101 protein-coding genes, 1 tRNA gene and 1 pseudogene (1 of these 103 running past the window's edge) are annotated in these 96,944 nt (G+C 65.9%); 68 read left to right on the top strand and 35 right to left on the bottom strand.

Annotated elements, in window-relative coordinates; genetic code table 11:
- Positions 1–383: 383 nt before the first annotated feature.
- The 3 genes from DWA33_RS01555 to DWA33_RS01545 are packed head-to-tail and all read right to left on the bottom strand — an operon-like array spanning position 384 to position 5,080.
- On the bottom strand, positions 384–1,616 hold the full coding sequence (locus DWA33_RS01555) for a GGDEF domain-containing protein (protein ID WP_114356348.1): 1,233 nt from the start codon (positions 1,614–1,616) through the stop codon (positions 384–386).
- Positions 1,617–1,665: 49 nt separating this feature from the next.
- Positions 1,666–3,201: a class I adenylate-forming enzyme family protein gene (locus tag DWA33_RS01550; RefSeq protein ID WP_114356347.1), complete on the bottom strand. Its 1,536-nt coding sequence runs from the start codon at positions 3,199–3,201 to the stop codon at positions 1,666–1,668.
- 4 nt (positions 3,202–3,205) lie between these two features.
- On the bottom strand, positions 3,206–5,080 hold the full coding sequence (locus DWA33_RS01545; protein ID WP_114356346.1) for an extracellular solute-binding protein: 1,875 nt from the start codon (positions 5,078–5,080) through the stop codon (positions 3,206–3,208).
- Positions 5,081–5,296: 216 nt separating this feature from the next.
- Here DWA33_RS01545 and DWA33_RS01540 point away from each other — a divergent pair, with 216 nt between their 5' ends.
- On the top strand, positions 5,297–6,046 hold the full coding sequence (locus DWA33_RS01540; RefSeq protein WP_114356345.1) for an invasion associated locus B family protein: 750 nt from the start codon (positions 5,297–5,299) through the stop codon (positions 6,044–6,046).
- A gap of 111 nt (positions 6,047–6,157) precedes the next feature.
- Here DWA33_RS01540 and hspQ read toward each other — a convergent pair whose 3' ends face one another.
- Entirely contained in the window at positions 6,158–6,490 is a 333-nt protein-coding gene (hspQ, locus tag DWA33_RS01535; RefSeq protein ID WP_011158219.1) for a heat shock protein HspQ, read from the bottom strand.
- A 121-nt stretch (positions 6,491–6,611) separates the two neighbouring features.
- On the opposite strand from hspQ, the gene DWA33_RS01530 reads away from it, so the two are divergent.
- A complete protein-coding gene (locus tag DWA33_RS01530) occupies positions 6,612–7,568 on the top strand; it encodes an AEC family transporter (RefSeq protein WP_114356344.1) in 957 nt (318 codons plus the stop codon).
- 5 nt (positions 7,569–7,573) lie between these two features.
- On the opposite strand, the gene DWA33_RS01525 is transcribed toward DWA33_RS01530, so the two are convergent.
- Positions 7,574–8,770: a UbiH/UbiF family hydroxylase gene (locus DWA33_RS01525; RefSeq protein WP_114356343.1), complete on the bottom strand. Its 1,197-nt coding sequence runs from the start codon at positions 8,768–8,770 to the stop codon at positions 7,574–7,576.
- A 132-nt stretch (positions 8,771–8,902) separates the two neighbouring features.
- Between DWA33_RS01525 and pcsA the strand changes: the two genes are divergently transcribed.
- The 3 genes from pcsA (at position 8,903) to DWA33_RS01510 (ending at position 11,408) form a co-directional block, all read left to right on the top strand.
- A complete protein-coding gene (gene pcsA, locus DWA33_RS01520) occupies positions 8,903–9,634 on the top strand; it encodes a phosphatidylcholine synthase (protein WP_114356342.1) in 732 nt (243 codons plus the stop codon).
- Positions 9,631–10,353, top strand: coding sequence for a TerC family protein (locus DWA33_RS01515; RefSeq protein WP_114356341.1), 723 nt, complete (start codon positions 9,631–9,633; stop codon positions 10,351–10,353). The genes pcsA and DWA33_RS01515 overlap by 4 nt, the downstream gene beginning before the upstream one ends.
- Before the next feature lie 80 nt (positions 10,354–10,433).
- The gene (locus DWA33_RS01510; protein ID WP_114356340.1) at positions 10,434–11,408 is read left to right on the top strand and encodes a quinone oxidoreductase family protein; all 975 of its coding nucleotides are present in this window, start codon (positions 10,434–10,436) and stop codon (positions 11,406–11,408) included.
- Positions 11,409–11,576: 168 nt separating this feature from the next.
- On the opposite strand, the gene rimO is transcribed toward DWA33_RS01510, so the two are convergent.
- Together rimO and DWA33_RS01500 are read right to left on the bottom strand one after the other, a co-directional pair.
- Entirely contained in the window at positions 11,577–12,902 is a 1,326-nt protein-coding gene (gene rimO, locus DWA33_RS01505; RefSeq protein WP_114356339.1) for a 30S ribosomal protein S12 methylthiotransferase RimO, read from the bottom strand.
- A 395-nt stretch (positions 12,903–13,297) separates the two neighbouring features.
- Positions 13,298–14,212, bottom strand: a complete 915-nt coding sequence (locus tag DWA33_RS01500; protein ID WP_110784303.1) for a LysR substrate-binding domain-containing protein — start codon at positions 14,210–14,212, stop codon at positions 13,298–13,300.
- A gap of 103 nt (positions 14,213–14,315) precedes the next feature.
- Here DWA33_RS01500 and DWA33_RS01495 point away from each other — a divergent pair, with 103 nt between their 5' ends.
- Genes DWA33_RS01495 through DWA33_RS01480 form a run of 4 tightly spaced genes read left to right on the top strand, consistent with a single transcriptional unit; the run spans position 14,316 to position 17,833 of the window.
- Positions 14,316–15,272: an ABC transporter substrate-binding protein gene (locus DWA33_RS01495; RefSeq protein WP_114356338.1), complete on the top strand. Its 957-nt coding sequence runs from the start codon at positions 14,316–14,318 to the stop codon at positions 15,270–15,272.
- 7 nt (positions 15,273–15,279) lie between these two features.
- Positions 15,280–16,167: an ABC transporter permease gene (locus tag DWA33_RS01490; RefSeq protein WP_114356337.1), complete on the top strand. Its 888-nt coding sequence runs from the start codon at positions 15,280–15,282 to the stop codon at positions 16,165–16,167.
- A complete protein-coding gene (locus tag DWA33_RS01485) occupies positions 16,160–16,978 on the top strand; it encodes an ABC transporter ATP-binding protein (protein WP_114356336.1) in 819 nt (272 codons plus the stop codon). Before DWA33_RS01490 ends, DWA33_RS01485 begins: the two co-directional genes overlap by 8 nt.
- Positions 16,979–17,833, top strand: coding sequence for an alpha/beta hydrolase (locus DWA33_RS01480; RefSeq protein WP_114356335.1), 855 nt, complete (start codon positions 16,979–16,981; stop codon positions 17,831–17,833).
- A gap of 19 nt (positions 17,834–17,852) precedes the next feature.
- On the opposite strand, the gene DWA33_RS01475 is transcribed toward DWA33_RS01480, so the two are convergent.
- The 3 genes from DWA33_RS01475 to pxpB are packed head-to-tail and all read right to left on the bottom strand — an operon-like array spanning position 17,853 to position 20,380.
- Positions 17,853–18,617 carry a LamB/YcsF family protein gene (locus tag DWA33_RS01475; protein WP_114356334.1) on the bottom strand — a complete coding sequence of 255 codons (765 nt, stop codon included), beginning with the start codon at positions 18,615–18,617 and terminating at the stop codon, positions 17,853–17,855.
- Between the two features lie 27 nt (positions 18,618–18,644).
- Entirely contained in the window at positions 18,645–19,655 is a 1,011-nt protein-coding gene (locus DWA33_RS01470; RefSeq protein WP_114356333.1) for a 5-oxoprolinase subunit C family protein, read from the bottom strand.
- On the bottom strand, positions 19,652–20,380 hold the full coding sequence (pxpB, locus tag DWA33_RS01465; protein ID WP_114356332.1) for a 5-oxoprolinase subunit PxpB: 729 nt from the start codon (positions 20,378–20,380) through the stop codon (positions 19,652–19,654). The genes DWA33_RS01470 and pxpB overlap by 4 nt, the downstream gene beginning before the upstream one ends.
- A gap of 220 nt (positions 20,381–20,600) precedes the next feature.
- Between pxpB and DWA33_RS01460 the strand changes: the two genes are divergently transcribed.
- The 6 genes from DWA33_RS01460 (at position 20,601) to DWA33_RS01435 (ending at position 24,349) form a co-directional block, all read left to right on the top strand.
- Positions 20,601–21,314, top strand: coding sequence for a ribonuclease activity regulator RraA (locus DWA33_RS01460; RefSeq protein ID WP_114356331.1), 714 nt, complete (start codon positions 20,601–20,603; stop codon positions 21,312–21,314).
- Positions 21,315–21,327: 13 nt separating this feature from the next.
- Positions 21,328–21,735: a (R)-mandelonitrile lyase gene (locus tag DWA33_RS01455; protein ID WP_114356330.1), complete on the top strand. Its 408-nt coding sequence runs from the start codon at positions 21,328–21,330 to the stop codon at positions 21,733–21,735.
- A gap of 122 nt (positions 21,736–21,857) precedes the next feature.
- Complete coding sequence (gene dapA, locus DWA33_RS01450; protein ID WP_114356329.1) at positions 21,858–22,748, top strand: 4-hydroxy-tetrahydrodipicolinate synthase; 891 nt, start codon at positions 21,858–21,860, stop codon at positions 22,746–22,748.
- Between the two features lie 10 nt (positions 22,749–22,758).
- Entirely contained in the window at positions 22,759–23,238 is a 480-nt protein-coding gene (gene mscL, locus DWA33_RS01445) for a large conductance mechanosensitive channel protein MscL (RefSeq protein ID WP_114356328.1), read from the top strand.
- A gap of 36 nt (positions 23,239–23,274) precedes the next feature.
- The gene (smpB, locus tag DWA33_RS01440; RefSeq protein ID WP_114356327.1) at positions 23,275–23,748 is read left to right on the top strand and encodes an SsrA-binding protein SmpB; all 474 of its coding nucleotides are present in this window, start codon (positions 23,275–23,277) and stop codon (positions 23,746–23,748) included.
- Positions 23,749–23,770: 22 nt separating this feature from the next.
- A complete protein-coding gene (locus DWA33_RS01435) occupies positions 23,771–24,349 on the top strand; it encodes a peroxiredoxin (protein WP_114356326.1) in 579 nt (192 codons plus the stop codon).
- 127 nt (positions 24,350–24,476) lie between these two features.
- On the opposite strand, the gene DWA33_RS01430 is transcribed toward DWA33_RS01435, so the two are convergent.
- The gene (locus DWA33_RS01430; protein WP_114356325.1) at positions 24,477–25,151 is read right to left on the bottom strand and encodes a uracil-DNA glycosylase; all 675 of its coding nucleotides are present in this window, start codon (positions 25,149–25,151) and stop codon (positions 24,477–24,479) included.
- Positions 25,152–25,155: 4 nt separating this feature from the next.
- Positions 25,156–25,797, bottom strand: coding sequence for a LabA-like NYN domain-containing protein (locus DWA33_RS01425; RefSeq protein ID WP_114356324.1), 642 nt, complete (start codon positions 25,795–25,797; stop codon positions 25,156–25,158).
- Between the two features lie 345 nt (positions 25,798–26,142).
- Here DWA33_RS01425 and rpoZ point away from each other — a divergent pair, with 345 nt between their 5' ends.
- From rpoZ to recO, 9 genes are all read left to right on the top strand, one after another.
- On the top strand, positions 26,143–26,535 hold the full coding sequence (rpoZ, locus tag DWA33_RS01420; RefSeq protein ID WP_013502516.1) for a DNA-directed RNA polymerase subunit omega: 393 nt from the start codon (positions 26,143–26,145) through the stop codon (positions 26,533–26,535).
- Positions 26,536–26,804: 269 nt separating this feature from the next.
- The gene (locus tag DWA33_RS01415) at positions 26,805–29,087 is read left to right on the top strand and encodes a RelA/SpoT family protein (RefSeq protein ID WP_114356323.1); all 2,283 of its coding nucleotides are present in this window, start codon (positions 26,805–26,807) and stop codon (positions 29,085–29,087) included.
- A gap of 147 nt (positions 29,088–29,234) precedes the next feature.
- Positions 29,235–29,999, top strand: a complete 765-nt coding sequence (locus DWA33_RS01410; RefSeq protein WP_114356372.1) for a pyridoxine 5'-phosphate synthase — start codon at positions 29,235–29,237, stop codon at positions 29,997–29,999.
- On the top strand, positions 29,996–30,436 hold the full coding sequence (gene acpS / locus DWA33_RS01405) for a holo-ACP synthase (protein WP_114356322.1): 441 nt from the start codon (positions 29,996–29,998) through the stop codon (positions 30,434–30,436). The genes DWA33_RS01410 and acpS overlap by 4 nt, the downstream gene beginning before the upstream one ends.
- 243 nt (positions 30,437–30,679) lie before the next feature.
- Positions 30,680–31,438, top strand: coding sequence for a signal peptidase I (lepB, locus tag DWA33_RS01400; RefSeq protein WP_114356321.1), 759 nt, complete (start codon positions 30,680–30,682; stop codon positions 31,436–31,438).
- Entirely contained in the window at positions 31,435–32,253 is an 819-nt protein-coding gene (gene rnc, locus DWA33_RS01395) for a ribonuclease III (RefSeq protein WP_114356320.1), read from the top strand. The genes lepB and rnc overlap by 4 nt, the downstream gene beginning before the upstream one ends.
- Positions 32,246–33,169, top strand: coding sequence for a GTPase Era (era, locus tag DWA33_RS01390; protein ID WP_167443098.1), 924 nt, complete (start codon positions 32,246–32,248; stop codon positions 33,167–33,169). The genes rnc and era overlap by 8 nt, the downstream gene beginning before the upstream one ends.
- Complete coding sequence (locus DWA33_RS01385; protein WP_114356318.1) at positions 33,166–33,567, top strand: hypothetical protein; 402 nt, start codon at positions 33,166–33,168, stop codon at positions 33,565–33,567. The genes era and DWA33_RS01385 overlap by 4 nt, the downstream gene beginning before the upstream one ends.
- Positions 33,568–33,619: 52 nt before the next feature.
- A complete protein-coding gene (gene recO / locus DWA33_RS01380) occupies positions 33,620–34,372 on the top strand; it encodes a DNA repair protein RecO (protein WP_114356317.1) in 753 nt (250 codons plus the stop codon).
- Between the two features lie 14 nt (positions 34,373–34,386).
- Here the strand turns inward: recO and DWA33_RS01375 are convergent, their stop codons facing one another.
- The gene (locus tag DWA33_RS01375) at positions 34,387–35,028 is read right to left on the bottom strand and encodes a glutathione S-transferase family protein (protein ID WP_114356316.1); all 642 of its coding nucleotides are present in this window, start codon (positions 35,026–35,028) and stop codon (positions 34,387–34,389) included.
- A gap of 129 nt (positions 35,029–35,157) precedes the next feature.
- Between DWA33_RS01375 and DWA33_RS01370 the strand changes: the two genes are divergently transcribed.
- Positions 35,158–35,751: a TetR/AcrR family transcriptional regulator gene (locus tag DWA33_RS01370; RefSeq protein ID WP_114356315.1), complete on the top strand. Its 594-nt coding sequence runs from the start codon at positions 35,158–35,160 to the stop codon at positions 35,749–35,751.
- Here the strand turns inward: DWA33_RS01370 and DWA33_RS01365 are convergent.
- Positions 35,748–36,623 carry an SDR family oxidoreductase gene (locus DWA33_RS01365; protein WP_114356314.1) on the bottom strand — a complete coding sequence of 292 codons (876 nt, stop codon included), beginning with the start codon at positions 36,621–36,623 and terminating at the stop codon, positions 35,748–35,750. The genes DWA33_RS01370 and DWA33_RS01365 overlap by 4 nt on opposite strands.
- A gap of 80 nt (positions 36,624–36,703) precedes the next feature.
- Here DWA33_RS01365 and DWA33_RS01360 point away from each other — a divergent pair, with 80 nt between their 5' ends.
- From DWA33_RS01360 to DWA33_RS01350, 3 genes are all read left to right on the top strand, one after another.
- Positions 36,704–37,192 carry a winged helix-turn-helix transcriptional regulator gene (locus tag DWA33_RS01360; RefSeq protein WP_114356313.1) on the top strand — a complete coding sequence of 163 codons (489 nt, stop codon included), beginning with the start codon at positions 36,704–36,706 and terminating at the stop codon, positions 37,190–37,192.
- 9 nt (positions 37,193–37,201) lie between these two features.
- The gene (gene parC / locus DWA33_RS01355) at positions 37,202–39,463 is read left to right on the top strand and encodes a DNA topoisomerase IV subunit A (protein ID WP_114356312.1); all 2,262 of its coding nucleotides are present in this window, start codon (positions 37,202–37,204) and stop codon (positions 39,461–39,463) included.
- An 86-nt stretch (positions 39,464–39,549) separates the two neighbouring features.
- Complete coding sequence (locus DWA33_RS01350; RefSeq protein WP_114356371.1) at positions 39,550–40,974, top strand: sodium:proton antiporter; 1,425 nt, start codon at positions 39,550–39,552, stop codon at positions 40,972–40,974.
- Between the two features lie 7 nt (positions 40,975–40,981).
- Here the strand turns inward: DWA33_RS01350 and DWA33_RS01345 are convergent, their stop codons facing one another.
- Positions 40,982–41,173 carry a hypothetical protein gene (locus tag DWA33_RS01345; protein ID WP_114356311.1) on the bottom strand — a complete coding sequence of 64 codons (192 nt, stop codon included), beginning with the start codon at positions 41,171–41,173 and terminating at the stop codon, positions 40,982–40,984.
- Positions 41,174–41,438: 265 nt separating this feature from the next.
- On the opposite strand from DWA33_RS01345, the gene DWA33_RS01340 reads away from it, so the two are divergent.
- Entirely contained in the window at positions 41,439–42,812 is a 1,374-nt protein-coding gene (locus DWA33_RS01340; protein ID WP_114356310.1) for an Nramp family divalent metal transporter, read from the top strand.
- On the opposite strand, the gene DWA33_RS01335 is transcribed toward DWA33_RS01340, so the two are convergent.
- Positions 42,794–43,720 carry an AraC family transcriptional regulator gene (locus tag DWA33_RS01335; protein ID WP_430707853.1) on the bottom strand — a complete coding sequence of 309 codons (927 nt, stop codon included), beginning with the start codon at positions 43,718–43,720 and terminating at the stop codon, positions 42,794–42,796. The two genes, DWA33_RS01340 and DWA33_RS01335, sit on opposite strands and share 19 nt — an antisense overlap.
- Before the next feature lie 50 nt (positions 43,721–43,770).
- Between DWA33_RS01335 and DWA33_RS01330 the strand changes: the two genes are divergently transcribed.
- From DWA33_RS01330 to DWA33_RS01320, 3 genes are read left to right on the top strand one after another with little or no spacing between them, the layout of a single operon-like run.
- Complete coding sequence (locus DWA33_RS01330; protein ID WP_244601170.1) at positions 43,771–45,894, top strand: FUSC family protein; 2,124 nt, start codon at positions 43,771–43,773, stop codon at positions 45,892–45,894.
- Complete coding sequence (locus tag DWA33_RS01325; RefSeq protein ID WP_114356309.1) at positions 45,884–46,099, top strand: DUF1656 domain-containing protein; 216 nt, start codon at positions 45,884–45,886, stop codon at positions 46,097–46,099. Before DWA33_RS01330 ends, DWA33_RS01325 begins: the two co-directional genes overlap by 11 nt.
- Complete coding sequence (locus DWA33_RS01320) at positions 46,096–46,998, top strand: efflux RND transporter periplasmic adaptor subunit (RefSeq protein WP_114356308.1); 903 nt, start codon at positions 46,096–46,098, stop codon at positions 46,996–46,998. Before DWA33_RS01325 ends, DWA33_RS01320 begins: the two co-directional genes overlap by 4 nt.
- 89 nt (positions 46,999–47,087) lie before the next feature.
- Here the strand turns inward: DWA33_RS01320 and DWA33_RS01315 are convergent, their stop codons facing one another.
- From DWA33_RS01315 to hemB, 3 genes are all read right to left on the bottom strand, one after another.
- Positions 47,088–47,864 (bottom strand): arginyltransferase, encoded by a 777-nt coding sequence (locus DWA33_RS01315; protein ID WP_114356307.1) that lies wholly within the window; start codon positions 47,862–47,864, stop codon positions 47,088–47,090.
- A gap of 68 nt (positions 47,865–47,932) precedes the next feature.
- Positions 47,933–48,460 (bottom strand): RDD family protein, encoded by a 528-nt coding sequence (locus DWA33_RS01310; RefSeq protein ID WP_114356306.1) that lies wholly within the window; start codon positions 48,458–48,460, stop codon positions 47,933–47,935.
- Between the two features lie 163 nt (positions 48,461–48,623).
- Positions 48,624–49,676 carry a porphobilinogen synthase gene (hemB, locus tag DWA33_RS01305; protein WP_114356305.1) on the bottom strand — a complete coding sequence of 351 codons (1,053 nt, stop codon included), beginning with the start codon at positions 49,674–49,676 and terminating at the stop codon, positions 48,624–48,626.
- Positions 49,677–49,865: 189 nt separating this feature from the next.
- Here hemB and DWA33_RS01300 point away from each other — a divergent pair, with 189 nt between their 5' ends.
- From DWA33_RS01300 to DWA33_RS01270, 7 genes are all read left to right on the top strand, one after another.
- Positions 49,866–50,330, top strand: coding sequence for a DUF6163 family protein (locus tag DWA33_RS01300; protein WP_114356369.1), 465 nt, complete (start codon positions 49,866–49,868; stop codon positions 50,328–50,330).
- Between the two features lie 78 nt (positions 50,331–50,408).
- Entirely contained in the window at positions 50,409–51,974 is a 1,566-nt protein-coding gene (locus DWA33_RS01295) for an AMP-binding protein (protein ID WP_114356304.1), read from the top strand.
- 353 nt (positions 51,975–52,327) lie between these two features.
- Positions 52,328–52,846 carry a transcriptional regulator LdtR gene (gene ldtR, locus DWA33_RS01290; protein WP_114356303.1) on the top strand — a complete coding sequence of 173 codons (519 nt, stop codon included), beginning with the start codon at positions 52,328–52,330 and terminating at the stop codon, positions 52,844–52,846.
- Positions 52,847–53,055: 209 nt separating this feature from the next.
- Positions 53,056–53,283: a hypothetical protein gene (locus DWA33_RS01285; protein WP_114356302.1), complete on the top strand. Its 228-nt coding sequence runs from the start codon at positions 53,056–53,058 to the stop codon at positions 53,281–53,283.
- Positions 53,284–53,310: 27 nt separating this feature from the next.
- Positions 53,311–53,526 (top strand): hypothetical protein, encoded by a 216-nt coding sequence (locus DWA33_RS01280; protein WP_114356301.1) that lies wholly within the window; start codon positions 53,311–53,313, stop codon positions 53,524–53,526.
- A 21-nt stretch (positions 53,527–53,547) separates the two neighbouring features.
- Positions 53,548–54,126: a DUF4142 domain-containing protein gene (locus DWA33_RS01275; protein ID WP_244601169.1), complete on the top strand. Its 579-nt coding sequence runs from the start codon at positions 53,548–53,550 to the stop codon at positions 54,124–54,126.
- A 42-nt stretch (positions 54,127–54,168) separates the two neighbouring features.
- Complete coding sequence (locus DWA33_RS01270; protein WP_114356368.1) at positions 54,169–54,570, top strand: group III truncated hemoglobin; 402 nt, start codon at positions 54,169–54,171, stop codon at positions 54,568–54,570.
- A gap of 181 nt (positions 54,571–54,751) precedes the next feature.
- Here the strand turns inward: DWA33_RS01270 and yghU are convergent, their stop codons facing one another.
- Positions 54,752–55,630: a glutathione-dependent disulfide-bond oxidoreductase gene (gene yghU, locus DWA33_RS01265; protein ID WP_114356367.1), complete on the bottom strand. Its 879-nt coding sequence runs from the start codon at positions 55,628–55,630 to the stop codon at positions 54,752–54,754.
- A 192-nt stretch (positions 55,631–55,822) separates the two neighbouring features.
- Between yghU and DWA33_RS01260 the strand changes: the two genes are divergently transcribed.
- Both DWA33_RS01260 and DWA33_RS01255 read left to right on the top strand, forming a co-directional pair.
- Positions 55,823–56,314, top strand: a complete 492-nt coding sequence (locus tag DWA33_RS01260) for a DUF305 domain-containing protein (RefSeq protein WP_114356299.1) — start codon at positions 55,823–55,825, stop codon at positions 56,312–56,314.
- A gap of 171 nt (positions 56,315–56,485) precedes the next feature.
- Positions 56,486–56,692: a hypothetical protein gene (locus DWA33_RS01255; protein ID WP_114356366.1), complete on the top strand. Its 207-nt coding sequence runs from the start codon at positions 56,486–56,488 to the stop codon at positions 56,690–56,692.
- 188 nt (positions 56,693–56,880) lie between these two features.
- Here the strand turns inward: DWA33_RS01255 and DWA33_RS01250 are convergent, their stop codons facing one another.
- The 3 genes from DWA33_RS01250 to vapB form a co-directional block, all read right to left on the bottom strand.
- Positions 56,881–57,246 carry a cupin domain-containing protein gene (locus tag DWA33_RS01250; RefSeq protein ID WP_114356298.1) on the bottom strand — a complete coding sequence of 122 codons (366 nt, stop codon included), beginning with the start codon at positions 57,244–57,246 and terminating at the stop codon, positions 56,881–56,883.
- Positions 57,247–57,472: 226 nt separating this feature from the next.
- The gene (gene vapC, locus DWA33_RS01245; RefSeq protein ID WP_114356297.1) at positions 57,473–57,871 is read right to left on the bottom strand and encodes a type II toxin-antitoxin system tRNA(fMet)-specific endonuclease VapC; all 399 of its coding nucleotides are present in this window, start codon (positions 57,869–57,871) and stop codon (positions 57,473–57,475) included.
- Positions 57,871–58,104, bottom strand: a complete 234-nt coding sequence (gene vapB / locus DWA33_RS01240) for a type II toxin-antitoxin system VapB family antitoxin (RefSeq protein ID WP_114356296.1) — start codon at positions 58,102–58,104, stop codon at positions 57,871–57,873. Before vapB ends, vapC begins: the two co-directional genes overlap by 1 nt.
- Before the next feature lie 262 nt (positions 58,105–58,366).
- Here vapB and glyA point away from each other — a divergent pair, with 262 nt between their 5' ends.
- The 11 genes from glyA (at position 58,367) to DWA33_RS01185 (ending at position 68,789) form a co-directional block, all read left to right on the top strand.
- Entirely contained in the window at positions 58,367–59,665 is a 1,299-nt protein-coding gene (glyA, locus tag DWA33_RS01235; protein WP_114356295.1) for a serine hydroxymethyltransferase, read from the top strand.
- Positions 59,666–59,811: 146 nt separating this feature from the next.
- Positions 59,812–60,294, top strand: a complete 483-nt coding sequence (gene nrdR, locus DWA33_RS01230; RefSeq protein WP_013502479.1) for a transcriptional regulator NrdR — start codon at positions 59,812–59,814, stop codon at positions 60,292–60,294.
- Positions 60,291–61,460, top strand: coding sequence for a bifunctional diaminohydroxyphosphoribosylaminopyrimidine deaminase/5-amino-6-(5-phosphoribosylamino)uracil reductase RibD (gene ribD / locus DWA33_RS01225; RefSeq protein ID WP_114356294.1), 1,170 nt, complete (start codon positions 60,291–60,293; stop codon positions 61,458–61,460). Before nrdR ends, ribD begins: the two co-directional genes overlap by 4 nt.
- A gap of 11 nt (positions 61,461–61,471) precedes the next feature.
- Positions 61,472–62,080, top strand: a complete 609-nt coding sequence (locus DWA33_RS01220; RefSeq protein WP_114356293.1) for a riboflavin synthase — start codon at positions 61,472–61,474, stop codon at positions 62,078–62,080.
- 215 nt (positions 62,081–62,295) lie between these two features.
- On the top strand, positions 62,296–62,787 hold the full coding sequence (ribH, locus tag DWA33_RS01210) for a 6,7-dimethyl-8-ribityllumazine synthase (RefSeq protein ID WP_114356291.1): 492 nt from the start codon (positions 62,296–62,298) through the stop codon (positions 62,785–62,787).
- Between the two features lie 5 nt (positions 62,788–62,792).
- Entirely contained in the window at positions 62,793–63,314 is a 522-nt protein-coding gene (gene nusB, locus DWA33_RS01205) for a transcription antitermination factor NusB (RefSeq protein ID WP_181902379.1), read from the top strand.
- 236 nt (positions 63,315–63,550) lie between these two features.
- A complete protein-coding gene (gene thiL / locus DWA33_RS01200; protein ID WP_114356290.1) occupies positions 63,551–64,522 on the top strand; it encodes a thiamine-phosphate kinase in 972 nt (323 codons plus the stop codon).
- A 228-nt stretch (positions 64,523–64,750) separates the two neighbouring features.
- Positions 64,751–66,871, top strand: a complete 2,121-nt coding sequence (locus tag DWA33_RS01195) for a sodium-translocating pyrophosphatase (protein WP_114356289.1) — start codon at positions 64,751–64,753, stop codon at positions 66,869–66,871.
- Positions 66,872–67,093: 222 nt separating this feature from the next.
- A complete protein-coding gene (locus DWA33_RS01190) occupies positions 67,094–67,639 on the top strand; it encodes an REP-associated tyrosine transposase (RefSeq protein ID WP_114356288.1) in 546 nt (181 codons plus the stop codon).
- Between the two features lie 90 nt (positions 67,640–67,729).
- Complete coding sequence (locus DWA33_RS25045) at positions 67,730–67,888, top strand: hypothetical protein (protein WP_167443097.1); 159 nt, start codon at positions 67,730–67,732, stop codon at positions 67,886–67,888.
- Positions 67,889–67,925: 37 nt separating this feature from the next.
- Positions 67,926–68,789: an alpha/beta fold hydrolase gene (locus DWA33_RS01185; protein ID WP_114356287.1), complete on the top strand. Its 864-nt coding sequence runs from the start codon at positions 67,926–67,928 to the stop codon at positions 68,787–68,789.
- A 127-nt stretch (positions 68,790–68,916) separates the two neighbouring features.
- On the opposite strand, the gene DWA33_RS01180 is transcribed toward DWA33_RS01185, so the two are convergent.
- The gene (locus DWA33_RS01180; RefSeq protein ID WP_114356286.1) at positions 68,917–69,402 is read right to left on the bottom strand and encodes an outer membrane protein assembly factor BamE; all 486 of its coding nucleotides are present in this window, start codon (positions 69,400–69,402) and stop codon (positions 68,917–68,919) included.
- A 108-nt stretch (positions 69,403–69,510) separates the two neighbouring features.
- Between DWA33_RS01180 and DWA33_RS01175 the strand changes: the two genes are divergently transcribed.
- The 10 genes and pseudogenes from DWA33_RS01175 (at position 69,511) to DWA33_RS01130 (ending at position 78,478) form a co-directional block, all read left to right on the top strand.
- Complete coding sequence (locus DWA33_RS01175; protein WP_114356285.1) at positions 69,511–70,047, top strand: ubiquinol-cytochrome C chaperone family protein; 537 nt, start codon at positions 69,511–69,513, stop codon at positions 70,045–70,047.
- A 17-nt stretch (positions 70,048–70,064) separates the two neighbouring features.
- Positions 70,065–70,631: a YceD family protein gene (locus DWA33_RS01170; protein ID WP_114356364.1), complete on the top strand. Its 567-nt coding sequence runs from the start codon at positions 70,065–70,067 to the stop codon at positions 70,629–70,631.
- Between the two features lie 238 nt (positions 70,632–70,869).
- The gene (gene plsX, locus DWA33_RS01165; protein ID WP_114356284.1) at positions 70,870–71,931 is read left to right on the top strand and encodes a phosphate acyltransferase PlsX; all 1,062 of its coding nucleotides are present in this window, start codon (positions 70,870–70,872) and stop codon (positions 71,929–71,931) included.
- Positions 71,928–72,905, top strand: a complete 978-nt coding sequence (locus DWA33_RS01160; protein ID WP_114356283.1) for a beta-ketoacyl-ACP synthase III — start codon at positions 71,928–71,930, stop codon at positions 72,903–72,905. The genes plsX and DWA33_RS01160 overlap by 4 nt, the downstream gene beginning before the upstream one ends.
- Positions 72,906–73,047: 142 nt before the next feature.
- Positions 73,048–73,404 carry an integration host factor subunit alpha gene (locus DWA33_RS01155; protein WP_114356282.1) on the top strand — a complete coding sequence of 119 codons (357 nt, stop codon included), beginning with the start codon at positions 73,048–73,050 and terminating at the stop codon, positions 73,402–73,404.
- A 13-nt stretch (positions 73,405–73,417) separates the two neighbouring features.
- Positions 73,418–74,137: a MerR family transcriptional regulator gene (locus DWA33_RS01150; RefSeq protein WP_114356281.1), complete on the top strand. Its 720-nt coding sequence runs from the start codon at positions 73,418–73,420 to the stop codon at positions 74,135–74,137.
- 379 nt (positions 74,138–74,516) lie between these two features.
- Positions 74,517–74,594, top strand: a tRNA-Pro gene (locus DWA33_RS01145).
- A gap of 440 nt (positions 74,595–75,034) precedes the next feature.
- A pseudogene (locus DWA33_RS01140) lies at positions 75,035–75,330 on the top strand (TonB-dependent receptor); the annotation flags it as partial.
- 288 nt (positions 75,331–75,618) lie between these two features.
- Entirely contained in the window at positions 75,619–77,889 is a 2,271-nt protein-coding gene (locus DWA33_RS01135; RefSeq protein ID WP_114356280.1) for a TonB-dependent siderophore receptor, read from the top strand.
- 151 nt (positions 77,890–78,040) lie between these two features.
- Positions 78,041–78,478 carry a hypothetical protein gene (locus tag DWA33_RS01130; RefSeq protein ID WP_114356363.1) on the top strand — a complete coding sequence of 146 codons (438 nt, stop codon included), beginning with the start codon at positions 78,041–78,043 and terminating at the stop codon, positions 78,476–78,478.
- Between the two features lie 125 nt (positions 78,479–78,603).
- On the opposite strand, the gene DWA33_RS01125 is transcribed toward DWA33_RS01130, so the two are convergent.
- A complete protein-coding gene (locus tag DWA33_RS01125; protein WP_114356279.1) occupies positions 78,604–78,921 on the bottom strand; it encodes a hypothetical protein in 318 nt (105 codons plus the stop codon).
- A gap of 220 nt (positions 78,922–79,141) precedes the next feature.
- On the opposite strand from DWA33_RS01125, the gene DWA33_RS01120 reads away from it, so the two are divergent.
- Both DWA33_RS01120 and DWA33_RS01115 read left to right on the top strand, forming a co-directional pair.
- Positions 79,142–80,110: an SDR family oxidoreductase gene (locus DWA33_RS01120; RefSeq protein ID WP_114356278.1), complete on the top strand. Its 969-nt coding sequence runs from the start codon at positions 79,142–79,144 to the stop codon at positions 80,108–80,110.
- Positions 80,111–80,148: 38 nt separating this feature from the next.
- Positions 80,149–80,934, top strand: coding sequence for a DUF169 domain-containing protein (locus DWA33_RS01115; protein ID WP_114356277.1), 786 nt, complete (start codon positions 80,149–80,151; stop codon positions 80,932–80,934).
- A gap of 163 nt (positions 80,935–81,097) precedes the next feature.
- Here the strand turns inward: DWA33_RS01115 and DWA33_RS01110 are convergent, their stop codons facing one another.
- Together DWA33_RS01110 and DWA33_RS01105 are read right to left on the bottom strand one after the other, a co-directional pair.
- Positions 81,098–82,654: an undecaprenyl-phosphate glucose phosphotransferase gene (locus DWA33_RS01110; protein ID WP_114356276.1), complete on the bottom strand. Its 1,557-nt coding sequence runs from the start codon at positions 82,652–82,654 to the stop codon at positions 81,098–81,100.
- Between the two features lie 109 nt (positions 82,655–82,763).
- Positions 82,764–83,903: a glycosyltransferase family 4 protein gene (locus DWA33_RS01105; protein ID WP_114356275.1), complete on the bottom strand. Its 1,140-nt coding sequence runs from the start codon at positions 83,901–83,903 to the stop codon at positions 82,764–82,766.
- 268 nt (positions 83,904–84,171) lie between these two features.
- Here DWA33_RS01105 and DWA33_RS01100 point away from each other — a divergent pair, with 268 nt between their 5' ends.
- Positions 84,172–86,547, top strand: a complete 2,376-nt coding sequence (locus DWA33_RS01100; RefSeq protein WP_114356274.1) for a GumC family protein — start codon at positions 84,172–84,174, stop codon at positions 86,545–86,547.
- A gap of 92 nt (positions 86,548–86,639) precedes the next feature.
- On the opposite strand, the gene DWA33_RS01095 is transcribed toward DWA33_RS01100, so the two are convergent.
- Complete coding sequence (locus DWA33_RS01095) at positions 86,640–87,833, bottom strand: GNAT family N-acetyltransferase (protein WP_114356273.1); 1,194 nt, start codon at positions 87,831–87,833, stop codon at positions 86,640–86,642.
- Positions 87,834–87,960: 127 nt separating this feature from the next.
- Between DWA33_RS01095 and DWA33_RS01090 the strand changes: the two genes are divergently transcribed.
- Positions 87,961–89,004 (top strand): polysaccharide deacetylase family protein, encoded by a 1,044-nt coding sequence (locus tag DWA33_RS01090; RefSeq protein ID WP_114356272.1) that lies wholly within the window; start codon positions 87,961–87,963, stop codon positions 89,002–89,004.
- A gap of 16 nt (positions 89,005–89,020) precedes the next feature.
- Here DWA33_RS01090 and DWA33_RS01085 read toward each other — a convergent pair whose 3' ends face one another.
- The 3 genes from DWA33_RS01085 to DWA33_RS01075 all read right to left on the bottom strand — a co-directional run bounded on the left by DWA33_RS01085 (position 89,021) and on the right by DWA33_RS01075 (position 92,027).
- Positions 89,021–90,166, bottom strand: coding sequence for a NapC/NirT family cytochrome c (locus tag DWA33_RS01085; protein ID WP_114356271.1), 1,146 nt, complete (start codon positions 90,164–90,166; stop codon positions 89,021–89,023).
- Positions 90,167–90,251: 85 nt separating this feature from the next.
- The gene (locus DWA33_RS01080) at positions 90,252–91,253 is read right to left on the bottom strand and encodes a cytochrome-c peroxidase (protein WP_114356270.1); all 1,002 of its coding nucleotides are present in this window, start codon (positions 91,251–91,253) and stop codon (positions 90,252–90,254) included.
- Positions 91,254–91,544: 291 nt separating this feature from the next.
- A complete protein-coding gene (locus DWA33_RS01075; RefSeq protein ID WP_114356269.1) occupies positions 91,545–92,027 on the bottom strand; it encodes a Dps family protein in 483 nt (160 codons plus the stop codon).
- A gap of 367 nt (positions 92,028–92,394) precedes the next feature.
- Here DWA33_RS01075 and DWA33_RS01070 point away from each other — a divergent pair, with 367 nt between their 5' ends.
- Positions 92,395–93,312: a DUF6662 family protein gene (locus tag DWA33_RS01070; protein ID WP_430707852.1), complete on the top strand. Its 918-nt coding sequence runs from the start codon at positions 92,395–92,397 to the stop codon at positions 93,310–93,312.
- Positions 93,313–93,394: 82 nt separating this feature from the next.
- On the opposite strand, the gene DWA33_RS01065 is transcribed toward DWA33_RS01070, so the two are convergent.
- Positions 93,395–93,607, bottom strand: a complete 213-nt coding sequence (locus tag DWA33_RS01065) for a DUF2842 domain-containing protein (RefSeq protein ID WP_114356268.1) — start codon at positions 93,605–93,607, stop codon at positions 93,395–93,397.
- Between the two features lie 96 nt (positions 93,608–93,703).
- Between DWA33_RS01065 and DWA33_RS01060 the strand changes: the two genes are divergently transcribed.
- Entirely contained in the window at positions 93,704–94,792 is a 1,089-nt protein-coding gene (locus tag DWA33_RS01060) for a COX15/CtaA family protein (RefSeq protein WP_114356267.1), read from the top strand.
- 28 nt (positions 94,793–94,820) lie between these two features.
- Here the strand turns inward: DWA33_RS01060 and DWA33_RS01055 are convergent, their stop codons facing one another.
- The 3 genes from DWA33_RS01055 to DWA33_RS01045 all read right to left on the bottom strand — a co-directional run.
- Positions 94,821–95,417, bottom strand: a complete 597-nt coding sequence (locus DWA33_RS01055; protein WP_114356266.1) for a TMEM175 family protein — start codon at positions 95,415–95,417, stop codon at positions 94,821–94,823.
- A gap of 39 nt (positions 95,418–95,456) precedes the next feature.
- The gene (locus DWA33_RS01050) at positions 95,457–96,737 is read right to left on the bottom strand and encodes an O-acetylhomoserine aminocarboxypropyltransferase (RefSeq protein WP_114356265.1); all 1,281 of its coding nucleotides are present in this window, start codon (positions 96,735–96,737) and stop codon (positions 95,457–95,459) included.
- A gap of 96 nt (positions 96,738–96,833) precedes the next feature.
- A protein-coding gene (locus DWA33_RS01045) for a CoA-binding protein (protein WP_114356264.1) crosses the window boundary here: on the bottom strand, positions 96,834–96,944 show its final stretch. Its footprint extends 474 nt past the window's final position; 111 of the gene's 585 nt are visible here — the last part of the coding sequence; its start codon lies beyond the right edge, outside the window — the gene reads right to left on this strand; its stop codon occupies positions 96,834–96,836.

The raw sequence follows: 96,944 nt of genomic DNA, 5'->3' as shown, positions 1-96,944 counted from the left end.
TCGTACTCGGCCATCAGAAACCGCCATTTCTGGATGTAATTCCGCTCGATCGTCCGGTCGAAACTGTTGTCGCGCATCGAAGCCTCCCTGATGGGTGGATTCGATCACCGAATTATTGAACTTGCACAGCAATGACGGGGATCTCGTTATCAGATTAGTCCGCTTCATCGATGCCAGGCTTGCCCTCCCCTAGGGCAGGGAGACCTCATCCTGAGGAGCCCGGCAAAGCCGGGCGTCTCGAAGGATGAGAAGCCGCATGGCTTGCGGCGCATGGTTCGAGACGGCGCTTCGCGCCTCCTCACCATGAGGTTTGTGCTTGTTGGGAGTACTCCGAAGTGCGCTCCAGATTCAACTGAGAACGGACCACCTCTAGCCTGCGGCTCTTATGACGCCGCGCGGCGACGGTCCTGCTGCACGACGCGGGTCAGGATGGCGCGGGCGGATTCGTCCGGCATCAGGGTGGCGACGCTGACGTCGGGATCGATCCGCGCCTCGCGCCGGGCGCTGTGGGCGGTCTGTCTGATCACGCTGCTGAGCCGGCGTGCGATCGCCTGGGCGCTACGCAGGTCGGTCGCCGCAAACACCACCAGCAGCGTGCCGTCGGTCTGCAGCGTGCCGAAGTCCATCTTGCGCATCAGCCGGCTGACGATCCGGGCGGCGTCGTTGACCGCCCGCTGATCGGCACGGTGCAGGACGAAGCGCGCGACCGACAGGCCTTCGCCGCGGCTCTGCGCCTGATACACCGCGGTGGCAAAATCGCGCTCGAACGCAGCCTCGGTGAGCAGGCCGGTGCGGGGGTCGAGCAGGCCGCCGGCATCGAGCGAAGCCAGCGTGCGGGTGAGGCGGGCCTCGAAGGCGTGCTGGCGCACCAGCGGCAGCGCGGCGCCGACGATCCGGGCCGGATCGCCATCGACGAATTCGAGATTGGGCAGCTCGAAGCTCCCGTGTGGTGCCGGTATGCCGACCACGATCGGCAGATGCCGGAATCGGGTGTCTTCCGACAGCACGGTGAGAAAGGCGTCGACCACGCGCGGGCTGAAGCCTTCGGCCAGCACGATGCCGTCGAGATCGCGGACGTTGAGATGCTTGGCGGCGGCCTCGATCGACAGCGCGCCGACCACCCCGACGCGTTCGCCGAGCGCGACCGACAGCGCCGGGTAGGCCGCGCCGCGGCCGATCAGCAGAACGGTGGCGTCCTGCAGCGGGTCGGTGTCGGACAGGTCGGTGAGGCCGCTCGGATCGGTCAGGCGCCGCATCGCGGTGGCGTGCAGCGTCCGCACCCGCAGCGCGGCGCGCAGCCGGGGCGCAAGATGGACCAGGTCGCGCGGATCAGCGCTGAACGGCATCACGTTGTCAGGCAGGCCGCCATCGGTCCCGATCGCGATCAGCGGCACGTAAGGCTGCAGCAACGCGATCTGGCGGGCGAGTACTTCGAGAGACCGAACCGGCGCTCCGCCATCCGCAACCACGGCCGACGGACGCAGCCTGCCGACAGCTTCGCCGGCCTCCGGCCACGATGACGCCAGCACTGGAAACAGTTCGGCGTCCGTCAGTGCTGCGAGGGTCGGCGAGCTTTCATCGTCGGTCACGACGAGGATAGGCGCGTGGTACGACATTCCGAGAACGGCTCCCGCGGTCGAGGCGGGAAACCGTAAGCGAACGCTGTTAATGCGGCGTCAACGTCGATGCGCGGTTTTCATCGACCTTTGGCGCGTCGCGGAAGGCCTCGACCATCAAAGGGTTTAGCCCGAGTTCTGCAAGTGCTTCACGAGCTCTTGGATTATCCTGGGCACGGCCCGCGAGGCGGTAGCCGCTGAGCCGGTCCGGCAGCGCGGTGAGCAGCGCGCCCTGGCCGAGCCGCTTCGCCCATTCCTGCAGGTCCTGGGCGAGGAAGCGATAGCCGCCGACCGCCATGACGCCGGCCGGCGGCGCGGTGATACAGACCGCGCCGGTGGTGCGGTCGAGCCTGGCCGCATAGCCGGTGTCGACGAAGTCCGGCGGCGGCGCCATCGGGATCGAGCTGTTGAGCGGCGGCAACGGCGCGTAGGCCGCAAGCGTCACCATCGGGCCGCGCAGTCCGAGCGTGCCTTTCGGCGTGATCAGGATTTCACCCGCGGTCGAACCGCCCGCATGGTCGCGGGGGGCTGTATGCGGGCCCGGCATGATCGCTGCCGGGGTGCCATCGGCGGTGCGTTGGGCACCGAACAGTCCGGCTTCGCCGAACAGATAGATATCGGTGAAGTTGGCCGGCGCGCCGATCCAGTTCGAACTGGAGGCGACCTGCTCGGGGGCACGCCACAGCCCGACGACGCTGCGCAGCGACGGCGCCTGTGCCGCGAGGCCGGCTTCGCCGAGCCGGAGCGCCAGCGGCGCCGGCGCCACCAGCGCCTGACAGCCGAGGTCGACCACCTGCCGCTCCAGCACGGTATCGTCGAAGGGGTGATGCAAGGCCAGCGTGCCGCCGCTCAGCAGCCACGGCACCATCGACGAAGCCAGCCCTGCGAATGTCGCCGGTGTCTGTGCCGACAGCATCACCGCGCCCTGCGGCATCGCGCTTTCGAGAAAGACCACCAACCCGCCGGCGATCAGATGCAGGTGACTGCGCGGGATCGCGCGGACGCCATCGCCGGTGGTGTCGAACGAGATCACCGCGGCGCGGCGGGCTTCCTGCAGCCCGGGAGCGGGCGGCAGCGCGCTGTCGTCGGTCATCGCGACGTCGAGCGAAGCCATGCCCTCGGGCAGGTCGTCGCCGAACCCGCAGACGTGGCGGATCGAGAACGCTTCCGCGGCGGCATTCATGGCGAGGTCGGCGTGGCTGACGCCGTCGATCCAGCGCGTCGAGACGATCGCCCGCGCGCCGGTGCGATTCAGCGCTGCGGTGAGATCGGCGTGGCGCCAGAGCTGCGGCAGCAACGCGACGACGAGCCCGGCGCGATGTGCCGCCAGCACGGTGAGCGGAAATTCGATGGTATTCGGCAGTTGCACCGCAATCACCGAATTGCTCGGGAGACCGGCGGTGACGAAATGCGCGGCCAGCGCCGAGATGGCGCGGTCGGCCTCGGCGTAGGTCATGCGCCGCGGCTGCTGCCCGGTGATGCGTTGCTTGTCCGGCGGGTCGATCAGCGCGATCGCATCCGGCTGACGGGCGAGGGTGCGGCGAAACAGTCCGTCGAGCGTCGGCGAGGTGTTGGGCTGGCTCACGGGATCACCTCTGCGGCGGGGGCTGCGGCGGCCGGTACCACCAAGTTTCGGGAAGATAACCAGTCAGGGCAATGTCCTCGGGACGTTCTATCCGATTCCAGCGCGCGATCCATTGCTCGCGGATGCTGTACACAGGGACCACGTAGAACCCCGAGATCAGCACACGGTCGAGTGCACGCACTGCGTCGACGAAATCGGCCCGGCCGCGGGCACGCAGCAGCGCGGCGATCATCGCGTCGATCGCCGGATCTTTGGCGCCCATATAGTTGCGCGTGCCCGGCGTGTCGGCGGCGTCGCTGCCCCAATAGAACGATTGCTCGTTGCCGGGCGACAGCGACTGGTCCCAGCGGTTCGGGATCATGTCGAAATCGTAGGCGAGGCGGCGCTGATCGAACTGCACCGCGTCGACGGTGCGGACCGATACGGCAATGCCGGCGCGTTTCAGGTCGCGGGCGAACGCCAGCGCGATCCGCTCCTGCTCGCGAGTGGTCACCAGCAGCTCGAAGGTGAGGGCCTGGTGTGTATCACGCCGGCGCAGCACGGTGCCGTCGAGCTGGTAGCCGGCCTGCTCGAGCAGGTCGAGCGCCCGGCGCAGGCCGGCGCGATCGCGCCCCGAGCCGTCGCTCTCCGGGAGCCGGTAGCTGCCGTCGAGAATGTCCGTGCGGAGCCGCGGCAGGTACGGCTGCAGCAGCCTGCGCTCCCCGTCGCTGGCGGCACGGCCGTAGGCCGACAGCTCCGAGCCGCCGAAAAACCCCGCGGAGCGGGTGTACAGATCGAAGAAGTAGCTGCGATTGATCCAGTTGAAATCAAACAGATTGAGCAGCGCCTCGCGCACCCGGACATCGGCGAATACGGGGCGGCGGGTGTTGAACACCAGCGTGTCGGTCGGCTCCGGCGTGCCAGGCTTGATCGCGTCGCGGATCACCTCGCCGCGCCGTGCCGCCGGAAAGTCGTAGCCTTCGCTCCACCGCAGCGGGTCGGTCTCGACGCGGAAGTCGTAAAGGCCGCGCTTGAACGCCTCGAACTGGGCGTTCGCCTCCCGGAAATAGTCGATCCGCACCTCGTCGAAGTTCCACAGGCCGCGGTTGATCGGCAGGTCGCGGCCCCAATAGTTCGGATCGCGGGTGAGGGTGACGCTGGTGCCGGCCTGAACGTTGGTGACGCGGTAGGGGCCGGAGCCGAGCGGCGGCTTCAGCGAGGTGTCCTCGAAGCTGTCCGGATCGACCGCGTGGCGCGGAAGCACCGGCATCAGGCCGAGGATCAGCGGCAGTTCGCGGTCCGGCACCCCGCCGAAATCGAACCGGACGGTGAGGGGATCGAGGGCCTCTGCACGGGCGACCTTGCCGTAATACAGCCGGTGGTTCGGCCGCCCCTTGTCGCGCAACAGGCGCCACGAGAACAGCACATCCTCGGCCGTGACAGCCTTTCCGTCGGAGAACTTGGCGCGTGGATCGATCCGGAAGGTGACGTAGCTGCGCATGTCGTCGGTTTCGACCGAGCGCGCGAGCAGTCCGTACAGTGTGAACGGTTCGTCGTGGCCGCGCGCCAACAGGCTCTCGATCACATAGCCGCGCATCTGCTGCACTGCGATGCCTTTGACGATCAACGGATTGAGGCTGTCGAAGGCGCCGACCACGCTGGCGATCATTCGGCCACCCTTCGGGGCCTCCGGATTCACGTAAGGCATCGCGGCAAAGTCGGGCGGTTGAGCCGGTGTGCCGTGCATCGCAATCGCGTGGCTGACGATCCCCGGCGTCTGACCTGCGGCAGGCGCGCTGTCCGCTGCCGCGCTGCTGCACCATGCCGTTCCGATCACGGCGGCGCAGGCGAAAGCCTTGATCCGGCGGATGAAGCGGTGATCTGATTCGGCGCGTCCCACGCCTTTATTTTTACCACATCGGCGCCGGGAAACCGGCGCCGAAGGATTGTTGCCATTGATCTTTTCGTTCGCCGATGTATTGAAGGCGGGCAATCGATGATGCCCACCGGCTCGTCACGTAACCGCCTCAATTGGCACCGAGACAGCGGCCAACGGCCGAATGTCGCTCCCGCGTCGCGGTTGGGGTGCGCGACCGTTTCAGAAAGGGTTTTCCGAATGAAGTCTTGCAACTTGGTCGTGTCGGCCGGGCTGCGCGGGCGGGCCTTCGCCCTGCTGGCAGCGACCGCGTTCGCCGCGTTGACCATCGCCCCCGGCGCGCAGGCCCAGCAGCAGCCGGCGGCCCCGAAGGCAGCCCCCAAGGCGGCGCCGAAGGCCGCGCCGGCGCCGGCGCAGCAGCAGGCTCCTGCGCCCGAGCAGCAGCAGGTGCAGCTGATCTATGCGCCCTGGACCAAGTTCTGCCTCAAGGGCCAGGACGCCAATGCCAAGCAGGTGTGCTTCACCGGCAAGGACGGCCGCATCGAATCCGGTCAGCCGGTGATCGCCGCGGTCATCATCGAGCCGGAAGGCGAGCCGAAGAAGATCCTGCGCGTGACGCTGCCGCTCGGCATGCAGCTCGTCCACGGCACCCGCATCATCGTCGACAGCAACGCGCCGCAGCAGAGCCCGTATGTGATCTGCTTCGCCAACGGCTGCATGTCGGACTACGAAGCGACGCCGGATCTGATCAATCAGCTCAAGAAGGGCCAGAACCTGATCGTGCAGGCGATCAATTCCAACGGCGCGCCGCTGACGCTGCCGCTGCCGCTGGCCGAGTTCGCCAAGGCCTATGACGGCCCGCCGACCGATCCGAAGCAGTTCGAAGAGACCCAGAAGAAGCTGCAGGAAGAATTGCAGAAGCGCGCCGAAGAGCAGCGCAAGAAGCTCGAGGCGCAAGCGCCGGCGGGCGGCAATCCGGCCGCGAAGTAACGCGCTGCAGGTCTCCACAAATGCGAAGGGCGCCCCGGTGGGCGCCCTTCGTCGTTTGAGCGATCGATCGATGTCGCGCGGGCGGATCGCTGCCCGCGCCGGCGAGGCCAGCTAATTCAGCGACGGATTGCGCGGCCGGTAGCCGCCGGATTTGTCCTTGATGAAGATCTCGGCGACCTGGGAATGCCGGATCGGCTCGCCGGAATCGTCGGGCAGCAGGTTCTGCTCCGACACATAGGCGACGTACTCCGACTCCGCATTCTCTGCGAGCAGATGGTAGAACGGCTGGTCCTTGCTCGGCCGCACCTCTTCGGGAATCGCCAGCCACCATTCTTCGGTGTTGGCGAATTCCGGATCGATGTCGAACACCACCCCGCGGAACGAGAAGATCCGGTGGCGGACGATCTGGCCGATCTGAAACTTTGCGGTTCGCGTTTTGATCATCGGAGTCGGATAGACCAGCTTGGCGGCGGACGCTAGTGGTAAACCGGCGAGTCTGCCCCGCGGTGGCCGACCCGGGGTTTCCCTGATACCGCACGGTTCCATCCCCGCTGCCGCATCCCGCATGATCGACATTCTCAACCTCGCGCTGCCGTATTTCGGCCTGATCTTCGTCGGCTTCGCCTGCGGACGCTGGAAGAAGTTTCCCGAGGCCGGCTTGGTCTGGATGAACTTCTTCCTGGTGTTCGTCTCGCTGCCGGCGCTGTTCTTCCGGATCATGTCGAAGACGCCGTTCGAGGAGCTCAACAATCTGCCGTTCGTGCTGGCGACGACGCTGGCGACCGCAATCGCGTTCTTCCTGTCGGGGATGCTTGGCCGGCTGATCGGCAAGCTGTCGATGCGCGAGGCGACGATGGCGGCTCTGTCGGGTGGATACGGCAATATCGGCTACATGGGCCCGGGCCTGGCGCTGGCTGTCCTCGGCACGCAGGCGGCGGCCCCGACCGCTCTGATCTTCTGCTTCGACACCATCTTCCTGTTCTCGGTCGTGCCGCTCGGCATGGCGCTGACTGCCGCCGACAAGCGGCCGCTGATCCCGACCATCCTGGCGGTGCTGCGCGAGATCCTGCTGCATCCGCTGATCGTCGCCGCCTATTGCGGAGCGGCAGCCGCCGCGTTCCATGTCGAGCTGCCGGTCGCGGTCGACAAGATGCTGGCGTTCCTGCAGAACGCCGCGGCGCCGGTGGCGCTGTTCACGCTCGGCGTCACCGTGGCGCTGCGGCCGCTCGGCCGGGTGCCGTGGGAGATCCCCAGCCTGGTGGCGGTCAAGCTGCTGCTGCACCCGGTGATCGTGTTTGGCCTAGTGCTGGCGTTCGGGCCGTTCTCGCCGGTATGGGCGGCGACCGCGGTGCTGATGGCGTCACTGCCGCCGGCGCTGAATGTGTTCGTGATCGCCCGGCAGTACAACACCTGGGTCGAGCCGGCATCGGTGGCGGTGCTGATCGGCACGTTCGTCTCGGTGGTGACGCTCACCACCGTGATGTGGCTGATCCGGACCGGGCAGATCCCGTTCCCGGGGTAGGGGCGTCAGATCGAGCGCCAGAACGGCGACAGCCCCTCGCGCATGGCGAAACGGCGCAGCGGGCCCACCGCCCCGAGCAGCTGCATCCCCGCCGCCCGCACCATCTGCACCGGTAACAAGCCACTGAGCAGGGTGCGGTTGGCGATGTCGATCGCGGCGGTGCGGCTGGCGATGTCCGGGCCGCGGCTGCGGCCGTAGCGTGCCAGCACCGCATCCGAGCCGATATCGGCGCCGCTCTCGATCGCTTGGCGCACGATCTCGGCGAGGTCGCCGGCGTCGCGCAGCCCCATGTTCAGCCCCTGCGCCCCGATCGGCGGCACCACATGAGCGGCCTCACCCACCAGCGCAATCCGCCGCTGCGCGTAAGCGGCAGGCTTCTCGATCGCCAGCGGAAACAGATTGCGGCCGGGCTCGACGGTCATCTTGCCGTAGATCGACTGTGACTGCTTTTCCGCCGCAGCCGAGAGTTCGTCATCGGACAGCGCCATCAGCCGCTGCGCTTCCTTCGGCGCCGCGACCCAGACGATGCTCATGCGCTTGCCGGGCAGCGGCACGAACACGCACGGGCCTTCCTTGGTGTGAAACTCGGTCGAGATGTTGTCGTGGGAGCGGGTGGTCTTGACGTTGAAGGTCAGCGCCGACTGGTGCAGCGCCCGGCTGTTCACCTTGATGCCGGCGGCTTCGCGGCACTGCGATTGCCGGCCGTCGGCTCCCACGACGAGTGTTGCCGACAGCGTCGTGCCGCCGCGCAGCCGCACGATCGCTTCGTCGTCGCCCGGAACGACGCTGTCCGCCTCGTCGTCGAACCGCTCGATGTTCGACAGTTCGGCGGCGCGCTCCTCGAGCGAGATCAGCAGCGTACGATTCTCGATATTGTAGCCGAATGCGTCCATGCCGATCTCATCCGACACGAACTTGACCTCAGGTGCCCGGATCAGCCGCCCGGTATCGTCGACCAGCCGCATCGCCCGCAGCGCCGCGGCCTTGCCCGAGCAGCGCCGCCAGACGTCGAGCCGGTCCAGGATATCGATCGAATCGCCGAGCAGGGCCGTGGTACGGTTGTCGCCGTAGGGCATTCGCCGAGCGACCAGGGCGGTGATGGCGCCGCTGTCGGCGAGCGCAATGGCGGCGGTGAGGCCGGCGGGGCCGCCGCCGACCACGATGGCATCAAAGTTGTTGGGCTCGAGCAGGCTCTGGGTCATGCCGGGGACAATTGCCCCGGCCCGCGACGATTTCAAGTCCGCCGCGAAACATTAACGTTCCTAGTCGTTTGCGCGACCGAACGCCGCAACGATTGTGCAGATCGCCTCTCAACCTGATATGCACGACGTTCGATGACACCGCAGGACCCTCCACCGCCACTTGGATCGCACTTACGTCGCGCTGCTGCGCTGGGCGTGCACCTGTTGACGGCTGCGGGGGCGGCGGTCGCGCTTCTGGCGCTGCTGGAAGGGGTGCGGCAGCATTGGGCGGCGATGTTCGGCTGGCTCGGCCTGGCGCTGCTGATCGATGCGATCGACGGCCCGCTGGCGCGGCGGCTCGACGTCGCCCGGCTGCAGCCGCAATGGTCGGGCGACGTGCTCGATCTGGTTGTCGACTTCGTCACCTACGTGTTCGTACCGGCCTACGCCATCACCGCCAGCGGCCTGCTGATGCCGATCGCGGCGCCGGTGCTCGGCGTCGGCATCGTGATCAGTTCGGCGATGTACTTCGCCGACCGCCGGATGAAGACCGAGGACAATCACTTCCGCGGCTTCCCGGCGCTGTGGAACGCCGCGGCGTTCTATCTGTTTCTGCTGCACCCGCCGGCGATCGTCGGCAGCGTCGGGATCGCCGTCTTGATCGTTCTCACCTTCGTGCCGTTTCGGTTCGTCCATCCGGTGCGCGTGGCGCGGCTGCGCGCGCTGACTTTGGCGCTGACCGCGCTGTGGGCCGTGCTGGCCGGCTACGCGATCCTGCGCGATTTCGAAGTCGCAGCCCCGGTGACGATCGCCCTGTGCGCGATCGCGCTGTATCTCGGCTGCGCCGACACCGTCCTCCGCTTGCTCCGACGAGACCCCCGATGATCGAACTGCTCTCCAGCCCCGAAGCCTGGGCCGCGCTTTTGACGCTGACGGCTCTCGAAATCGTCCTCGGCATCGACAACGTGATCTTCCTGTCGGTGCTGGTCTCGCGCATCCCGGAACCGCAGGCGACCCGGGCGCGGCAGATCGGACTCGCGCTCGCGCTGCTGTTCCGCCTGCTGCTGCTGAGCGTGCTGGTCTGGCTGATCGGACTCACCGCACCGGTGTTCAGCATCGCCGACAAGGCGTTCTCGTGGCGCGACATCATCCTGATTGCCGGCGGTCTGTTCCTGATCGCCAAGGCGACCCACGAAATTCACGCCGAGGTCGAAGCCAATCACGGCGAGACGCAGGCATCGACCGCCGACCGGGCGTTTTTCTGGGTCATCGCGCAGATTGTCGTGGTCGACCTGGTATTTTCGATCGATTCGATCATCACCGCGATCGGCATGGCCCAGGATATCGAGATCATGGTCGCCGCGGTGCTGATCGCGATGGCGGTGATGTACGTCTCGTCCGGTCCGGTGGCGCGGTTCGTCTCCGAACATCCGACCACCAAAATGCTGGCGCTGGCGTTCTTGGTGCTGATCGGCGTCGCGCTGGTGGCCGACGGCTTCGCCTTTCACATCCCGCGCGGCTACGTCTACTTCGCGATCCTGTTCTCGGCGGCGGTGGAGTTCTTCAACGTGCTCGCCAAGCGCAACCGGCTGAAGCCGCGCTGAACGGCCGGCCGCCGCCGGCCGGTTGACAACACCGGGGCGATGGCTTTCGGTGACGCTCAGATGAGACCGAGGGGACGAGAATGACGAAGGCGGTGCGGGTGCATCAGGTGGGCGGACCGGAAGCCCTGGTCTACGAGAGCGTCGAGCTGACGCCGCCGGGCGAAGGAGAGGTCCGGATCCGCCAGCATGCGGTCGGCCTCAACTTCATCGACGTGTATTTTCGCACCGGCCTGTACAAGGCGCCGACGCTGCCGTTCGTGATCGGCAACGAGGCGGCCGGCGAGGTGGTCGCGGTCGGTCCGCACGTCACCAATTTCCATCCCGGCGATCGCGTTGCGTATTATTCGAATCTCGGCGGCTACGCCACCGAGCGGAACATCGAAGCCGCCAAACTGGTGAAGCTGCCCGACCACATCACCTACGAGCAGGGCGCCGTGCTGATGCTCAAGGGCCTGACGGTGTGGTACCTGCTGCACAAGACCTTCAAGGTCGAGCCCGGCCATCGCGTGCTGATCCACGCCGCCGCCGGCGGCATCGGGCTGCTCGCTTGCCAGTGGGCGCGGGCGCTCGGCGCGCATGCGATCGGCACCGTCGGCTCGAAGGCCAAGGCCGACCTGGCGCTGGCCAACGGCTGCGATCACGTCATCCTCTACAACGAGGAGGACTGGGTGGCGCGGGTCAAGCAGATCAGCCGCAACGAACTGTGCGACGTGGTCTACGACGGCGTCGGCAAGGCGACGTTCCCCGGTTCGCTGAAGTGCATCAAGCCGCGCGGGCTGTTCGTGTCGTTCGGCAATGCGTCCGGTCCGGTGCCGCCGTTCGCGCTCGCCGAACTCAACAATCACGGCTCGCTGTTCGCGACCCGGCCGAAGCTGAACGACTACGTCGGCACCCGCAAGGAGCTGATCGAAGGCGCCGACACGCTGTTCTCGGCGGTGATCGAAGGCAAGCTGCACGTCCCGATCAATCACGCCTACGCGCTGAAGGACGCCGCGAAAGCGCATATCGATCTGGAAGGGCGGGTGACGACCGGGGCGTCGATTTTGAAGCCGTAAGGTCGTACAACATCACCCCATCGCGAGCCGTCACCCTCCGCGAAAGCGGAGGGCCCAGTATTCCGGAGCGCTGGTGTAAAGCAATCAGCGCTCTGCAATACTGGGTCGCCCGGTCAAGCCGGGCGATGACGTGATTAGTTGTCGAGTCGCCGTGCGCCAGAGGCGAATTCAGAACCCCGCCACCGTCCCGTGCAGATCATACGCGTCGGCGCGGTCGATCTTGGCGGTGACGATTTCGCCGATGCGCAACGGGCGGCGGCTCGAAAGATAGACGGCGCCGTCGATCTCCGGCGCGTCGGCTTTGGAGCGGCCCTTGGCGACGGTCGGGCCGATCTCGTCGATGATCACCTGCTGGCGGGTGCCGACTTTGCGCTTCAGCCGCCGCGCCGAGATCGCCTGCTGCCGCGCCATCAGCCGGTTCCAACGCTCCTGCTTGACCTCGTCGGGGATCTGATCCTCCAGCGCGTTCGACGGCGCGCCGGCGACCGGCTCGTACTTGAAGGCGCCGAGGCGGTCGATCTCGGCTTCGTCGAGCCAGTCGAGCAGAAATTCGAAGTCGCGCTCGGTCTCGCCGGGGAAGCCGACGATGAAGGTCGAGCGCAGCGACAGGTCGGGGCAGATCTCGCGCCAGCGCTTGATCCGGTCCAGCGTCTTGTCCTGCGCCGCCGGGCGCTTCATCAGCTTCAGCACGTCGGGGCTGGCGTGCTGGAACGGGATGTCGAGATAGGGCAGTACCTTGCCGTCGGCCATCAGGCCGATCACCTCGTCGACATGCGGATACGGATAGACGTAGTGCAGCCGCACCCAGGCGCCGAGCTCGCCGAGCTCGTTCGCCAGATCGAGGAATTTGGCGCGGACGCTGCGATCCTTCCACGGGCTCTCGGCGTATTTGAGATCGACGCCGTAGGCCGAAGTATCCTGCGAGATCACCAGCAGTTCCTTGACGCCGGCGGCGACCAGCTTCTCGGCTTCGCGCAGCACGTCGGCGGCGGGGCGCGAAGCGAGATCGCCGCGCAGCTTCGGGATGATGCAGAAGCTGCAGCGGTTGTTGCAGCCCTCGGAGATCTTCAAATACGCGTAGTGCCGCGGCGTCAGCCGCACGCCCTGAGGCGGCACCAGATCGAGATGCGGATTGTGCAGCGCCGGCCGGGCGCGATGCACCGCATCGAGCACGCTCTCGTATTGCTGCGGTCCGGTGATCGACAGCACGCCGGGATAGGCGGCCTCGATCTGCTCCGGCTCGGCGCCCATGCAGCCGGTGACGATCACCTTGCCGTTGGCCGCCATCGCTTCGCCGATCGCCGCCAGCGATTCCTGCTTGGCGCTGTCGAGGAAGCCGCAGGTGTTGACGATCACGAGGTCCGCGCCGTCGTGCTTGCGGGCGAGTTCGTACCCCTCGGCGCGCAGCCGGGTGATGATGCGCTCGGAATCGACCAGGGCCTTGGGGCATCCGAGCGAAACAAAACTGATCTTGGGCGCGGCGGCCTGCTGCATGGATCGAAAACTGCCTGGATTGGGTGCCGGAGGAGCTAGCCCCGAACGACGGCGCTGGCAAGGGCGGCGGACGGATCGGGGCGGCGAGAACGTTCCGGTCGTCTGCGGTTCCGTCAGGGGAGGATTTTTGCCGGTTCCGGGACCCCGGCGCGTGTGCCGTTGTTATTTCGCGGGCTGGCTTGCGGACTGCAGCGTTCGGGCTTTTGTGAAGCTGTCGAACATGGAGAACAATGATGCGACGCCAGATTTTGCATGCTCAATCCGCCTTGGCGCGGGCGCGAATGACCGTCGTTCATATCGAATTGCTGGCGCTTGCTGCCGCGATCGGCCTGATCGGCGCAATTGTGGTCGCCACGCCGCATCTGCGGCTGCCGTAAGCTGGAGCCAGACCACGTCTATTCATGCGACCCGCTGCCGGCCTGGGTGCGCATGAAGCGCGCCGCCGGAGCCAGCGCCGAATTCGCGAAGTGCCGGACGATGACGCTGGCCAGCGCTTCCGCTGCGGGGTTGGAACTCCGCGCCGATCGGTACAGCACCAGGTCGACCTTGGGCAGGGCGGGAAAGGTGTCGCTGCGGCCGAGCACACGCATTCCAGGCAGCACCGAGCTCTTGCCGACCACGCTGACGGCGATGCCGGCGAACACCGCGGCCTGAATGCCGCTGATGCTCTCGCTGATGCAGCTCAGCCGCCAGATCCGGCCGATGCTTTCCAGCGCCGCCAGACCGAAATCGCGGAAGATGTTGCCGGGCGGCAGCATCGCCAGTGGCACCGGATTTTCGAGATGGACCGAGCCGCGCTCCGACGTGACCCAGACCAGATCCTCCTGCGCGACCAGTTCTCCGACCTTGAACGCGGGCATGCCGGTGACGATCGCAAGGTCGATCTCGGCTTTCTCGACCGCAGCCATCAGCTTGCTGGACAGCGCGCATTTCAGCTCGACATCGACGTTGGGATAGGCGCTGCGGAAATCCGACAGGATGCCGGGTAGCAGATAGGCCGCATAGAGATCGGGCATTCCCAATACGACCGCTCCGTCGAGTTTCGGCGCGGCGAGCCGGGCGCGCAATTCGTCCTGCAGCCCCATGATGGTGCGGGCATAGCCGAGCACCAGTTCGCCGTGATTGGTCAGCACCAGCTTGCGGCCGACCTTGGTGAACAGCGGCGCGCCGGTCGCTTCTTCGAGCCGATTGAGCTGCAGGCTGACGGCCGGCTGGGTGCGGCCCAGCCGCCGCGAGGTCTCGGAAAAGCTGCCGGTCTGAACCAGCACGATGAAGGTCTGCAGCAGGCGGAGGTCGAGCGGAGCGAGCATCGTTCTATTAAGCCCATTTATAAAACCGATATAAACAATAAATTTCTGAAGTTATTGCGTCGCAACTACAGTGGCCCTTGCCGGGATCAGCAGCGAGGAAGCCATGCACAACACCACTAGACGCCACTTCATTCGCCTCGCGGTGACCGCGACCGCGCTTGCCGCCACCAGCCTGACGGCGCTCGCGGAGGATCGCGTCATCAAGGTCGGGACCTTGAAGCTGATCCACGGCATCACCCCGTACTTCTACGAGAAATTCGTGCCGGCCGGCGTCAAGGTCGTGGTGGTCCCGTTCGAGAGCCCGACCGACGGCAAGAACGCCGTGGTCACCGGCTCGGTCGATTTCGGCATCTTCGGTCTCGCCGCGGCGACGCTCGGCGGCGCCAACGGCGAGCCGGTCGTGGTGGTCGGCGCCGCCTGCAACCGCGGCATGGCGGTGGTCGCCGGCAAGGATTCCGGCATCGCCAGCATCAAGGATCTCAAGGGCAAGAAGGTCGCGATCTGGCCCGGCTCGACCCAGGAGGTCGTGATCCTCGACCGGCTGGCCGCCGAAGGCATGACGATCAAGGACATCCAGTCGGTCCGCGTCTCGTTCAGCGACATGGCGCCGGCGCTGGCGCGCGGAGACATCGACGCCTATGTGGGCGCCGAGCCGGCGGCCGGTATCAGCCTCGCCAGCGGCGTCGGCAAGATCGTCGAGTATCCGTACTCGACCCCGACCGGGTCGCTCAACATGGTGCTGAGCACGCGACGTGAACTGATCGAGAAGGACCCCGAACTGATCCGCACGCTGCTGAAGGTGCACCGCAAGGCCAGCGAATACGCGATGAGCAACCGCGAGGCGTTCGTCGAGATGGCGATGCAGAAGCTCGGCCAGCAGAAAGCTTCGATCGAGCAGGCGGCGCCGAACGTCGAACTGACCTGGAAGATCGACGATCTGTTTCTGAAGCAGGCGCAGTATTACGGCACGCAAATGCTCGACAAGAAGCAGATCCGGCAGCTGCCGGACTACAAGACCTTCATCGACCCGAGCTTCATCAAGGCGATTTCGGCGTCGTGAGCGGCCGATGAGCTTCGAAAGCACGGTCTCTCGGTCCGCGATGAGCAGCCCGTCGATCACCAAGGCTGTCGCCGCGCCCGCGCGCGACAGCACCCGCCAATTGCGCAAGCTGGCAGCGAGGCTGCGTGCCACCGCGCTGGCTCTGATCGTACCGCTGGGCCTGCTGCTGGCGTGGGACCTGATGGTGCGCTGGACCGGGACCCGGCTGGTTCCGCCGCCGTCCGGCGTCGCGACGATGATGTGGGATTTCGCCTTCGGCGGGATCTATGACGACGCCTACAGCGCCAGCCTGCCGATCCACTTCTGGAAGTCGGTGCAGCGGGTCTATGGCGGCTTCTTCCTGGCGGCGCTGATCGGCATTCCGCTCGGCCTGATGCTGGGCCGGATTCCGCTGCTGCGCGCGCTGCTGGATCCGACGCTGTCGCTGCTGCGGCCGATTCCGGTGACGGCCTGGCTGCCGCTGTCGATGATCTTCTTCGGGCTGGGACCGAAATCCGCGGTGTTCCTGGTGTTTCTCGGCGCGTTCTACCCGATCCTGCTCAACACCGTGTTCGGGGTGAAGTCGGTCGACGTTCGGCTGTTCGAAGCCGCCGGCATGCTCGGCTGCAACGGACCGCAATTGTTCAGATCCGTCGTGCTGCCGGCGGCGCTGCCGAGCATCTTCAACGGTCTGCGGCTCGGCGCGTCGTTCGCCTGGATCCTGATCGTGGTCGGCGAGATGACCGGCGTGCCGGAAGGCCTCGGCGCGGTGATCATGGACGGCCGCACGCTGTCGCGCACCGATCTCGTCATCACCGGCATGATCATCATCGGGATCACCGGATTCGTGTCGGACCGGATTCTGGTGATGCTCAGCAACTACTTCCTGCGCTGGAGTCCGCAGCACCATGCTTGATCAAACCACCAATCGCGACGCGCCGCCGGTGATCCTGGAGGTGAGCGGGCTGAGCAAGATCTACGAAGCTTCGAACGGACCGGTCGAGGCGCTGCGCAGCGTCGATCTGACAGTGCGCAAGGGCGAGTTCATCTGCCTGCTCGGCGCCTCGGGCTGCGGCAAGTCGACCCTGCTGCGGATCATTGCCGGGTTCGAGACGGCAACGCAGGGCTCGGTCGCCGTGTACGGCTGCGAGGTCAGCGGACCCGGCCCGGACCGCGGCATGGTGTTTCAGGACTACGCGCTGTTTCCGTGGCTGACGGTGCGGCAGAATATCGGGTTCGGGCCGAGCCATCGCCGGGTCGCTCCGAAAGAAGTCGACAAGCTCACCGACCGGTTCATGGCGATGGTCGGCCTGTCGGCGTTCGCCGACCGCTATCCGCATCAACTGTCCGGCGGCATGAAGCAGCGGGTGGCGATCGCGCGGGTGCTCGCCAACGACGCCGACATCCTGTTGATGGACGAGCCGTTCGGCGCGCTCGACGCGCTGACCCGCGCGGCGCTGCAGGAAGAGCTGATCGAGATCTGGCGCACCACCAAACTGACGGTGATCTTCGTGACCCATTCGGTCGAAGAGGCGGTGCTGCTCGCCGATCGCGTCGTGGTGATGAGTTCGGCACCCGGCCGGATCGATCGAGACGTCGAGATCGAGCTGCCGCGGCCGCGCGACGTCGCGTCGGTCGAGTTCAACACGCTTCGGCGCAGCATCACGCAGCAACTGACCAGCCATGTCGGCGCCGGCCGCAAGGTTGCAGCGACGGCGGATTCCTGAGTGGACGTTTCAATCTCCCATGCTTCGCACGCGATCTATCGCGGGATGGATCGCACGGCGCTCGACGCCGCCTACAACAACAGCGCGGCTGTCGGCGACAGCCCGCAGTGGCTGGCGCGTTGGAGCGAGCGCAGCGCCGTTCGCCGCGCCGGGCCGAACGTGCGGCTCGACATTCCCTATGCGGGGCGCGAGCGAACCTCGCTGGATTATTTCGGTTCCGGAGAAGCGGGCGCACCGCTGCTGGTGTTCCTGCACGGCGGCTATTGGCAGCGCAATTCCAAGGAGATGTTCTCGTTCGTCGCCGACGGTCCGAACGTCCGCGGCATTGATGTCGCCGTCGTCGGCTACACGCTGGCGCCGGCCGCACGTCTGTCGGACATCGTCGCCGAGGTCGATCAGGCGTTGGAGTATCTTGCCGGCCATGCCGACCAGTTCGGATTCGACCGTGGCAGCATCGTGGTCGGCGGCTGGTCGGCCGGAGGACACCTGGCATCGGTCGCTGCGACGCGCCCGGAGGTGAGGGGCGCGCTCTGCGTCAGCGGCATCTTCGATCTCGACCCGATCGCGCTGTGCTATCTCAACGATCTGCTGCAGCTCGACCGCGGCGAGGTCGAGCTGCTCAGTCCGATCCGGCGGGCGCAGCTCGGCACTGCGCCGCAATCCCTGGTGGTCGGCGGCGACGAACTGCCGGAACTGCGCCGTCAATCGGCCGACTACGCCGACGTCGGGCGCCGCGTCGGATTGCGCGTCAGGCAGCGAACGCTGCCTGGGCACCACCATTTCTCGATCCTGGATGAACTCGCCAGCGCGAACGGCGCACTCACCGCCGAACTCGTGACCCTGGCGCGGAGATAGCGGAGCGCCGCTGCTCCGCTTACGCTGCGGCGAACGGCGCGACCGTGATGCCGCTGGCCTCGAGCTTCTGCCGGACCCCGCGGGCGATCTCGACTGCGCCTGTGGTGTCGCCGTGAATGCAGACGGTGTCGGTGCGCATCTTGATCACCTTGCCGGTGACCGACACCACGGCGCCGTCCTGCGCCATCCGCAGCACCCGCTCGGCGATCGCCGCCGGATCGTGCAGCACCGCGCCGGGCTTCTTGCGCGACACCAGATTGCCGTCGTCCTCGTAGGCGCGATCGGCAAACACTTCGTGCGCCAGCGGCAGGCCGGCGGCTTCACCCGCCAGCATCAATTTCGAATTCGCCAGCACGACGAACACCAGCGTCCGATCGACCGCCTTGATCGCCGCCGCGATCGCGCGCGCGGTCATGTCGTCTTCGCAGGCGACGTTCGACAGCGCGCCGTGCGCCTTGACGTGGGTGACCTTGTGGCCCGCCAGGGCCGCAACCGCCTGCAGCGCGCCAATCTGATAGGCGACGAGGTTCTCGATTTCCGCTGCGGTTATCCCCGGTACGGGACGACGGCCGAAACCGTGCAGGTCGCGGAAGCCCGGATGTGCGCCGATCGCGACGCCGTTCTGCTTCGCCAGCTTCACGGTCGCGTGCATGATGTCCGGATCGCCGGCATGGAAGCCGCAGGCGATGTTGACGCTGGTGGCGATCTGCATCATCGCCGCATCGTCGCCCATCTGCCAGACGCCAAAGCCTTCGCCGAGGTCGCAGTTCAGGTCGATCTTCATCTCGATTGGTCCCGTCGTCGGATTCGATTACTCCGCCGTCAGCGCGTCGATCGCGGTGCCGGCGACGTTGGCGGTGAGCAGCGCGTCGAGGTCGATGGTGGCGTGCTGCGCGTCGCGCAGCAGGTCGGGCAACGAGCGGATCAATTTGGCCATCGCCCGATACGCCGACTGCGCCTCGTCGACACTCACCGCCTCAAAGCGGAACGGCCTGCCGGGTTGGCGTTGCGCCAGCCGGCCGAGATCGGCCGAGATCACCGTGGCGATCTTCGGATAGCCGCCGCTGGTGCCGCGGTCGGGCATCAGCACGATCGGCTGGCCCGAACCGGGAACCTGGATGCTGCCATCGACCGTGCCGTCCGAGACGATGTTGTGGCCGTGCAGATGCGGGATCTGCGGACCGTCGAGACGATAGCCCATCCGGTCGCTGGTCGCCGAGATCGTCCATTCGCCGGCCAGGAAGGTGGCGACTGCTTCGCCGAACTCATCGTCCTGCGGACCGAGCACGACGCGGATCGGCGCATCGGGCTGCTCCGGCAGATCGAGGCGGCGCTCGGCCGCCGGCGCCGCAGACTTGACGGCGATCGTATCGCCCGCCTGCAGCGGCCGCGGATACGGGCTGCCGAGGCCGGCGCGCGCATTGACCGCGAGACTACCGAACATCGGCTCGCCGCCGACGCCGCCCTCGATTCCGAGATAGCTGAACACGCCGCCGCGCGCGACGCCGAGGGTAAGGATCTGGCCTTCGGCGAGCGTGAAGGATTCGTTGAAGGCGAGTGGCGTCCCATCGATCGCGGCGGGTCGCTCGGCGCCGGTCAGCGCCAGCCGCGCCGCGCCGTCGCGCACACTGAGTTTCGCGCCCAGCGGGCCGAGCTCGATCGCGGCCGCGAATGCGCTGTTGCCGACCAGCACGTTGGCCGCAGCGAGCGACAGCCGGTCCATCGCGCCGCTGGGCGGAAGGCCGTAACGCTGCGCGCCGTGGCGGCCGGCGTCCTGCACCGAGGTGACGGGGCCGACGCTGTCAATCACGAGCCTCGTCATGCGCTCAGCAGTTCTGCCACGATCTCGCCGTGGGACGCCGCATCGTCGCGCTCGGCGAACTCCTTGGCGTCGATCTGCGTGAAGCTGATCGCGTCGCCGGGCTCGAGCAGAAAGATCGGCTCCCTGTGCAACTGATAGGTCCGCACCGGCGTGCGACCGAGCAGGTGCCAGCCGCTCGGTCCGGCCAGACACTGGATGCCGGTCTGGATGCCGCCGACCGACACCGTGCCGGCCGGCGTGTGCAGCCGCGGCGCCTGCCGCCTTGGCATTGCCAGCGCCGGATCGAGGCCCGACAGATACGACCAGCCCGGCGTGAAGCCGATCATCGCGACGCGATAATCACCGGCGGCATGGCGCGCCACCAGCGCGTCGGGCGTGGTGTTCAGCGCGCGCGCGGCGTCGTCCAGATCGATGCCGTGCTCGCCGCCGTAGCACACCGGAATCCGCCAGCGGCGCTTGGCGACGGTCTCGCCGTCGTCGAGCGCCTGCGCGAGCGTGGTGAGCTGATCGGACAGCGCGCCGAAGCCGATCGTCTCCGGATCGTAATGCACTAAAAGGGACCGATAGGTCGGCACGGTTTCGACGATGCCGGCGACCGGACTCTGCGTCAGCTTGCGGTCGAGCGCGAGCACGCGTCGACTAGACTCGTCGCTGATATCCCGGCCGAACTCGACGGTGATCGCGGTGTCACCGCTCGGCAGCAATCGGGGAGGCGGGGTGGTCATCCGGCAACGATCTCACAAAGCTACCGGCTCCGATAGCGCGTTTTCCGCCGTCGTGAAAATCACTTCACAACGATCGCGCCGCCGATAAGTCTGCCTCCGCAGGGGTGATAAAATGCGATGATCGCCATGCACCGCGCCGTGCTGCCGCGCGCGGGGATGCGTCTTGACGCGGCAGTCGCGGCCCGCAAGATGCGCCGACAATCACTGGAGCTCTCCCTTCATGTCACTGACCCCGCAAGCCATCGACATCCTGTCGCGCGTCTCCACCGCGACCCTCACCACGGTGCTGCTGAAGAAGGGACTGCGCAACGTCTGGATGCGCGGCGCGCGGCCGCTGCGGCCGGGAGCGACGCGGCTGGTCGGCGAGGCGTTCACGTTGCGCTTCGTGCCGGCGCGCGAGGATCTGGCGACGCCGGAGTCCTGGGCCTCGCCGATCTCGACCCGGGCCGCGATCGAGGCGATGCCGGAAGGCTGCATCGCCGTGGTCGACGCGATGGGCATCAAGGATGCCGGCATCTTCGGCGACATTCTGTGCGCCCGCATGGTCAAGCGCGGTATCAAAGCGCTGATTACCGACGGCGTGGTGCGCGACCTCGAAGGCGTGCTCGGCACCGGCCTGCCGGTGTGGTGCGACGGCGCGGCGGCGCCGCCGTCGGTGGCCGGCTTGACTTTCGTCGGCTGGGAACAGCCGATCGGCTGCGGCGGCGTCGCGGTGTTCCCGAAGGACATCATCGTCGCCGATCAGGACGGCGCGGTGCTGATCCCGCAGGCGCTGCTCGATCACGTTCTCGCCGAGGGGCCGGAGCAGGAGCGGATGGAAGGCTGGATCGTCGACGAGGTCAACAACGGTGCGGTGCTGCCCGGCCTGTACCCGATGAACGCCGAAACCAAGGCGCGCTATGCCGCGTTCAAGGACAAGGCCGACAAGTCGTAAGGAGCATCGATCGATGGATATCTTCGCGGCCGGCTCACGCCCGACCCAGCAGGCACCGAAGGACTATTTCACCGGCACGGTGTGGCAGGACCCGATCGTTGCCGCCCCGGCGCCGGCGCGGCTGGCCGCGACCCGGGTGGCGTTCGAACCCGGCGCCCGTACCGCCTGGCACACCCATCCGCTCGGCCAGACCCTGTACGTCGTGACCGGCGTGGGGCGGATTCAGACCGAAGGCGGACCGGTGCGCGAGATCCGCGCCGGCGACGTGGTGTGGATTCCGCCCGGCGAGAAACATTGGCACGGCGCCTCGCCGACCAACGGCATGACCCATATTGCGATGCAGGAGGCGCTGGACGGCAGTTTCGCCACCTGGATGGAGCACGTCTCCGACGACGACTACGCCGTCGCGCCCTCGGTCTGACGGCAGCCCGTCCGAATCCTCAAAACCGCCGGTTTCTCCGCCGATGGAACCCTTTCGCGTGCGGCGGGGACTCGATATGAAGGGCGCTTCGTTGCAAGGTCGCGGGCGTTGAGGAGAACGGAATGGCAGCCAAGACGAAATTTCGGGGGTCGTACACCGCCTTGGTCACGCCGTTCAAAAATGGCGCGCTCGACGAGCAGGCGTTTCGCAGCCTGGTGAACTGGCAGATCGAGCAGGGCACCCATGGCCTGGTGCCGGTCGGAACCACCGGCGAGAGCCCGACCCTGAGCCACGAGGAGCACCACAAGGTGGTCGAGTGGTGCATCGAAGAGGCCAAGGGCCGCGTGCCGGTGATCGCCGGGGCGGGCTCCAACTCGACCCGCGAAGCCGTCGAACTGGCGCGCCACGCCGAGAAGGCCGGCGCCGATGCGGTGCTGGTGGTGACGCCGTACTACAACAAGCCGACCCAGGAGGGCATGTATCAGCACTTCAAGGCGGTCAACGATGCGATCGGAATCCCGATCATCATCTACAACATCCCGCCGCGCTCGGTGGTCGACATGTCGGTCGACACCATGAGCCGGCTGTACGAGCTGGACAACATCGTCGGCGTCAAGGACGCCACCGCCAATCTCGGCCGGGTGTCGCAGCAGCGCCACGCGATGGGCCCCGACTTCATCCAGCTCTCAGGCGAGGACATGACCGCGCTGGCCTACATGGCGGCGGGCGGCCACGGCTGCATCTCGGTGGTGTCGAACATCGCGCCCAAGCTGTGTTCGGAGCTGATGGGCGCGGTGTTCGCCGGCGACTATGTGGGTGCGTTGAAGATCCAGGACCGTCTGGTGCCGCTGCACGACGCGGTGTTCAAGGAGCCGGGCGTGGCAGGGGCCAAGCACGGCCTGACGCTGCTCGGCCGGATTCAGGAAGAGGTCCGGCTGCCGCTGATGCCGGTGACCGAGCCGACCGGCAAGACGATCCGTGCGGCGATGGTGCACGCAGGAGTGATCAACTGACAGGGAGCGCATGACCAGCACCGATTCCGTCCGTCACCTCGAGCAGAAGGGCTCGCGGCTTCTCAAGGAGTTTCGCGATTTCGCGATGAAGGGCAATGTCGTCGACCTCGCCGTCGGCGTCATCATCGGTGCGGCGTTCGGCGGGATCGTAACCTCGCTGGTCGGCGACGTGATCATGCCGATCATCGGCGCGGTCACCGGCGGGCTGGATTTCTCCAACTACTTCACGCCGCTGTCGAAGTCGGTCACCGCCAACACGCTGGTGGAGGCCAAGAAGCAGGGCGCGGTGCTGGCGTGGGGCAATTTCCTCACGGTGACGCTGAATTTCCTGATCATCGCGGCGGTGCTGTTCGCAGTGATCCGGTCGCTGAACAAGCTGAAACAGCGGGCCGAGGAGACCAAAGCGCCGCCACCGACCCCGACCCGGCAGGAAGAGCTGCTGACCGAGATCAGGGATCTGTTGAAAAAGGGCGCCGGCCCGTCGCCATAGGCGGCGATGGGATCGCGCCGACAGGAAACGCCACCAATGGCCGAGAAGAACGAACGCCCGATCAAGGTCGTGGCGGAGAACCGCAAGGCGCGGTTCAACTACGCGATCGACGACACCATCGAGGCCGGCATCGCGCTGACCGGCACCGAGGTCAAATCGATCCGCAACGGCAAGACCACGATCGCGGAGTCCTATGCGGACGCCCGCGGCAGCGAGATCTGGCTGATCAACGCCAACATTCCCGAATATCTGCAGGCCAACCGCTTCAATCACGAGCCGAAACGGCCGCGCAAGCTGCTGCTGCATCGCAAGCAGATCAACAAGCTGATCGGCGCGGTCGAGCGCGAAGGCATGACGCTGATCCCGCTCAAGCTGTATTTCAACGAGCGCGGCCGGGCCAAGCTGCAGCTCGCGCTCGCCAAAGGCAAGAAGCTGCACGACAAGCGCGAGACCGAGAAGAAGCGCGACTGGAATCGCGAAAAGGGCCGCCTGCTGCGCGCCCGCGGCTGAGCGGCATCACCGGAAGGCTCGGATGGCGAACCAGCCCAACATCATGGATGTCGATTGGAGCGCAATCCCGGCGCCGGTGGACGATGGCGGCGCCGCGCATCTGCGTGGCGCGTCGATTCCTGCTGTGGCACTGCCGGCCACCGATGGCGGCAACGTGATCCTTGCGGATCTGACAGGGCGCACCGTGGTGTTTGCCTATCCGCGGACCGGAGAGCCGGGCAAGATCGCCCCGGTCGACGACTGGGATATGATCCCCGGCGCGCGCGGCTGCACGCCGCAAACGTGTGCGTTTCGCGATCTGTTTGCCGAGCTGAAGGCGGCTGGGGCCGATCACGTGTTCGGCCTGTCGACACAGTCGACCGCGTACCAGACCGAGATGGCGAGCCGGCTGCACCTGCCGTTCGCGGTGCTGTCCGACGAAGCGCTTGAACTGACGCGCGCCTTGAAGCTGCCGACCATGCAGGTCGCGGGTATGACCTTGATCAAGCGGATGGCGCTGATTATCGACGACGGCCGGATCAGCCAGGTGTTCTATCCGGTGTTCCCGCCGGATCGGAACGCCGGCGACGTGCTGGCGTGGCTGAGGGCCAATCGACGCTAGTTAGCACTCGCGGATGCCCATCCCCGTCATTGCGAGCGAAGCGAAGCAATCCAGATGCCTCAGAACGTGTGGCCTCTGGATTGCTTCGTCGCTTCGCTCCTCGCAATGACAATTCTTTCTGATCCAACTAAGCGTCGAGATCGTCGCGCACCCGCGCGAACACCTCGCGAAACATCTTCGGCGTCAGCACGCCTGTGTTCGTGTTGTAGCGCGAACAGTGGTAGCTGTCGTAGAGCCGCAGCCTTCCGGCGTCGTGCACGGCGCCGTGGCCGAACGGCGCCTGCGCGGCACGCAGTCCGAGCGCCTTCAGCGTTGAATCGTGCGCGATCCGCCCGAGCAGGACGACGGCGCGGAGCTTCGGCATCGCCTCGATCGTGGCGACCAGAAAGCGGCGGCAGGTGTTGATTTCGATCGGCAACGGCTTGTTCTGCGGCGGCACACAGCGCACCGCGTTGCTGATCCGGCAGTCGATCAGCCGCAGGCCGTCGTCGGGGCGCGCCTGATAGTGGCCTTTGGCGAAACCGTAATCGATCAGCGTGGCGTAGAGCAGGTCGCCGGCATAGTCGCCGGTGAATGGCCGGCCGGTGCGATTGGCGCCTTGCACGCCCGGTGCGAGACCGACGATCAGCAGCGACGCATCGGCGTCGCCGAACGAGGGCACCGGCGCGTTGAACCAGCCCGGTTCACGCGCGCGGATCTCGCTGCGGAACTCGGCGAGGCGCGGGCAGAACGGGCAGTCGCGGTCAGGGTCGGCGAGGGCGGCGGGGACGCGGGGCGACCGGCCCCGCGTCGTCGTGCTCATAGCCTCAGTCTTCGAAGTCGTCAGCCCCGGCGCGTGACGCCAAGGCGGTAGAACGCTGCAGGAACTGCGGCGCGTGGTGGCGCGGCTCGCGGGGTTCGCGCGGCGGCGGACGATCCGCCGGGTCGCGGCCGATCTTCGATTGCAACTCGACCAGGTCGGTGAAGATGTCGGCCTGACGACGAAGTTCGTCGGCGATCATCGGCGGCTGGCTGGAGATCGTCGAAATCACCGTGACGCGGACGCCGCGGCGCTGCACCGCCTCGACCAGCGAGCGGAAGTCGCCGTCGCCCGAGAACAGCACCATCTGGTCGATATGTTCGGCCAGCTCCATGGCATCGACCGCAAGCTCGATATCCATGTTGCCCTTGACCTTGCGGCGGCCGGAGGCGTCGATGAACTCCTTGGTCGCCTTGGTCACGACGGTGTAGCCGTTGTAGTCGAGCCAATCGATCAGCGGGCGGATCGACGAGTATTCCTGATCTTCGATGATCGCGGTGTAGTAAAAGGCGCGGATTAGATTGCCGCGGCTTTGAAATTCCTTCAGCAGCCGCTTGTAATCGATATCGAAACCCAGGGTTTTTGCGGTTGCGTAAAGGTTGGCGCCGTCGATGAACAGCGCAATTTTGTTATTGGAAGAAGTGGACATCAAGATCTCTCATGTGTCTGTTGTCAGCCTTTTGGCGCAACGGAAATAGCTGCGCAGCTCAAGTCAATTTTTGCACGAATAGCCGTCGCGCTGGGCAACCGGCACCACTTCAACCGCACGAAGCATCGGCCGGTATTCTATACTTTTCTTTCTGAAAAGAAGCCTTTTGTTGTCGGACTCGTGTTCGTCCCAGTTGGCTGATTATCGACCGTCCCGGAACATTTGGTGCATTATCAGAGCAGGGTCGATCGGCCAAATGACAAATTGCTGCTTGCGAAAGCTGCTCACGACCTATAGGTAGCGGTCTAACCCCGATTTTGATCCTATTGAACGGAGCGACTGGCCATGGCGCGCGTCACCGTGGAAGATTGCATTGACAAGGTCGACAACCGTTTCGACCTGGTCCTGTTGGCGGCCCATCGCGCGCGCATGATCTCGTCCGGATCGCCGCTCACCATCGACCGTGACAACGATAAAAATCCCGTTGTTTCGCTTCGCGAAATCGCCGACCAGACGATCTCTCCGGAAGACCTCAAGGAGGAGCTGGTGCACTCGCTGCAGAAGTTTGTCGAGGTCGATGAGCCCGAACAGGATACCGTTCCGTTGATCGGCTCGGCGGGTGCCAGCGTCGACGCCGACGATACCGAAGTGGCGATGGAGCGGATGACCGAGGAAGAGCTGCTGAAGGGTCTGGAAGGCTTGGCGCCCCCGGAGGAGCAGCCTGAGGAAGACGAATAAAGGCTTCGGTGCCCCGCGCACATTTGTGTGATGCTCTGCAAACGGCTCGGATCAGTTCCGGGCCGTTTTCGTCTTTCGAAGTAGTTAACCACGACCGGCTGCAGAGTTGCGGCGCCGCATTGCTGCCCTGACCTAAACTCCGCCGATATCGCGGTTTTTTGTGGCCGCTCAACGTCTTTTCGTGGCACAAGCTCGATGTACCCGCTAGGCAAGGACGCGATGGCGGCCGCCAAGATCAGTCTTGCTGCGGTGCAATAGAGGTTGGTGGAATGGCGTCAGGACGCCAGATTTCGAAGCAGATGGAGCAGGCGGGCGGAGCAGCCGCCGTCGCCGAACCGACCGCCACCTCCAAACCCCGGTCGCGTGCCCGGATGATGCGACAGTACGACCTGGTCGAGCGGGTCCGATCGTACAATCCGAACACCGACGAGGATCTGCTCAACCGGGCGTATGTGTACGCCATGATGGCGCACGGCGAGCAGACCCGCGCCTCCGGTGATCCGTATTTCTCGCATCCGCTCGAAGTCGCGGCGATTCTGACCAGTCTCAAGCTCGACGACGCCACCATCGTCGCGGCGCTGTTGCACGACACGATCGAGGACACCGAGGCGACCCGGACCGAGATCGACACCATGTTCGGTCCGGAGATCGGCGCGCTGGTCGAAGGCCTCACCAAGCTGAAGCGGCTCGAGCTGGTGTCGCGCGAGGCCAAGCAGGCGGAAAATCTGCGCAAGCTGCTGCTGGCGATCGCCGACGACGTCCGCGTGCTGCTGATCAAGCTCGCCGACCGGCTGCACAACATGCGCACCCTGGAGTTCGTGCCGCCTGCGGCCCGGCAGCGCATCGCCGAGGAGACGCTCGACATCTACGCGCCGCTCGCAGGCCGGATGGGCATGCAGGAGATGCGCGAGGAACTCGAGGATCTGTCGTTCCGCAGCCTTGATCCCGAAGCCTTCACCGTGGTGATGCAGCGGCTCGACGCGCTGGCCGAGCGCAACCGCAACCTGATCGGCGAGATTGAAAGCCAGCTCTCCGCCAATCTCGCCCGCCACGGCATCACCGCCGAGGTCACCGGGCGGCGCAAGCGGCCGTTTTCGATCTGGACCAAGATGGAGCGGAAGTCGGTCGGCTTCGAACAGCTCTCGGACATCTACGGCTTTCGCGTCGTGCTCGACGACGTCGAGGCCTGTTATCGCGCACTCGGCGTGGTGCATACGACGTGGCCGATGGTACCGGGCCGATTCAAGGACTACATTTCGACGCCGAAGCAGAACGACTATCGCTCGCTGCACACCACGGTGATCGGTCCCGGTCAGCAGCGCGTCGAGCTGCAGTTCCGGACCCGCGAGATGAACCAGATCGCCGAATACGGCATCGCCGCGCACGCGTTCTACAAGGACGGCGTCGGCTCGCCGACCGAACTGCTCAACCGCGAATCCAACGCGTTCGCCTGGCTGCGCCACACCATCGAGATGCTGTCGGAGAGCTCCAACCCGGAGGAATTCCTCGAGCACACCAAGCTCGAGCTGTTCCACGACCAGGTGTTCTGCTTCACGCCGAAGGGCAAGCTGATCGCACTGCCGCGCAAGGCCAACGTCGTGGATTTCGCCTATGCGGTGCACACCGATGTCGGCAACAGCGCGGTGGGCTGCAAGATCAACGGCAAGTTCGCGCCGCTGTCGTCGGAGCTGCAGAACGGCGACGAGGTCGAGGTGCTGACTTCGCCGGTACAGTCGGCGCCGCCGGCGGCGTGGGAATCTCTCGCCGTCACCGGCAAGGCGCGGGCGGCGATCCGGCGCGCGACCCGCGTGGCGATGCGCGATCAATATGCCGGGCTTGGCCGCCGCATCGTCGAGCGGCTGTTCGCACGCGCGAAGATCGAATACGCCGACGACAAGCTCAAAGGCGCGCTGCCGCGGCTGGCGCGCGCCTCCGTGGAAGACGTGATGGCCTCGGTCGGCCGCGGCGAGATGAAGGCGTCCGACGTCGCCCGGGCGATGTACCCGGATTACAAGGAAGAGCGCATCGCGCGGTTCGGCGGCAAGAAGGAAGCTTCCGACAAGGTGGTCGGCAAAACTGTCGAGACCGGCAAGGTCAGTTCGGTCATTCCGATCGGCGGCCTGCATTCCGGCCTGCCGGTGAAGTTCGCACCGAACGGCGGCGCCGTGCCGGGCGACCGCATCGTCGGCATCGTCACGCCGGGCGAGGGGATCACCATCTACCCGATCCAGTCTCCGGCCTTGAAGGAATTCGAGGAAGAGCCGGAGCGCTGGCTCGACGTGAAGTGGGACATCGACGAGACCACGCCGCAGCGCTTCCCGGCCCGGCTGTTCGTGCAGAACGTCAACGAGCCCGGCAGCCTTGCCCAGATCGCCGGCGTGATCGCCGAGCACGACGGCAATATCGACAACATCAACATGAGCCGACGCTCGCCGGATTTCACCGAGCTCACCATCGATCTCGAGGTCTACGACCTCAAGCACCTCAGCGCGATCATCGCCCAGCTCCGTGCCAAGGACGTCGTCGCGCACGTCGAGCGGGTCAACGGCTGAGGCTCGACGTGGTTTAGGTGGAGTCGAGATGCTATCCACGTCATTGCGAGCGAAGCGGAGCAATCCAGGGTCAAGTACCCGAAGCTGGATTGCTTCGTCGCTTCGCCCCTCGCAATGACGATTGAATTGAAAGCTGCGAGTGTCAAGATGTCCAAAGCTCCTCCGCTTCGTCTCGGGGTCAATATCGATCACATCGCCACGCTGCGGAACGCGCGCGGCGGGCGCCATCCCGATCCGTTACGTGCCGCCTTCGCGGCGATCGAGGCGGGCGCGGACGGCATCACGGCGCATCTGCGGGAGGATCGCCGCCATATCCGCGACGCCGACATGCAGCGTCTGAAGGCGGAGATCTCCAAGCCGCTGAACTTCGAGATGGCGGCGACCGACGACATGGTGCGGATCGCGCTCGGCGTGAAGCCGCACGCCGTCTGTCTGGTGCCGGAGCGGCGCGAGGAGCTCACCACCGAGGGCGGACTCGACGTTGTCGGCCAGCACAATGCGCTGGCGCCGGTAATTGCGCGCTTCACCGACGCCGGCATTCGCACCTCGCTGTTCATCGCCGCCGACCCGGCGCAGATCGAGATGGCGGCGCGGCTGAAATCCCCGGCGATCGAAATCCACACTGGCGCTTGGTGCGACGCGGTCAACGACGGCGACATGGCGAAGGCCGATGCCGAGTGGCAGCGCGTCGTCGCCGGCGCGGCGCTGGCGCGTTCCGCCGGCCTCGAAGTTCACGCCGGCCACGGCCTGGATTACGCCACCGCCGAGACGATTGCGGCGCTGCCGGAGATCGTCGAACTGAACATCGGCTTCTACATGATCGGCGAGGCGCTGTTCGTCGGGCTCGGCGAGACCATCCGGACGATGCGGGCGGCGATGGAGCGGGGCCGCGCCAGGGCGGTCGCGGCATGATCATCGGCATCGGCTCCGACCTGATCGACATCACACGGATAGCCAAGGTGATCGAACGTCACGGCGATCGTTTCCTCGATCGAGTGTTCACCGAGGCCGAGCGGGCCAAGGCCGAGCGGCGCGCCAAAAAGGCCGAGCTGGTCGCCGCCACCTACGCCAAGCGGTTCGCCGCCAAGGAAGCCTGTTCCAAGGCGCTCGGCACCGGCATCCGGCAAGGGGTGTGGTGGCGCGACATGGGGGTGGTCAATATGCCCGGCGGCCGGCCGACCATGGAGCTGACCGGGGGCGCCAAAGCCCGGCTCGACGCCCTGACGCCTCCGGGCATGACGGCGCGGATCGACCTGTCGATCACCGATGAATGGCCACTGGCGCAGGCTTTTGTGGTGATCTCGGCGGTCCCCGCGGCGGTCACAGGGAGCCGCGCCACGCCCTCGTGACACCGAAAAGCGGTTGATTCGTCATAGGATTAGCGGGTTTTGCCGCGACCCTTGATTGCGCCTGCCGCGACAACAGTCTACAACCGCGCGGAATCCCCCAAGGGGTCGAGTCCTCGGCGAACGAGCGCCGGTCGTGGCGGTCTTCGTCGCCATGCTCCGGCATCATCTCGCGCAGCCTGGGGCCGCTCCGCACCAGGCCAGTCGTCCACCGCGCGGCTCCCCGCGACGGGAATCGGGAAAGCGATGAGCGTGACATCCGGAACCAAATCTGAGAGCGGCATCGGCGAAACCATCCGAGTCGTCATTCACGCCCTCATCATCGCGCTGGTGATCCGCACCTTCCTGTTTCAGCCTTTCAACATCCCGTCCGGATCGATGAAGGCGACGCTGCTGGTCGGCGATTATCTGTTCGTGTCCAAGTACTCCTACGGCTACAGCCATTATTCGATCCCGCTGTCGCCGCCGCTGTTCTCGGGCCGGATCTTCGGCTCCGATCCGAACCGCGGCGACGTGGTGGTGTTCCGGCTGCCGAAGGACGACTCCACCGACTACATCAAGCGCGTCATCGGCCTGCCGGGCGACCGCATCCAGATGCGTGAGGGGCTGTTGTACATCAACGACAAGCCGGTCGAGCGCGAGCGCCTGGCCGACTACGTCGGCGAAGATCCTTGCGGCTCGGAAGCGACCGCGCGGGTCAAGCGCTGGAAGGAGACACTGCCGAACGGCGTGTCCTACGAGACGCTGGATTGCGTCGACAACGGCTTCTACGACAACACCAACGTCTACACCGTGCCGCCCGGCCATTTCTTCATGATGGGTGACAACCGCGACAATTCCACCGACAGCCGCGTGCTGTCCGCGGTCGGCTACGTTCCCTACGAAAATTTCATCGGCCGGGCGCAGATGATCTTCTTCTCGATCGCCGAAGGCGAGCACGCCTGGCAGATCTGGCGTTGGCCCACCGCAGTGCGCTGGGGCCGCATCTTCACCATCGTGCGATGATCGATGATGTGACCAATGTCGATCGGGCTTCGGCAGCCGGAGATCCGCATCCGCAGGAGGCTCCGGCGACCGTGCCTTCGGCTGCGAAGAAGCGCCGGGCCAGCAAGGCCAAGTCGAAGGCGACCGCGGCCGCGATCGAGCAGCGGCTCGGCCACAGCTTCGCCGATCCTGCGCTGCTGACCACCGCCTTCACCCATGTCTCGGCGCTGAAGACCGCGCGTCGCACCGACAGCTATCAGCGGCTGGAATTCCTCGGCGATCACGTGCTCGGGCTGATCGTGTCCGACATGCTGTACCGCGCGTTTCCGAACGCCGACGAAGGCGAATTGTCGAAACGGCTGGCAGACCTGGTGCGCAAGGAGACCTGCGCCGACGTCGCGCGCAGCCTCGATCTGATCGAGGGCATCAAGCTCGGGACCGTGGGGGCGGGGGTCGGGGCCAAGCTGCGCAGGTCCGTGCTGGGCGACATCTGCGAGGCGGTGATCGGCGCGATCTATCTCGACGGTGGTTACGAGGCGGCGTCCGATTTCGTGCGGCGCAACTGGACCGAGCGGATGCGCAAGCCGGCGAGGTCGCTGCGCGATCCGAAGACCGTGCTGCAGGAGTGGGCGCAGGCCCGCGGCCTGCCGACGCCGGTGTATCGCGAGGTTGAACGCACCGGACCGCACCACGATCCGCAATTCCGCGTCGCCGTCGTGCTGCCGGGCCTCGAGCCGGCCGAGGGCGTCGGCGGCAGCAAGCGCGCGGCCGAGAAGGTCGCGGCGTCGGCGATGCTGGCGCGCGAAGGTGTCGGCACAGGCGGCAATGATGGCTGAACATGAAGACGCGGCGCCGTCCGCAACCCGCTGCGGTTTCGTTGCGCTGATCGGCGCGCCGAACGTCGGCAAATCCACCCTGGTCAACGCGCTGGTCGGCTCGAAGGTGACGATCGTATCGCGCAAGGTGCAGACCACGCGCGCGCTGATCCGCGGCATCGTGATCGAAGACGCCGCGCAGATCATCCTGGTCGACACGCCCGGTATCTTCGCGCCGAAGCGGCGGCTCGACCGCGCGATGGTCAAGACCGCCTGGAGCGGCGCGCATGATGCCGACATCGTCTGCGTGCTGCTCGACGCCCGCGCCGGCATCAACGAGCAGGCCGAAGACATCCTCGCCAATCTCGCCAATGTCGACCGGCCCAAACTGCTGGTGCTCAACAAGATCGACCTGATCGCCCGTGAGAAGCTGCTGGCGCTGGCGCAGGCCGCCAACCAGCGGCTGGCGTTCGACCGGACCTTCATGGTCTCGGCGCTGACCGGCGACGGCGTCGACGATCTGCGCAAGGCGCTGGCCGCGCAGGTGCCCGAAGGGCCGTTCCATTATCCCGAAGACCAGATGTCGGATGCGCCGCTGCGCCATCTCGCGGCCGAAATCACCCGCGAGAAGATCTTCCGGCAGCTGCATCAGGAACTGCCGTACCAGTCCACGGTCGAGACCGAGACCTGGACCGAGCGGAAGGATGGCTCGGTGAAGATCGAACAGACGATCTTCGTCGAGCGCGAGAGCCAGCGCAAAATCGTGCTCGGCAAGGGCGGCGCCACCATCAAGGCGATCGGCGCCGAGGCGCGCAAGGAGATCGCCGCGATCCTGGAGCAGCCGGTGCACCTGTTCCTGTTCGTCAAGGTGCGCGAAGACTGGGGCAACGATCCCGACCGCTACCGCGAAATGGGCCTGGAGTTTCCCAAGGAATGACCACCGGCACGACTACCAGCCTTCCGCGGAACGTGTACTGGTTCGAGGTGCTGCTTCTGACGTCGCTGATGCTCGACTGCATCTCGGTGGCGTTTCAGGATCGCACCACGATCGAGCCGACGATGTCGGCCGGGGTCGTCGCCGCCGCCAACACCATTGCGGCCGGCCTGATCATGCTGCTGACCTATCTGGTCTGGCTCGCCGCCCATGCCCGCAAAAATTGGGCGCGGGCGGTGCTGACCGCCTCGCTGGCGTTCTCGGTGGTGTCGCTCGCGCAGATCGTCAGCGACAGCGGCATCGAACCCGGATTGTGGATCGACATCGCATCCTGCGGCCTGACGCTGGCCGGGCTTTATCTCTCCTACACCGGCGACGCCCGCGGCTGGTTCAACGGCTGACGCAATGGCCCGGGCGGCTGCGCGCCGACGCTGAATCCTGTACGATCCGCTGATGGATTGGAGCGACGAGGGCATCATTCTCGGAGTGCGCCGGCACGGCGAGGCCGGCGCCATCGTCGAACTGCTGACCCGCAGCCACGGCCGCCATCTTGGCATGGTCCGTGGCGCGGCCTCGGCGCGGATGCGGCCGCTGCTGCAGCCCGGCAACAGCGTTTTGGCGTCGTGGCGGGCGCGGCTCGACGAACATCTCGGCTACTATCAGCTCGAAGCCACCAAGATGCGCGCCGCGACGCTGCTGGCGTCGTCCCACGCGGTGTACGGCGTCACCCATCTGGCATCGCTGGCGCGGCTGCTACCGGAGCGCGATCCGCACGAGGAGATTTATCAGCGACTGATTCTCACTCTGGATGATTTCGACGATCTCGGTATCGCCGCCGCCCACCTGATCCGCTTCGAGCTTGCCATTCTGGCCGAGCTCGGCTTCGGCCTCGATCTGTCCGCCTGCGCCGCGACCGGCGCCACCACCGAGCTGATCTACGTCTCGCCGAAATCCGGCAGCGCGGTCTCGCGCACCGCGGGCGAACCGTGGCGCGACAAGCTGCTGCGACTGCCGCCGTTCCTGCGCGACGACGAGACGGAGAGCGAGAGCGGCTGGTCCGGTCAGGACCTGTTCGACGGCTTCGCGCTGACCGGTCGGTTCCTGCTGCGCAACGTGCTGGAGCCGCGCGGGCAGGGCCATTCCGACGCCCGCGCGGGGTTCATCAATGCGGTGGCGCGCGCTATGGCGCGGGTCGCGGTCCCGTGAGCACGCGGCGCCGCTTAGACGTAGCGCCGCAGCCGCTGGCCGGGCAGCAGGTCGTAGGGCGGGCGCCAGCCCGGCAGCGCCGCGAGCCGGCCGAGCCAGGCCTGCACCTCCGGATGGCGGGCAGGAAGGTCGAAGCCGGTCTCGTCGTCTGGGAACGACAGATAGGCCATCATCGAGATGTCGGCGATCGTGGGGCTGTCGCCGACCGCGAAAGCATGGTCGCGCAGATGCGTGCCGAGGATCGTCAGGTAATCGTCGATCCGCTTGCGGAAATACGCCAGCACGTCGGTGTTGGCCGACGGCATGAAGGTGCGGGCGAACCGATAGGTCGCGGCATAACTGCTGAGCTTGTGGTTGTCCCAGAACAGCCAGCGCAGCACCTCGAATTTTTCTTCCGCAGTGCCGCCGAACCGGCCGTAACGGTCGGCGAGCTGCAGCAGGATCGGCGCCGTCTGCGTCAGCCGCACGCCATCCTCTTCGAGCACCGGGATCTCGCCCATCGCATTGACGCGCGCACGCCATTCCGGCGTCCGGGTGATGCCGCTGCCGAAATCGGTCCAGACCGGCTCGAAGCTCTGGCCGCACAGCGTCAGCATCAAAGCGAGCTTGTAGCTGTTTCCGGATTCGGGAAAATAGTGCAGGCGATAGGTCGGCATTCGGCCTCCTGGAAACTGCGTGTCGTGGCATCGAATGGATGATGTGTCGTCCACGGTGGAACGCATGTAATGTAAAGCAGAACATTTGTTCTGTTGGATGATTGTTGAGAAACGAGCGGCTGTCAACCGATGGATATGATGGGGCCGGAGACCAGCGAGCGCGAACGCGAAGTGATGGAGGCAACGCTGCGCCTGATCGGGCGCAGCGGGCTCAAAGCCGTCACGCATCGGGCCGTGGCGGCCGAGATCGGCATGTCGCTGGGTGCGATCACCCATCGTTTCGGTACCCGAGACCTGCTGGTCGAGGGAGCTCTGAATTTCGCGCTGATTCGGGAGGTCAGGCGCCTGCGCGCGCTGGCGCTCCGGCTGCAGAGCGAGGCACTGGATGTCGAGGCTTGGATCGACGCGCTGGTCGGCTGGTACGCCAAAGAGCTCGATGCCGAGGCGGAGATTCACATCGCCTGCTACGAGGCGTTCCTGGCCGCGGCGCGCGACGACCGCTATCGGCCGATCGTCGCCGAATGGCAGCAGACCTGGCGACGCAGCGCCGAGCTGGCATTGGCCGCAGCCGGGTCGCGTGCGCCGGCGCTGCACGCCGGGATCTTCGTCTCGGCCGTGGTCGGCATCGTGCTGGAGCAGCTCGCAGCTCCGCGGCGGAGCTTCAAGAAGGAGATGCGAGCCGCCTTGCTTGAGCTGGTGCGCGGCCTGATCGGGAAGCGCTAACGCGGCGCAGCCAAGGCGGCCGCGATGGTTGCCGCCAACGGCGTGGTCGGGCGGCCGATCAGGCGGCCGAGCTCGCCGCCGGCGTCGTTCAGCGCACCCTTGGCTGCGCCGGCGTCGGAGTCGGCCAGCAGGGCGGCAAACGGCTCGGGCAGGCCGGCGCCGACCAGTGCCGCCTTGTAGTCGGCTTCCGGCAGATTCTGATAGGCCACGGTCTTGCCGCTTTGCCGGCTCAGCTCGGCGGCGAATTCGGTCAGCGTGTAGACGGTGTCGCCGGCGAGCTCATAGATGCGGCCGGCAGGCGGGGCGTCCGCGGTCAGCACCTTGACGGCGGCCTCGGCGTAGTCTGCGCGGGCCGCGGAGGCAATGCGGCCGTCGCCGGCGCTGCCCAGGAAAGCACCATGCGCCAGCGCGGCGGGAATCGAGGCCGCGTAGTTCTCGGTATACCAGCCGTTGCGGAGCAGCGCGTACGGCACGCCGGAGGCTTTCAGCGCGGCTTCGGTCTGGCGATGCTCTTGGGCCAGCCCGAGCGGCGAGGTGTCGGCGTGGAGCAGGCTGGTGTAGGCGAGCAGCTTGACGCCGGCCCGACGGGCGGCCTCGATCGCGTTGCGGTGCTGGACGAGGCGTTGGCCGATCTCGCTGGAGGAGATCAGCAGCGCGTGGTCGACGTCGGCGAACGCCGCCGTGAGGGTCTCGGGGCGGGCGTAATCTCCTTTGTGAACGTGCAGGCCGCGCGCGGCGAGCTCCGCCGCGGCCTTGTCGCTGCGGACCAGCACGCCGATCTGGGCAGCCGGGACGGTCTTGAGAAGGCCGTCGATCACGAGCCGGCCGAGCTGGCCGCTGGCGCCGGTGACGAGGAAACGGGAGGCGGACATCAGGATCTCCTGGTGGTGTTCGATTGAGGGTAGGTCTATAATGGAGACCTTGAGCCGACCGCGTAAGGAGGCAGTATTTCGTGACAAGGTCACCTGCAGATAACCTGACAGTCGCTGCGCACCGCGCCACCTTGACCGACCGCTACGCCGCCTGGCGCGAGCTCGGCTTCGACGCGTCGCGCTGCCCGGTGCGCAACGTGCTGGATCATCTCGGCAGTAAATGGAGCACCCTGCTGCTCATCGCGCTCGCCGAGAAGCCGATGCGGTTCAATGCCTTATTCCGCGATGTTCCAGACATTTCGAAGCGGATGCTGACCCAGACGCTGCGCGATCTCGAGCGCGACGGGCTGGTCTCCCGACAGGTTTTCCCGACCAAGCCGCCCAGCGTCGAATACCGGCTGTCGCCGATGGGCGAGTCCGTGCTGGGGCCGCTGACGGCGCTGGTCGGTTGGGCCGAGCAGCATTTTCCGGACATTGAGAAAGCGCGGGTCCGGTTCGACGGCGGCGCAGACGCGGTGGCTGCGCCGGAGGGCCGGGTTGCGCTTGCTCCGGTCCCGGCCGGGAGCTAATGCCTCGCCATGGGAAAAAGACTGATTCCGCCGGAGCCGGCCGAGATTCACGAGGTGCAGCTGCGCGAGGCGCTGGAAGAGCGCTACCTCGCGTACGCGCTCTCGACCATCATGCATCGTGCCTTGCCCGATGCCCGCGACGGCCTCAAGCCGGTGCATCGCCGCATCCTGTACGGTATGCGGCTGCTGCGGCTCGACCCCGGCACGCCGTTCAAGAAGTCGGCCAAGATCGTCGGCGACGTGATGGGTTCGTTCCATCCGCACGGCGACCAGTCGATCTACGACGCGCTGGTCCGCTTGGCGCAGGATTTCTCGTCGCGCTACCCGCTGGTCGACGGCCAGGGCAATTTCGGCAACATCGACGGCGATAACCCGGCGGCCTACCGCTACACCGAAGCACGGATGACCGACGTCGCGCGCCTGTTGCTCGACGGCATCGACGAGGACGGCGTCGCGTTCCGGCCGAATTACGACGGCCAGGCCAAGGAGCCGGTGGTGCTGCCCGGCGGGTTCCCGAACCTGCTCGCCAACGGCGCCCAGGGCATCGCGGTCGGCATGGCCACCGCAATCCCGCCGCACAATGCCGCCGAGCTGTGCGACGCCGCGCTGCATCTGATCGAGAAGCCCGACGCAAAGTCGAAGGCGCTGCTGCGCTTCGTCAAGGGACCGGACTTTCCGACCGGCGGCATCATCATCGACTCCAAGGAGAGCATCGCCGAGGCCTATTCGACCGGCCGCGGCGCGTTCCGCACGCGGGCGCGCTGGCAGCAAGAGGAGGGCGCGCGCGGCGCCTGGAGCGTGGTGGTCACCCAGATCCCGTGGCTGGTGCAGAAGTCGCGGCTGATCGAGAAGATCGCCGAGCTGCTCAACGAGAAGAAGCTGCCGCTGGTCGGCGACATCCGCGACGAGTCGGCCGAGGACGTCCGCATCGTCATCGAGCCGAAGTCGCGCAGCGTCGATCCGGCCCTGATGATGGAATCGCTGTTCCGGCTGACCGAACTGGAGAGTCGGATTCCGCTCAACCTCAACGTCCTGATCAAGGGCCGCATCCCCAAGGTGGTCGGCCTCGCCGAATGCTTGCGCGAATGGCTCGACCATCTGCGCGACGTGCTGCTGCGCCGCTCCAACTATCGCAAGGCGCAGATCGAGCACCGGCTCGAAGTTCTCGGCGGTTATCTGATCGCGTACCTGAACATCGACGAAGTGATCAGGATCATCCGCACCGAGGACGAGCCCAAGCCGGTGCTGATGAAGACCTTCAATCTCACCGAGATCCAGGCCGAAGCGATCCTCAACATGCGGCTGCGCTCGTTGCGCAAGCTGGAAGAGATGGAGATCCGCACCGAGGACAAGAATCTCCGCGCCGAGCTGAAGGGCATCAACGCGATCCTGAAGTCCGAGACCGAGCAGTGGGCCAAGGTCGGCGAGCAGGTGCGCAAGGTGCGCGAGATGTTCGGACCGAAGACACCGCTCGGCAAGCGCCGCACCAGCTTCGCCGACGCGCCGGAGCACGATCTCGCGGCCATCGAAGAGGCTTTCGTCGAGCGCGAGCCGGTGACCGTGGTGATTTCGGACAAGGGCTGGGTGCGCACGCTGAAGGGCCACGTCGAGGATCTGTCGGGGCTGAACTTCAAGCAGGACGACAAGCTCGGCCAGTCGTTCTTCGCCGAGACGACGTCGAAGCTGCTGCTGCTCGCCACCAACGGCCGGTTCTACGCGCTCGACGTCGCCAAGCTGCCCGGCGGTCGCGGCCATGGCGAGCCGATCCGGATGTTCATCGACATGGAGCAGGACGCTGCGATCGTCACCGTGTTCGTGCACAAGGGCGGCCGCAAATTCCTGCTCGCCAGCCATGACGGCCAGGGCTTTGTCGTCAACGAGGACGAGTGCGTTGGCGCAACCCGCAAGGGCAAGCAGATCATCAACGTCGACGTTCCGAACGAGGCGAGGGCGCTCACCGTCGTCAGCGAAGGTGACGATCAGGTCGCGGTGATCGGTGACAACCGCAAGATGGTGATCTTCCCGCTCGACCAAGTGCCGGAGATGACCCGTGGCCGCGGCGTGCGGCTGCAGAAGTACAAGGACGGCGGCCTGTCCGACGTCGCCACCTTCTCGTCGAAGCAGGGCCTGTCCTGGCGCGATTCCGCCGGCCGCGAGTTCAGCGCGACGATGAAGGAATTGGCGGAATGGCGCGGCAACCGCGCCGATGCCGGCCGGCTGCCGCCGAAGGGCTTCCCGAAGTCGAACAAGTTCGGCCGCGGCATCGAGTGACGCATCGGCCTGCCTGCACCCTCGGCCGCAGGCAGGCTGTCCTTCCGTTTTTCCGTCTCGCTCCCGAACTGCATTGATTGGACGCGATGTTCGAACGCTGCTCCCGATCCGGTCTGCTGCTGCCGGTGTTGCTGGTGATGCTGTCCTCACCGGCCCAGGCGGCGGAGCTCGACGGCGCCGCGCTCGGCTGGGCGTGGGGCGTGCCGTTCGCCGGCATCCTGCTGTCGATTGCGCTCGGGCCGCTGCTGTTTCCGAAAGTCTGGCACGCGCATTACGGTAAGATCGCCGCGGCATGGGCGGCGCTGGCGCTGACGCCGATCGCGATCGTGTACGGCTGGCAGAGCGCGCTGGCGTCGCTGATTCATGCACTGCTCGCTGAATATCTCAGCTTCATCGTGCTGCTGTTCGCGCTGTTCACGGTGTCGGGCGGGATCCTGGTCACCGGGACGATCCGGGCGACGCCGCTGCTGAACACCGGCCTGCTGGCGGTCGGCACCGCCTGCGCCAGCCTGATCGGCACCACCGGCGCGGCGATGATCCTGGTCCGGCCGCTGATCCGCGCCAATGCCGGGCGGCGCCACAACGTCCACGTCGTGGTGTTCTTCATCATCCTGGTCGCCAATATCGGCGGCGCGCTGTCGCCGCTCGGCGATCCGCCGCTGTTCGTCGGCTTCCTGCGCGGGATCGATTTCTTCTGGCCGGTGCAGCATCTGTGGCAGCAGACGCTGATCGTCGCCGGCATGCTGCTGACGATCTTCTATCTGCTCGATCTGTGGTACGCCCGGCACGATCCGCCCGCCAAGACCGCCGAACAGCCGATCGGGTTTCGCGGCGGGATCAATTTCCTGCTGATCGCCGGCATCATCGCCACCATCCTGGCTTGCGCGCAGTGGCGGCCGGGCATCGAGTTCGACGTCTACGGCACCAAGGTCGCGCTGCAAAACTTGGTGCGCGATGCCGTGCTGGTGGTGGTGGCGCTGCTGTCGCTGTGGTGGACCGCCGACGAACACCGCTCCGCCAACGGCTTCACCTGGGAGCCGATCCGCGAAGTCGCCAAGCTGTTCGCCGGGATCTTCGTCGCGATCATCCCGGTGCTGGCGATGCTGCAGGCCGGTAGGACCGGATTGTTCGCGCCATTGCTGGAAGCGGTGACGGCGAGCGACGGCACGCCGCGCGAGGTGCCGTATTTCTGGTTCACCGGGTTGCTGTCGGCGGTGCTCGACAACGCGCCGACCTATCTGGTGTTCTTCGAGCTCGCAGGAGGCCGGCCCGCCGAACTGATGGGGCCGCTCGCCGGCACGCTGGCGGCGATTTCGATGGGCTCGGTCTACATGGGTGCGCTGACCTATGTCGGCAACGCGCCGAATTTCATGGTCTATGCCATCGCCACCGAGCGTGGCATCAAGATGCCGGGGTTCTTCGGCTACGCATTGCGGGTGAGCGCGGTGCTGATCCCGCTGTTTCTGCTACTCACGTTCCTGCCGATCGTGCCGAACCTGCAGCTGCACTGAGCGCGCGCTACTTGCCGTGTGGAGCCGCAGCGGCGGGCGGAAGCCCGGGGGTGTGCCGCGGCTTCAAGGTGCCGACGTAGAACGACACCCCGCCGACCAGCACGACGCACACGAAATACATCAGATAGGCCTGGGGTGGGGTCGTCGCCCACCGCAGAAACCCGCCGAACGACATCCGCTCTGGAACCTGACTCGTCATGGGCGACCTTCTGCGCCATTTCCGGCCGGACGGGAAGCCGGAATTGCGAGGAAGGGAACACCGGCGCCACGGAAATGTCAGCGCGCCGGACCGAAGCACGATCAATGACCAGTGGCGCAGTTTGTGGCAGCCTCGGTGCGCGCAGTATTGCGACTCGGTGGGCGGGACGTATTGAAAGACGAGATTCACCACCAGCAGTGCAGGGTTGCCTTGTTGCTAATGCAAGTTACTTGCATCAAAAATAGCCGGGCTGCATTGTGATGCGATGGATGCAAAATCGCCCCCGATGACCTCAGACCCAGCGCCGACACCGGAGCAGACCACGGGATGGCGCCTTTCGCCGGGCGAGCCGTCGCTGGCCGGGATGTTCGGTACCATCCCGACCCGGGCCAAAGGGCCATTCTGGCGCAAGCTGATTGCATTCCTCGGCCCCGGCTATCTGGTCGCGGTCGGCTACATGGACCCCGGCAACTGGGCGACCTCTCTCGCCGGCGGCTCGAAATACGGCTATGCGCTGCTGACGGTCGCGCTGGTGTCGAACATCATGGCGGTGGTGTTGCAGTCGCTGTGCACGCGTCTCGGTGTGGGCGCGGGCCGGGATCTCGCCCAGGCCTGCCGCGACGCCTATCCGCGCTGGGTGTCGTGGCCGCTGTGGCTATCGGCCGAGATCGCCATTACCGCGACCGACCTTGCGGAAGTGATCGGTACTGCGATCGGGCTCAACCTGCTGTTCGGCATCCCGCTCGAGCTCGGCGTCGTGATCACCGCAGCCGACGTGTTCCTGGTGCTGGCGCTGCAGGCGTTCGGCTTCCGTTGGATCGAAGCCTTCGTGGTGGCGCTGCTCGGCGTGATCGCGGCCTGCTTCGCGATCCAGATCGCGATGGCCGATCCGGACTGGGGAGCGGTAATCCGCGGCTTCGCGCCGACCACGCGGGTGCTGACCGAGCCCGGCATGCTGTATCTGGCGCTCGGCATCCTCGGCGCCACGGTGATGCCGCACAACCTCTATCTGCACTCCGGCCTGGTACAGACCCGCGGCTTCGGCCACAGCCCGGCCGAGAAGCACGAGGCGATCAAGCTCGCCACGATCGACTCGACGATCGCGCTGACCTTCGCGCTGACCATCAACGCCTCGATCCTGATCCTGGCAGCGGCGACCTTCCACCACGCCGGCCAGACCGATGTCGCCGAACTCGACCAGGCCCATGCCTTCCTGGCGCCGCTGCTCGGCTCGACGCTGGCGCCGACGCTGTTCGGCATCGCGCTGCTCGCCTGCGGCCTGAATTCGACCGTCACTGCCACGCTGGCCGGCCAGATCGTGATGGAAGGCTTCATCCAGTTCCGGATCAAGCCGTGGCTGCGCCGGATGGTGACGCGGCTGATCGCGATTGTGCCGGCGGTAGTGGTCACCATCATCGCCGGCGAAAAGGGCACCGGGCAGCTCCTGATCCTCAGTCAGGTGGTACTCAGCCTGCAACTGCCATTCGCGGTGGTGCCGCTGGTGATGTTCACCGCCAGCCGAGCCAAGATGGGCGAGTTCGTCGCGCCGCGCTGGCTGTCGGTCGCCGCCGCGATGATCGCCGCGATCATCATCGCGCTGAATATCAAGCTGGTGTTCGACTACGCGACCGGCGGGTAGTGCGCAGACGAAATCCCAGAGCCGCGGTTGTGCTGGTCGAGTAGAACCGGCGTTTGGTCAACACGGTTCTGCTCATTCGAGCCTGCCTTCGTGGGGGCGTGACGTTGCGCGAAGTATTGAGCGGGAGTGCTTCCAAGCGCCTTTTTGAACATGGTGATGAAGGCGTTGACCGACTCGTAGCCAAGTCCGGCCGCAACGTTCTGCACCGCTTCGCCGCTCGCAAGTTCCCGAAGGGCGACGACGAGGTGCAGCTGCTGTCGCCAGCGTCCGAACGTCAGTCCTGTCTCGCGGATCAGCAGCCGCGCCAGCGATCTTTCACTCATCGCGATCCGCTTTGCCCAATCGCTCAAGGTCCTGCGATCGGATGGCTCCGCTGTCAGAGCGTCGGCGATGGCCCGGATCTTCGGATGGCTGGAAATCGGCAGGTTGAACCGCTCGCGCGGCATCTCCGCGAGTTCGTCCAGCAGCACGCGCGCCATTCGGGCCGCGTGGCTGTCTGCATGATAGTCCGCACGCTCCTCTGCCAGGCGCTCGACCATTTCTCGTATCAGCGGAGAAATCGAAAGCGTACAACTCGAAGCGGGCAGGTCCGCCGCTTCCGGCTCGACGAACAGGTAGTTGAGCTGCGCATTGGCAGTTGCGCGTGCGCTGTGCGGCACGCCGCCAGGAATCCATACCCCGCAATTGGGCGGCACGATCCAGATTTCGTTGCCGGCCGTGCAGGTGACGGCTCCGTGCAGGGCGAGGATCAACTGCCCCTTTCGATGCACATGCAAAGGCACTTCCGCCGCGTGGTCCGAAAAACTGAGCTTGTGGGCCACTGCGGGCAGACGCGTCAGGTCCGGATCGAAAACGGAAACGACAGATTGTACCGCAGGCATGAGAATGACCGATTTTAGGGATTTCATGTCGTAATAGCGAATTTATTCGCTTATGCAAATCAGTCACTACTGGCGTCATGAACGAGATGCCGTCGGGACGTCCCGATTCTCCCCAGACCTGCCGAGCAGCGCGCCAGGCGCTGACGACCTTTCTCGGCCAGCCCGGCACGAAGGAGGACGCCGATGCGATCCTGTTTTCGGTGAAGAGTTTTGCCGCGGCGATGCTGGCCTATTACATCTCGCTGCAACTCGCGCTGCCCAAACCTTTCTGGGCGATCGTGACGGTCTACGTCGTGTCTCAGACGTCCGCGGGAGCTTCGCTCAGCCGCGGCGTGTATCGCTTCGTCGGAACCTTGGTGGGCGCGGTTGCGACGGTCGCAATCGTTCCGAATTTCGTCAACGACCCGATCGTGTGCAGCGTCATCCTCGCCGGCTGGATCGGTCGGTGTCTGTTTCTCTCGCTGCTGGATCGCACGCCGCGGGCGTACGCCTTTGTTCTTGCCGGCTACACGACGAGCCTGATCGGCTTTCCCAGCGTGCTCGATCCCGGCGCAGTTTTCGACACGGCATCCCTGCGCGTCCAGGAAATCTCCATCGGGATTCTCTGCGCCGTTCTGATCCATCGTTATGTCCTGCCGAAGTCGATGAAGGGCCAGTTCGCCGGCAAGCTGTCGGCGACGCTGCAGGACGCCCGCCGGATTGCGCGCCTCGCGCTGGCGGGAACGCCGGAAGACAACCGCAACGATCGTCATCAACTCGCGGCCGATCTCCTGATGCTGCGGGGACTTGCGACGCATCTGCCGTATGATCCCGGATCTGCGACGTTGCGGCGCGAGACGCTGCAACTGATTCACGACCGGCTTGCCCGGTTGCTTCCACTGTCAACCGAGATCGAAGACCGTGTCCGCACGCTCGGACTAGGTCACCGCGATCAGGCCGACGAACTGACCGCATTGGTCACTGATGTAGCGGCCTGGATCGCAGCCCCTGAGGCCGGCCAGGACGAAACCGCGGCAGCTCGGCTGATCGGGCGCGCGCGCTCGGTCCAGGCTGGTTTGACCAAACATGCAACGACGCCTGTCGATCGAGTGGGTGCCAACCTTGCCGGCCATCTGGCGGAAATGATCGGCCTGATACACGACTGCGACAGGCTCGATCGGAGCATGATCACCGGGGCGCGCTCACCGAAAGCGGTGTCGCTCTACGAGTCCGAGCCTGCCAAGGGTTACGTCTATCACCGCGATCCATGGATGGCGGCTCGCGCTGCGCTTGGCTCCATCGTCGCCATCCTCAGCGGTTGCGCCTTCTGGATGTGGTCGGCCTGGCCGGAGGGCGGAACGGCGGTCTCGATTCTCGGCGTGTGTTGCACCTTGTTCGGCAACTTCGACGCGCCTGTGCCGTTCGTCGTCAAGTATATCGTGGGCTCGATCTGGGGAGTGTTGATAAGCCTCGTCTACAGCTTCGCGATCCTTCCCCAGGTCACGAATTTCGCAGTTCTCGTCGCGGTGCTCGCCCCAGCGTTTTTGATTGCGGGCTCTCTCCAGGCCCGAGTGCCGACGACGTTCATGGCGATGGGGATCACTCTCACGATTCCGATCCTGGCGGGACTGGGCACCACGTACACCGCTGACTTTGCCGCTTTCCTCAATACCGCGATCGCGCTGTTCATAGCAGTTGGCTTCGCGGCGGTCAGCATGTCCATCTTCCAGACTGTGCCGCTGGAGGTTGCGATCGATCGGCTGCTTCGCCTCAGTCGGCGGGACGTCGGTCGCCGCGCTCTGGGCGGCGCGCCGAACGAAGCGCGCTGGACGAGCCTGATGATTGATCGGACCGCGCTGCTGCTGCCGAGGCAGCGGGCGGTCGGAAAAACCCATACCGACGTCCTTGACGATACGCTGCGCCTTCTTCGCATCGGTCACATCGCCGGCCAGCTTCGCAAGATTGTCCCCCAGGTCAAGGGCGGGGCCGGCGCGGCACTACGGGGCCTTCTTTCCACGATCGCCGCGTGTTTCAGCGTCAGGCGATCGACGTCGCCTGCCGAGCTCGCAGATCTCGACCGCCGCATCGAGGCGTTGATGGCAATGGTGGCGGCAAGCTCACACAACAGTCGGTGGCGGATACTCGATCTGCTGATCGACTTGCGTTTCGCACTGGGCTTCACCGCAACGGCGCACGAGGAAGATCCGGCCCATGATCGTTGATTTGAATGTGGCGGGCGTCTTCATCCCAGGCCTGGTGGTCCTCGCGCTCGTCGCGCTGATCGCGACCATGGCGGTGATACGTCTCTGTACCACCATCGGCATCCTGCGCCTGTTCGCGTATCGACCGCTTGTCGAAATCGCCACCTTCCTCATCATCTACGGTGTTCTCGCGCAGTATCTTCCACTGATCGGACCAATATCGTGAAATCGTTTCTGTCCGTGCTCAGCCGCTATGCCCTGACCATCTCCTTGGCCGTTGTCTCCGGCTTTGTCGGCCTGCAAGCATGGCGTCATTACGAGCGCACGCCCTGGACACGCGATGGCAGGGTCAGCGTGGATGTGGTCCAGATCGCGCCGGAGGTCTCCGGGACGATCCGTACCGTGCGGATAACCGATAATCAGTATGTGAAACGTGGCGACGTTCTTTACGAAATCGACCCGGAGCGGCTTCGACTGGCCGTGGCGCTGGCAGAGGCTGACGTCGAGGCGAAATACCAGGATATGGTCGTGCGGCAAGCCACCGCTCAGCGGAAGCGGCAGCTCAAACTCAACGATGTGGTCTCACAGGAAGCGGTCCAGCAATCGAGCGGGGCAGCGGCCATGGCCGCGGCGGCCTATCAGGCGGCGGTGGCGACACAAGAGCTGGCCAAACTCGATCTTGCGCGCTCCATCATTCGCTCCCCGGTCGATGGCTACGTCACCAACCTGAAACTTCGACCCGGTGATTATGCGACGGCTGGGGCGACGAATGTCGCCATTGTCGATGGCGCCAGTTTCTGGATCACCGGCTATTTCGAAGAGACGAAGATTCAGCAAATTCGTGTGGCGGCGCCGGTGCGGATCAAACTGATGGGGTTTGATCAGCCCGTGACGGGACATGTCGAGAGCATCGGCCGCGGCATCGAAAACAGCAGCGAAGCGCCGGGTCGCTTCGGCCTGCCCAATGTCGCAGCGACGTTTTCCTGGGTGCGTCTCGCCCAGCGCATCCCGGTGCGCATCCATATCGACCAAGTCCCGTCCGGCGTCGAACTGGCCGCGGGAATGACGGCGACCATCGAGATCATTCCCGCCGACGTCGAGGCGAAGGCGAATCGCCAGCCATGATGCATGCTTCCGTTGCTGTCGTTCCGTCGCCTGCCATTGGTGGAGGAGGGACCAACCCGACAGGCTGGAAAAATGTCGGAAGGCCCGAACTAGTCCTGCGGCTCGGGCTGCATCTCGCCCGAAGCGTCGATGCGCAGCCAGCCGCTCGGCGCCAGCCGCTGCTGCGGCAGATAGCGGCCCTTGTAGTCCATCTTCTTGGAGCCTTCGATCCAATAGCCGAGATAGACGTACGGAAGGCCGAGACGCCGCGCCCGGGCGATGTGGTCGAGGATCATGAAGGTGCCGAGCGAGCGGTGCTGCTCGTTCGGTTCGTAGAACGAATACACCATCGACAGTCCGTCGCCGAGTACGTCGGTCAGCGCCGCTGCGATCAGTTCGCCGCCGCGGCCGGTGACGCCGGTGTCGGGGGTGCGCTTGCGATACTCGATCAGCCGGGTCTGGACGTGGCTGTCCTCGACCATCATCGCGTAGTCGAGCACCGTCATGTCGGCCATGCCGCCGTGACGGTGGCGCTGGTCGAGATAGGCGCGGAACACCGAATACTGCTCGGACGTCGGCACCGGATTGCGCTGCTCGCCGACGATGTCGGCGTTGCGGGCAAGTATCTTGCGCTGGTTGCGCGACGGCTTGAACTCGTTGGCGACCACCCGCACCGACACGCAGGCGCGGCAATGGTCGCAGGCCGGACGGTAGGCGATCGACTGGCTGCGGCGGAAACCGCCATGGGTCAGCAGGTCGTTGAGCTCGCCGGCTTTGTTGCCGACGAGATGGGTGAACACCTTGCGCTCGTGGCGGCCCGGCAGATACGGGCACGGCGAGGGGGCCGTCAGATAGAATTGCGGGGTGTCGCGCGAGTGCTGGGTCACGTCGGGTCGTCGGCCTCCAACCCGCCCAGCATCGCCTTGCGTCCGCCGCCGGTCAATCGCTTTCGCCCTTAGTAGGAGCGCGCCGGCTGCGAGGCGGGCACGGTGCTGTTGATAATCACGGTTCCCAGCACGATGTCGTGCAGCAGCCGACGGCGGCCGTTGAACAGGCCGACCAGCAGAACCAGCGGCGTCAGCATCGACAGCGACAGCCAGAACAGGAAAGCGTGGGCGGCGCCGAGCACGAAATAGCCGGGCTCGCCGGTCCAGGTGGTCAGCTCCAGTCCCATCGCCCGCATCCCGATGGTCGCCGAGTACGGACCGCCGAGCGAAGCGCCGTAGTACACCAGCGCCCAGATCACCGACAGTGGCGATACCAGCCAGAACAGCGTCCAGCCGATGCCGAGCGTCACCAGCCCGAACATCGCGATGAACACCGTCACTACCACCACCGGGACGGCGAGCACGACGAGGTCGATCAGGAAGGCGAACACTCGCTTGGTCAGGACGCCTTGAAACAGTTCCGGATTGAGCCAGGGGTCGAACGCCGCCGGCCGCACGTCGCCGCCGCGCCAGCCACTCCCACCATAGTCAGCCATCAGCCTGCTCCCCGTTGCACGCTCCCGAACCGGAGCGATCGTCCGGCTCGACATGGCGACGGCCTGCGCGGCTTGCAAGGCTGCCGCGACATTACAAACCGTCCATCGCGCCGCCCGTAGGCTGGCGAATCAGCAACAGGCCGCGGCCGGGCCGGGCGAAAAATCAGCCCTGCTGCCGCAGCTTCTCGGCCGCAGCCGGGGCGAAGTAGGTGAGGACGCCGTTGGCGCCGGCGCGCTTGAAGGCGAGCAGGCTTTCCATCATCGCCCGGTCGCCGTCGAGCCAGCCGTTGTTGGCGGCGGCGGCGATCATCGCGTACTCGCCCGACACCTGATAGGCGAAGGTCGGCACCCCGAAGGTCTCCTTCACCCGGCGCACGATGTCGAGATACGGCATGCCGGGCTTCACCATCACCATGTCGGCGCCCTCGGCGAGGTCGAGTTCGACTTCGCGGATCGCCTCGTCGGTGTTGGCCGGGTCCATCTGATAGGTGCGCTTGTCGCCGGTCAGCGCCTTGGCTGATCCGATCGCGTCGCGGAACGGGCCGTAGAACGCGGAGGCGTATTTCGCCGCATAGGCCATGATCTGGACGTCGAGAAAGCCGGCGGCATCCAGCCCCTCGCGGATCGCGCCGATGCGGCCGTCCATCATGTCCGACGGCGCGATCACGTCGCAGCCGGCCTCGGCCTGCACCAGCGACTGCTGCACCAGCACCGCGACGGTCTCGTCGTTGAGAATTCGGCCGTCCTCGATCAGGCCGTCATGGCCGTGGCTGGTGTAGGGATCGAGCGCGACGTCGCACAGCACGCCGATCTGGGGGAACTCCTTCTTGATCGCGCGGACGGTCTTGCAGACTAGATTTTCCGGATTGGAGGCTTCGGTACCGTGCTCGTCGCGCAGCGACGGCTCGGTGAACGGGAACAGCGCGATGCACGGGATGTCGAGCTTGGCGGCGCGCTCGGCGTCGCGCACGATCTGGTCGACGCTGAGCCGTTCGACTCCCGGCATCGAGGCGACCTGGACCCGCTGGTTGGTGCCGTCGATCACGAACATCGGCCAGATCAGGTCATCGGTGGTCAGAACGTTCTCACGCACCAGCCGGCGAGCCCACTCGGTCTTGCGGTTGCGGCGCGGACGGATGGTGAGATCGAGCGGCGGAGCGGCGGGCCGAGTCGAGGGATCACGAATCTCGATGGGACGGCCGAACTTGATCGCCATGGTGCCAACTCTCCCTGCAGGCTCTGCTGTGTTCACGGAAAATAGCATTTTGACACCCCCGCGTCACGGCGCTGTTGATTTGGCGCAATCCGTCGGTTCCGCGGCCATCACAGCCGATTGATTTTGCTGCTGCGGCGGGCCAAGACTCTCGGCGAACCCGACCGATCCGCCGAGCAGCAGCCGAGCCGCATGTCCGAACTCCAAACACGCGAACCACCGCCGCGCGACCAGGCGATTTCCGTCGCGGCGATTTCGCCGGAGCGGCCCGACAACCACGACAACGACTGGACGCGGCGGCTGGTGCTGTTCCTGCGGGTGATGGCGGTGCTGTCGGTCGCCAAGGGGCTGTACCATTGGGCGCAGATCACCGGCTTCGTCGGCGGCGAGGACGACGCCTTCGAGGTCCAGACCATGGCCTGGCAGACCGCCACGATCTATTTCGCGGTGATCGAACTGGTCGCCGCAGTCGGGCTGTGGCTGGCGACGCCGTGGGGCGCCGTGGTGTGGCTCACCACCGTGGTGTCGATGGCGGTCATCGAGCTGATGTTCCCGGCGATCTATGGCGGCAGCCTTGTCGTCGTGCTCGGCGAAGCGGTGCTGCTCGCCGCCTATCTGGCGTTGGCCTGGTTGGCAGCGCGCGAACGCCCGCCATAGCGCGTGCGGCGAGCGGTGCCGCATCACGCAAGGCGGCGCCGTATCAACAACAACGACAACAAAAAAGGGGGGACATCCATGGACCAGCTTCATTCCGGCGGCACCGGCGGGAGCCTGATCGTCAACGCGATCGCGCGCTACGGCGACCGGCCGGCGATCGCCGACGGCAGCATCCGCTGGAGCTACCGCGAGCTCGGCGAGGCGATCGGCCGCTTCATCACGCTATTCCGCGACTGCGGCCTCGCCAAGGGCAGCGCGCTGTCGATCTTGTCGTCGAACCGCGCCGAATCCTGGGCGGCGATCTGCGCCGCGACGGTGATGGGGATGCGCTACACGCCGCTGCACCCGATGGCCGCCGAGGACGACCACGCCTTCATCATCGAGGACGCCGAGATCGACGCGCTGATCGTCGAAGGCGGCAAGTTCGCCGCGCGCGGCGAAGCGATCCGCGCCCGCGTGCCGGGCCTGAAGCATCTGCTGTCGTTCGGCGCTGTCAACGGCGCCCGCGACCTGCTCGATGGCTTCGCTGCGGTGCAGCCGGCGCCGCTGGTCGACGACAGCGCGACCTCGGAGATCGCCTGGCTGGCCTACACCGGCGGCACCACGGGCCGCTCCAAGGGCGTGATGATCCCGCATCGCGCGCTGACCACGATGGCGGTGATCCTGTATTCGGATTGGGACTGGCCCGCCGAGATCCGCTACCTCGCCGCGACACCGATCAGCCACGCCGCGGGCGTCACGGTGTATCCGGTGATGATGCGCGGCGGCTTCACGCGGCTGGTGCAGGGCTTCGAGGTCGAGTCGTATTGCCGTGTGGTCGCCGAAGACAGGATCACCGCGGTGTTCCTGGTGCCGACGCTGATCTACGCGCTGATCGACGCCGCGGAGGTGAGGGTGCGTCACGACCTGTCGTCACTCGACATGATCGTGTATGGCGCGGCGCCGATGTCGCCGGACCGCCTGCGCGAGGGCATCAAGATCTTCGGCAACATCTTCGTGCAGCTCTACGGCCAGACCGAGGCGCCGCAATGCATCACCACGATGCGCAAGGTCGACCACGACGACTCCAAGCCGGGCCGTCTCGGCAGTTGCGGACGGCCGAGCCCGCTGCTCGACGTCAGGCTGTTCGATTCCGAGATGCGCGAAGTCGGCCCCGGCGAACCCGGCGAGATCTGCGTGCGCGGCACGCTGGTGATGGACGGCTATTGGAAGCGGCCCGAAGCCACCGCAGATGCGTTCCGCGGCGGCTGGCTGCACACCGGCGACGTCGCCGTGAAGGACGCCGACGGCTACCTCTATATCGTCGACCGCACCAAGGACATGATCATCTCCGGCGGCTTCAACATCTATCCGCGCGAGGTCGAGGATGCGTTGATGGCGCATCATGCGGTCGCGTCCGCCGCGGTGATCGGCGTGCCCGATGACAAATGGGGCGAGGCGGTCAAAGCCTTCGTGGTGCTGAAGCCGGGCGCGAACAACGACGCCGCCGAACTGCAGGCGCACGTCAAAGACAAGCGCGGCGCGCCGTGGTCGCCGAAGACGATCGACTTCGTCGATGCGATTCCGGTCACCGGCCTCGGCAAAATCGACCGCAAGGTGCTGCGTGCCCCATATTGGGAAGGCCGCACCCGCGGCGTCGCGTAAACAAGCTCCCGACATTTTAGCGAGACGCGGTCCGGATAGGGTTGTGAAGACCTTAACCGGATCGCGGACGGTCCGGCCGATCCGTTACGCAGATCTTTCAAATTCGAACGAAGCTGTCTTCAAATGCGACACGGGGATCCGGAAAACCCTTGAATCGACGCCGATCCGTGAATCAAAAGTTGCAAAAAGCCCTTGATTTGCAGGCTTAATGCGCGGTTCACTGTCTTAAATTCATGATCTCTTTATCGTCTTATTTAAGCTGATGTTCAAAGCGGCCCCTTAAGGTGGACCTATCAGACGAGACAGAAGTTTCGTCGAATAAGTCGATCAAAAAAGACGACAGGGGAAGTGTCATGATCAAAGCAGTCGCCACGGCGGCGGAAACCTCCGCACCCGCAGCAGCAGCCAACACGCCGGTCCAGCCGCTCTATCTCGAGGCACTCACCTTGGTGGAGCGACTGCACCGCCGGCTGCTCGACGTCATCAAGGACGAGTTCGACCGCCGCGGCCGCGCCGATATCAACTCGGTGCAGGCGCTGCTGCTCTACAACATCGGCGACAAGGAGCTGACCGCCGGTGAGCTGCGCACCCGCGGCTACTATCTCGGCTCCAACGTCTCCTACAATCTGAAGAAGCTGGTGGAGCTCGGATTCCTCGATCATCAGCGGTCGCGGGTCGATCGTCGCTCGGTGCGGATCCGGCTGACCCCGCAGGGTCAGGAAGTCCGCCACATCGTCGAGGCGCTGTACCAGAAGCACGTCAAGACGGTGGAGCAGGTCGGCGGCATCTCCAGCGAGGAGTTCGCCACGCTGAACAAGTCGCTGCACCGCCTCGAGCGGTTCTGGACCGACCAGATCCTGTATCGGCTGTAACGCCGTCCGAAGATGCGCGCCAACGCCGGCCGGCGAACCGCCGAGCCGCTGCTCCAGGAAGCAGGCCCGCGCGCTGTCGGTTCTCCAGACCTGTCGTCCTCGGCCTCCCGCAAGGGAGGCCGATTTGTTTTGCGCCGCGAATATCGCCGGAACCGTCGGGAACCATTGCGGCCTTCGCGACTTGTCGTTTCGACAGCGGGGAGAGGGCGATGCTGATCGAACGAGGGCTCCGAGTGATGAACGTGGATACGATCGGAAAAGCGTACGACATTGCGGCCAACTACCTGCGCCGCACCGGCACGATTGCGGACACAACCGCGACCAACGACGCGCTTCTCGAACTGATCGTGCGCCTGTTCCAGCGCGGCGAGACTCATCCGATCCGGCTCGCCAACAAGGCGATCAGCAACTTCGAGACCGCCAAGCTCGCCGCCTGATCAATGCCGCCCCATCAAGGAGACGCCATGCAACGCGCCATCGATCGCGTGATCCAGACCTACGGCCTGCTGACCACCCAGGAAGCGGCCGAGAATGCCAAGGCCAAGGTCGAAAGCTATATCCGCACGCTGGTCGAGGCGGGCGAGACCGACGACAACCGCCTGACGGTGTGCGGCCTGGTCTATTTGCGCGAGCTTGACGGCAGCAACGATCCGGTGAAAGCTGGCTACACGGGGATGTAGCTCGGCGGTGCACGGATGATGATGCGGCTGATCGCGGGACTGGTTGCGATCCTGCCTGCCGTCGTCATCATGTCGGGCGTCATCGCCACCGCGGAGACTCCGCGCAAGCATTCCCTGATCGAAGCCGTCGGCATCAAGGAACTGGTGGGGTGGCCGCCGAACGCCGCCGACGTGCTGCGCTATCTGCACCAGTTCAACATGTTTCAGGTGCAGGCGGCGGGGCTGGCGGATGCCCGTGGCGACGACTCGCTGCGGCAATACGCCTTCGCGCAGGCGCGGCTGGCGCGCGAACGCGACCAGCAGGTGGTCAAGCTCAACACCTTCACGCTGCTGTCGATCGACCTTCCGAACCAGCCCAATGTGATCCTCAGCAACGAACTCGCCGGCCTGCGCGGTGCGGTCGGCCGGCGATTTATCGCCGACTTCCATGCCAAGCAGATCCAGGAATTCCACCGGACCGTCGACGTGATGCGGCGCTACCTGCTGCATCCGGACAACGACCAGATCCGCCGGTTCGCCGCCGAGCAACTGCCGCTGCTGGAGCGCGACCTGGAGATGCTCGAAGGCCGCGAGATGCGCGAAGACCGCATCGCCGGCTGACGGCGGCTTGAGCGCGGCCGCGACGTGGCCTACATCGGCATCATGAGCATCGCGCATTCGGACATTCTGAACGACGAGCAGATCGCGCTTCTGGTGCGGACCTTCTACGGCCGCGCCCGGGAGGACTCGGTGATCGGGCCGATTTTCGACCGCGCGGTGCAGGATTGGGATCACCACATCGCCCAGATCACGGATTTCTGGTCGTCGATGCTGCTGAAGACCGGGCGCTACGGCGGCCGGCCGATGCGGCCGCATCTGATGCTGAATCTGGCGCCGGAGCACTTCGACCGCTGGCTGAAGCTGTTCGAAGCGACCGCGACAGAACTGTTCACCCCGGAGGTGGCGGCCGAGTTCATCATCCGCGCCCGCCGCATCGCCGACAGTTTCGAGATGGGCATTGCGACCAACCAGGGCAGGGTCGCGAGCCCGCGGCACAGCGTGTAGGGCGGCGCGGCCTTCCAGCCCGTCATTCCGGGGCGCTCACGGCAGTGAGCGAACCCGGAATCCCGAGCTTGTGGAAACGCTCGCTTGACCAATCTCGGGATTCCGGGTTCGCCGCTGCGCGGCGCCCCGGAATGACGCGGGTGAGGAGAGGGCGCTGACGCGGTCCGTTTTGTGACGCCCCTTACGACTTCGCGGCCTCGAGCTTGTCCTGCGTCTTGGTGTCGAAATCGCCGGCGTCGTGGCGTTCGTGGAGCTGGCTCGACGGCTCGCCGCTGATGCGGTTGACGATGCGGCCGCGCTTCACCGCCGGGCGAGCGCCGATCTGTTTGGTCCAGCGCTGCACATTCTTGTAGCTTGCCACATCCAGAAAGGTGGCGCTGTCGCCGTACAGCACGCCGTTGACGAGGCCGCCGTACCACGGCCACACCGCGATGTCGGCGATCGAGTATTCGGCGCCGGCCAGATATTCGGTCTCGGCCAGCCGGCGGTCGAGCACGTCCATCTGCCGCTTCACCTCCATGGCGAAGCGGTTGATCGGGTATTCCCACTTCTCCGGCGCGTAGGCGTAGAAGTGCCCGAAGCCGCCGCCGAGATACGGCGCCGAGCCCATCTGCCAGAACAGCCAGTTCAGGCATTCGGTGCGGCCGGCCAGATCCTTGGGGATGAACTCGCCGAACTTCTCGGCCAGATACAGCAGGATCGAGCCGGATTCGAACACCCGCAGCGGCGGGGTCACCGAGCGGTCGAGCAGCGCCGGGATCTTGGAGTTCGGATTGACCCCGACGAAGCCGGACGAGAACTGGTCGCCGTCGCCGATCTTGATCAACCAGGCGTCGTATTCGGCTTCCTTGTGGCCGCGCGCCAGCAGCTCCTCGAGCAGGATGGTCACTTTCTGCCCGTTCGGGGTCGCCAGCGAATACAGCTGCAGCGGATGCTTGCCGACCGGCAGTTCCTTGTCGTGGGTTGGGCCGGCGATCGGCCGGTTGATCGACGCGAATTTGCCGCCGTTTTCCTTGTCCCAGGTCCAGACGGATGGCGGCGTGTAGGGGGCGTCGGTCATGCAAGGCTCCGGATTGAGGTTCGGATTGTGGTTGGTGGGACAGCAGACATTGGCGAGCCCCGCGCGCTTTGCAAGAGCCATCGGCAGCGGGACCATGCGCCGGAACGCCCCGACGCCGCCTTCAGGCCGCGGCTGCCGAGGAACCATCGCGGCCGCCGCTGTTTAGCTCCACTCCGATGACAGGAGCGACGAGTGTCCTACGCCCGATTTGCCGCGATGATCGCGACCTCGACGGTCGTGATGTTCGGCCTGATGTATCTCAACACATATGCGCTCGACCACGTCTGGTACAGCCAGACCCGGACCTGGATGGCGCTGGTGATGGGCGCGGTGATGGCGGTGATCATGCTCGGCTTCATGTGGTCGATGTATCGCAGCCGCACGGCCAATTGGGGCATCGTCGCCGGCAGCGTGGTGGTGTTCGCGGTGGCGCTGTATCTGGTGCGCAGTCAGGACACGGTCGGCGACGTCGCCTTCATGAAGGCGATGATCCCGCATCATTCGATCGCGATCATGACCAGCGAACGCGCCCACATCCGCGATCCGCGCGTCCGCAAGCTCGCCGACGCCATCTGGCAGACGCAGGTCCGGGAGATCGCCGAGATGACCGCCCTGATCGGCGAGCTCGAACGCAACCCGCCGCCGGACGACGCACCCGACCTGCCGCCGCCGGACAAGCGCTGAGGCGAGGCGGCGCGGCGCCCGCGACCGCGTCCTGACGGACCGGAGGCCCCGGATTGTTGTCCTGATCGGCGACTGCCCACCGATTTTCGCACGGCGCGGCGGATTTGATGCGACCGCCGTCATCGCGCTGCGCTACAACGCGGGGCAACGACACAATGGACGATGGACGACATGGACAAGAAGGCGATGCGCGAAGAGGCCGAACGGCTGATGCGCGAGGCGATGGCGACCCGCAACGTCACGGTCAAGCAGGGCGACACCGTGATTAACACCACCTGCGGCAAATGCGGCGCCCCGAACAAGGTCAAGGCCCCAAAGGGCGTCAGCCGCGTGGCCTACGTCTGCAAGGAATGCGGGGCGAAGCAGGAGACGCTGTGAGCGCAGCTCGGCAGCCCGGATTGGGGGTTGCGAATGCGCCGAGGCAATCGTCGCCGTAGCCAACGAACTCGCAAAGCTCGCTCGCAATGCACTTGTCCAGATCGACTTGCAAGAGTTCAGAGTCTCGGCAATTCAGGCGTGCTGATGTGTCAGAGCGCTTCTCGTCAGCAACACCTGATTATCACACCTCAAACTCTCACCCCCTGCGGCGCCGTGAAGGTGTCGTCTACCACGTTGCCGGTGTTGCGGACTTCGGCGGGTTCGAAGATCATCACTTCGGCTTCGTCGTCGGCTGCGGTGCGGTGTTGGACGCCGCGCGGCACGACGATGTAGTCGCCGGGGCCCATCTCGACGACATGGTCGCGAAACTCGACGCGGAAGCGGCCTTTCCAGACCAGGAACATCTCCTCGCAATCCTCGTGCAGGTGCCACGGAAACACGCCCTGGACCTTGACGACCTTCAGCTCCTGGCCGTTGAGGCTGGCGATCACCTTCGGGCGCCATTGCTCCGAAAACGCCGAGAACTTCGTGGCGATCGTCCCTTGCTGGATCATTCGGCGCTCCCTGTTGCTGAGGCCTTGTTGGGCAGCTATAGCATCACGGAAGATGCGATGTGCGCCCGCTCCGGCCAACTGTGGCACAACTAGGCGGGAGACAGCCAGCGATCAAGCCCGCATCGCGTCGCCGGTGAGCAAGTAGCCCGCATGAGCGAAGCGAAATGCGGGGCTTTCCAAAAGCCTTCAATTCCGCATGTCGCTTCGCTCATGCGGGCTACGAGTCTCACACCCAATTCTCCGTCCTTACTCCCGGCATCCGAGCGAACTCCCGCATGTTGTTGGTGGCGACGATCAGTCCCTCGCTGCGGGCGTGACCGCCGATCTGCATGTCGTAGGCGCCGCAGGGCGTGCCGGCGCGTTCGAGTTCGGCGCGGAGCTGGCCGTAATGCGCCGCGGCCTTTTCGGCAAAGGGGAGGACGTCGAGGCGTGCTGTGAAATTGGCAATCGTGTCGAGGTTCTCGACTCGGCGGGCTGACTTCTCCGCACCGTAAATCAGTTCGCCGAGGGTGATGCTGGAGATGCAAAGCTGCTCGGCCAGCTCGTTGAACTTGTCCTGTAGGGACGGCGGCCGGTTCTTGATCACGTAGATGCATATGTTGGTATCCAGCATGTAGGTGAGCATCACAGCGGCTCACGCTCATCGGCGGCGGGCTGCTCGCGCTCGCTGAGGAAGTCGTCGCTGGCGCGCGGGCCGTTCAGGAAAAAGTCGTCCCAGCGCTGGCCATGCGGCACGATCACGCGACTGCGGCCGATCTTGAGGATGTCGACCTTGTGCACTCCGTCCGGGAAGGCGACAGCCTTGGGCAGGCGGACGGCTTGGCTGCGGTTGCTGGTGAAGACGGTCGAACTCGCCATGGCCACACTCCAATAGGGATATCCAATTGGGATATACATAACGCCTGGCCTCGATCACCGCAATGGAAGCGGTCCCGGCAGCGCCTCCTGCAAACCCCTCGCATCCACCATATCTGGGTCTGACTGAGGCGCATGGCCGCAAATGTGGCGGCGTCCTTGGCCGGCGGGGGCGGATGTGCTATGGCCCAGCCGCCGCTTCCGAACCGCTATCCTGTAACCGCTCGCATCCGATGAACCGGCTGCGACGGTGGAGACTTTTCCCATGAGCACAGCCAACCCCGCCTCCGCGCCCGACAGCTTCTTCTCCGCCTCGCTCGAGCAGGCCGATCCCGAGATCGCCGCTGCGATCCGCGGCGAACTCGGCCGCCAGCGCCACGAGGTCGAGCTGATCGCCTCCGAGAACATCGTCAGCCGCGCGGTGCTGGAAGCGCAGGGCTCGGTGATGACCAACAAGTACGCCGAGGGCTATCCGGGCAACCGCTATTACGGCGGCTGCGAATTCGTCGACGTCGCCGAGAATCTGGCGATCGAGCGCGCCAAGAAGCTGTTCGGCGCCGGCTTCGCCAACGTCCAGCCGAACTCCGGCAGCCAGATGAACCAGGCGGTGTTCCTGGCGCTGCTGCAGCCCGGCGACACCTTCATGGGCCTCGATCTCGCCGCCGGCGGCCATCTGACCCACGGCGCGCCGGTCAACATGAGCGGCAAGTGGTTCAAGCCGGTACACTACACCGTGCGCCGTGAAGACCAGATGATCGATATGGATGCGGTCGCCAAGCTCGCCGAAGAGGCCAAGCCGAAGCTGATCATCGCCGGCGGGTCGGCCTATCCGCGCGCCTGGGACTTCAAGCGCTTCCGCGAGATCGCCGACAGCGTCGGCGCGTATTTCATGGTCGACATGGCGCATTTCGCCGGCCTCGTCGCCGGCGGTGTCCATGCCTCGCCGGTGCCGCACGCCCATGTCGTCACCACCACCACCCACAAGTCGCTGCGCGGCCCGCGCGGCGGCCTGATCCTCACCAATGACGAGGCGCTGGCCAAGAAGTTCAACTCGGCGATCTTCCCGGGTCTGCAGGGCGGCCCGCTGATGCACGTCATCGCCGCCAAGGCGGTGGCGTTCAAGGAAGCGCTGCAGCCCGACTTCAAGGTCTACACGAAGAACGTCGTCGAAAATGCCAAGGCGCTTGCGGAAACGCTGCGCGGCGCCGGCTTCGATCTGGTTTCGGGCGGCACCGACAACCACCTCATGCTGGTCGACCTGCGGCCGAAGGGGCTGAAAGGCAACGTCTCGGAGAAGGCGCTGGTCCGCGCCGGCATCACCTGCAACAAGAACGGCATCCCGTTCGACCCCGAGAAGCCGTTCGTCACCTCCGGTCTGCGCCTCGGCACCCCGGCGGCGACCACCCGCGGGTTCGGCGTCGCCGAGTTCCAGCAGGTCGGCAACTTCATCGCCGAAGTGCTGAACGCCATTGCACAATCGCCGGACGGCAGCGCGCCGCTGGTAGAAGCCTCGGTGAAGCAGCGGGTGAAGGAATTGACGGATCGGTTTCCGATTTATCAGTAAACAGCCCCGTCATGGCCGGCCTTGTGCCGGCCATCCACGTCTTGACGGCGTGGCAGCGGTACGAAGACGTGGATGGCCGGGACGAGCCCGGCCATGACGAAAGGTGAGGGACCGATCCCCTCGGAGGTCACTGAGGACGCGTCGCGATGCGCTGCCCGAACTGCAACAGCCTCGATACCCAGGTGAAGGACAGTCGGCCCACCGAGGATTCCTCGGTGATCCGGCGACGGCGGGTATGCATCGCCTGCAACTTCCGCTTCACCACCTTCGAGCGGGTGCAGCTGCGCGAGCTGATCGTGATCAAGCGCAACGGCCGCCGGGTGCCGTTCGACCGCGACAAGCTGGTGCGCTCGGTGCAGATCTCGCTGCGCAAGCGGCCGGTGGATCCGGAGCGGGTGGAGCAGATGGTGTCGGCGATCGTGCGCGAGCTGGAGAGCGGCGGCGAGGCCGAGATCTCGTCGGAGATCATCGGCGAGAGCGTGATGGAGCACCTGCGCAAGCTCGACGACGTCGCCTATGTCCGGTTCGCCTCGGTGTACCGCAATTTCCGTGAGGCCAAGGATTTCGAGGCCGTGCTCGGCGAACTGTCGCACGAAGACGAGGCGAGGGCGGCGCTGGTCCGCAAATGATCTTCCGCATCCTGGAGGAGCAGATCGGCAACAAGCTCGCCACCGAGAAGGCGGCCAAAGCCGGTGAGGCGGCGGACCGCCGCTTCATGCAGCTGGCGCTGGCGCTCGGTCGGCGCGGGCTGGGGCGGACCGGCACCAACCCGGCGGTCGGCGCGGTGCTGGTCAAGGACGGCGTCATTGTCGGCCGCGGCTGGACCCAGGACGGCGGCCGCCCCCATGCCGAGGTCGAGGCGCTGCGCCGCGCCGGCGAGGCGGCGCGCGGCGCCACGCTGTACGTGACGCTGGAGCCGTGCTCGCATCACGGCCGCTCGCCGCCCTGCGCAGATGCGATCATCGCCGCCGGCATCGCCCGGGTGGTGTCGGCGATCGAGGACCCCAATCCGCTGGTCGGCGGCCAGGGCCACGACCGGCTGCGCGCCGCCGGGATCGCGGTCGAGATCGGCGTTTGCGCCGAGGAGGCGACCCGCGACCACGCCGGCCACCTGCTGCGGATCAGCGCCCACCGTCCGCATGTGACGCTGAAGCTCGCAGTCTCGGCCGACGGCAAGATCGCGGCAGCGGGCCATCAGCCGGTCGCGATCACCGCCGAGGCGGCGAACGCCCGCACCCACCTGCTGCGCGCCCGTTCGGATGCGGTGCTGGTCGGGATCGGCACTGTCCTTGCCGACGATCCGGAGCTGACCTGCCGGCTTCCCGGGATGACGGCGCAGTCGCCGATCCGGGTGGTGCTCGACCGATCCTTGCGGATTCCGGCCACCAGCAAGCTGCTGCATTCGGCCCGAACCACGCCGCTGTGGCTGATGGCCTCCGAAATTGCCGAAGCCGCCACCGCGGCGCGGCTCGGTGCCGCCGGTGCCGAGGTGGTCCATGTGGCCGATTGTGCCGCCGCGCCGGGGCTGGATCTGCCGGCGGTGCTGCACGCGCTGTCGGAAAAAGGCGTCACCCGCCTGCTGGTCGAAGGTGGCGCCCGTGTCGCCGCGGCCTTTGTGACGCAGCGGCTGGCCGACGAGATCTGGCTGTGGCGCAGCGAGGCTGCGATCGGTGCCGACGGCCTCGACGCGCTGGATGGCCTGCCGCTCACGGCAATCACCGACTCGCCCCACTGGCGCGTTCGCAGCACCGAGCGCGTGGGCCCGGATACGCTCACCATCTACGACCCGAACTAAGAAGGCATTCCATGTTCACCGGCATCGTCACCGACATCGGCGAGATCGAGACCGTCAAGCCGGTCGCGCAGGGCCAGTTGCACCGGCTGCGGATCCGCTGCGCCTACGACCAGTCGACCATCGTGGACGGCGCCTCGATCGCCTCGAACGGCATCTGCATGACCGTGGTCGGCTCCGGCGTCGAGGGCGGCAAGACCTGGTACGAGGTCGATGCCGGCGCCGAGACGCTGGCCAAGACCACCGCGAAGGCCTGGACCGCCGGCACGAGGCTCAACCTCGAGCGCGCGCTCAAGATCGGCGACGAACTCGGCGGCCACATCGTCACCGGCCATGTCGACGGCATCGCCCAGGTGGTGGCACGCGAGGAGCTGCCGGACATGGCCCGCTTCACGCTGGACACCAGCCGCGAGCTCGCCCGGTTCATTGCGCCGAAGGGCTCGGTGACGCTCGACGGCACCTCGCTGACGGTGAACACCGTCGAGGACACCCGGTTCTCGGTGCTGATCATCCCGCACACCCTGTCCGCCACCATCCTCGGCGGCTGGCAGGTCGGCAGCGAGGTCAATATCGAGGTCGACCTGATGGCGCGCTATGCGGCGCGGCTGAGCGAGACGAAATAGGCGGCAGACACGGACGAGGACGTCATGCGCGGGCTTGGCTTTGCGCCGGCCTCCGCCTACAACCCGCAGGCCCTCATGGTGAGGAGGCGCGAAGCGCCGTCTCGAACCATGAGCTTCGCGGCGCTCATCCTTCGAGACGCGGCCAATGGGCCGCTCCTCAGGATGAGGTCCGTACTGGCCGAGATGCAGACAACCGACCGAAGAAGAAGCGACACATGGCAGACGCGCGGCGCGCACCCCTGAAAGACCAGACCGACGTTTCCGGCGCGCGCGTCCTGATCGTCGAGGCGCGGTTCTACGACGACATCCAGGACGCGCTGCTGGACGGCGCGGTTGCCGAGCTGAAGGCCGCCGGCGCCACCCACGACGTCCTCACTGTTCCGGGCGCGCTGGAGATCCCGGCCGCGGTCGCGATCGCGATCGATGCCGCCGAGGCCGCCGGCAAGCCTTACGATGCCGCGATCGCGCTCGGTTGCGTGGTGCGCGGCGAGACCATCCATTTCGAGATCGTGTCGATGGAATCGGCGCGCGCCCTGATGGACCTCAGCGTCGCGCGAAAGTTTCCGCTCGGCAACGGCATCATCACCGTCAACACCGACGAGCAGGCCTGGGCGCGGGCCAAGCCCGGCGACCTCAACAAGGGCGGCGACGCCGCGCGTGCCGCGCTGGCGATGCTGCGGATCAAGCGCCGGCTGGCGAAGGCGTGATGCCGATGGCCGAGATCGACAAACCCGCGTTCAGGAAGCCCGACCCCAAAAAGGTGGCGCCGAAAGGCGAGCGCAAGGCCAACCGTCGCGGCGCGGCGAGGCTCGCCGCGGTGCAGGCGCTGTACCAGATGGACATCGGCGGCGCCGGCATCAACGAGACCTTCGCCGAGTTCGAGAGCTTCTGGATCGGCAACGAGGTCGAGGGCGAGCAGTATCTGCCCGCCGAAGCCGCGTTCTTTCGCGACATCGTCGCCGGCGTGGTCCGCGATCAGAAGCAGATCGATCCGTTGATCGACGATCTGCTCTCCAAGGGCTGGCCGCTGGCGCGGATCGACGCCATCCTGCGCGCGGTGATGCGGGCAGGGGCCTACGAGCTCGAACACCGCAAGGACATCCCCGCGCGGGTCGTCGTCTCCGAATATGTCGACGTCGCCCACGCCTTCGTCGAGAAGGACGAGACCGGCATGGTCAACGCCGTGCTCGATCAGATCGCCCGCCGGTTCCGCGAGGACGAGTTCACGCGCTGAGCACGGCCTTGAGGTCGCAGCGTCGCGTCGGGCTCTGCTAGGCTTGCCAAGGGGCCTAAAGTCCTCATCCTGAGGAGCCCGGCAAAGCCGGGCGTCTCGAAGGATGAGGAGCCGCATCCGCCTGCTGCGCATGGTTCGAGACGGCGCTTCGCGCCTCCTCACCATGAGGTTCTGCCTGTTGTGAGCACTCCGAAACGCGGTCCCGATCCTATCAAAGACAGAACTGCTCCAGTGCCATGCCCTCCGGTGAAGACGATCTGATCGCGCGATACTTCAAGCCGCTCGCCACTGATCCGGGCGCGCGCGGGCTGGTGGATGACGCTGCCGTCTTGGCGGCGACGGGCAGCGATCTGGTGCTGACCACCGACGCGATCGTCGAAGGCGTGCATTATCTGCCGGACGATCCGCCCGAGGCGATCGCCCGCAAGGCGCTGCGGGTCAATCTGTCCGATCTGGCCGCCAAGGGTGCCGAGCCGGCCGGCTTCCTGCTGACGCTGGCGCTGCGCCAGGCCGACGAACGCTTCCTCGCCCCGTTCGCCGCTGCGCTCGGCGAAGATGCGGCGGCGTTCCGCTGCCCGCTGCTCGGCGGCGACACGGTGTCGACCCCCGGACCGATGATGATCTCGGTGACTGCGCTCGGTCGGGTCCCGCCCGGCCGGATGGTGCCGCGCGACGGCCTGCGCCCCGGCGACCGGATCGTCGTCACCGGCACGATCGGCGACGCCGCGCTCGGGCTCGATCTGCTGCAGCGCAAGGCGACCGCGGCGAGCGATTCCGACCGTGCGTTCCTGATCGATCGTTATCGGCATCCGCAGCCTCGGCTGGCGCTGGCGTCGGCGGTGCGCGATCACGCCGGCGCGGCGATGGACATCTCGGACGGACTCGCTGGCGACCTCGCCAAGATGTGCGCCGCGTCCGGCGTGACCGCGACGCTCGAAGCTGACGCGGTGCCGCTGTCGGACGCCGCCCGCGCCATGGTCGGAACCGATGCTGCGCGACTCGGCCGCGTGCTCGGCGGCGGCGACGACTACGAACTGCTTTGCGGCGTTGCACAAAGTGAGATCGATCAGTTCCTTGCTGCGGCGCAGCGCAGCCGAGTGCAGGTGACTGTCATCGGCGTTGCACAACAAGGAACCGCAGCGCCGCGCTGGCTCGACGCCGACGCCCGCGATATCTCGCTGAATAAGCTGTCTTTCAGCCACTTCTGACGCTTAGTCACAGGTATTCCGGCGTAGGGAAGGTCGCTGGAATTTGCCGAAGGTAAGCGGAAAAGCCGAGCTTAGTCCCTTCGCAGCGATTGCGGAGCACCTGTGATTTTGGCAAGGTCCGCCGCGATTTGAGGCTGCCCCGCAAGAGGGCAGGCCGTCTTGTTGCGCGCCCGCGCCGCTCCCGCAGCGCTGGCACGGGGGTGAAACTCGGGACTGAGGCAATCAGGTATGACAGCACTATGGGTGATTGTGCTCTGCGGAGCGCTATCGATCGTATACGCCATCTGGGCGACCTCGTCGGTGCTCGCCGCCGACCAGGGCAACGCGCGGATGCAGGAAATCGCGGGCGCGGTGCGTGAAGGCGCGCAGGCCTATCTGAAGCGCCAGTACATGACCATTGCCATCGTTGGCGTGGTGATCTTCGCGCTGCTCGCTTACTTCCTCGGCATCCTCGTGGCGATCGGCTTCGCGATCGGCGCGATCCTGTCGGGTGCGGCCGGCTTCATCGGCATGAACGTGTCGGTGCGCGCCAACGTCCGCACCGCGCAGGCGGCCACCACCTCGCTCGCCGGCGGCCTCGAGCTCGCCTTCAAGGCCGGCGCGATCACCGGCCTCCTGGTCGCCGGTCTCGCGCTGCTCGGCGTCACCCTCTACTTCATCTACCTGATCCACTTCGCCGGTCTGCAGGCCAACAGCCGCACCGTGGTCGATGCGCTGGTCGCGCTCGGCTTCGGCGCCTCGCTGATCTCGATCTTCGCCCGTCTCGGCGGCGGCATCTTCACCAAGGGTGCGGACGTCGGCGGCGACCTCGTCGGCAAGGTCGAGGCCGGCATTCCGGAAGACGATCCGCGCAACCCGGCGACGATCGCCGACAACGTCGGCGACAATGTCGGCGACTGCGCCGGCATGGCGGCCGACCTGTTCGAGACCTATGCGGTGACCGCGGTCGCCACCATGGTGCTGGCCGCGATCTTCTTCGGTTCGGCCACGCCCGACCAGCTGCAGAGCGTGATGACGCTGCCGCTGGCCATCGGCGGCATCTGCATCCTGACCTCGATCGCCGGCACCTTCTTCGTCAAGCTCGGCGCTTCGCAGTCGATCATGGGCGCCCTGTACAAGGGCCTGATCGCCACCGGCGTGCTGTCGCTGGTCGGCGTCGGCGCCGCGATCTGGTGGCTGGTCGGCTTCGGCCAGCTGCCGGGCGTCAGCTACACCGGCATGTCGCTGTTCCTGTGCGGCGTCGTCGGCCTCGCCGTCACCGGCTTGATCATCTGGATCACCGAATACTACACCGGCACCGACTTCCGCCCGGTGAAGTCGATCGCCCAGGCCTCGGTCACCGGCCACGGCACCAACGTGATCCAGGGCCTCGCCATCTCGATGGAAGCGACCGCGCTGCCCGCGATCGTGATCATCGCCGGCATCCTGATCACCTACAGCCTTGCCGGCCTGTTCGGCATCGCGATCGCCACCACCACCATGCTGGCGCTGGCCGGCATGATCGTCGCGCTCGACGCCTTCGGCCCGGTCACCGACAACGCCGGCGGCATCGCCGAAATGGCCGGCTTGCCGAAGGAAGTCCGCAAGTCGACCGACGCGCTCGACGCCGTCGGCAACACCACCAAGGCGGTCACCAAGGGCTACGCGATCGGCTCCGCGGGTCTCGGCGCGCTGGTGCTGTTCGCGGCCTACAATGAAGACCTCAAATTCTTCATTGCGCAGAAGTCGCCGTACTTCGTCGGCGTCGCCCCGGACTTCTCGCTGAACAACCCCTACGTCGTGGTCGGCCTGCTGTTCGGCGGCCTGCTGCCGTATTTGTTCGGCGCGATGGGCATGACCGCGGTCGGCCGCGCCGCCGGCGCGATCGTTGAGGAAGTGCGTCGCCAGTTCCGCGAGAAGCCGGGCATCATGAAGGGCACCGACAAGCCGGACTACGGCAAGGCGGTCGACCTGCTGACCAAGGCGGCGATCAAGGAAATGATCATCCCGTCGCTGCTGCCGGTGCTGTCGCCGATCTTCGTCTATTTCGCGATCTACGCGATCGCGGGTGGCGGCGCGGCCGGCAAGTCGGCGGCATTCTCGGCGGTCGGCGCGATGCTGCTCGGCGTCATCGTCACCGGCCTGTTCGTCGCAATCTCCATGACCTCGGGCGGCGGCGCCTGGGACAACGCCAAGAAGTACATCGAGGACGGTCACCACGGCGGCAAGGGCTCCGACGCCCACAAGGCCGCGGTGACCGGCGACACCGTGGGCGATCCCTACAAGGACACCGCGGGGCCGGCCGTGAACCCGATGATCAAGATCACCAACATCGTAGCCTTGCTGCTGCTGGCGATCCTGGCGCACTAAGCGGCAGGCCGGTTGGTCCAACATCAAGCCCCGCGGCGCGAGTCGCGGGGCTTTTGCTTTGCGGAAACGTCGTAGGATGGGTTGAGCGTAGCGAAACCCATCGCTTTCTCAGTATGCTGGCAATCGTCAGCGCCTCGCAACTTCGACGGATTCTTCGGCTGCTCCTTCGATGGGTTTCGCTTACGCTCAACCCATCCTACGGGCTTGGCGTGTGGGGCTTCGATGACCTCGTATCGGCGCAATTTCGTAGCCGGCGGCACCTTCTTTTTCACGGTGAACTTGCACGACCGCCGGTCTGCACTACTGATCGACCACATTGCGGAGCTTCGAGCCGCATGCCGGTATGTGCGGAAACGGCATCCTTTCGCAATCGACGCGATTGTCGTGCTGCCCGATCATCTCCATGCAATCTGGACGTTACCCCAGGGGGACACCGACTATTCGACACGGTGGCGTTTGCTCAAGTCTGCATTTTCCCGGCGACTGCCCGCGATCGAATTGATCTCCTCGAGTCGCGCCGCCAGGGCGGAGCGCGGACTATGGCAGCGTCGGTTCTGGGAACATACTCTCCGAGATGAGCGCGATTTCGCCGCTCATGCGGATTACATCCATTTCAACCCCGTGAAGCACGGCTATGTCGGCCGGGTAATCGACTGGCCGTATTCGTCGTTCAGAGCGATGGTGCGCAGCGGCGTCTATCCGCGCGATTGGGGTGGGGACGTTCGAGAGATGCAGGTTGATTGCGGCGAGCGATATCCGCCGGGCTGATGGGTTTCGCTGCGCTCAACCCATCCTACAAATTCCGCGTGTCTGCTACATCAAGCAGCAGCTAAGGCCGACACAACAACAGGAGCCCTCATGTCGCTGTCATCCGCCAAAAACTACGCGCTGCGCGCGGCCAAATCGCAGGACCAGAAGGAAGCCGTCGAACTGCTGTCGAAGGCGATTCTCGAACTGGCGAGTTCGATCGAGGCGACCGACGCCAAGGTCAAGAAGATCAACAAGGACAAATCATAGGTGTAAGATCGGCCTTTTCCGGCCGGGAGTTCGGCGCATGGCGATCGACACGACGATGCTGGAAGCCAACGGTCTGCGCTTTGCGGTCGACATCGCGGGGCAGGGCGACACCGTCGCGCTGCTGCTGCACGGCTTTCCGGAGGCTCGGCAGTCGTGGCACCGGCAGATCCCGTTCCTGGCAGAGCTCGGCTGGCGGGTGGCGGCGCCAGATCTGCGCGGCTACGGCGGCTCGTCGCGGCCGCAGGGCCAGGCCGCGTACTCGATCGAGCATCTGACCGAGGATGTCGCGGCACTGTTCGCCGCGCTCGGCGGCAAACGCCGTATCTTGATCGGCCACGACTGGGGTGGCGTGATCGCCTGGCAGGTCGCGCTGCGCGGCAAGGTGCATCTCGACGGGCTGGTCATTCTCAACGCGCCGCATCCCGACGTGTTCGCCCGCGAGCTGCGCCGCGGCTGGACCCAGCGCCGCCGCTCCTGGTACGTCGCGTTCTTCCAATTGCCGTGGCTGCCGGAATGGCTGCTGACCCGCAACGGCGGCGCACCGCTGGTGAAGATGTTCAGGAGCCACAGCGAGCACATTCCCAGCGAGCAGATCGAGATTTACCGCCGCAACCTTGTCCAGCCGGGCGCGGCCACCGCAATGCTGAATTACTACCGCGCCAACTTCTCCGGGCTGGCCGGCGGCGCCGGCAGCAATCCGGTGATCACCGTGCCGACGCTGATGATCTGGGGCAAGAACGACCTCGCGCTCGATATCAAGCTGACCGAGGGCAACGAGCAGTTCGTCGAGGATTTCACCCTGCGCAAGCTGCCCCGCGCCTCGCACTGGGTCCAGCAGGATGCGCCCGACGAGGTGAACGCGACGATCGCCGAGTGGGCGCGGGACAAAGGGCTTGCGTAGCCGGCGGCGCTTCGTCGATGGGTATCGCTGCGCTCAACCCATCCTACGACGGCTCAGGTAGGATGGGTTGAGCGCAAGCGAAACCCATCAAACCCATCAACAACCATTGCGTCGATCCGCCTCCGCCTCAGCGGAAGCTGATCAAGCGGAACAGCGGCGCCAGATAGCTCATCTCCTGGCCGGAGGTCGGCGTGGTGCGGCTGATGAAGTCGAAGATCTTGCCGTCCTGCAGGCCGTAATTGGCGATGCGGCGGACCTGGCGGTTCTTGTCGAAATAGATCGCGATCACGCGCTGGTCGATCACCTTCTGCGGCATGAACGCCACCGCACGCTCGGTGCGCTGCGAGATGTAGTAGAACACCTCGCCGTCCAGCGTCGCCACCGTCGACGGGGTACCCATCACCAGCAGCACCTGATCCTGGCTGGCGCCGATCGGGATCTGCTCGAGCGCGCCGTTGGGCAGGATGTAGCCCTTCTGGAATTGCTCCGAGGTGCAGGCGCCCATGCCGGCGCCGACCAGCGTCAGCGCCACGGCAAGGCCGAGGCTGCGCGGCAGTGAGAAACGGCTTCGCAGCGCGTCGGCGCGCCCGCGTCGGTCGATCGAAATACTCATTCGGGAGCTGGCCCCATCCCCTTGCATCGCGCAGGGCGTTGACGTACCGGGCAGGAACTCGGAAAGCAATCCCGAAAGGCCCTGACGGGCCCGGACCTGGAACCCGCGATGATCTGGCCGTTCAATCTGCTCCGTCCGCCCCGGACGCCGCCGCGCGGCACCATTGAAGCGATCTATGGCACGATCGTGGCGCAGTCGCGCCTGCCGGTATTTTACCAGCAATTCGGCGTCGCCGACACCGTCAACGGCCGATTCGAGATGCTGGTGGTGCATCTCTGGCTGGTGTTGCGGCGGATTCGCAGTGTCCAGGACGCGTCGCCGTTCGCTCAGGCGCTGTTCGACTATTTCTGCAGCGATCTCGACGCCAATTTGCGCGAACTCGGGGTCGGCGACCTCTCGGTGCCGAAGCGGATGCAGGCGTTCGGCGAGGCGTTCTACGGCCGCTCGGCGGCTTACGATCTGGCGCTGACCGAAGGCCGCGAGGACCTCGAGCTGGCGCTGAACCGGAACGTTCTCGACGGCGCCGACATTGAGAATGCACGGCGGCTGGCGGTCTATGTCGGCCAGGCGATCGCCGCGCTCGATGCGGTGCCGCCGGCCAGGCTGCGCAGCGGCGAGCTGCCGTTTCCGCCGCCGGCGGCTTGAGACGAGGACTTTCGATGATGGCGAGCCAGGACAATCCATGGAGCGTGCCGGTGGTGGTGCTGCAGATTCCGGAGACCGGGCTGCACCGCGACATCACGGCGAGCGCCGCGGAGCGCGAGGCGATCAGCGCGCTCGGCGACCTGCGCGGCGTCGCCGAGGCGACTGCGTCTTTTGATCTGAAGCCGTTTGCCGACGGGCGTGTCCAGGTCACCGGCCGGGTGCGCGCCAAGGTCACGCAGACCTGCGTGGTGACGCTCGATCCGGTCGACAACGTCGTCGACGAGCCGGTCGATCTCACCTTCCTGCCGCCGGAGCAGATTCGCGAACTTGCCGATTCGGTCGACGACGACGGCGAGCCAGATCCCAGCGATCCGCCGGAGGCGATCGAACGCGGCATCATCGATATCGGCCGCGTCGCCACCGACGCGCTGTATCTCGGACTCGACCCTTATCCGCGTAAGCCGGACGCGGTGTTCGAGCCGGTCGTCGACCGCGACGATCCCGATATGAACCCGTTCGCGGCGCTGAAAGCGCTGCAACAGCCGGCGGACGCCGCGCCGCCGCGCAAGACGAAGAAAGACTGAGCGGGCTCCGTCCGGGGTGCCACAGAGGCGGCGGGTTCGCGGCAAAAACTGATGCGCGCACGCTACGAAATGCGACTTAAATCTGCCCGATCAAGATGTTGTATCGGAGCGGAGAACGGCTATTGTCCGGCCAAATCGGTGTGCAGCGCTGCACGCTTTTCACCGCCCCGACGGGGCTTTTTTTGAGTCCACGGCCAAGCGCTTCAAGGTCGCAGGCGATCAGGCTTCCGGAACGCCCATGCCTCAGAAAGTTCGAATCGCGCTCGACGCAATGGGGGGCGATTTCGGCCCGTCCGTCGTGATCCCCGGCGCGGCGATCTCGCTCGGGCGGCATCCGGACGTCGAATTCGTTCTGTACGGCGACGCCAAGCTGATCGAGAAAGAGCTCGCCGCGCACCCGGCGCTGCGCAAGGCGTCGCGCGTCGTGCACACCGACGTCGCGGTGGCGATGCACGACAAGCCGAGCGTGGCGTTGCGGCGCGGCCGCTACAAATCGTCGATGTGGCAGGCGATCGAGGCGGTGAAGAAGGCCGAGGCCGACGTCACGGTGTCGGCCGGCAACACCGGCGCGCTGATGGCGATGGCGCGGTTCTGCCTGCGCACGCTGCCGGGCATCGACCGTCCCGCGATCGCCGCGACCTGGCCGACGATGCGCGGCGATTCGGTGGTGCTCGATCTCGGCGCCTCGATCGGCGGCGACGCACAGCACCTGAAGGCGCTCGCCATCATGGGCGCGGCAATGGCCAGCGTGCTGTTCGATCTGGAGCGGCCGACGGTCGGGCTGCTCAATATCGGCGTCGAGGAAATCAAGGGCGGCGACGAGGTGCGCGAGGCCGCCGAACTGTTGCGTGCGATGAACTCGCCGCGGTTCGACTTCATCGGCTTCGTCGAGGGCGACGGCATCGGCAAGGGCGCCGCCGACGTGATCGTGTCGGAAGGCTTCGCCGGCAACATCGCGCTGAAGGCGGCGGAGGGCACTGCCCGTCAGCTCGCCGAGTATCTTCGCGCCGCGATGTCCCGGACCTGGCGGTCGAAGATCGGTTATCTGTTCGCGCGCGACGCCTTCAAGGCGCTCAAAGACAAGATGGACCCCAATAAATCCAACGGCGGGGTCTTCCTCGGCCTCAACGGCATCGTGGTCAAGAGCCACGGCGGAACCAATGCCGAGGGCTTTGCCTCGGCGGTCGATGTTGGCTATGACATGGTCCGCTACGATCTCCTGACCAAGATCAATCAAACGCTCAACCGTGATGCCGGCGCGTTGGTCGCGACGCCGAGCGCCCAGGAGGCTGTCTCGTGACGGTGATTCGTTCGGTCGTTCTGGGCTGCGGCGCGTACCTGCCGGAGCGGGTTCTCACCAACGAAGAACTGGCCCGGACCGTCGACACCTCGGACGAGTGGATCGTCCAGCGCACCGGAATCCGCGAGCGCCACATCGCCGCCGACGGCGAATTCACCTCGCATCTGGCCACCAAGGCCGCTCAGGCGGCGCTCGACAATGCGGGCCTGACCGCCGATCAGATCGATCTGATCGTGCTCGCGACCTCGACCCCCGACCACACCTTCCCGGCGACCGCGGTGCAGGTTCAGGCCGCGCTCGGCATGACCCATGGCGTCGCCTTCGACCTGCAGGCGGTGTGCTCCGGCTTCGTGTTCGCGGTCGCCACTGCGGACAATTACCTGCGCGCCGGCTCCGCCAAGCGGGCGCTGGTGATCGGCGCCGAGACCTTCTCCCGCATCCTCGACTGGAATGATCGCGGCACCTGCGTGCTGTTCGGCGACGGCGCCGGCGCGATCGTGCTGGAGGCGCAGGAGGGCTGGGGCACTTCGGCAGACCGCGGCGTGCTGACCACGCATCTGCGCTCGGACGGCCGGCACAAGCACAAGCTCTACGTCGACGGCGGCCCGTCGAGCACCCAGACCGTCGGCCATCTGCGGATGGAAGGCAAAGAGGTGTTCAAGCACGCGGTCGGCATGATCACCGGGGTGATCGTCGACGCCTTCAACGCTTCCGGCACCAGCGCCGACAATGTCGACTGGTTCGTGCCGCATCAGGCCAACAAGCGGATCATCGACGCCTCGGCGCAGAAACTGCACATCGCGCCGGAGAAAGTGGTGATGACCGTGGACCGCCACGGCAACACCTCGGCGGCCTCGATTCCGCTGGCGTTGTGCACTGCGGTCCAGGACGGCCGCATTCAGAAGGGCCATCTGGTGCTGCTCGAAGCGATGGGCGGCGGCTTCACCTGGGGCGCCGCGCTGCTCCGCTGGTAGTTCTGCGCGTAAAATTTTAGCAGCATTTCCATGGCGTTCGGTGCTAATTTTGAGACGCTTGAGGACGCGGCGCTGTTGACCGCCGATTGTTAACCTCTTAATTTCAGCGCGGATTTTCTTTCGCCGTGAGGTGGGGCAGGCGATGGCCGGACGAACAGTCACACGTGTCGATCTATGCGAAGCGGTCTACCAGAAGGTCGGGCTGTCACGCACGGAGTCGTCGGCATTCGTCGAACTGGTGTTGAAAGAGATCACCGACTGCCTGGAGCGCGGCGAGACGGTGAAGCTGTCGTCGTTCGGCTCGTTTCTGGTGCGGCAGAAGGGGCAGCGCATCGGGCGCAACCCGAAGACCGGCACCGAGGTGCCGATCTCGCCGCGGCGGGTGATGGTGTTCAAGCCGTCGGCGATCCTGAAGCAGCGGATCAACGCCAATGGCGCGGCGCCGGCGACGACCGCAGAAGCCGACGACACCACCGCGCAGACCGCTTCTGGCGCCTGACGGGAGCCGGCCCTTGGACAAGGCGCCCGACGCATTCCGAACGATCAGCGAGGTCGCAGCCGAGCTCGACATTCCGCAGCACGTGCTGCGGTTCTGGGAAACCAGGTTCGCGCAGATCAAGCCGATGAAGCGGTCGGGCGGCCGGCGCTACTACCGGCCGGACGACGTCGATCTGCTCAAGGGCATCCGCCGGCTGCTGTACGGCGAGGGCTACACCATCCGCGGCGTGCAGCGGATCCTGAAAGAGCACGGCATCAAATCGGTGCAGCGGCTGGCCGACGCCGAGGTTCACGCCAGCTTCGGCGCGGTCGAGGCGGCGATCACCCGCTCCGTCGCCGAGGATGAAGAGTTCGAGCCGGTCCCGGGCGGCATCGATGCCGATGACGACGATTACGACGGCGAGGACGAGGGGCTGGATCTGCACGCCGCAATGGCCGAGCCGGATCATCGTCCTGCGCCGGCCGCGCCGCGCCGTATGATCGTCGCCGAGCCGCGCCATGATCCGCACTTTGATGATCACGAGGACGACCACGACGACGATTTTGCCGTCGCCCCGGCGCCGGTCGTGGCTGCGCCGGGCAGGGCACCGCGGTTCGATCTGCCGCCGCTCGAGTTCCCCGCCGCCAAGGCGCCGCCATCGCAGCCGCCGGTCGATCTCGCCCCGCTGCGCGCCGCCCTGAGCGATCTGATCGCCTGCCGAGAACTGCTCGACGCCGCGATCAAGGACGCCTGAAGGCAGGCGGACGTCCTGAGCCATGATCTCAAGCATGGCCTTTAAACTCAAGGACAGCCGTCATTTTCGTTCCTGGCCGGGCTTGTCGCCGGCCATCCACGAATGCGCGTGGACGAGAGCATTTGAGGACGGGGGCTGCAGCCAAGACGGGAATCCCCGGGCATTCGCCGCGCCGTAGGGGCTATGGCCCTGCAGACGTGACCCGCCGGGCAGGACGCTTAGGACACGTCGGAACAGTCGGCGATACACATAGGCGACGGGCCGATCGGGCCGCCCGGCTTCACCGCGGCATTCTCCGGAAAACAGCCTCCCCGAATTGATCCTCCGCAGCTTGCGCGAACGCCTGATCGCCGCTACAGCATCAGGGCCGACATGGCATCGGAGCGTGGCGCAGCCCGGTTAGCGCACTAGTCTGGGAGACTAGGGGTCGAAGGTTCAAATCCTTTCGCTCCGACCATTCGCAGCCGTCGCTGCGCGCCGATCGCAGACCGATCGGCTGATTGAGCATATTTTCCAATCGACATGGTGGTGCGGGGGGCGCCCGCATTGGGCGCCGGCGAGCTTTGGCATCGAGCCGGGGACGGCCTGACGCAGTCTTGGCCTGTGGCGCGTCGATCGATCCAGAGCGTGCCCATCGCAGGGCGAATTTGATCCGTCGCGGAGCCCGCACGACACGATCGTCTCCTTTTTTGCGATCACAATCGATAGGCGATCGTGCGGATGTTGCTCGCCTTGAAGTAACAGTTCTCAGAACTATTCAAACCGCGGCCAACAGGATCCCTTCGCCGCATCGCCGGCTTGCGCCCGCGCGATGACACGCGCCCTGAAAGCCAGCTAGCATGCTCAACGGCCTGATGCCGCTCGGCGCGGTCGGCGGCAGCATCAACCTCGTCACCAAATCTCGGTGCCGAATGGGACGTGCCGTTCATCGATGGCTTCACTCTGACCGGCGGGCGATCCACACCGGTGCGGCCTATGTGGATGCCGCCAACACTCAGTTGCTGCCGTCCTGGACCCGGTTCGACATCGGCGCGCGCTACACCTTCCTGTCACCCTGGAACGGCAAGCCGATCGTGATCCGCGCCGCGGTCGAGAACGTCGAGAACCTCGGCTACTACGCCTCGGGCTACAGCGGCGTGGTCGGTCTCGGTGCGCCGCGCACCTATCTGGTGTCGACGACGTTCAACTTCTGAGCCGGAGAGCAAGTCGGTCTCCCGCGCCGCGATCCCGGCGACGCGGGAGACCGTCCGGCTGCTCGATGCGGTCGATCGGCGATGCCCACTCACGATCATGATGCGTCGAGAGATCGTCTCGGCGCGGAGCTGATCGTTGCGAAGCATGTCCCATTGTTTCTGAACACACGCTGTTAGTTCGCGCGGCTCCTCTAGATAGATTCTACCGCCGCGAACGATGCGCTGCGCTCGGTGCCGAGGTAACACGACCGAATAGGCTGGCGAAGCCGGTAGCATCGGGATGTGAACATGAAGCTGCAGACACGACAATCCATCAAGCAGACTCTCCTGCTCTGCACGGTCAGCCTGCTCGCGCTGGCGACCTACGGCTCGCACGAGGCGAGGGCGCAATCCAATCTGCCGGCCGTGACTGTCGACGCTCCACAGCAGCAACAGCGCGCTCGCAGCGCGCCGGTGGCGAGTTCGCGGACGACGGCGCGAGCGGCGCGAGTCACGCGGGCGGCGCGGAATCCGCCGCAGGCGGCGCCGACCGCATCGGTCAACGAGCGGATCTATGCCGGCGATCATGGTTACGTCGCCGGGCAGGCGAGTTCGGCGTCGAAGACCAACACGCCGTTGATCGATACGCCGCGTTCCGTCAGCGTCGTCGACCGGAAAGAACTCGACGATCGCGGCGTCACCAGCATTCCCGAAGCGGTGCGCTATTCCGCCGGCGTCACCACCGGCGCGTTCGGCTATGATCCGAGGTTCGATCAGATCTACATCCGCGGCTTCGCGACCACGACGCTCGGCGACTTCCGCGACGGGCTGAAGCAGTTCCCGGCGGGTTTCTCGACCTTTCGCACCGAGCCGTACCAGCTCGACCGCGTCGAAATCATCAAGGGCCCGGCGGCGGTGCTGTACGGACAATCGGTGCCCGGCGGACTGGTCGATCGACGCTCGAAATTTCCCGTCGACAATCAAGTCAACGAGATCGCGATTCAGGCCGGCACATTCGACCGGTTTCAGACCGCGTTCGACATCGGCGGCGCCGCCAATCCCGACAAGTCGCTGCTGTACCGGCTGGTCGGGGTCGCCCGCAGCGGCGAGACCAACTTCGACGTCGCCGACCAGCGTCTGATGCTGGCGCCGTCGCTGACCTGGCGTCCGACGGCCGACACCACCCTGACGACCTACGCCTTGCTGCAGAAAGACGAAACCGATGCCAGCGTCGCCGCGCTCAATCGCAACGGCAAATTGCTGACCGTCGACGGCCAGTATCTGCGCGCCAGCGATCCGAAATACGACTATTTGAAGCTGCAGCAGGTGCAGACCGGATACAAGCTCGAACACCGGTTCGACGAAGTCTTCACGTTCCGGCAGCACACGCGGTTCTCCAATCTGAAGACGGATTCGCGCTATCTCAGCGGCAGCTTCGCCAACTCCACCACGTCCATCTACAATCGGGCCGCCTATGCGGTCGGCGACGAGCAGACCAGCTGGCAGACCGACAACAATCTGCAGGCGGATTTCGTCACAGGTCCGGTGGCGCACCGGGTGCTTGCCGGCTTGAACTACGACCACAACGTGTGGGACTTCGAGTTCGGCGGCAGCGCCGTGCAGGCGATCTACGCGTTGGACATCACCAAACCGACCTATGGGATCGCAGGTGCGACGCCCGCCTACACCTCCGGCTCGCGTGCGACCCAGCAGCAAGTGGGGCTCTATCTGCAGGACCAGATGCGGTTCGGCGGCTGGCATCTGTCGCTGGCCGGAAGGCACGATTGGGCCGATCAGACTCGGATCAACACTTACACCAACGCGGTCACCGGCCAGCGCAACGACTCTGCATTCTCCTACAGCGCGGGGTTGCTGTATCACTTCGATAGCGGCGTCGCGCCCTATGTCAGCTACGCCACCTCGTTCCAGCCGTCGACGTCGCTGGCGATCGACGGCAGCGTGCTGGCCCCGTCGGAAGGCGAGCAGTTCGAGGGCGGCGTCAAATATCAGCCGCGCTCCGACGTGCTGCTGACCGCCTCGGTGTATGATCTCAGAGAGAAGAATGCGGCGAAGCTCGCCGGCTACGTCAACGGCATCGCCTATTACGCATCGGTCGGCGAGATCCACGTTCAGGGCGTCGAACTCGAAGCCAGAGCGCGGCTGACGCCGGAATTGGAGACGGTCACGGCCTACACGTTCGCCGACGCCGAAATCACCAAGACGACGGTCGCCAGCGAATTGAACAAGGTGCCGGCGGTGACGCCGAGGCACACCGCGTCGAGCTGGCTGAACTATACGTTCCTGAACGGTCCGCTCGACGGCCTCGGACTCGGAGCCGGCGTCCGCTACATCGATTCGACCTGGACGTCGAACGCCAATACCGATCGCAATGCCGGCTATACGCTGGTCGATCTGGCGATGCGCTACGATCTCGGCAAGCTGGCACGGCAGTTCGCCGGGTTCCAGGCTCAGGTCAACGCCAACAACATCGCCGACGAGCAGATCGCGGTGTGCAATGCCGGCTACTGCTATCTCAGCCAGGGACGCACGGTGATCGGCACGCTGCGCTATCGCTGGTAGGCGCGACGTCGAAGACTGCAGCCGGGTCGGATAGTCGCTTCGCACGCGCGCGGATGCGTCGCGTTTGCGGAGCTCCGCCGCGTCCGGCAGGCTTCCGCCCATCATCGAATTGTCATACGTTACGCGCCTGTGCAACGCCGAGGACTCGACCATGCGACTGCGGGTGCGGAAGGCGGCCCATTTTCTCGAACGCACCGGCCTTGCGCTGGCCGGCGCGGCGTGCGGCACCTTCGTCGGCGCGCATGTCGGCACCAGCTTCGCGGCGCTGACCACCGTCGGCTTCCTGCTGGCGATGATCGCGATCGGCGCCGTCGGGTTCTATCTCGGCATCGACATTCCGCCGCTGACGTTCCACGACCCTGACGAGGAGCCGCGCTCCCGAGGGAAGATCGACGCCGCCGAATTCCTCAGCGCGTTCGGCACCTTTCTGGCGACCCTGGCGGCGTTCGTGTCGGTCTCTGCGGTGGTGCTGCGTCTCAATCTGCACGCGGTGTCGAGCTGGCTGATCCTGATCGGATGGCTGGTCGGCGTGACGATGCAGATCTGCGCCGGCGCGATCGCCCGGCTGCGACGAGGCCGTATCCGCTAAGACTGTCGACCGAGACAGAACCCGGCGTCTCAACGAAAACCGCCCCGGAGGGCGGTTTTCCAGCATCGTGGCGAGCTCTGCTTGGCCTGACCCGCCGCGCGCGCGGGCAGGCTCCGCAGCGGAAATTACTTGCGGCCGAGCATCCCGGCGACCGAATCCGGCAGTGGGATCTTGGCGACCAGCTGCGGGGCGAACACCACTGCGGCGATCGCCAGCGCGATCAGCACCGGCAGCAGTTCGAACGACGACACCTCTACAACCAGCCAGATCGCGACGATCAGCGCGGCCAGCTCGGCGGCGAAATACATCAGCACCGTCGTGAAGCCGGGCTTCGGCGATTTGGTCAGCGGCGGTGCCGTGAACGCGACGAACACCGAGAACACCAGAAGCGCGACCAGCAGCAGGAACAGAAACGCGGCGGTCTGAAGGGTGGCTGCCAGCATCGTCGGACTCCCAAGGCTCGGCTGAATCTGCCTGCAACACTAGGGCAATTCGCCACCTTGAAAAAGTGCGGTGCTGTCCGGGACGCGCCTGACGACGAATGCAGGCCAGACTGCAGGGCACTGCGATGGACTCGCGAAAGCCGCGGCCTCCCGCTAAGCTCCAGGGCGCAGCGCTGGCTCGAACCGGCGCGTATCAAAACCGGGAAGGAACGACGCGGCCATGAGGGATTTCGCCGGCAGGATTGCCGTGATCACGGGCGGCGGCGCGGGCATGGGCCGCGAACTTGCCCGTCAGCTCGTCGCTGAAGGTTGCCACGTCGCGATCTGCGACGTCTCGGCGGACGCGATGGAAGAGACGCGGCGGCTGTGCGAGGCCGGCGGCCTGCCGCAAGGGCTGCGGCTCACCACCCACATCGTCGACGTTTCCGACGAGGCGCAGATGCTGCGGTTTCGCGACGAGGTCGCCGCGCAGCATGCCACCGGCTGCATCCATCTGCTCTTCAACAATGCCGGGATCGGTGGCGGCGGCAGCATGATCGCCAATTCGCGCGAGCAGTGGGAGCGCACCTTCAACATCTGCTGGGGCGGCGTCTATCTCGGCACTCGCATCTTCCTGCCGATGCTGATCGCGGCCGACGAGGGACACATCGTCAACACCTCCAGCGTCAACGGCTTCTGGGCGTCGATCGGCCCCTTAGCGCCGCACACCGCCTACAGTGCCGCAAAATTCGCCGTGAAGGGATTTTCCGAGGCGCTGATCGGCGATTTGCGGCTGAACGCACCGCATGTGCGATGCTCGGTGGTGATGCCGGGCCACATCGGCACCTCGATCGTCAGCAATTCGCGCCGGATCCAGACCGGCGATAGCACGGACGAGCTCAGCGCCGAGGAGGTCGCCGGCACCCGGCAGCGACTATCGGCGGCGGGGATCGATCTGTCGCAGACCTCCGACGACGACATCCGGGCGATGGCGAAGGAGCGGGCGCGCAGTTTCCTGGAAGACGCCCCGACCACGGCCGCTGCAGCCGCCCGCACCATTCTCGACGGCGTTCGCGGCGGGGACTGGCGCATCCTGGTCGGCGACGATGCCCATGCGCTCGACGCGCGCGTGCGCGCCATGCCGGAGCGCGCCTACGAGGTCGAGTTCTATCAGAGTTTCGCGGCCGAAGTCGGCTGGCGGCTCGGCTGAGCGAACCAACAATAACAACAAACCGAAGGGAGTCCGCCATGGATGCCGTCGCCGCGTCGGAGCGCATCGATCTTGCCGGCCTGGTCGCCGATCTCAACGCGCTGTTGCGGCTGAAGACCACGGTGATCGGGATGAAGCTGTTCCGAACCGTCGCCGAGATGGAGGCGGTGCCGAAGATCCGCCGGCCCAACGCGATCCACACCACCGACCAGATCGTCAGCATGGCGTCGCGGCTGGGGTGGACCGTCGGCATCACCGCCGCCGATCTGGTCGGTGAGCAGTGCCGCGCCGTGATCGGGCTGGCGCCTCAGGACGAGCGATGGCTCGCCGGACGGTCCTATGTCGGCGTTTGGCACGCGACGCCGGAGGATGCCAGCGCCCGTCAGCACGCGCTCGACGTCGTGCCGTTCGGCCGGCATCAGGCGATGGCGGTGTCGCCGCTGGCGAGCGGCCGGCTCGACCCGCCGGACATATGTCTGGTCTATGCGACGCCGGGGCAGATGATCATCCTGATCAACGGGCTGCAATATGCCGGCTACAAGAAGTTCGAATGGAGCGTGGTCGGTGAAACCGCCTGTGCGGATTCCTGGGGCAGGGCGCTGAAGACCGGCGAGCCGAGCCTGTCGCTGCCGTGTTTCGCCGAACGCCGCTACGGCGGCGTGCCCGACGAAGAGATGCTGATGGCGCTGAGCCCGGCGCACCTCGCCAAGGCGATCGACGGCATGAAGCAACTGGCCAAGAACGGCCTGCGCTACCCGATCGCACCCTACGGCATCCAGGCCGACGTACGGGCCGGGATGGGTGTGTCTTATGGGAATAAGTAGTTCTCGTGGCCCCGTCATTCCGGGGCGCGAGCGAAAGCTCGCGAGCCCGGAATCCGAGGCGGGCACGGCTTGGCCGTTCACCGCACACTAACCTCGGGATTCCGGGTTCGCCGCTGCGCGGCGCCCCGGAATGACGGTGTGGGGAATGCCAAAAACGGACGCCTCAATACGCGTTCTCGCCCTTCAGCAAAGCCCAAGGCGTTTTCAGCAGGATGTAGAGGTCGAACAGCACCGACCAGTTCTCGATGTAGTACAGGTCGAACTCGACGCGCTTCTGGATCTTTTCTTCGTTGTCGATCTCGCCGCGCCAGCCGTTGATCTGGGCCCAGCCGGTGATGCCGGGCTTGACGCGGTGGCGAGCGAAGTAGCCGTCGACCGCTTCGTCGAACAGCCGGCTCTGCAGCTTCATCTGCACCGCATGCGGCCGCGGCCCGACCAGCGACAGGTTGCCCTTGAATACCACGTTGAACAGTTGCGGCAGTTCGTCGAGGCTGGTGCGGCGGATGAAGCGGCCGACCCGGGTGACGCGCGGATCGTTGCGGGTGACGACCTTGGAGGCGGTGGGGTCGGCCTGATGGTGATACATCGACCGGAACTTGAACACGTCGATGCGCTCGTTGTTGAATCCGAACCGTTTCTGCCGGAACAGTACCGGCCCCGGACTGTCGAGCTTGATCGCCAGCGCCACCAGCGCCATCACCGGCGCGGCGGCGAGCAGGATCAGGCCTCCGACCACGCGGTCGAACAGCTGCTTCATCACCTGGTCCCAATCCGTGATCGGCGCTTCGAACACGTCGAGCGTCGGCACCTTGCCGACGTAGGAATAGGCGCGCGGCCGGAATCGCAGCTTGTTGGTGTGCGCCGACAGCCGGATGTCGACCGGCAGCACCCACAGCTTTTTCAGCATGTCGAGGATGCGGGTCTCCGCCGAGATCGGCAGCGCGAACAACACCAGATCGACCCGGGTGCGGCGGGCGAATTCGGGGATGTCGTCGACCTTGCCGAGTTTCGGCACGCCGGCGCAGGTGGGAAGCGAACGGGAGTCGTTGCGGTCGTCGAACACGCCGAGGATGTGGATGTCCGAGGCGTCGGCCTGTTCGGCCTTCAGCGCCTCGATCAGTTTGGCGCCGTTGTCGTCGGCGCCGACGATCACCGTGCGGCGGTCGAGCCGGCCCTCGCAGCCCCACTGCCGCACCAGCGACCGCACCACCATCCGCTCGACGATCAGCGCGGCGAGGCCGGCGAAGTAGAACGACCCCAGCCACAGCCGCGACACCTCGCCGCCGAGCTTGGCGAAGAACGAAACCCCGATGAACAGCAGGAACACCACCGACCATGCGGTGATCAGCCGTGTCATCTGTTTCAAGGTGCCGCGGAACACCTGTACCACGTAGAGGTCGGCGGCCTGAAACACGACGATTGCCGTCATCGTGGTGCCGAGGATGGCGCCGATGTACTCCCAGGCGAAGCCGTCGCGGCGCACCACGAGGGCGAAATACAGCGCGACGCCGACGGTGGCGATCAGCAGGAAATCGGCCAGCCGCACGATGCCCGCGATCACGATCGGCGAATAGGCCGGCGGTACTTTTTCGTTGGCGACCGCGAGGGCAGCCGGCGACAGCCGCTTGCGCCGTTCCACCCGCGGCGCACCGTCGCCGGCGGCCACCGCGGCCCCGGTGGCGGCAGCGCTGATCATCGAACGTGCGCTGATCGGCTCCATTGGTCCGTTCCGTATCTTGCGCCGGCACGACGTTCCCGACGCCCGGCGAAATCCCCCGGTCCGGGCCTTAACGGAAAAGTCGCAAGAAACGGTTAGCGCGACCTCGGACTCAGCGCTTCGCCAGCGCCTCGCGATAGCCGGCGAGCACGCCTTCGACCATCGCCTTCTGCGAAAAATGCAGGAATATCCGCTCGCGCAGCCGCCGCGCGCGCTCGCGGGTTGCGGCGGGGTCGTCCAGCGCAGCGGCGATCGCCTGGGCCATCGCGGCCGGATCGCTCGGCGCGAACAGCGCATCGCGGTGCTCTGGGCCGAAGATCTCCGGAATGCCGCCGACATTGGCGGCGATCATCGGGACGCCCGCCGCCGCTGCCTCGATCACCACATAAGGCATCGAATCGCCGCGCGACGGCACCACCAGCAGCCCGCCTTGCGCGAATCCGTGGCGCGCCTTGACGTGGCCGATGAAGCGCACCGCGGCGCCGAGACCGAGCCGCGCCACCTGGGCCTTCAACGCCTCGGTCTCCTCGCCGTCACCGCCGAGCGTCAGCGTCACCGGCTTGCCGGCGGCGCGCAGCCGCGCCACCGCGTCAATCAGCAGATCGGCGCCTTTGATCTTGCGGAATTCGCCGACATAGCAGACGTCGGTGGCGTCGGCGGCCAGCGTGATCGGATCGAATTCGCCGGCGGTGACACCGTTGAACACGCAGCGCACCAGGCCCTCAGGCTTGCCGATCATGCGTTCGTAGGTCGCGCGCGCGAATTCGCTCTCGAACAGGAACAGCTCGGTGCGGTTCATCGACATCCGCTCGAGCCGACTGTAGAGCTGGCCCTTCAGCGTCGAGGTCGGGTAGTGCAGCGAGCCGCCGTGCGGCGTGTACACCCGAATCGAGCCGGCCGGGCGCGGCACGATCCGCATGAACACGCCGGCCTTGGCGCCGTGGCCGTGCAGCACGTCGGGCTTCAGCGAGGCGATCAGGTGGACGAAGCGGCCCCAGACGAACAGATCGGTGATGCTCGGCTCGCGTCGGATCGGCAAGCGGTAGACGCCGAGCTTCATTTTCGGTGCGATCTCATCGAGTGCGGCCACGGCGCGGTCGCCGCCGGTGAGGCTGTCGGTGATCAGCGCGACGTGATGGCCGCGGTCGGCCTGGCCGTTGGCGAGATCGAGAATGTGGCGAATGATGCCGCCGACAGGCGCGCGCACCGCGTGCACGATCCGCAACGGCTGGTCCGGCGACGAAATGGTCATCGGGTCTCCCGTGCGCACGTCACCGTACGTCGTCCCCCGCGACGGCGCGCAGTGGGAAGTGAGGTGATCAAGGCGGGGCCGCGAGACATGGATCGATCCGGAAAAGTCGGGTCCGATTAACGACTTTCGTGGTTAACAAAGTGTGTGCACTGGTCCGCCGTTACCATGGATTAGTTGCGCGCATCCGTCGAGATTAACCGCGCAGCAACCTTAATGGTTTGTAGTCGGAACCGAACTGACGGTTGGTCGCGTCACGTAGGAGTATGCAATGCGGATCGCGTTCTGGCGCCGGAACACCGAGGCGACGGCGAAGACGACGGTTGCGAACACACCGGCTCCCGAGCGCGAGCCGCAAGCCTCCGTAACCGCGCCGTCCGCCGATCCGGTTTCCGATGCGCCGCGTCCGGTGCCGAAGCCGGCGATCCGCCAGGCGATCTTCAAGCGGTCGCCGACCCGTACGGTGCCGCTCGACAGGCCGGCGCCGCTGCCCGCCGATGGCGATATCGACGTGCGGCTGATCGGACAGGCGCTGGCACGCAAGAAGCATCTGATCATCGCGCCGACGCTGCTGGCGCTAGTGCTGTCGCTGGCGATCGTCAACCTGATCACGCCGCGCTACAAGTCCGAGGCGCGCATCCTGATCGACGGCCGCGAGAACAGCTTCCTGCGTCCGACCGGCGAACGCGACGAGCAGCGCAACGCGATCGATCCGGAAGCGGTGACCAGCCAGGTGCAGCTTCTGCTGTCGCGCGATCTCGCGATCGAGACCATCAAGAAGAACAAGCTGGCCGAGCGTCCGGAATTCGATCCGGTGCTGAAGGGCATCAATCCGCTGAAATCGCTATTGGCGCTGATCGGTATCGGCCGTGATCCGTTCGCGATGACACCGGAAGAGCGCGTGCTCACCGCTTACTACGAGCGGCTGACCGCCTATGCGGTCGACAAGTCGCGGGTGATGGTAGTCGAATTTCAGTCCGAGGATCCGGATCTCGCCGCGCGCGTCGCCAATTCGATCGCCGACGGCTATCTGGTGCTGCAGCAGAACGCGCGCCGGGCCCAGGCGAGGGCGGCCGGACAGTGGCTGTCGGGCGAAATCGACTCGCTGCGCAAGAAGGTGGCCGAGGCCGAGGACAAGGTCGAAGACTTCCGTTCAAAATCCAGCCTGTTCATCGGCACCAACAACACCACGCTGTCGAACCAGCAGCTCGGCGACATCAACGCCCAGCTCGCCAACGCCCGCGCGCTGAAGTCCGATGCCGAAGCCAAGGCGCGGTTGATCAAGGAGATGCTGAAGAGCGGCGGGCCGATCGAAGCCTCCGAAGTGCTCAACACCGAGCTGATGCGCAGGCTGTCGGAGCAGCGCGTCACGCTGCGCGCCCAGCTCGCCGAGCAGAGCTCGACGCTGCTCGGCGGCCATCCGCGGATCAAGGAGCTGAAGGCCCAGCTCGCCGATCTCGACCAGCAGCTCCGCGACGAGGCGGTGAAGCTGTCGCGGTCGTTTGAAAACGACGCCCGGATTGCCAGCAGCCGGGTGGAGAATTTGTCGGCCAGCCTCGATCAGTTGAAGAAGCAGGCGTCGGCGACCAACGGCCAGGACGTGCAGCTGCGCGCGCTGGAACGCGAGGCCAAGGCGCAGCGCGACCTGTTGGAATCCTATCTGGCGAAGTATCGCGAGGCGACCACCCGCGAGACCATCGATCAGACCCCGGCCGACGGGCGGATCATCTCGCGCGCCATCGTTTCCAACACTCCGGCCTATCCGAAGAAGCTGCCGATCGTGCTGATCGCAACGCTGGCGACGCTGCTGCTGACATCGGGCGGCATCGCTACCGGCGAATTGCTGCGGATGACCCAGCCGCGGCCGCGCGACATCGCCGCGCCGGCGATGGTCGAGCCGGAACTGGTGCCGGTGGCAGCCGCGGCTCCGGTCGTGCCGCCGGCCCCGGCGGCACCGCCGAGCTTCACCGCGCCGCCTACGCCGGCTCCGATCGAACCGGCTCCGACCGAGACTGCCCCGATCGCTGCCGCCGCCGCGGCGCCCACCAATGAGATCGAGGCTCTGGCTGCGCGACTACGCCGAGCCGGCGAGGGCGGCCGCAAGCTCACCGTGCTCGGCACCGGCGACACCGATGCGGTCACCACTACAGCCCTGGCGCTGGCTCGCCGGCTGGCGCGCGACGCCAAGGTGGTACTGATCGACCTGTCGGAATCCTCGGTGTTGCTGAGGGCCACGTCGATCGATCCGGTAGCACCGGGGCTCGCCGAACTGATGCTCGGCGAAGCGGCGTTCGGCCAGATCATCACTCGCGACCGCGCTTCGTCTCTGCAACTGGTCAGCGCCGGCAAGCCGGGATTCGACCGCACCCTGCTGCATTCGCCGCGGTTGACGCTGGCGATCGACGCCTTGATGCGGGTGTACGACCACGTCCTGCTCGACGCCGGCACCGCCTCCGATCTGCCGGCCGAACTCCTGACCGCGCAGGCCCAGGCCGCCGTGGTGCCGGCACCGACGATGACCGTCGAGGCCCGGGCCAGGATGGCCGAGCAACTGGTGGCGGTCGGCTTCTCCGATGTCACGATGCTGAGCCGGCCGTTCGAGCCGGCCGATCCGGTCGCCCCCGGCCAGCACACCGCCGCCGCCTGAGCTCGCGATCGACAGGCCGCGCCCGGTAAGCACCGGGCGTTGTCGCTTTCGCTGTCGATTGAGAGATTTCGAACTCGAAGAACGGCCGCGCCTCAGCGCCGCAACGCTCCGCGCAGCCGCCTGACGAGATGCATCATCGCCGGATTGTGCTTGACCGCATGCTTGCCGCGGCCGATTGCGGCCAGCGCACCGGCCGCCAGCCGGCCGCGCGGGCTCAGCGCGACGTAGCTGTCGAAGATCGGGTCGAGTTCCTTGCAGAACATCTTCTTGTAGTCGTCGGATCCGATGCCGAGATCGATCCCGCGATAGCCGCGTGAGGCATAGTGATCGACGATGTGGCGCATCAGAATCAGCCCGGGGCTGTAGCGCGCAGCGTCAGACAGCGTGTAGGTGTTGAACATCATCGAGAACCGGCGGCCATCGGCAACGCCCGCATACATCGCGATCATCTCGGCGTCGCATTCCAGCGCGTGGATCTCGATCGCACGGCCGCCGCCGGCCAGCTCGGTGGCGCAGGCCTGCCGGATGAAGTCGGCGACGCCGGGCTCGGCGAACACGTTCGGCAACTTCTGCGCCGCCATCCGCTGCGGCTTGATTCGGAAAAACGCGTCGAGCACGCGGTCGATGTCGGCCTGGGTCCGCGCCTGGGCATAGTGATAGCCGGGCAGTTCCTGCAGCTTGCGCTCCTTGCCCTTCAGCCGGCGGCGGAACGAGTTGCTGATCAGATCGGCCGCGACGGCGCCTTCGGGCATCGTCAGCACCGGGCAGTCGTTCACCGATGGCTGGTGCGGCCATTGCGCCAGCGGATTGGGCAGACCGTCCCAGTACAACGGCTGCTGCAGCAGCGCCAGCACGTCGGCACCGCCCGCGGCGCGCAGGGCGGCGAGCAGCGCATCAAGATCGCCGGCGTCGGCGGTGATCGCGAAATCACGGTGCCATAACGGCATGTTGAACGTCGAATGCTTGCCGCCGAGAAAGCTCGCCACGCCGACGCCGAATTTGCGCTCGACACCGAGCGGCATCACCAGCAGCGGCTGATCGTCGGCGTCGCGCGCAACCACGATGTACGGCTCGACCCGCTCGGCGTTGCCGACGTGGCGCTGCCAGGCACTCAGGAAATCGAAACGCTGATAGGGCGACGCGTATTGGCCGGTCTGCTCGAGAGCGCGCCAGATCGGCTCGGCGATATTGACGTCGTGAATGACCTCGACGCGTGTGATCCGGCTCCGTACTGCGGCCGCGCGATCAGCGGCCCGGGCTTCGGTCAGCACGGCCATCATCGTCATCCGGCGATCCAATGAGAACAAGCAAGGCGCAAATCGAGCACGTGCGGACCTTTACAAACAAATCTCAACAAAGCGTAATGACGCAGCACGAAACCGGCACCGCAAGCGGCGCCGCGAGGGATTAGCCTTGTCGAACAACGGCTGGTGGACGACGGCAAGGCTGCAGCTCGCTTATTTCAGCGGCCTGGCGCGGGCTTCGGAAGCACGCGGCGGCGGCTGCGGGGTGATGCTGCGGTTCGAAAGGGTGCGGCCCGCGCGGCGCGACCGTTTTCAACCGCTGCGTGCCCGCGAGGTCACGCCGCAGTTTCTCGATGCGCTGCTACGCGCGCTGAAGCGCTGGAATTGTCCGGTGATCTCGATCGGCGAGGCGTGCGACCGGATCGGCCGTGGCGAGTCGCCGGGGCGGTTCGTCTGCCTGAGCTTCGACGGCGGCTCGCGTGACGTCATCACGTTCGCGTATCCGATCCTGGCGCGGCACGGCGTGCCGTTCACGGTGTATCTGCCGACCGCGTTTCCCGATGGCGTCGGGGAAGTCTGGTGGCTCGCATTGGAGCAGGTGATCGCGCGCACCGATCGGCTTGCGCTGCTGATCGATCACAACGAACGCCGGTTCGACACCGTGAGCCTCGGCGACAAGGTGCGGGTGTTTCACTTCCTCGCAAGCTGGCTGCGCACCATGGCGCCGGCCCCGCTGACCGCGGCGATCCAGGATTTGTGCAAGCGCTATTCGGTCGATCTCGCCGCGGTGACGCGCGAGGCGGTGATGGATTGGGACGACATCGGGCGGCTCGCGGTCGATTCCAACGTCACCATCGGCAGCGCGACGGTGAACTATCCGGTGCTGGCCAACGTGTCCGACGCGGCGGCGCAGAAGGAGATCGCGATGGGCCGCGCGGTGCTGCAGGCGGCCCTCGGCCGTGACGCACCGCATTTCGCCTTTCCGTTCGGCGACCGCGGCAGCTTCGGCCCGCGGCACGTCGCGATGCTGAAGGAGGCGCGGTTCGCCACTGCGGCAACGGCGATTCCCGGCGTGATCGGCCGGGGGGCGGTCGATCCATTGGCACTGCCGCGGATTGCCTGGGATGGTCGTCGGCGCTCGCTGCGCGGCCTGCGGGTGGTCCTGTCCGGGTTGATGCCGGGCGCGGCGCGCGGCATCGGCCGAAACGGATAGCAGGCAACTCGCCGATTCACCGCGCCGGCGCGACGTCCTTGGCGTGGTTCTGTAAGTAAGCGCGGAGCAGGGCGACTTCCTCGCTGTCGAGCGCGGTCAGCCGTTTCATCGCGTTGACGTGGCCGATCCAGGCGTCGGCCTTGGCGCTGCGCGGCGGCTTCAGCACGTGGCACAACGTGCAATTGTCGTCTTCGATCCGCGCCGCCAGCGTCCACAGCGACTCGCGCGACGTCACGAACCGTCCCGGCGCCGCGCCGACCACCAGCCGCACCCGCGTCCAGTGATCGTCGGTGTCGTCGTCGGTGGCGCTTTCCAGCGTCTCGAGCCTGGTGCGCGCGGCCTCGGTGAGCGTCGCTGCCAGAATACGCTTGCCGAAGCGCTGATAGAGCAATTCCGGCGAGCCCTCGCGCTGCCAGCCGGTCAATTCCAGCGTCAGACGATCTGCTTCGGTGGCGCGCACCGTCACTGCAGTGCTGGCGGCGAGTTCGCCGGCGCTCTCTTCAGAGTCGCCGGTCCGGAGCGGCACCGAGCCGATCGCGTACAGCGTCGTTCCCGGCGCTGCGACCAGCCTGCCGGCATCGGCCTGCAGCGCGGCAAGCGCCTTGCGATGCCCGGCGGTGACGTCCGGCATCTTGTGGGCGATGCCCTTGTGGCAGTCGATGCAGGTCTTGTCGGCCTTCATCGCATCCTGCATCGCGGTCGCCGCCTTGGCGGTCTGCTTGTGGAAATCCATCGCCTCGAAGGCGTGGCAGTTGCGGCACTCGCGGCTGCCGTTGGCACGCATCCGGTCCCATTCGTGGCGGGCGAGTTCGTGGCGCTTGGCCTCGAACTTCTCACGCGTGTCGATGCTGCCGATCGCCCAGTGAACCAGCTCCTTGGTGGCGGTGACCTTGCGCACCAGCATCGCACCCCAGTCGCGCGGCACGTGGCAATCGGAGCAGATCGCGCGCACACCGGTACGGTTGGTGTAGTGCGCCGTGGTCTTGTACTCCTGATAGACGTTGTCTCGCATCGCGTGACACGAGGTGCAGAACGCCAGGCTGTTGGTCGCATGCATCGCGGTGTTGAAACCGCCCCAGGCGACGACGCCGCCGGCGGCGGCCAGCAGCACGACGAGCGCCAGCGGGCCGGGCCGCGCCAGCCGGCTCCAAATCGACGTCATGATATGGTTCCGTCGTAGCGGCCGACCCGCGGCACGCGGGCGGCGTCGTATCTGCGCCGTCCGCGCCGCATCCTTCAGCCCAGACTCAGTCGAACGGCTTCGGCGGCGCCGTCTTGTCGCTCGACGGCGGCAGGATCGGCAGCTTGAAGTCGGGCTGGTCGCCGGTCAGCGTCTTGAGGAAGGCGACGATCTTAGCGTTTTCGTCCGGGGTGAACTTCTTGCCGAGCTGGATCCGCCCCATGGTGTCGACCGCGTCCGACAGCTTCTGCGCCGCACCGTCGTGGAAATAGGGATATGTCAGTTCGACGTTGCGCAGCGTCGGCACCTTGAAGTTGAAGCGGTCGGCTTCCTCCTTGGTGACGGCGAAGCGCCCTTCGGCCGGGTTGTCGGTCTTGTACGGCTCGACCACGCCCATCTTCTGGAAGGTGTTGCCGCCGACGGCTGCACCGTTATGACAGCCGGTGCAGCCGGAATCCTTGAACAGCTCGTAGCCGGCGCGCTCAGTCGGCGTCAGCGCCTTCTTGTCGCCCTTCAGCCATTTGTCGAACCGCGAGTTCGGCGTCACCAGCGTCTCTTCGAACGCCGCGATCGCGCGCGTCACCTCGTCGATGTCGACGGTGCTGTTCTGGCCGAACACCGATTTGAACTCGGTGACGTAGCCCGGGATCGACTTCAGCAGGTCGACCGCCAGTTCGTGGGTGAACGCCATCTCGCCCGGATTGGCGATCGGTCCGCCGGCCTGATCCTTCAAGGTCAGCGCCCGGCCGTCCCAGAACTGTGCGACGTTGAGGCTGGCATTGAGCACCGTCGGCGAATTGATCGGCCCCTTCTGCCAGTTGTGGCCGATCGAGGTTTTCAGATTATCCGACCCGCCCATCGACAGGTTGTGACACGAGTTGCAGGAGATGAAGCCGGACTTCGACAGTCGCGGATCGAAGAACAGCTTCTTGCCGAGTTCGACCAGTTTCTGATCCTTCACCACCGCCGGCTTGATCGGCGAGATCGGCTCGTCGCTCGCTGCGCGGGCAGGGACCGACAAGGTGACGGACAGAGCCGTCGCCAGCAGCAACGTATGTGCGATTTTCATGAGAACCCCCACGGCAGGATTGGCATCGAAGGGGGGACCGACGGTCGCTCCGCGACGATGCGGAAGTGCCGCTAGAGTAATTCTTATTCGCAATGCGCTGCTTTGATCGGGGTCAAACGCGGCGCCGCACAACACCGCGTCCGCCTCGTCCAACTACCGGGAATGGCTGCGGTTTTTTGTCGCTCGGGCATCCCTGAGGGCTGCCTTAGCCGAAAGTCAAAGATGTAGTCGCATTTGCAAAAGCGGCAGTCCGGACAGTCCGGACCGCCGCTTTGTCACCAAAGGCTCGGATCAGTCTTCGAGCAGGCTGCGCAGCATCCAGGCGGTCTTCTCGTGGACGTCGAGCCGCTGAGTCAGGAGGTCGGCGGTCGGCTGGTCGTTGGCGTCCTCGACCAGCGGAAACAGCTCGCGCGCGGTGCGGGCGGTGGCTTCCTGCGCCGACACCAAGTGCCGGACCATCTCCAGCGCCTTCGGCTGCCCCTCGACCTCGGCGATCGACGCCAGCTTGACGAACTCCTTGTAGGTGCCTGGCGCCGGGAAGCCGAGTGCACGAATCCGCTCGGCGATCTGGTCGAGCGCGGTCCACTGCTCGGTGTACTGCGTCATGAACATCGCGTGCAGCGTGTTGAACATCGGCCCGGTGACGTTCCAATGGAAATTGTGCGTCATCAGATACAGCGTGTAGGAATCGGCGAGCAGCCGCGACAGCCCCTCGGCGATCTTCGCACGCTTGTCTTCGGGGATACCGATGTTGATCTTGGCAGGCTTGGTCATGTCCGGTCCTTGTTGATAGCGAGCCGGCGCCGGGCCGGCGGTCGTAGATGAGTACCGTCCGACCACATCGCGCCCATCGCGTTGCAACGGTCGAAACCAGCCGGAAACGGTGTCCGTCTCGATCGTTCCCAGTATGGCGCGGTACGCTACTACTAATCATTGTCATCAATCAAATTTCCGGCCCCCGCGGCTTACAGGGCCTGTAAACAAAATGCTTTGACCGCGAGGCGTTCTCAATTGCAGTTAGTAGACCGATGGAAGTCATCGGGGGCTACTAATGATTTGGTGTAATATCGCGTCGCATCGCCGCAGCGGCAGGGCCAGGAGGCTGAAAGGAGCGCTGGCGGCGGCAATTGCAGGACTGGTGGTGACGGGCGTAGCGGCGCCTGAGGCGACCGCCGATGAGTTGCCGGGGTGGCTGTCTTACGCCGCCGGTCCGTCCCAAGCCGCGGCCGCGCGCGCGCTGGCGATGCCGGCCGAGGCCAAGGCGGCGCACGACGATGTCGACACCGAGCACATCTTCGGCTTCAGCATGGGCTCGGACATCGGCAACAAGGGCGAGATCGAACTCGAGATCGAGAACGTCGGCCGGTTCGGGCGGCGGTTCGGCTCCTACACCGGCGTCGGCGTGCTGTCGCAGGTCAAGTTCACGTTGACGGACAATTTCCGTGTCGCGCCCGGTGTCAGTTTCGCGTCGACGCAGATCAGCGGCGTTCCGGGCATGATCGACAATCGCCGCACCGCGATTGCCGGTGCCTCGATGGAGTTCCGCTACAAGCTGCTCGATCGCGACGTGATGCCGTTCGGCCTGACGCTGCATGCGGCACCGTCCTGGAACCGGCTCGACGAGCTCACCGGATTCGATGCGCAGATCTACGGCAGCGAGTTCGCCGCGCTGATGGACAAGGAGCTGATCCGCGGCACGCTGTTCGCCGCGCTCAACCTCTGGTACTCCGGCGGCGCTTCGCGCGATCTCGCCAGCATTTGGTCGCACGATTCCGAATTCGCGGTGCAGGGCGCGCTCTCCTACAAGGTGAATTCCATGCTGATCGTCGGCGTCGAGGCGCGCTACGTGCGCGCCTACGAGGGACTCGGGCTCGACCGGTTCGCCGGCGACGCGGTGTATGTCGGGCCGACGTTCTCGACGCATCTCACCGACAAGATCGGCCTGTCGGGGACCTGGAGCACGCAGGTCGCGGGCAAGGCCTGCGACGATCCGCGGCATCTCGACCTCGACAATTTCGAGCGTCACCAGGCGATGCTGCGGTTCAACTATCTGTTCTGAATTGCGCGCACTTCGTCTCGAAAAAGCCACGCCGCCATCGGGAGCCCGGTGGCGGCGTTGCCCGTTTGGAACGGTCGCAATCTTATTCGGCAGGGTCGGGACGCGACATCCAGGTGACCAGCGGCATCGCCGGCAGCACCCAGCCCAGGCCGGCGACCAGATAGTACACCGCTTGCAGCCATTTCGACTCGGCAATCACCGGCGCCTGCGCCAGCGCCATCGCGGTCAGCGACCAAACGATCGCCAGCAGCAGCAGGCCGACGGTTCCGATCAATTTGCGGGTTCGAATATTCATGCCTCGCTCACACGCCCTTGATGCGTTCTCGCAACGCCTTGCGCATAAGAACGGCCGGACTATAGAGTGCGCGAAAATCCGTTCAAGGGATGCTTTATGACCATCGCCGCGGCGTCGCCACCCTCCCGAGTTCGCGCCGTGCGGGGCTGGCTGACGCTGGTGGCGGCGCTGATCGCCGCGATGGTGCTGGTCGGCGGCGCGACGCGGCTGACCGAATCCGGACTGTCGATCGTCGAATGGAAGCCGGTGACAGGCACGCTGCCGCCGCTCAGTGACACGCAATGGCAGGCGGCGTTCGACGGCTACAAGCAGATCCCGCAATATCGCGAACTGAACGCCGGCATGACGCTCGATCAGTTCAAGACCATCTTCTGGTGGGAATGGAGCCACCGGCTGCTCGGCCGGGTGATCGGCATTGTCTATCTGCTGCCGTTCCTGTGGTTCCTGTGGCGCGGGGCAATCGGCCCGCAGTGGAAGCGGGCGCTGTGGATCATCTTCGCGCTCGGCGCGCTGCAGGGCGCGGTCGGCTGGTGGATGGTGGCGTCCGGCCTGTCGCAGCGGACCGAAGTGTCACAGGTGCGGCTCGCCACCCATCTGTCGCTGGCGCTGATCATCTATGCGGCGATCGTCTGGACGCTGCGACGAATGGCCGACCGGGCCCGCGCCGTCGTGCCGGCACGGCTGAAGGTGACCGCGCTGGCGCTGCTCGGGCTGACCTTCGTGCAGCTCTATGCCGGCGCCCTGGTCGCCGGGCTGCGCGCCGGGCGGCTGTACAACACCTGGCCCGAGATCGACGGAGCGCTGATCCCGGATGCGGCGCGGCTGTGGTTCGAAAGCCCGTGGTGGAAGAACCTGTTCGACAATCATCTCACCGTGCAGTTCGACCACCGCATGCTGGCCTACGCGCTGTGGACGCTGGCGGCGCTGCACATGATCGACGCGCTGCGGACCCGGGCAGGGGCGGCGGCGCGCGGCGCGGTGCTGTTGTTCCTGGCGCTGACCGCCCAGGCCGTGCTCGGTATTCTCACCGTGCTGTACGCCGCGCCGATCGACCTCGCTCTGGCGCATCAGGCGATGGCGCTGGTGGTGCTGACGCTGGCGGTACTGCAGGCCGAACGTCTGACGGCGCCGCGGCCCAGAGACGTCCGGCCCGCGGTGGCGGTGCCGGTCGGGCAGCACGGCTAGCACGCCGATTCCGCCGGCTCCCGCTTCATCATGTCGTGTTGTTGGTAATGGGCCGCTTACGCTCGAGATACGCCGCCAGGACCGGCGATAGAAACGCGATCGGCCAGATAAATTTCGGCAAACGCGGATCGAGCAGGCTGACGACGAGAGCCACCACGAACAACAGCAGCGAAAACATCGGTGTGACCAGTCTCGGCCAGTCGCCGCGCCGTGTCGCCGCGATCGTCCACAGCGCGGTATTGAACACCGCGATCAGAAACAGATTGAAGCTGTAGAGAATCGTGACGTTCGGCGAATCGTAATTATTGCCGTACAGCCCGCAGGTCACCGGCAGCAGGATGATCGACAGCAGGAAGAACAGGTTGATCATCACCTCGGAACGGGTGGCGTGGCTGGCATAGGCTAGTCGCTGCTGATGACTGAGCCAGAACATCCCGGCGACGATGAAGCTCAGCAGCAGCGTCGAAATGAAGGCGCCGTAGACGTGCCACAGCTCCCGCCATTGCGGGTTGCCGCCGGCGAATTTCTCGCGCGGCGCCTGATAGGCGAGCAAGGTCATGGCGACGCCGAAGATCGTATTGCTGAGCTGTTCCAGCCGCCGCTGTTCGATGTGGCCGCTGCTCATTGTGCCGCCTCCTCGATGCCGCTTGGCGGCGCCAGGCGATCAGCCGCCGAGCGCCTGGTCGAGGTCCGCGATCAGGTCGTCCTTGTCTTCGATGCCGATCGACACCCGCACCATGTTGGGCGCGGCGCCGGCGGCGGTCTTCTGGGCGTCGTCGAGCTGGCTATGGGTGGTCGAGGCCGGGTGGATGATCAGCGAGCGGGTGTCGCCGACATTTGCGAGGTGTGAGAACAGCTTCAGATTGGCGACGAGATCGACGCCGGACTGATAGCCGCCCTTGAGGCTGAAAGTGAACACCGCGCCGGCGCCCTTCGGCGCGTATTTGCGGGCGAGGGCAGCATATTTGCTTGAGGCGAGGCCGGAGTAATTGACCTCTTCGACTGCCTTGTGGCCGGCGAGGAATTCGGCAATCGCCTTGGCATTCTCGCAGTGCTTCTGCATCCGCAGCGGCAGCGTCTCGATGCCGGTCAGCAGCATGAAGGCGTTGAACGGCGACAGCGCCGGGCCGAGATCGCGCAGGCCGAGCACGCGGCAGGCGATCGCGAACGAGAAGTTGCCGAACGTCTCCTGGATCTTCAGGCCGTGATATTCGGGGCGCGGCTCGCTCAGCATCGGATATTTGCCGTCCTTCGACCAGTCGAAGGTGCCGGCATCGACGATGATGCCACCGAGCGAGTTGCCGTGGCCGCCGAGGAACTTGGTCAGCGAATGCACCACGATGTCGGCGCCGTGGTCGATCGGCCGGATCAGGTAGGGCGTCGCCAGGGTATTGTCGACGATCAGCGGCACGCCCGCGTTGCGCGCGACTTCGGCGACCGCCTCGATGTCGGTGATGCTGCCGCCCGGATTGGCGATCGACTCGATGAAGATCGCTTTGGTCTTTGGCGACACCGCACGCTGAAAGCTGGCGACATCGTCGGTGTCGGCCCACACCACGTTCCAGCCGAAGCTCTTGAAGGCGTGGGTGAACTGATTGATCGAGCCGCCGTAGAGTTTGCGCGCGGCGATGAATTCGTCACCGGGCTGCATCAGCTGCTGCAGCGCGACCAGCTGCGCGGCGTGGCCCGAGGCGGTGGCGAGCGCAGCGGTGCCGCCTTCGAGCGCAGCGACGCGCTCTTCGAGCACCGCCGTCGTCGGGTTGGTGATCCGGGTGTAGATGTTGCCGAACGCCTGCAGGCCGAACAGCGACGCGGCATGGTCGGCATCGTTGAACACGTAGGAGGTGGTCTGATAGATCGGCGTCGCGCGCGCCCCGGTGGTCGGATCGGGCTGGGCGCCGGCATGGACGGCGAGCGTCGCGAATCCCGGGTTGCGGTCGGTCATGGTCGATCCCTCCGTGCTCTGGCTGATGGTTTTGGCTATCTGATCGGAACCCGGTGCGAGGTCAAGCGCGCGCGGGGCAGCCGCAAGCTGCCGCGTTCAGCCCGGCTCGTTGCGACTTTTGACGGCACGGTCGGACGCGGCTGTATCCGCGCCGGCGACGCTCTGGCGGTCGAGCGACAGCCGCATGCCTTTGACCGGAATCGGGGC

Origin of the sequence: Rhodopseudomonas pentothenatexigens (assembly GCF_900218015.1) — a bacterium.
In the GTDB taxonomy this organism is placed as follows: domain Bacteria; phylum Pseudomonadota; class Alphaproteobacteria; order Rhizobiales; family Xanthobacteraceae; genus Rhodopseudomonas; species Rhodopseudomonas pentothenatexigens.
This window is presented reverse-complemented; position numbering and strand designations above follow the sequence as displayed.

What these genes read in the sequence shown, in the direction of transcription:
- DWA33_RS01095 (WP_114356273.1), bottom strand. Translation starts at nt 87,833, where the DNA reads ATGACGATGATGGCCGTGCTGACCGAAGCCCGGGCCGCTGATCGCGCG.
- DWA33_RS01100 (WP_114356274.1), top strand. Translation starts at nt 84,172, where the DNA reads ATGCGGATCGCGTTCTGGCGCCGGAACACCGAGGCGACGGCGAAGACG.
- DWA33_RS01350 (WP_114356371.1), top strand. Translation starts at nt 39,550, where the DNA reads ATGTTCGAACGCTGCTCCCGATCCGGTCTGCTGCTGCCGGTGTTGCTG.
- DWA33_RS01105 (WP_114356275.1), bottom strand. Translation starts at nt 83,903, where the DNA reads ATGACCATTTCGTCGCCGGACCAGCCGTTGCGGATCGTGCACGCGGTG.
- DWA33_RS01285 (WP_114356302.1), top strand. Translation starts at nt 53,056, where the DNA reads ATGCTGATCGAACGAGGGCTCCGAGTGATGAACGTGGATACGATCGGA.
- recO (WP_114356317.1), top strand. Translation starts at nt 33,620, where the DNA reads ATGGATTGGAGCGACGAGGGCATCATTCTCGGAGTGCGCCGGCACGGC.
- DWA33_RS01300 (WP_114356369.1), top strand. Translation starts at nt 49,866, where the DNA reads ATGTCCGAACTCCAAACACGCGAACCACCGCCGCGCGACCAGGCGATT.
- hemB (WP_114356305.1), bottom strand. Translation starts at nt 49,676, where the DNA reads ATGGCGATCAAGTTCGGCCGTCCCATCGAGATTCGTGATCCCTCGACT.
- nrdR (WP_013502479.1), top strand. Translation starts at nt 59,812, where the DNA reads ATGCGCTGCCCGAACTGCAACAGCCTCGATACCCAGGTGAAGGACAGT.
- DWA33_RS01345 (WP_114356311.1), bottom strand. Translation starts at nt 41,173, where the DNA reads ATGACGAGTCAGGTTCCAGAGCGGATGTCGTTCGGCGGGTTTCTGCGG.
- DWA33_RS01060 (WP_114356267.1), top strand. Translation starts at nt 93,704, where the DNA reads ATGACCATCGCCGCGGCGTCGCCACCCTCCCGAGTTCGCGCCGTGCGG.
- DWA33_RS01375 (WP_114356316.1), bottom strand. Translation starts at nt 35,028, where the DNA reads ATGCCGACCTATCGCCTGCACTATTTTCCCGAATCCGGAAACAGCTAC.
- acpS (WP_114356322.1), top strand. Translation starts at nt 29,996, where the DNA reads ATGATCATCGGCATCGGCTCCGACCTGATCGACATCACACGGATAGCC.
- DWA33_RS01525 (WP_114356343.1), bottom strand. Translation starts at nt 8,770, where the DNA reads ATGACCCAGAGCCTGCTCGAGCCCAACAACTTTGATGCCATCGTGGTC.
- DWA33_RS01385 (WP_114356318.1), top strand. Translation starts at nt 33,166, where the DNA reads ATGACCACCGGCACGACTACCAGCCTTCCGCGGAACGTGTACTGGTTC.
- plsX (WP_114356284.1), top strand. Translation starts at nt 70,870, where the DNA reads ATGCCTCAGAAAGTTCGAATCGCGCTCGACGCAATGGGGGGCGATTTC.
- pxpB (WP_114356332.1), bottom strand. Translation starts at nt 20,380, where the DNA reads ATGACCACCCCGCCTCCCCGATTGCTGCCGAGCGGTGACACCGCGATC.
- DWA33_RS01055 (WP_114356266.1), bottom strand. Translation starts at nt 95,417, where the DNA reads ATGAGCAGCGGCCACATCGAACAGCGGCGGCTGGAACAGCTCAGCAAT.
- ribH (WP_114356291.1), top strand. Translation starts at nt 62,296, where the DNA reads ATGGCAGACGCGCGGCGCGCACCCCTGAAAGACCAGACCGACGTTTCC.
- DWA33_RS01410 (WP_114356372.1), top strand. Translation starts at nt 29,235, where the DNA reads ATGTCCAAAGCTCCTCCGCTTCGTCTCGGGGTCAATATCGATCACATC.
- DWA33_RS01330 (WP_244601170.1), top strand. Translation starts at nt 43,771, where the DNA reads ATGAACGAGATGCCGTCGGGACGTCCCGATTCTCCCCAGACCTGCCGA.
- DWA33_RS01170 (WP_114356364.1), top strand. Translation starts at nt 70,065, where the DNA reads ATGGCGAGCCAGGACAATCCATGGAGCGTGCCGGTGGTGGTGCTGCAG.
- DWA33_RS01275 (WP_244601169.1), top strand. Translation starts at nt 53,548, where the DNA reads ATGCGGCTGATCGCGGGACTGGTTGCGATCCTGCCTGCCGTCGTCATC.
- DWA33_RS01430 (WP_114356325.1), bottom strand. Translation starts at nt 25,151, where the DNA reads ATGAGCACGACGACGCGGGGCCGGTCGCCCCGCGTCCCCGCCGCCCTC.
- DWA33_RS01495 (WP_114356338.1), top strand. Translation starts at nt 14,316, where the DNA reads ATGCACAACACCACTAGACGCCACTTCATTCGCCTCGCGGTGACCGCG.
- DWA33_RS01220 (WP_114356293.1), top strand. Translation starts at nt 61,472, where the DNA reads ATGTTCACCGGCATCGTCACCGACATCGGCGAGATCGAGACCGTCAAG.
- DWA33_RS01335 (WP_430707853.1), bottom strand. Translation starts at nt 43,720, where the DNA reads ATGAAATCCCTAAAATCGGTCATTCTCATGCCTGCGGTACAATCTGTC.
- DWA33_RS01065 (WP_114356268.1), bottom strand. Translation starts at nt 93,607, where the DNA reads ATGAATATTCGAACCCGCAAATTGATCGGAACCGTCGGCCTGCTGCTG.
- DWA33_RS01370 (WP_114356315.1), top strand. Translation starts at nt 35,158, where the DNA reads ATGGATATGATGGGGCCGGAGACCAGCGAGCGCGAACGCGAAGTGATG.
- DWA33_RS01555 (WP_114356348.1), bottom strand. Translation starts at nt 1,616, where the DNA reads ATGTCGTACCACGCGCCTATCCTCGTCGTGACCGACGATGAAAGCTCG.
- DWA33_RS01250 (WP_114356298.1), bottom strand. Translation starts at nt 57,246, where the DNA reads ATGATCCAGCAAGGGACGATCGCCACGAAGTTCTCGGCGTTTTCGGAG.
- smpB (WP_114356327.1), top strand. Translation starts at nt 23,275, where the DNA reads ATGGCCGAGAAGAACGAACGCCCGATCAAGGTCGTGGCGGAGAACCGC.
- DWA33_RS01110 (WP_114356276.1), bottom strand. Translation starts at nt 82,654, where the DNA reads ATGGAGCCGATCAGCGCACGTTCGATGATCAGCGCTGCCGCCACCGGG.
- DWA33_RS01185 (WP_114356287.1), top strand. Translation starts at nt 67,926, where the DNA reads ATGGCGATCGACACGACGATGCTGGAAGCCAACGGTCTGCGCTTTGCG.
- DWA33_RS01085 (WP_114356271.1), bottom strand. Translation starts at nt 90,166, where the DNA reads ATGACGTCGATTTGGAGCCGGCTGGCGCGGCCCGGCCCGCTGGCGCTC.
- DWA33_RS01470 (WP_114356333.1), bottom strand. Translation starts at nt 19,655, where the DNA reads ATGACGAGGCTCGTGATTGACAGCGTCGGCCCCGTCACCTCGGTGCAG.
- DWA33_RS01190 (WP_114356288.1), top strand. Translation starts at nt 67,094, where the DNA reads ATGACCTCGTATCGGCGCAATTTCGTAGCCGGCGGCACCTTCTTTTTC.
- DWA33_RS01310 (WP_114356306.1), bottom strand. Translation starts at nt 48,460, where the DNA reads ATGGCTGACTATGGTGGGAGTGGCTGGCGCGGCGGCGACGTGCGGCCG.
- era (WP_167443098.1), top strand. Translation starts at nt 32,246, where the DNA reads ATGGCTGAACATGAAGACGCGGCGCCGTCCGCAACCCGCTGCGGTTTC.
- DWA33_RS01510 (WP_114356340.1), top strand. Translation starts at nt 10,434, where the DNA reads ATGACGAAGGCGGTGCGGGTGCATCAGGTGGGCGGACCGGAAGCCCTG.
- DWA33_RS01435 (WP_114356326.1), top strand. Translation starts at nt 23,771, where the DNA reads ATGGCGAACCAGCCCAACATCATGGATGTCGATTGGAGCGCAATCCCG.
- DWA33_RS01530 (WP_114356344.1), top strand. Translation starts at nt 6,612, where the DNA reads ATGATCGACATTCTCAACCTCGCGCTGCCGTATTTCGGCCTGATCTTC.
- DWA33_RS01155 (WP_114356282.1), top strand. Translation starts at nt 73,048, where the DNA reads ATGGCCGGACGAACAGTCACACGTGTCGATCTATGCGAAGCGGTCTAC.
- DWA33_RS01365 (WP_114356314.1), bottom strand. Translation starts at nt 36,623, where the DNA reads ATGTCCGCCTCCCGTTTCCTCGTCACCGGCGCCAGCGGCCAGCTCGGC.
- hspQ (WP_011158219.1), bottom strand. Translation starts at nt 6,490, where the DNA reads ATGATCAAAACGCGAACCGCAAAGTTTCAGATCGGCCAGATCGTCCGC.
- DWA33_RS01180 (WP_114356286.1), bottom strand. Translation starts at nt 69,402, where the DNA reads ATGAGTATTTCGATCGACCGACGCGGGCGCGCCGACGCGCTGCGAAGC.
- DWA33_RS01540 (WP_114356345.1), top strand. Translation starts at nt 5,297, where the DNA reads ATGAAGTCTTGCAACTTGGTCGTGTCGGCCGGGCTGCGCGGGCGGGCC.
- pcsA (WP_114356342.1), top strand. Translation starts at nt 8,903, where the DNA reads ATGACACCGCAGGACCCTCCACCGCCACTTGGATCGCACTTACGTCGC.
- DWA33_RS01130 (WP_114356363.1), top strand. Translation starts at nt 78,041, where the DNA reads ATGCGACTGCGGGTGCGGAAGGCGGCCCATTTTCTCGAACGCACCGGC.
- rpoZ (WP_013502516.1), top strand. Translation starts at nt 26,143, where the DNA reads ATGGCGCGCGTCACCGTGGAAGATTGCATTGACAAGGTCGACAACCGT.
- DWA33_RS01120 (WP_114356278.1), top strand. Translation starts at nt 79,142, where the DNA reads ATGAGGGATTTCGCCGGCAGGATTGCCGTGATCACGGGCGGCGGCGCG.
- DWA33_RS01415 (WP_114356323.1), top strand. Translation starts at nt 26,805, where the DNA reads ATGGCGTCAGGACGCCAGATTTCGAAGCAGATGGAGCAGGCGGGCGGA.
- DWA33_RS01115 (WP_114356277.1), top strand. Translation starts at nt 80,149, where the DNA reads ATGGATGCCGTCGCCGCGTCGGAGCGCATCGATCTTGCCGGCCTGGTC.
- DWA33_RS01255 (WP_114356366.1), top strand. Translation starts at nt 56,486, where the DNA reads ATGGACAAGAAGGCGATGCGCGAAGAGGCCGAACGGCTGATGCGCGAG.
- DWA33_RS01455 (WP_114356330.1), top strand. Translation starts at nt 21,328, where the DNA reads ATGGATATCTTCGCGGCCGGCTCACGCCCGACCCAGCAGGCACCGAAG.
- DWA33_RS01500 (WP_110784303.1), bottom strand. Translation starts at nt 14,212, where the DNA reads ATGCTCGCTCCGCTCGACCTCCGCCTGCTGCAGACCTTCATCGTGCTG.
- DWA33_RS01075 (WP_114356269.1), bottom strand. Translation starts at nt 92,027, where the DNA reads ATGACCAAGCCTGCCAAGATCAACATCGGTATCCCCGAAGACAAGCGT.
- DWA33_RS01195 (WP_114356289.1), top strand. Translation starts at nt 64,751, where the DNA reads ATGACAGCACTATGGGTGATTGTGCTCTGCGGAGCGCTATCGATCGTA.
- ribD (WP_114356294.1), top strand. Translation starts at nt 60,291, where the DNA reads ATGATCTTCCGCATCCTGGAGGAGCAGATCGGCAACAAGCTCGCCACC.
- thiL (WP_114356290.1), top strand. Translation starts at nt 63,551, where the DNA reads ATGCCCTCCGGTGAAGACGATCTGATCGCGCGATACTTCAAGCCGCTC.
- DWA33_RS01280 (WP_114356301.1), top strand. Translation starts at nt 53,311, where the DNA reads ATGCAACGCGCCATCGATCGCGTGATCCAGACCTACGGCCTGCTGACC.
- parC (WP_114356312.1), top strand. Translation starts at nt 37,202, where the DNA reads ATGGGAAAAAGACTGATTCCGCCGGAGCCGGCCGAGATTCACGAGGTG.
- nusB (WP_181902379.1), top strand. Translation starts at nt 62,793, where the DNA reads ATGGCCGAGATCGACAAACCCGCGTTCAGGAAGCCCGACCCCAAAAAG.
- DWA33_RS01425 (WP_114356324.1), bottom strand. Translation starts at nt 25,797, where the DNA reads ATGTCCACTTCTTCCAATAACAAAATTGCGCTGTTCATCGACGGCGCC.
- DWA33_RS01125 (WP_114356279.1), bottom strand. Translation starts at nt 78,921, where the DNA reads ATGCTGGCAGCCACCCTTCAGACCGCCGCGTTTCTGTTCCTGCTGCTG.
- DWA33_RS01475 (WP_114356334.1), bottom strand. Translation starts at nt 18,617, where the DNA reads ATGAAGATCGACCTGAACTGCGACCTCGGCGAAGGCTTTGGCGTCTGG.
- DWA33_RS01175 (WP_114356285.1), top strand. Translation starts at nt 69,511, where the DNA reads ATGATCTGGCCGTTCAATCTGCTCCGTCCGCCCCGGACGCCGCCGCGC.
- DWA33_RS01135 (WP_114356280.1), top strand. Translation starts at nt 75,619, where the DNA reads ATGAAGCTGCAGACACGACAATCCATCAAGCAGACTCTCCTGCTCTGC.
- vapB (WP_114356296.1), bottom strand. Translation starts at nt 58,104, where the DNA reads ATGGCGAGTTCGACCGTCTTCACCAGCAACCGCAGCCAAGCCGTCCGC.
- DWA33_RS01270 (WP_114356368.1), top strand. Translation starts at nt 54,169, where the DNA reads ATGAGCATCGCGCATTCGGACATTCTGAACGACGAGCAGATCGCGCTT.
- DWA33_RS01485 (WP_114356336.1), top strand. Translation starts at nt 16,160, where the DNA reads ATGCTTGATCAAACCACCAATCGCGACGCGCCGCCGGTGATCCTGGAG.
- DWA33_RS01295 (WP_114356304.1), top strand. Translation starts at nt 50,409, where the DNA reads ATGGACCAGCTTCATTCCGGCGGCACCGGCGGGAGCCTGATCGTCAAC.
- DWA33_RS01050 (WP_114356265.1), bottom strand. Translation starts at nt 96,737, where the DNA reads ATGACCGACCGCAACCCGGGATTCGCGACGCTCGCCGTCCATGCCGGC.
- rnc (WP_114356320.1), top strand. Translation starts at nt 31,435, where the DNA reads ATGATCGATGATGTGACCAATGTCGATCGGGCTTCGGCAGCCGGAGAT.
- ldtR (WP_114356303.1), top strand. Translation starts at nt 52,328, where the DNA reads ATGATCAAAGCAGTCGCCACGGCGGCGGAAACCTCCGCACCCGCAGCA.
- mscL (WP_114356328.1), top strand. Translation starts at nt 22,759, where the DNA reads ATGACCAGCACCGATTCCGTCCGTCACCTCGAGCAGAAGGGCTCGCGG.
- rimO (WP_114356339.1), bottom strand. Translation starts at nt 12,902, where the DNA reads ATGCAGCAGGCCGCCGCGCCCAAGATCAGTTTTGTTTCGCTCGGATGC.
- glyA (WP_114356295.1), top strand. Translation starts at nt 58,367, where the DNA reads ATGAGCACAGCCAACCCCGCCTCCGCGCCCGACAGCTTCTTCTCCGCC.
- DWA33_RS01515 (WP_114356341.1), top strand. Translation starts at nt 9,631, where the DNA reads ATGATCGAACTGCTCTCCAGCCCCGAAGCCTGGGCCGCGCTTTTGACG.
- DWA33_RS01490 (WP_114356337.1), top strand. Translation starts at nt 15,280, where the DNA reads ATGAGCTTCGAAAGCACGGTCTCTCGGTCCGCGATGAGCAGCCCGTCG.
- lepB (WP_114356321.1), top strand. Translation starts at nt 30,680, where the DNA reads ATGAGCGTGACATCCGGAACCAAATCTGAGAGCGGCATCGGCGAAACC.
- DWA33_RS01080 (WP_114356270.1), bottom strand. Translation starts at nt 91,253, where the DNA reads ATGAAAATCGCACATACGTTGCTGCTGGCGACGGCTCTGTCCGTCACC.
- vapC (WP_114356297.1), bottom strand. Translation starts at nt 57,871, where the DNA reads ATGCTCACCTACATGCTGGATACCAACATATGCATCTACGTGATCAAG.
- yghU (WP_114356367.1), bottom strand. Translation starts at nt 55,630, where the DNA reads ATGACCGACGCCCCCTACACGCCGCCATCCGTCTGGACCTGGGACAAG.
- dapA (WP_114356329.1), top strand. Translation starts at nt 21,858, where the DNA reads ATGGCAGCCAAGACGAAATTTCGGGGGTCGTACACCGCCTTGGTCACG.
- DWA33_RS01325 (WP_114356309.1), top strand. Translation starts at nt 45,884, where the DNA reads ATGATCGTTGATTTGAATGTGGCGGGCGTCTTCATCCCAGGCCTGGTG.
- DWA33_RS25045 (WP_167443097.1), top strand. Translation starts at nt 67,730, where the DNA reads ATGTCGCTGTCATCCGCCAAAAACTACGCGCTGCGCGCGGCCAAATCG.
- DWA33_RS01460 (WP_114356331.1), top strand. Translation starts at nt 20,601, where the DNA reads ATGTCACTGACCCCGCAAGCCATCGACATCCTGTCGCGCGTCTCCACC.
- DWA33_RS01340 (WP_114356310.1), top strand. Translation starts at nt 41,439, where the DNA reads ATGGATGCAAAATCGCCCCCGATGACCTCAGACCCAGCGCCGACACCG.